The sequence below is a fragment of the Psychrobacter sp. van23A genome (genome assembly GCF_030845275.1).
Classification (GTDB): domain Bacteria; phylum Pseudomonadota; class Gammaproteobacteria; order Pseudomonadales; family Moraxellaceae; genus Psychrobacter; species Psychrobacter faecalis.
In genome coordinates this window covers 1268773-1384115 of sequence record NZ_CP132595.1, presented here as the reverse complement: position 1 = coordinate 1384115, position 115343 = coordinate 1268773, and the positions used below count along the sequence as shown (strand labels likewise).

97 protein-coding genes (2 of these 97 only partly in view) are annotated in these 115343 nt (G+C 43.8%); 48 read left to right on the top strand and 49 right to left on the bottom strand.

Going from position 1 to position 115343, the window contains the following annotated elements:
- The 3 genes from RAH45_RS05945 to glnA form a co-directional block, all read right to left on the bottom strand.
- On the bottom strand, positions 1 to 68 hold the start of the coding sequence (locus RAH45_RS05945) for an IS630 family transposase (protein ID WP_305935929.1). It extends 493 nt beyond the left edge of the window; the window shows 68 of its 561 coding nt (coding positions 1–68); its start codon is at positions 66 to 68; its stop codon lies off the left edge, out of view.
- Positions 7 to 348 carry an IS630 transposase-related protein gene (locus RAH45_RS05940; protein ID WP_201608655.1) on the bottom strand — a complete coding sequence of 114 codons (342 nt, stop codon included), beginning with the start codon at positions 346 to 348 and terminating at the stop codon, positions 7 to 9. The genes RAH45_RS05945 and RAH45_RS05940 overlap by 62 nt, the downstream gene beginning before the upstream one ends.
- A gap of 180 nt (positions 349 to 528) precedes the next feature.
- On the bottom strand, positions 529 to 1938 hold the full coding sequence (glnA, locus tag RAH45_RS05935; RefSeq protein WP_068405236.1) for a type I glutamate--ammonia ligase: 1410 nt from the start codon (positions 1936 to 1938) through the stop codon (positions 529 to 531).
- 645 nt (positions 1939 to 2583) lie between these two features.
- Here glnA and RAH45_RS05930 point away from each other — a divergent pair.
- The 5 genes from RAH45_RS05930 (at position 2584) to RAH45_RS05910 (ending at position 7040) form a co-directional block, all read left to right on the top strand.
- Positions 2584 to 3207: an anthranilate synthase component II gene (locus RAH45_RS05930; protein WP_306495810.1), complete on the top strand. Its 624-nt coding sequence runs from the start codon at positions 2584 to 2586 to the stop codon at positions 3205 to 3207.
- Between the two features lie 120 nt (positions 3208 to 3327).
- A complete protein-coding gene (trpD, locus tag RAH45_RS05925) occupies positions 3328 to 4446 on the top strand; it encodes an anthranilate phosphoribosyltransferase (RefSeq protein ID WP_306495914.1) in 1119 nt (372 codons plus the stop codon).
- A gap of 129 nt (positions 4447 to 4575) precedes the next feature.
- Positions 4576 to 5463 carry an indole-3-glycerol phosphate synthase TrpC gene (trpC, locus tag RAH45_RS05920; RefSeq protein ID WP_306495809.1) on the top strand — a complete coding sequence of 296 codons (888 nt, stop codon included), beginning with the start codon at positions 4576 to 4578 and terminating at the stop codon, positions 5461 to 5463.
- 76 nt (positions 5464 to 5539) lie between these two features.
- A complete protein-coding gene (locus RAH45_RS05915) occupies positions 5540 to 6271 on the top strand; it encodes a Smr/MutS family protein (RefSeq protein ID WP_144296233.1) in 732 nt (243 codons plus the stop codon).
- 136 nt (positions 6272 to 6407) lie between these two features.
- Positions 6408 to 7040, top strand: coding sequence for a DNA-3-methyladenine glycosylase family protein (locus RAH45_RS05910; RefSeq protein ID WP_306495807.1), 633 nt, complete (start codon positions 6408 to 6410; stop codon positions 7038 to 7040).
- A gap of 59 nt (positions 7041 to 7099) precedes the next feature.
- Here the strand turns inward: RAH45_RS05910 and RAH45_RS05905 are convergent, their stop codons facing one another.
- A complete protein-coding gene (locus RAH45_RS05905; RefSeq protein ID WP_306495805.1) occupies positions 7100 to 9061 on the bottom strand; it encodes a mechanosensitive ion channel family protein in 1962 nt (653 codons plus the stop codon).
- A gap of 387 nt (positions 9062 to 9448) precedes the next feature.
- Here RAH45_RS05905 and RAH45_RS05900 point away from each other — a divergent pair, with 387 nt between their 5' ends.
- The 8 genes from RAH45_RS05900 to RAH45_RS05865 all read left to right on the top strand — a co-directional run bounded on the left by RAH45_RS05900 (position 9449) and on the right by RAH45_RS05865 (position 23907).
- The gene (locus RAH45_RS05900; protein ID WP_289050351.1) at positions 9449 to 11389 is read left to right on the top strand and encodes a TonB-dependent receptor; all 1941 of its coding nucleotides are present in this window, start codon (positions 9449 to 9451) and stop codon (positions 11387 to 11389) included.
- Positions 11390 to 11703: 314 nt separating this feature from the next.
- The gene (gene ahcY, locus RAH45_RS05895; RefSeq protein WP_306495803.1) at positions 11704 to 13128 is read left to right on the top strand and encodes an adenosylhomocysteinase; all 1425 of its coding nucleotides are present in this window, start codon (positions 11704 to 11706) and stop codon (positions 13126 to 13128) included.
- A gap of 13 nt (positions 13129 to 13141) precedes the next feature.
- A complete protein-coding gene (locus RAH45_RS05890) occupies positions 13142 to 13990 on the top strand; it encodes a methylenetetrahydrofolate reductase (RefSeq protein WP_289050353.1) in 849 nt (282 codons plus the stop codon).
- Between the two features lie 173 nt (positions 13991 to 14163).
- Positions 14164 to 15054: a 16S rRNA (uracil(1498)-N(3))-methyltransferase gene (locus RAH45_RS05885; protein ID WP_238060561.1), complete on the top strand. Its 891-nt coding sequence runs from the start codon at positions 14164 to 14166 to the stop codon at positions 15052 to 15054.
- Between the two features lie 77 nt (positions 15055 to 15131).
- Positions 15132 to 16856: a putative bifunctional diguanylate cyclase/phosphodiesterase gene (locus RAH45_RS05880; protein WP_289050356.1), complete on the top strand. Its 1725-nt coding sequence runs from the start codon at positions 15132 to 15134 to the stop codon at positions 16854 to 16856.
- 373 nt (positions 16857 to 17229) lie between these two features.
- Entirely contained in the window at positions 17230 to 19023 is a 1794-nt protein-coding gene (locus tag RAH45_RS05875) for an acyl-CoA dehydrogenase C-terminal domain-containing protein (RefSeq protein WP_102076338.1), read from the top strand.
- 251 nt (positions 19024 to 19274) lie between these two features.
- Positions 19275 to 21059 (top strand): acyl-CoA dehydrogenase C-terminal domain-containing protein, encoded by a 1785-nt coding sequence (locus tag RAH45_RS05870; protein ID WP_102076337.1) that lies wholly within the window; start codon positions 19275 to 19277, stop codon positions 21057 to 21059.
- A 406-nt stretch (positions 21060 to 21465) separates the two neighbouring features.
- The gene (locus RAH45_RS05865; protein WP_068405215.1) at positions 21466 to 23907 is read left to right on the top strand and encodes a site-specific recombinase; all 2442 of its coding nucleotides are present in this window, start codon (positions 21466 to 21468) and stop codon (positions 23905 to 23907) included.
- A gap of 186 nt (positions 23908 to 24093) precedes the next feature.
- On the opposite strand, the gene RAH45_RS05860 is transcribed toward RAH45_RS05865, so the two are convergent.
- The 3 genes from RAH45_RS05860 to RAH45_RS05850 form a co-directional block, all read right to left on the bottom strand.
- Positions 24094 to 24951, bottom strand: a complete 858-nt coding sequence (locus RAH45_RS05860; protein WP_193032302.1) for a symmetrical bis(5'-nucleosyl)-tetraphosphatase — start codon at positions 24949 to 24951, stop codon at positions 24094 to 24096.
- Positions 24952 to 24995: 44 nt separating this feature from the next.
- Positions 24996 to 25859 carry a 16S rRNA (adenine(1518)-N(6)/adenine(1519)-N(6))-dimethyltransferase RsmA gene (rsmA, locus tag RAH45_RS05855; protein WP_193032303.1) on the bottom strand — a complete coding sequence of 288 codons (864 nt, stop codon included), beginning with the start codon at positions 25857 to 25859 and terminating at the stop codon, positions 24996 to 24998.
- Between the two features lie 434 nt (positions 25860 to 26293).
- A complete protein-coding gene (locus RAH45_RS05850; RefSeq protein WP_193032304.1) occupies positions 26294 to 26566 on the bottom strand; it encodes a hypothetical protein in 273 nt (90 codons plus the stop codon).
- Positions 26567 to 26824: 258 nt separating this feature from the next.
- On the opposite strand from RAH45_RS05850, the gene RAH45_RS05845 reads away from it, so the two are divergent.
- The gene (locus RAH45_RS05845; protein WP_193031479.1) at positions 26825 to 27118 is read left to right on the top strand and encodes a hypothetical protein; all 294 of its coding nucleotides are present in this window, start codon (positions 26825 to 26827) and stop codon (positions 27116 to 27118) included.
- A 184-nt stretch (positions 27119 to 27302) separates the two neighbouring features.
- Here the strand turns inward: RAH45_RS05845 and pdxA are convergent, their stop codons facing one another.
- On the bottom strand, positions 27303 to 28400 hold the full coding sequence (gene pdxA, locus RAH45_RS05840; protein ID WP_289051432.1) for a 4-hydroxythreonine-4-phosphate dehydrogenase PdxA: 1098 nt from the start codon (positions 28398 to 28400) through the stop codon (positions 27303 to 27305).
- Between the two features lie 359 nt (positions 28401 to 28759).
- Between pdxA and dnaB the strand changes: the two genes are divergently transcribed.
- From dnaB to argF, 3 genes are all read left to right on the top strand, one after another.
- Positions 28760 to 30163 (top strand): replicative DNA helicase, encoded by a 1404-nt coding sequence (gene dnaB / locus RAH45_RS05835; RefSeq protein WP_068405205.1) that lies wholly within the window; start codon positions 28760 to 28762, stop codon positions 30161 to 30163.
- 188 nt (positions 30164 to 30351) lie between these two features.
- The gene (alr, locus tag RAH45_RS05830) at positions 30352 to 31476 is read left to right on the top strand and encodes an alanine racemase (RefSeq protein ID WP_306495799.1); all 1125 of its coding nucleotides are present in this window, start codon (positions 30352 to 30354) and stop codon (positions 31474 to 31476) included.
- 207 nt (positions 31477 to 31683) lie between these two features.
- Positions 31684 to 32607 (top strand): ornithine carbamoyltransferase, encoded by a 924-nt coding sequence (gene argF / locus RAH45_RS05825; RefSeq protein ID WP_144296248.1) that lies wholly within the window; start codon positions 31684 to 31686, stop codon positions 32605 to 32607.
- A gap of 160 nt (positions 32608 to 32767) precedes the next feature.
- Here the strand turns inward: argF and rpiA are convergent, their stop codons facing one another.
- Positions 32768 to 33427, bottom strand: a complete 660-nt coding sequence (rpiA, locus tag RAH45_RS05820; protein WP_068405199.1) for a ribose-5-phosphate isomerase RpiA — start codon at positions 33425 to 33427, stop codon at positions 32768 to 32770.
- A gap of 360 nt (positions 33428 to 33787) precedes the next feature.
- On the opposite strand from rpiA, the gene ilvA reads away from it, so the two are divergent.
- The 8 genes from ilvA to RAH45_RS05780 all read left to right on the top strand — a co-directional run bounded on the left by ilvA (position 33788) and on the right by RAH45_RS05780 (position 40931).
- Entirely contained in the window at positions 33788 to 35341 is a 1554-nt protein-coding gene (gene ilvA, locus RAH45_RS05815) for a threonine ammonia-lyase, biosynthetic (RefSeq protein WP_068405198.1), read from the top strand.
- A 90-nt stretch (positions 35342 to 35431) separates the two neighbouring features.
- Positions 35432 to 36082 carry an FMN-binding negative transcriptional regulator gene (locus tag RAH45_RS05810; RefSeq protein WP_198327825.1) on the top strand — a complete coding sequence of 217 codons (651 nt, stop codon included), beginning with the start codon at positions 35432 to 35434 and terminating at the stop codon, positions 36080 to 36082.
- 117 nt (positions 36083 to 36199) lie between these two features.
- Entirely contained in the window at positions 36200 to 36640 is a 441-nt protein-coding gene (locus tag RAH45_RS05805) for an Hsp15 family ribosome-associated heat shock protein (protein ID WP_306495798.1), read from the top strand.
- 191 nt (positions 36641 to 36831) lie between these two features.
- A complete protein-coding gene (locus RAH45_RS05800; RefSeq protein ID WP_102077558.1) occupies positions 36832 to 37329 on the top strand; it encodes a low molecular weight protein-tyrosine-phosphatase in 498 nt (165 codons plus the stop codon).
- A 143-nt stretch (positions 37330 to 37472) separates the two neighbouring features.
- A complete protein-coding gene (gene murB, locus RAH45_RS05795; protein ID WP_102077559.1) occupies positions 37473 to 38621 on the top strand; it encodes a UDP-N-acetylmuramate dehydrogenase in 1149 nt (382 codons plus the stop codon).
- Positions 38611 to 39387, top strand: a complete 777-nt coding sequence (locus tag RAH45_RS05790; protein ID WP_198327826.1) for a YdcF family protein — start codon at positions 38611 to 38613, stop codon at positions 39385 to 39387. The genes murB and RAH45_RS05790 overlap by 11 nt, the downstream gene beginning before the upstream one ends.
- Before the next feature lie 160 nt (positions 39388 to 39547).
- Positions 39548 to 39787, top strand: a complete 240-nt coding sequence (gene ccoS / locus RAH45_RS05785; RefSeq protein ID WP_198327827.1) for a cbb3-type cytochrome oxidase assembly protein CcoS — start codon at positions 39548 to 39550, stop codon at positions 39785 to 39787.
- Between the two features lie 169 nt (positions 39788 to 39956).
- On the top strand, positions 39957 to 40931 hold the full coding sequence (locus RAH45_RS05780; RefSeq protein WP_201542734.1) for a sulfite exporter TauE/SafE family protein: 975 nt from the start codon (positions 39957 to 39959) through the stop codon (positions 40929 to 40931).
- Positions 40932 to 41039: 108 nt separating this feature from the next.
- Here RAH45_RS05780 and RAH45_RS05775 read toward each other — a convergent pair whose 3' ends face one another.
- Both RAH45_RS05775 and RAH45_RS05770 read right to left on the bottom strand, forming a co-directional pair.
- On the bottom strand, positions 41040 to 42227 hold the full coding sequence (locus tag RAH45_RS05775) for a DEAD/DEAH box helicase (RefSeq protein WP_306495795.1): 1188 nt from the start codon (positions 42225 to 42227) through the stop codon (positions 41040 to 41042).
- A 188-nt stretch (positions 42228 to 42415) separates the two neighbouring features.
- Positions 42416 to 42631: a cold-shock protein gene (locus RAH45_RS05770; RefSeq protein ID WP_068405185.1), complete on the bottom strand. Its 216-nt coding sequence runs from the start codon at positions 42629 to 42631 to the stop codon at positions 42416 to 42418.
- 510 nt (positions 42632 to 43141) lie between these two features.
- Here RAH45_RS05770 and aroQ point away from each other — a divergent pair.
- Positions 43142 to 43675, top strand: coding sequence for a type II 3-dehydroquinate dehydratase (aroQ, locus tag RAH45_RS05765; protein WP_102077562.1), 534 nt, complete (start codon positions 43142 to 43144; stop codon positions 43673 to 43675).
- A gap of 167 nt (positions 43676 to 43842) precedes the next feature.
- Entirely contained in the window at positions 43843 to 45144 is a 1302-nt protein-coding gene (locus tag RAH45_RS05760) for an ABC1 kinase family protein (RefSeq protein WP_198327830.1), read from the top strand.
- Here the strand turns inward: RAH45_RS05760 and RAH45_RS05755 are convergent.
- Positions 45141 to 45971, bottom strand: a complete 831-nt coding sequence (locus RAH45_RS05755; RefSeq protein ID WP_068405178.1) for an ion transporter — start codon at positions 45969 to 45971, stop codon at positions 45141 to 45143. The two genes, RAH45_RS05760 and RAH45_RS05755, sit on opposite strands and share 4 nt — an antisense overlap.
- A 356-nt stretch (positions 45972 to 46327) precedes the next feature.
- On the opposite strand from RAH45_RS05755, the gene RAH45_RS05750 reads away from it, so the two are divergent.
- The 3 genes from RAH45_RS05750 to RAH45_RS05740 all read left to right on the top strand — a co-directional run bounded on the left by RAH45_RS05750 (position 46328) and on the right by RAH45_RS05740 (position 49708).
- Positions 46328 to 47077, top strand: a complete 750-nt coding sequence (locus RAH45_RS05750) for a YebC/PmpR family DNA-binding transcriptional regulator (RefSeq protein ID WP_102077564.1) — start codon at positions 46328 to 46330, stop codon at positions 47075 to 47077.
- A gap of 243 nt (positions 47078 to 47320) precedes the next feature.
- Positions 47321 to 47662, top strand: coding sequence for a FeoA family protein (locus tag RAH45_RS05745; protein WP_198327831.1), 342 nt, complete (start codon positions 47321 to 47323; stop codon positions 47660 to 47662).
- Positions 47663 to 47770: 108 nt separating this feature from the next.
- Positions 47771 to 49708: a ferrous iron transporter B gene (locus tag RAH45_RS05740; protein ID WP_306495791.1), complete on the top strand. Its 1938-nt coding sequence runs from the start codon at positions 47771 to 47773 to the stop codon at positions 49706 to 49708.
- 180 nt (positions 49709 to 49888) lie between these two features.
- On the opposite strand, the gene RAH45_RS05735 is transcribed toward RAH45_RS05740, so the two are convergent.
- Both RAH45_RS05735 and ftsY read right to left on the bottom strand, forming a co-directional pair.
- Positions 49889 to 50461: a methylated-DNA--[protein]-cysteine S-methyltransferase gene (locus RAH45_RS05735; RefSeq protein WP_102077567.1), complete on the bottom strand. Its 573-nt coding sequence runs from the start codon at positions 50459 to 50461 to the stop codon at positions 49889 to 49891.
- Between the two features lie 65 nt (positions 50462 to 50526).
- A complete protein-coding gene (gene ftsY, locus RAH45_RS05730) occupies positions 50527 to 51612 on the bottom strand; it encodes a signal recognition particle-docking protein FtsY (RefSeq protein ID WP_144296408.1) in 1086 nt (361 codons plus the stop codon).
- Positions 51613 to 52267: 655 nt separating this feature from the next.
- Between ftsY and RAH45_RS05725 the strand changes: the two genes are divergently transcribed.
- From RAH45_RS05725 to RAH45_RS05715, 3 genes are all read left to right on the top strand, one after another.
- Positions 52268 to 52420, top strand: coding sequence for a hypothetical protein (locus RAH45_RS05725; protein ID WP_306495789.1), 153 nt, complete (start codon positions 52268 to 52270; stop codon positions 52418 to 52420).
- A 111-nt stretch (positions 52421 to 52531) separates the two neighbouring features.
- A complete protein-coding gene (locus RAH45_RS05720; RefSeq protein ID WP_305935312.1) occupies positions 52532 to 54088 on the top strand; it encodes a M16 family metallopeptidase in 1557 nt (518 codons plus the stop codon).
- 165 nt (positions 54089 to 54253) lie between these two features.
- Positions 54254 to 55693, top strand: a complete 1440-nt coding sequence (locus RAH45_RS05715) for a M16 family metallopeptidase (protein ID WP_226928874.1) — start codon at positions 54254 to 54256, stop codon at positions 55691 to 55693.
- Positions 55694 to 55778: 85 nt separating this feature from the next.
- Here RAH45_RS05715 and RAH45_RS05710 read toward each other — a convergent pair whose 3' ends face one another.
- The gene (locus tag RAH45_RS05710; protein ID WP_068404226.1) at positions 55779 to 56756 is read right to left on the bottom strand and encodes a D-Ala-D-Ala carboxypeptidase family metallohydrolase; all 978 of its coding nucleotides are present in this window, start codon (positions 56754 to 56756) and stop codon (positions 55779 to 55781) included.
- Positions 56757 to 57031: 275 nt separating this feature from the next.
- On the opposite strand from RAH45_RS05710, the gene rodA reads away from it, so the two are divergent.
- Both rodA and RAH45_RS05700 read left to right on the top strand, forming a co-directional pair.
- On the top strand, positions 57032 to 58174 hold the full coding sequence (rodA, locus tag RAH45_RS05705; RefSeq protein ID WP_068404242.1) for a rod shape-determining protein RodA: 1143 nt from the start codon (positions 57032 to 57034) through the stop codon (positions 58172 to 58174).
- 946 nt (positions 58175 to 59120) lie between these two features.
- On the top strand, positions 59121 to 59741 hold the full coding sequence (locus RAH45_RS05700) for a septal ring lytic transglycosylase RlpA family protein (RefSeq protein WP_102077360.1): 621 nt from the start codon (positions 59121 to 59123) through the stop codon (positions 59739 to 59741).
- A 165-nt stretch (positions 59742 to 59906) separates the two neighbouring features.
- On the opposite strand, the gene radA is transcribed toward RAH45_RS05700, so the two are convergent.
- The 14 genes from radA to RAH45_RS05630 all read right to left on the bottom strand — a co-directional run bounded on the left by radA (position 59907) and on the right by RAH45_RS05630 (position 72765).
- Positions 59907 to 61343 carry a DNA repair protein RadA gene (gene radA / locus RAH45_RS05695; RefSeq protein WP_068404223.1) on the bottom strand — a complete coding sequence of 479 codons (1437 nt, stop codon included), beginning with the start codon at positions 61341 to 61343 and terminating at the stop codon, positions 59907 to 59909.
- A 426-nt stretch (positions 61344 to 61769) separates the two neighbouring features.
- Positions 61770 to 62480 (bottom strand): LPS export ABC transporter ATP-binding protein, encoded by a 711-nt coding sequence (gene lptB / locus RAH45_RS05690; protein ID WP_197488858.1) that lies wholly within the window; start codon positions 62478 to 62480, stop codon positions 61770 to 61772.
- Between the two features lie 190 nt (positions 62481 to 62670).
- Entirely contained in the window at positions 62671 to 63159 is a 489-nt protein-coding gene (lptA, locus tag RAH45_RS05685) for a lipopolysaccharide transport periplasmic protein LptA (RefSeq protein WP_180952567.1), read from the bottom strand.
- A gap of 141 nt (positions 63160 to 63300) precedes the next feature.
- Positions 63301 to 63885, bottom strand: a complete 585-nt coding sequence (gene lptC / locus RAH45_RS05680; protein ID WP_305935314.1) for an LPS export ABC transporter periplasmic protein LptC — start codon at positions 63883 to 63885, stop codon at positions 63301 to 63303.
- Positions 63882 to 64448, bottom strand: coding sequence for a KdsC family phosphatase (locus tag RAH45_RS05675; RefSeq protein WP_068404217.1), 567 nt, complete (start codon positions 64446 to 64448; stop codon positions 63882 to 63884). The genes lptC and RAH45_RS05675 overlap by 4 nt, the downstream gene beginning before the upstream one ends.
- Positions 64449 to 64574: 126 nt before the next feature.
- A complete protein-coding gene (locus RAH45_RS05670) occupies positions 64575 to 65567 on the bottom strand; it encodes a KpsF/GutQ family sugar-phosphate isomerase (RefSeq protein ID WP_305935315.1) in 993 nt (330 codons plus the stop codon).
- Positions 65568 to 65816: 249 nt separating this feature from the next.
- Positions 65817 to 66353 carry an RNA chaperone Hfq gene (gene hfq / locus RAH45_RS05665; RefSeq protein ID WP_068404214.1) on the bottom strand — a complete coding sequence of 179 codons (537 nt, stop codon included), beginning with the start codon at positions 66351 to 66353 and terminating at the stop codon, positions 65817 to 65819.
- 372 nt (positions 66354 to 66725) lie between these two features.
- Entirely contained in the window at positions 66726 to 67919 is a 1194-nt protein-coding gene (miaA, locus tag RAH45_RS05660) for a tRNA (adenosine(37)-N6)-dimethylallyltransferase MiaA (RefSeq protein WP_068404212.1), read from the bottom strand.
- A 61-nt stretch (positions 67920 to 67980) separates the two neighbouring features.
- Positions 67981 to 69744 (bottom strand): DNA mismatch repair endonuclease MutL, encoded by a 1764-nt coding sequence (gene mutL / locus RAH45_RS05655; RefSeq protein ID WP_306495787.1) that lies wholly within the window; start codon positions 69742 to 69744, stop codon positions 67981 to 67983.
- 51 nt (positions 69745 to 69795) lie between these two features.
- Positions 69796 to 70320, bottom strand: a complete 525-nt coding sequence (gene tsaE, locus RAH45_RS05650; RefSeq protein WP_102077359.1) for a tRNA (adenosine(37)-N6)-threonylcarbamoyltransferase complex ATPase subunit type 1 TsaE — start codon at positions 70318 to 70320, stop codon at positions 69796 to 69798.
- A complete protein-coding gene (locus RAH45_RS05645) occupies positions 70313 to 70948 on the bottom strand; it encodes a 6-pyruvoyl trahydropterin synthase family protein (protein ID WP_238060153.1) in 636 nt (211 codons plus the stop codon). Before RAH45_RS05645 ends, tsaE begins: the two co-directional genes overlap by 8 nt.
- Positions 70949 to 71101: 153 nt before the next feature.
- Positions 71102 to 71431, bottom strand: a complete 330-nt coding sequence (locus RAH45_RS05640) for a YnfA family protein (protein WP_102077361.1) — start codon at positions 71429 to 71431, stop codon at positions 71102 to 71104.
- An 11-nt stretch (positions 71432 to 71442) separates the two neighbouring features.
- Positions 71443 to 72249, bottom strand: coding sequence for a PhzF family protein (locus RAH45_RS05635; protein ID WP_306495784.1), 807 nt, complete (start codon positions 72247 to 72249; stop codon positions 71443 to 71445).
- A gap of 54 nt (positions 72250 to 72303) precedes the next feature.
- Positions 72304 to 72765 (bottom strand): methyltransferase family protein, encoded by a 462-nt coding sequence (locus tag RAH45_RS05630; protein WP_306495783.1) that lies wholly within the window; start codon positions 72763 to 72765, stop codon positions 72304 to 72306.
- A gap of 307 nt (positions 72766 to 73072) precedes the next feature.
- On the opposite strand from RAH45_RS05630, the gene htpX reads away from it, so the two are divergent.
- On the top strand, positions 73073 to 73987 hold the full coding sequence (gene htpX, locus RAH45_RS05625; protein WP_068404200.1) for a protease HtpX: 915 nt from the start codon (positions 73073 to 73075) through the stop codon (positions 73985 to 73987).
- An 86-nt stretch (positions 73988 to 74073) separates the two neighbouring features.
- On the opposite strand, the gene betT is transcribed toward htpX, so the two are convergent.
- The 3 genes from betT to nspC form a co-directional block, all read right to left on the bottom strand.
- Complete coding sequence (gene betT / locus RAH45_RS05620) at positions 74074 to 76314, bottom strand: choline BCCT transporter BetT (protein ID WP_306495781.1); 2241 nt, start codon at positions 76312 to 76314, stop codon at positions 74074 to 74076.
- A gap of 297 nt (positions 76315 to 76611) precedes the next feature.
- Positions 76612 to 77883, bottom strand: coding sequence for a saccharopine dehydrogenase family protein (locus RAH45_RS05615; RefSeq protein WP_068404196.1), 1272 nt, complete (start codon positions 77881 to 77883; stop codon positions 76612 to 76614).
- A gap of 257 nt (positions 77884 to 78140) precedes the next feature.
- The gene (nspC, locus tag RAH45_RS05610) at positions 78141 to 79355 is read right to left on the bottom strand and encodes a carboxynorspermidine decarboxylase (protein WP_068404194.1); all 1215 of its coding nucleotides are present in this window, start codon (positions 79353 to 79355) and stop codon (positions 78141 to 78143) included.
- A 90-nt stretch (positions 79356 to 79445) separates the two neighbouring features.
- Here nspC and RAH45_RS05605 point away from each other — a divergent pair, with 90 nt between their 5' ends.
- Positions 79446 to 80111, top strand: coding sequence for a DUF924 family protein (locus RAH45_RS05605; protein ID WP_068404192.1), 666 nt, complete (start codon positions 79446 to 79448; stop codon positions 80109 to 80111).
- Between the two features lie 92 nt (positions 80112 to 80203).
- Here RAH45_RS05605 and RAH45_RS05600 read toward each other — a convergent pair whose 3' ends face one another.
- The 4 genes from RAH45_RS05600 to lpxB form a co-directional block, all read right to left on the bottom strand.
- Positions 80204 to 81043, bottom strand: a complete 840-nt coding sequence (locus RAH45_RS05600; protein ID WP_306495912.1) for an IS3 family transposase — start codon at positions 81041 to 81043, stop codon at positions 80204 to 80206.
- The gene (locus RAH45_RS05595; RefSeq protein WP_227697944.1) at positions 81031 to 81339 is read right to left on the bottom strand and encodes a hypothetical protein; all 309 of its coding nucleotides are present in this window, start codon (positions 81337 to 81339) and stop codon (positions 81031 to 81033) included. The genes RAH45_RS05600 and RAH45_RS05595 overlap by 13 nt, the downstream gene beginning before the upstream one ends.
- 380 nt (positions 81340 to 81719) lie before the next feature.
- Positions 81720 to 82598: a ribonuclease HII gene (locus RAH45_RS05590; RefSeq protein WP_068404190.1), complete on the bottom strand. Its 879-nt coding sequence runs from the start codon at positions 82596 to 82598 to the stop codon at positions 81720 to 81722.
- Positions 82599 to 82691: 93 nt separating this feature from the next.
- Positions 82692 to 84086, bottom strand: coding sequence for a lipid-A-disaccharide synthase (lpxB, locus tag RAH45_RS05585; RefSeq protein WP_286797565.1), 1395 nt, complete (start codon positions 84084 to 84086; stop codon positions 82692 to 82694).
- 539 nt (positions 84087 to 84625) lie between these two features.
- Here lpxB and RAH45_RS05580 point away from each other — a divergent pair.
- Positions 84626 to 85708 (top strand): 3-deoxy-7-phosphoheptulonate synthase, encoded by a 1083-nt coding sequence (locus RAH45_RS05580; protein ID WP_198327847.1) that lies wholly within the window; start codon positions 84626 to 84628, stop codon positions 85706 to 85708.
- Positions 85709 to 85817: 109 nt separating this feature from the next.
- Here the strand turns inward: RAH45_RS05580 and pepN are convergent, their stop codons facing one another.
- Positions 85818 to 88433, bottom strand: a complete 2616-nt coding sequence (gene pepN, locus RAH45_RS05575) for an aminopeptidase N (RefSeq protein ID WP_306495911.1) — start codon at positions 88431 to 88433, stop codon at positions 85818 to 85820.
- A gap of 395 nt (positions 88434 to 88828) precedes the next feature.
- Here pepN and pal point away from each other — a divergent pair, with 395 nt between their 5' ends.
- Together pal and RAH45_RS05565 are read left to right on the top strand one after the other, a co-directional pair.
- Positions 88829 to 89347 carry a peptidoglycan-associated lipoprotein Pal gene (gene pal, locus RAH45_RS05570; protein ID WP_068404186.1) on the top strand — a complete coding sequence of 173 codons (519 nt, stop codon included), beginning with the start codon at positions 88829 to 88831 and terminating at the stop codon, positions 89345 to 89347.
- Between the two features lie 95 nt (positions 89348 to 89442).
- Entirely contained in the window at positions 89443 to 90240 is a 798-nt protein-coding gene (locus RAH45_RS05565; RefSeq protein WP_306495779.1) for a 4'-phosphopantetheinyl transferase family protein, read from the top strand.
- Between the two features lie 95 nt (positions 90241 to 90335).
- Here RAH45_RS05565 and RAH45_RS05560 read toward each other — a convergent pair whose 3' ends face one another.
- A complete protein-coding gene (locus RAH45_RS05560; RefSeq protein WP_306495777.1) occupies positions 90336 to 91202 on the bottom strand; it encodes a hypothetical protein in 867 nt (288 codons plus the stop codon).
- A gap of 519 nt (positions 91203 to 91721) precedes the next feature.
- Between RAH45_RS05560 and RAH45_RS05555 the strand changes: the two genes are divergently transcribed.
- Both RAH45_RS05555 and RAH45_RS05550 read left to right on the top strand, forming a co-directional pair.
- The gene (locus RAH45_RS05555) at positions 91722 to 92423 is read left to right on the top strand and encodes an IS1 family transposase (protein ID WP_306495776.1); all 702 of its coding nucleotides are present in this window, start codon (positions 91722 to 91724) and stop codon (positions 92421 to 92423) included.
- 205 nt (positions 92424 to 92628) lie between these two features.
- Positions 92629 to 93387, top strand: a complete 759-nt coding sequence (locus tag RAH45_RS05550; protein ID WP_068404183.1) for an IclR family transcriptional regulator — start codon at positions 92629 to 92631, stop codon at positions 93385 to 93387.
- A gap of 150 nt (positions 93388 to 93537) precedes the next feature.
- On the opposite strand, the gene mmsB is transcribed toward RAH45_RS05550, so the two are convergent.
- From mmsB to RAH45_RS05510, 8 genes are all read right to left on the bottom strand, one after another.
- Positions 93538 to 94407 carry a 3-hydroxyisobutyrate dehydrogenase gene (gene mmsB / locus RAH45_RS05545; protein WP_373429186.1) on the bottom strand — a complete coding sequence of 290 codons (870 nt, stop codon included), beginning with the start codon at positions 94405 to 94407 and terminating at the stop codon, positions 93538 to 93540.
- A gap of 201 nt (positions 94408 to 94608) precedes the next feature.
- Positions 94609 to 95841 carry an enoyl-CoA hydratase/isomerase family protein gene (locus RAH45_RS05540; protein WP_306495775.1) on the bottom strand — a complete coding sequence of 411 codons (1233 nt, stop codon included), beginning with the start codon at positions 95839 to 95841 and terminating at the stop codon, positions 94609 to 94611.
- A 57-nt stretch (positions 95842 to 95898) separates the two neighbouring features.
- On the bottom strand, positions 95899 to 96681 hold the full coding sequence (locus tag RAH45_RS05535; protein ID WP_289047750.1) for an enoyl-CoA hydratase: 783 nt from the start codon (positions 96679 to 96681) through the stop codon (positions 95899 to 95901).
- Positions 96682 to 96760: 79 nt separating this feature from the next.
- Positions 96761 to 97921 (bottom strand): acyl-CoA dehydrogenase family protein, encoded by a 1161-nt coding sequence (locus tag RAH45_RS05530; protein WP_306495774.1) that lies wholly within the window; start codon positions 97919 to 97921, stop codon positions 96761 to 96763.
- A gap of 194 nt (positions 97922 to 98115) precedes the next feature.
- The gene (locus RAH45_RS05525; protein WP_306495773.1) at positions 98116 to 99600 is read right to left on the bottom strand and encodes a CoA-acylating methylmalonate-semialdehyde dehydrogenase; all 1485 of its coding nucleotides are present in this window, start codon (positions 99598 to 99600) and stop codon (positions 98116 to 98118) included.
- A gap of 322 nt (positions 99601 to 99922) precedes the next feature.
- On the bottom strand, positions 99923 to 102019 hold the full coding sequence (locus RAH45_RS05520) for a propionate--CoA ligase (protein WP_306495772.1): 2097 nt from the start codon (positions 102017 to 102019) through the stop codon (positions 99923 to 99925).
- A 334-nt stretch (positions 102020 to 102353) separates the two neighbouring features.
- On the bottom strand, positions 102354 to 104018 hold the full coding sequence (locus RAH45_RS05515; RefSeq protein ID WP_198327858.1) for a fatty acid--CoA ligase: 1665 nt from the start codon (positions 104016 to 104018) through the stop codon (positions 102354 to 102356).
- Positions 104019 to 104332: 314 nt separating this feature from the next.
- The gene (locus RAH45_RS05510; RefSeq protein WP_305935447.1) at positions 104333 to 105517 is read right to left on the bottom strand and encodes an MFS transporter; all 1185 of its coding nucleotides are present in this window, start codon (positions 105515 to 105517) and stop codon (positions 104333 to 104335) included.
- A gap of 438 nt (positions 105518 to 105955) precedes the next feature.
- Between RAH45_RS05510 and RAH45_RS05505 the strand changes: the two genes are divergently transcribed.
- Complete coding sequence (locus tag RAH45_RS05505; RefSeq protein ID WP_306495771.1) at positions 105956 to 106999, top strand: dienelactone hydrolase family protein; 1044 nt, start codon at positions 105956 to 105958, stop codon at positions 106997 to 106999.
- Between the two features lie 195 nt (positions 107000 to 107194).
- Positions 107195 to 107941 carry a hypothetical protein gene (locus RAH45_RS05500; RefSeq protein ID WP_306495770.1) on the top strand — a complete coding sequence of 249 codons (747 nt, stop codon included), beginning with the start codon at positions 107195 to 107197 and terminating at the stop codon, positions 107939 to 107941.
- Between the two features lie 254 nt (positions 107942 to 108195).
- Here RAH45_RS05500 and RAH45_RS05495 read toward each other — a convergent pair whose 3' ends face one another.
- Positions 108196 to 108789, bottom strand: coding sequence for an Rrf2 family transcriptional regulator (locus tag RAH45_RS05495; RefSeq protein ID WP_306495768.1), 594 nt, complete (start codon positions 108787 to 108789; stop codon positions 108196 to 108198).
- Between the two features lie 73 nt (positions 108790 to 108862).
- On the bottom strand, positions 108863 to 110116 hold the full coding sequence (locus tag RAH45_RS05490) for an NnrS family protein (protein WP_306495766.1): 1254 nt from the start codon (positions 110114 to 110116) through the stop codon (positions 108863 to 108865).
- Between the two features lie 395 nt (positions 110117 to 110511).
- On the opposite strand from RAH45_RS05490, the gene RAH45_RS05485 reads away from it, so the two are divergent.
- Positions 110512 to 110748 carry a hypothetical protein gene (locus tag RAH45_RS05485; RefSeq protein WP_144296297.1) on the top strand — a complete coding sequence of 79 codons (237 nt, stop codon included), beginning with the start codon at positions 110512 to 110514 and terminating at the stop codon, positions 110746 to 110748.
- A 113-nt stretch (positions 110749 to 110861) separates the two neighbouring features.
- Here the strand turns inward: RAH45_RS05485 and RAH45_RS05480 are convergent, their stop codons facing one another.
- On the bottom strand, positions 110862 to 112352 hold the full coding sequence (locus tag RAH45_RS05480) for an aldehyde dehydrogenase family protein (protein ID WP_198328134.1): 1491 nt from the start codon (positions 112350 to 112352) through the stop codon (positions 110862 to 110864).
- A gap of 539 nt (positions 112353 to 112891) precedes the next feature.
- Here RAH45_RS05480 and RAH45_RS05475 point away from each other — a divergent pair.
- The 3 genes from RAH45_RS05475 to RAH45_RS05465 form a co-directional block, all read left to right on the top strand.
- Positions 112892 to 113494 (top strand): TetR/AcrR family transcriptional regulator, encoded by a 603-nt coding sequence (locus tag RAH45_RS05475; RefSeq protein WP_198328135.1) that lies wholly within the window; start codon positions 112892 to 112894, stop codon positions 113492 to 113494.
- Positions 113495 to 113723: 229 nt separating this feature from the next.
- Entirely contained in the window at positions 113724 to 114941 is a 1218-nt protein-coding gene (locus RAH45_RS05470; protein WP_306495765.1) for an iron-containing alcohol dehydrogenase, read from the top strand.
- A 166-nt stretch (positions 114942 to 115107) separates the two neighbouring features.
- Positions 115108 to 115343, top strand: the beginning of a protein-coding gene (locus RAH45_RS05465) for an NADPH-dependent curcumin/dihydrocurcumin reductase (protein ID WP_306495763.1). It continues 814 nt past the right edge of the window; only the first 236 of its 1050 coding nucleotides appear in the window; its start codon is at positions 115108 to 115110; the stop codon falls past the right edge of the window.

Here is a 115343-nt window from a genome sequence, read left to right as displayed (position 1 = left end):
AGATACTTAGCTCTCTTTAATGGGCAAGCTTTTGGATGCTCTAAGGTCTTTTTTTTGACTAATGCCAAGACGTTTTAAAGCGGCCTCGATGCCCGACTTACTACATCCAAAACGCTGTGCTCTTTCGTACATGTAATCGTCTGGATGCTGTTCAACATCTTTTAATAGCGCTTCATTAGGTATTTTATTTGGTGGTTTGTTGCGAGTTAGTTTGATACTAGGATCTTTGAGCCAATTCTGTAGCGTGGCCTTACTAATACCATAGAATACACTGGCTTGCCTGATACTCATGCCTTGTTGTTCAACACTTTTAATCACTTGAGCTCGAAAGTCTGCTGAATAAGTCATAATCTTTTTACTTTTCATTTATTTTAAAACTACTGTACCACTTTTATAAAGGCTCTACTATAATGACTTTACAGTAAATTTAACAATTAAGCGTCTACTTTAATTACCCACAAAAAAACCAGCTAAATATAATTTAGCTGGTTTTTCTTATTTAAAACAATTGAGCCTATTAATTATTAATTAGCAGCTATAGTACAAGTCAAACTCAACAGGATGTACGGTGATATTGACGCGCTGCACTTCTTCTTGCTTCAGTGCAATATAGGCTTCTAACATCTCTTTAGTGAATACATCACCTTTTAATAAGAACTCATGGTCATCTTTTAACGCTTGTAGGGCCACTTCTAAGTTTTCAGCAACCGTTGGAATGAGTGCTTCTTCTTCTGGTGGTAAGTCATATAAGTTTTTATCAGCGGCTTCGCCTGGATGCATTTTGTTTTGAATACCGTCAAGACCTGCCATCAATAACGCCGCAAACGCTAAATACGGATTGGCTGCTGGATCAGGGAAACGCGCTTCAACACGTACCGCTTTTGGGCTACTAACGTGTGGAATACGGATAGACGCCGAGCGGTTAGATGCTGAGTACGCAAGCTTAATAGGTGCTTCATAATGTGGCACAAGACGCTTATAGCTGTTGGTCGATGGGTTGGTAATCGCATTTAAAGCACGGGCATGTTTGATAATACCGCCGATAAAGTAAAGCGCGGTTTCTGACAAGCCCGCATATTCATCACCTGAGAAAGTATTGACGCCGTCTTTTGAGATAGAAATATGCACGTGCATACCAGAACCGTTATCACCAACGATAGGTTTTGGCATAAAGGTGGCGGTTTTGCCAAATTGATGGGCGACGTTATGGACGGCATACTTTAGCTTTTGTACTTCGTCTGCTTTACGAACCAAGGTATTAAAAGCCACGCCAATCTCTAACTGGCAAGGAGTCACTTCATGATGATGGACTTCGATACAACCTTCGCCAATCATATCTTCGATACGCTCGCACATTACCGCACGCATGTCTTGTGAACTATCAACCGGTGGTACTGGTACATAGCCGCCTTTGACGCGTGGACGGTGCCCCATGTTGCCCCACTCATAGGCTTTATTGGTTGACCAAGCGGCTTCTTCAGCGACGATTTCATGGCTAACACCAGACATATTAACCGACCATTTTACTTCGTCGAAAACAAAGAACTCAGGCTCAGGACCAAAAAAAGCGGTATCACCAATACCCGTTGATTTTAAGTATTCTTCGGCACGGCGAGCAATAGAGCGCGGATCACGGTCGTAGCCTTGTAGCGTTGATGGCTCGATGATGTCACAAGTCACCACCACAGTAACTGCGTCAAAGAATGGGTCAATAAAAGCAGTTTCTGGGTCAGGACGTAAAATCATATCTGAGGCTTCAATACCCTTCCAGCCAGCAATCGATGAGCCGTCGAACATTTTGCCATCTTCCATCACTTCTTCATCAACGCTGTGCGCTGGAAAAGTCATGTGTTGCTCTTTACCGCGGGTATCAGTAAAACGAAAATCAACCCATTTAGCGTTGGATGATTCGATAAGATCAAGTAATTTGTTCGACATGGATAGTTTCCCTTATGGTTATCGTGGTAATAAAATTGAAACGTAGAATGAAAATTTTAGACGGAAAGTTTTTTTAAAAGTTATTTTTTGCTCAAAGCGCAGCTGATTTTCTGGCGTTAAGCTTTAAGTATTTTTATGAGCCAAATAAATGCAGGTGCTATTTTAGCAACATCTGACCGATAATGCTGAACTCTTCAAATGCATCTTGGTAAATAATATTATATCGCTTTAATAGCGAGCTATTCACATCTATAAGAATTGCAGCTACTATGCCAACTCATCTTCGGGCCATCAAGTTTTTAAAACATCCAAAAGCTGAAAGTAATAATTATTTATAATAGATACAAGCATTTACATAATATAAATCTTTTATATTAAAGCGTTATTTGCATAGCAATTGTTATGTATAGCTAGCAAACTCAAAGATTAATATATTAAATAACGTCTCATAACAGTGCAAACTTTAGAAAGTTTAACTTAGTAATGCACCTTTATAGAGCATTTATTGCTATCAGCGTGCAACGGCGCTACGTTTGATAGATAACGAAATAGTGTTAAGATAACAGCGTTTAAAATCACATCGCTGTTGAACCTATTAAGTTAAAGATACTAAGGTAAAGATAAAGAGACTAAGTTGAACAAATAATGATTTTGATGATCGATAATTACGACAGCTTTACCTACAATATTGTACAGTACTTCGGTGAATTGCAGCAGGACATCAGCGTTTGGCACAACGATGAAATCAGTATTGATGAGATTAAAGCACTTGCGCCAGATGCCATTGTTATTGGTCCTGGCCCCTGTGACCCTGACAGTGCTGGTATCTCGCTAGAGGTGATTGCGACCTTTAAAGGCATTATCCCGATATTAGGTATTTGCTTGGGTCATCAGGCAATCGGTCAAGCCTTTGGCGGTAACGTTGTCAAAGCAAGCGCAGTCATGCATGGGCGGTTATCGGCTATTTATCATAATGGTCAAGGCGCTTTTACCAACTTGCCAAATCCAGCCCAGTTTACCCGTTATCACTCATTGGTGATTGAGCAAGCAAGCTTACCCGACTGCTTTGAAGTTAGCGCTTGGACTCAAAATACTGATGGCAATATCGAAGAAATTATGGGCATTCGCCACCGCGAGTTTGCCATTGAGGGCGTACAGTTTCATCCTGAGTCGATTTTAAGCGAAGCCGGTTACCAGCTGCTGAATAACTTTTTACAAACGCATCAATTAGCAGTTTTGTCCTCAGATAATTTACCAAAAGTAGGATAAGCGCTTTAAAAGACGAACCCACTTTTTAATCCAATGAATGTATTTAAACGACAACTATAAAAGATAATAATAAGTGAGAATATTATGACCGCTGCCGCTATGCAGGACAAAAAATCAATCATGAATCAGGATAAGCAAAGCCTGCAAAATGCTGAGAGCATCAATCAGCTGCCAGATGAGAGTATTCATAAGCTTCTGACCACCGCATTAGGCAGGATTTTTCAGCATATTGATTTGACCTTTGATGAGATGTATCAAGTCATGCTCGTCATCATGCAAGGCAGATGCAGCGATGCCATGATGGGCGCGATTTTGACGGGCCTGCGAATGAAAGGCGAATCCATCGACGAGATTACGGCTTCAGCCAGTGCGATGCGTGACTTAGCTGCCAACATTAACCCAAGAGACTGTCATTATATGGTCGATATCGTTGGTACTGGTGGCGATGGTGCTAACTTATTTAACGTATCGACAGCCGCTGCCTTGGTCGCAGCCGCAGCTGGGGCGCAAGTCGCTAAGCATGGTAACCGCGGCGTTTCGACCAAATCTGGTAGCTCAGACTTACTTGAGCAAGCCGGTATTAGCCTAACCTTGACACCAGAGCAAGCGCTGCAGTGTATTGAGAATAAAGGGATTGGCTTCTTATTTGCACCCAACCACCATAGCGCAATGCGTTACGCCAATCCGGTACGCCGTGAGCTAAAAGCGCGGACGATTTTTAATATCTTAGGTCCACTGACCAACCCTGCTGGCACGCCAAATCTAGTCATCGGCGTCTTTACCGCCCAGTTATGTGAGCCTTTGGCAAAAGTGATGAAAAATCTGGGCGCGCGTCATGTAATGGTGGTCGGTGCAAAAGATGGTTTGGATGAAATCAGTCTTGCAACTTCAACCACGGTAGCCGAGTTAAAAGACGGTGAAATCTCTGTTTATGAGATGATGCCAGAAGATGCGGGCGTCGAGTCACAAACCTTAATTGGCCTTGATGTCGATTCCCCATCACAGAGTCTTGAGCTGATTCGTGCCGCTTTATCAGGTGAAGATACTAATGACCGCGCTGTTCTAAAAGCCCGTGATATGATTGCCTTAAATGCCGGAGCTGCAATATATACCGCAGGACTTGCCAGCAACTATCCGAATGGCGTGAGCCGCGCCCAAAAAGTCATTCAAAATGGTGACGCTTTGATTAAGCTTGATGACCTAGCCAAATATACGCAGCAATTAGCTGGCCAAGCTTAATAAGCTAAATGCCTAAAATTAATAAAAAATACGTGGCTCATAACCCTGTTAATCGCAAATATGTATGCCGCCTTAATTTATTCGCTTAATTGTTACCCTAATTTTTTTACCAAATAACGGAATATAGCCATGACCGCCAAGCCAAAATCAGACACCGCGATTCCTTCAGTGTTGCAGCGTATCGTCGCCACCAAGCACGAGGAAGTCGCTGCTGCTCGGGCGGCAGTATCGCTTGAGGCATTAAAGTCTCAAGTTGCTGCTGATACCCAGCCACGTCGCGGTTTTGCCAATGCTTTACGCAGCGCCGATATTGGTATCATTGCGGAGATTAAAAAAGCCTCGCCGTCTAAAGGTATTATCAATCATAACTTTGCGCCTACGCTATTTGCCAAGCAATATGAGCAAGCGGGAGCCAGTTGTTTATCAGTACTCACTGACCGTGATTATTTTCAAGGTGATGACAGCTACTTAATCCAAGCGCGCGAATCTTGCAGCTTGCCGATATTGCGCAAAGATTTTATGGTAGATATTTATCAGATTTACCAATCTTACTTAATGGGCGCTGATTGTATTTTATTGATTATGGCCTGTCTTGATGACGCGCAAGTACAAGAGCTACATGCGCTAAGCATTGAGCTGGGTATGGATGTGTTGATTGAAGTTCATACAGCAGATGAGCTTGAGCGTGCGCTACAGTTGCCACGTTCAGCGCATAATATCTATGGTATTAATAATCGCGATTTAAATACCTTTGATGTCGACTTACAAACGACGCTTGATTTAAAAAATACCCTGCTGCGCGAATTAGCTATCGATGATGCCCTCGCTGCCAATCCTAATGACCGTCTAGAACGGCCGCTTATTGTCACCGAAAGTGGCATTCATAGCAGTCATGATATTCGTTTGATGCTCAATAATGATATTCAGCACTTTTTAATCGGCGAGCAGTTTATGAAGACCGAGCATCCCGGACAAGCGTTACAATCCTTACTTGCGAGCGTCGCAGCACAGGCGTAAAGTAAACCACATCTATTTTATGTACGATATAAACCATTAAGATACTCATTCACTAACCAACGATACGTTAATTATTATGTCAAACTCCCTATTTTCAAAAGAAATGCAAGACCAATTAAAAGAACTTAAAGGGCAACTGAGTAAAGGTCGCGATACCAATTCACCAGAAGGTGAAAATGAAAAGCCAACCGAACCTGTCTCACTCTTGACCCAAAAACAAGTCAAAAAAACGGTCAAGCAATTAGATAGCGAACATATCGACGACGATAAAGTGCTATTTATGCAAGCGATGCATGGCGTCAACCAGCTAAAAGACAAAAACGTGCGCACACCTGCCAACGCCTCTAAAGCGGGTAAGCCTGACGCTGCAACGTTATCAAAACGCGCTGCCGCTCAAGGGAGTGAGGCCGGTGATTTGGGCGCAGGTTTATCAGATATGCAGGCGCTATTAAACCCTGTAGCAGGCGAAGCCTATTTATCCTATAAGCAGCCTACCCTACAAAACAAAATTTTTGATCAGCTTAAAAAAGGTAAGCTACGCTGGTATGATGCGGTAGACATTCATGGCTGCACCATCGAAGAAGCGCGCGATGCAATGACGCAACTGCTCAGTCAAGCTAAGCAAAACAATGAAACTGTGGTAAAAATCGTCCACGGTAAAGGCTCTGAAGCCATTTTAAAAACCTGCGTCAACGGTTGGTTACGTCAACTGCCAGAAGTACTGGCATTTTGCTCGGCTCCGCCGAAAGATGGTGGCAATGGTGCGGTACTGGTACTACTTAAAAAGACCAAAACCGATAAAGAATAAAATTATAGTTCGAAAAAAAAGGACTGCCATGACGCAGTCCTTTTTTATATCAAAGGTTTACCCTCTCGTTTTGTAGTCGCGCTTTGATAAACCTTCCTATCATTTTGCTGCATATTTTTTAGTAAGTGATTTCTCTATGAATATACAAATCATCGAAAATGAACAAGCATTAAAAGCACATATCAACGCTTTGATTGCTCTCGAGCCAAAATTTGCGCCTGTTTATGAGCAAGTGGGTATGCCTGATTTACGCCATAACGCAGGCGGCTTTACACAAATAATGAGAGCGATGGTTGGGCAACAGCTATCAGTCACGGCGGCAGCCAGTATATGGCAACGCTTAGTAGAGGCAAGTTTGACGACGCCATCAGCGATTCGGGCAGCGACAGACGAGGATTTACGTGCGCAAGGGCTATCTAAGCAAAAAATTCGTTATACGCGCTCTTTGGTCGAGCACAATATAGATTTTGCTGCCTTAGAGACCTTACCCGATGAAGAAGTTATCAGCACTCTGACGGCTGTTATCGGTATTGGACGCTGGACCGCTGAGATGTATCTGCTGTTTTCGTTACAGCGCGCTGATGTGCTGGCAGTTGATGATCTAGCCATTAAAGTCGCAGCGATGGAATTGTTAGATTTAGAAGAGCGCCCAACGCCAAAACAATTAAAAAACCTGACCCAAGATTGGTCACCGCACCGTAGCGCTGCCAGCTTATTGTTATGGCAATATTATGGTTTTTTACGTCAAAAAACCGCTATACCTTTATAAGCCATAGCTTTATAAATAAAACGTTCAATAAACCTTAAGTAAAATAACCACACAAAATATTAAGGCTGATTCCAAATAGAAAAACCAAATTTCTTTTTGGCGTGTTTAAACTTACCTTTTTTTAATAGTCGATGTTTATGCTTTTGTATTTTTTGCTTTTTAGTGGTGTCTTTACGAGCCTCTTTCTCACTCGTCGCACTGTCAGCGTTTTTATTTAAATCAAGCGCCTTTTGCTCATCAGCAGCATTGTCGTTATTGGCATCAGTGTCTGCTTCACCCGCATCGCTTGCGTCCACTGCTTCGTTTATCGAATCATCGGTCACGGTTTCTAGCTGAGGTTGTGGCTCAAGCTCGGCTTGATTGACAATCAGCTGCTGCGTCGGCAGCGCATGCTCGACATCGTATTTTTTCACCAGGGTCAACACATCGACCAACAAGTCATCTTGCTTGCGATAAAACTCTATCGAGTCGACAGCATTAATATAAGCGCGCAGTTGAATGACGTAGCAGTCTTGGCGCAGCTCTGAAATATTGGCCTGATTCCACTCCTGATTGGTCAGCTCGTGCTCGTCCAAAAATTGATCTAATTTTTTGACCATTTTGAAGACCACATCAATATCCGCATTGCGTTTGATATATAAGTTATGCAAAAAGTGAAACATATCCCGCGAGGTATAGTTTTCAATTTGCATCGATGAGAAGTCACTGTTAGGCACCGTCACAATCGTCCGGTTCAGCGTGCGCACCCGTGATGAACGAATACCGATATCAATCACCGTACCTGCTTGGTTGCCGAAGCTACAATAGTCGCCGATGCGTACTGGCGAATCTGCCACCACCACCACACTGCCGACCAAGTTCTCAATCGTCTTTTGCGCACCTAGTGCCAAGGCTAAACCACCGACCCCTAATGCGGCAATCCCTGTGGTCAAATCAAATCCTAAATTCCCAAAAATGACAATAACGGCAAAGATTAATAATAGCGCTTTGACCACCTTGCGCATCAAACCCAAGATAGAAACTCGCTCGGTATAGTTTTTCTTATAACTTAAATTGACCGCGCGGGTAAATATGGAATCAATAACACGCAGTAATAGCCATGTCGTCGCTACCCAAGAGGCAATGTCCGTAAAGCGCTTAATCGGTTCACGCAGTGTCACTGATATGCCGGCATAAACCATCACCTCGGCCAATATCAGCGCCGTGATAACGACGGTCAGTGGCAATATCACATTATTGGGTAAAGGTAACGTCTCACCTCGTAGGCGAGGATAAATCAGTTTTAATAAATAATAGAGCAGCCAAACCACGATGTAAGTGAAGATAAAACTACTGACTATAATGGCTAATGCCGCCAATATATCGGAAATCTGATAACCAAATAGCTTTTTACCATCTAATGAGTCAATGGTGTAGCGCGAAACCAGCGTCGGCTGATAATTCTCTATCACTTCTGGTATCGAGCTTAGGGTATCGTTTGAAAACTGCCAATACTGCTCGCCTTGCTTAGAGGCCACTCTTTCGAGCACCAGCGGCACACTCTTATCACCGACATTAATCACGCCGACGTTTTCTTGGCTTGGCGGTAGCTGATCGCTTAAATTGCCCTCAGGCGTATTGTTAATTTGCAAATCAGGCTGAAAACGCCCGCCCGCATCGAGTGCTTGCTTAAATTGGCGCACCACAGTGGTTGGATTATCAGACTTGGATAAATTTAGATAATTACTGGCCAGCAGATAGTCGTTATCGCCCAACGCTTTAATAAAGCCTTGTACGGTATGGCGCGGCGTATCACGTCCGAAAGAATCGGGCACCGAGGTATTGACCACCTCTTCAGTTTGACCACCCACGCCCAATATGTTGGCTTCGGCAGCAAGCACCTTATGTGAAAAAACCACGCTTAATACACTCAATAGCATCGCAAAGAAAAACACCGTTATCATGAGCGGCGTTTTTGTTTTTAAAGATATAAATGATGCAGATGGCGCAGTACGAGCACTCAGATGACGCTGAATAGACAAAACAAACCTCTTAGCTTTAGGAAGAGCAGCATAGTAAATAAATGAAATCCGCCACTATAATAGCAATTATTAATCACAGCAATGCGTTTGATTGCATGTTTTTATTACTGGTTAAAATAGTGCTTGCCTTTAATGCAGATAATATTTATTTAAAGGCTTAAAAAACACTACTAATGGCTAAACAACCCAAATAACTCCCCGTCATCATGAGCATCACTCAGCGTATGCTGAATAAATATTAAGACAAAGTGGTTTATAAGTACGTAGCTTTTATAGATAATAAACGCATGTAAAATTCGTATTACTTTTTGTAATTTTTTACTTTTAGGCTCTCGCTTCTGTAACTTTTTACTTTGTTCAACTTGTCATTTAACTTTGGAATTCAATATGGCTTTATCACGTTCATCTTCGACCACCTATCTGCGGTTATGTATCTTAAGTGCTTTAGGCGGATTTGCTATGAGTGCCACAGCTGCGACTGGTAATAGTAGCGTTATCAATCACAGCGAGTTGCCACAAGTTGAGCTTGATAAGATTGTCGTGACAGCGACGCGGACGCCAACTAAGACCAGTAATGTCATTGCCCAAACTCGAGTCATTGATAGTGAAGAATTGCAGCGTTATCAGGGTCAGACAGTAACTGACGTATTAAAGAATCAGCCTGGTATTAATATTACGCAAAGTGGCGGTATGGGCACAGCCAGTAATTTTTATATGCGCGGTTTTGATAGCAAGCAAGTCTTGGTGATTATCGATGGGATACGCTATGGTTCTATCTCCTTGGGTAGCCCTTCTCTAAATCTATTATCAGCAGATCAACTGGATCGTATTGAGATTTTATACGGCGCCTCAGGTTCTAGTATTTATGGTTCTGATGCCATGGGCGGTGTCATTCAAATCTTTACTAAGGGCAATAGCGTCGATAAATCCAATGTTTCTACGACTGTTGGTTATGGCAGTAACAATCATTACCAAATAGGCATTACAGGTCAGCTTAAAAATGCGACTTCATCAATGAGCTTGGGCGTCAGTCGCAACGAAACAGACGGCTTTAACGTCATAGCCAACCCCGAGTCTGTTGATTTTAATGCGGACGATGATGGCTTTAAATCTACTAACGCCAGTTTGGCATTGCAGCATAAGCTTTCAGACTCGCTAAGCGCGGGATTGAGTGCTTTGTATACTGACTCTACCACTGATATTGACTCAGCAGGAAATGCGTTTCCAAATGCCTATTCAGACCAAAAGAATGGCAGTGCCAATGCCTATCTTCAATATGAAACGCCTTTGACGGTCAGTAAGCTTAGTTACGGTCAAAGTATCGACAAATCGACTTCTCATGACACCTACTCTATCAATTACCAAGAAGGCAGTCAGTACGATACCACACAAGAGCAAGCACGTTTAGAAACCAGTATCAACGCGCAACCGGGTACTGTAACTGTTGGCGCAGAATGGTTGTCACAAAAGCTAGACGCGTCAGATGTTTTAGTCTATCCACCTTACCCTGACACCACTCCTCCTGTACAGACCCCTTATGACCCTAACGACAGAACGGTCAAAAGTGTCTTTGTTGGTTATCAGCTCGCGGACACTTATTACGACCTACAAGCCAACTATCGCTTAGACGACAACTCTCAGTATGGCAATGAGAGTACCTACAATTTGGGAGCGGCTATACGTCCGTTGGCAGGTATGCGAATTGGCGCCAACTATGCTACAGGTTTTCGTGCCCCAACGTTTAATGACTTATACTGGCCGGGTTTTAGTAACCCCAACCTTAAACCCGAAAGAACGAAAAACACCGAAGTATTCGTTGAATACGCAAATGATGCTCAAACATCACGATTGACAGGCTATTACACCGATGCAGAAGACCTGATTTCTAATGCGGCAAATATCAGTGAAGCGAAAATCAAAGGGTTAAGTTTGACTTCAGACTGGAATATGAACGACTTTATCTTTGGTCTCGGTTATGACTACTTAGATGCAAAAGACAAAACGGCAAATAGCGCCAGCTACGATCAACAGCTTGCCTATCGTCCTAAAAACAGTGGTTTAATTTACGTGGGTTATCAACAACCGATGTTTGATATTCGCCTTGAAGCCAAACATACGGATGATAGAGTCACGGCCGAAAACAATAAACTTGATAGCTATACCTTGCTTAATTTAAGCGGCGCAGTTTATATTAATCCTAATCTTCGCGCTAACTTGCGGGTAGATAATATCACTGATGAAGACTATACGCTTTCAAGCCAGTATGGTAACGTCTATACCACAGAAGGCACCAGCTATTTCGGCTCACTCACCTATAACTGGTTCTAAAAATATTTAGCTTCATAACATAGCATGTATATAAATAATCAAGGCTATCAATCGATGGCCTTTTTTTATGACGCAAGCACTTACGATTTTCCGCAGCCAATAGGTGACAAATTAATCACCATCAATTACAATAACGACCTCCGAGAGGTGTTGCGCCATAATCATCGATTACTGCACTTAAGCTTTATTGCTTTGCAAATCAATCATTATGTTAGGCTCGGTTAACTGTTTATTACCATTTTGGGTTATGAGCAGCGCAAATAACGGCACCTGCGTTTTTATTCTTTTTATCTATTAACTGATAGGAGCATATTATGGACGCAGTGTCTAACACCCCATCTGCCCATACGATCGACCCCTCTTTCACTGACTATAAAGTCGCCGACATCAGCCTTGCTGATTACGGTCGCCGTGAAATCACTTTAGCTGAAGCCGAAATGCCTGCCCTGATGGGTTTGCGTCGTCGCTACGAAGCCGACCAACCGCTTAAAGGCGCAAAAATCGCTGGCTGTATCCACATGACTATTCAGACGGCTGTCCTTATCGAGACGTTAGTTGCGCTCGGTGCGGAAGTACGCTGGACCTCATGTAACATCTTCTCAACTCAAGACCATGCTGCTGCTGCGATTGCTGCTGCTGGTATTTCTGTTTATGCTTGGAAAGGCGAAACCGAAGAAGAGTACGAGTGGTGCTTGCGTCAACAAATCCACGTTGGCGGCGAAGCGTCCGGTCAACTTTGGGATGCAAACTTAATCTTGGACGACGGCGGTGATTTAACCGCTTTGATTCATAATGATTATGCCCAAATGCTTGATAACATCCATGGTATCTCTGAAGAAACTACTACAGGTGTCCATCGTTTGGTTGAAATGCTGGGTAAAGGTACGCTAAAAGTACCGGCTATCAACGTTAACGACGCGGTTACCAAATCTAAAAATGACAACAAATACGGCTGCCGTCATAGCTTAAATGACGCCATCAAACGTGCTACCGATATGTTCCTTGCAGGTCGCCGTGCTTTGGTCATCGGTTATGGTGATGTGGGTAAAGGCTCAACGCAAAGCTTACGTCAAGAAGGCATGATTGTTCGTGTCTCAGAAGTTGATCCTATTTGTGCCATGCAGGCCTGTATGGACGGCTATGAAGTATTGTCACCTTATATCAATGGCGATAACACCGGCGGCGCAGAAAACATCAATACTCGTCTGCTTGAAGATACTGACTTAATTGTTACCACTACCGGTAACTATCACGTTTGTGACAAACATATGCTAGCGGCGCTGAAGCCGGGTGCGGTCGTCTGTAACATCGGTCACTTCGATACCGAAATTGATACGCAGTTTATGCGTGATAACTGGCGCTGGGTTGAGATTAAGCCACAAGTGCATCAAGTATTCCGCTCGGATGACGAAAACGATTATTTGATTTTGCTTGCTGAAGGTCGCTTGGTGAACTTAGGTAACGCTACTGGTCACCCATCGCGCGTGATGGATGGCTCATTTGCTAACCAAGTATTGGCACAAATGTACTTGTTTGAAGAAAAATTCGCTGAGCTGCCAGTCGATGAGCGTTTTGATAATTTATACGTTAAAGTGTTACCGAAAAAACTCGATGAAGAAGTTGCGGCGGCGATGGTTGCTGGTTTTAACGGTACATTGACGAAACTGACTGAAAAACAAGCCGTGTATCTAGGCGTACCTGTCGAAGGTCCGTTTAAGCCTGACGCTTATAAATACTAATAGGAGTCAGACTGTGACTAAGCCTGCTTTCTCCTTTGAGTTTTTCCCAGCCAAAACCGAGCAAGGCCATGAAAAGCTACTCGGTACTTATGATGAGCTCAATAAGCTATCACCTGCGTATTTTTCGGTGACTTACGGGGCTGGCGGTTCAACCCGTGGCCGTACGTTAGATATCGTGCAAGCGTTGTGTGCGCGCGGTGACACGGATATTGCGCCGCATATGTCTTGTATCGGTGACGACAAAAGTCAAATCGCTGAACTACTCGATCTTTATAAAAGTTTGGGCATCACACGCTTGGTTGCCTTGCGTGGTGATTTACCGTCAGGTCAGGTAGGTATGGGTGAGTTACCGTTTGCCTTAGACTTAGTAAAGTTTATCCGCGAACATTCAGGCGATCACTTCCGTATCGAGGTCGCAGCCTACCCTGAGATGCATCCGCAAGCACGTAGCTTTGAGTTTGACGTCGATAATTTGGTGAATAAATATCAAGCGGGCGCCAATGCGTCGATTACCCAGTTTTTCTATAATGCCGATAGCTATCTATATCTGCGTGATACCTTAGAAAAACGCGGTATTGACACGGTAGCGCAGCCTTTGGTCGCTGGCATCATGCCGATTACCAACTCAAGCAATCTCGTACGCTTTGCTGATAGCTGTGGCGCTGATATTCCGCGTTACGTGCGTAAGCGCTTGGCGGATTTTGGCGATGACCGAGCTGCTATCCGAGAGTTCGGCTTTGATGTCGTTTATCGTTTGTGTGAGCGTCTAATCTCTGAGGGCGTACCTGCTATGCATTTTTATAGCATGAATAAGGTTGAGCCAAATAAACGCTTAGTCGAAGCTTTAGGCTTGATTGCTTAAATATTTATCGAATGTATTGCTGAATGACTGGCGTTCTTAGGGGCGCCGGTCTTTTTTGGTATGGGAATTGCATTTATACCAATTTTACTTATGATAATCCCTTTACCCACCCAAATGATATTCTGCTAAGATATTGAAAAATATCATGACTCCCATTATAGGAATAAGTAATTTTGCGACGTTTCTTTTATGCCACTAGTAGCGATAGCAGTGATAAAAATGCCCCAACCTACCCACAACTGAGCACCTTAGCTATCGGTGCTAGCGTCGAGTTGACCGAAAGTATTGTCCATCATTGGTGCCGTGTACTGCGCGCCAATATCGGCGATACAGGTATTTTATTTGACGGTTTTGGCGGTGAATATCAGGTACAGCTCAATAGCATTAGCAAAAAACACGCCACTGCGACGTTACTGGCACACCTAGAAACCGATCGCAATGCCGCTGTCTTGACAAAAATCGGACTGGTGATGAGTCGCGGCGAGCGCATGGATTACGCCATTCAAAAATCCACTGAGCTTGGTGTCACCGCTATTCAACTGCTCGCCAGCCACCACGGTGAGGTCAACCTAAAACCTGCGCAAGTGGAGAAAAAGCTGGCACATTGGCAGCAAGTGGCTATTGCTGCTTGTGAGCAATGCGGCCTTAATCGCCCGCCCCTTATTCTCGCGCCATTATCGATTGATGACTGGCTGTCAAATATAGCGGCCAACGAAAACGACAAAGAGATGGCAGTTAGCCCAATCGTCGCTGAGCTAAGTAAAGATGCCTACTATCAAGCATTACAGCAACCAGCAGATTTACGTCTGCAGCTAAGCGTGCCAGCAGCAGGACAACCGCTGATGCCTGAGGCGCTGCCCGTCGTTTTGAAACAACAGACGCCTTATGTTGAATTACTAATCGGACCTGAGGGCGGGCTCAGCGCTGATGAATGCGCCAAAGCTGCTGACGTTGGTTTTGCAGCGTGGCAAATTGGACCAAGGGTGCTGCGTACCGAAACTGCGCCTGTCGTTGCCTTAGCGACATTGGGCTCATTGGCAACCCTGCACACCTTACATATGTAGGCATCAAATTGCCATCGCTACATCGCTACATCGCTACATCGCCATTTATTATTTAATTTGATGTTATGAGTCCTATTATGACCGATTTTACCCCTATGCCAATATCGGATAAACAGCAATTATTGGTCAAGCTGTGCGAGCAATTTGAAGACGCTATCTTTATATTGGACGACAAACTGCGCTATCTATCCGTTAATGCGAACTATGAGCTGATGCTTGGCTATACAGAAAAATTTTTGCTTGGCCGTCCGCTTGGTATCTATGCAGCCGAGTTTTTGTCTGAAGAAGAGCAAGGTGTGCTTAGAAATCTGATTAACAGTTTAGACAGTACAGGATTTTGTGAAATTGATTTTTCGATGGCAAATCGCTATGGCGAAGTACTTGACTGTCATATCACCTATCGCAAAATTTACTTAGAAGACACCCCTTATTACGTTGGTACCATACGTAATATGGCGACGCTGGCTAAAAACAGAAAAAAGGTCGCCCATCTGTTAAATTATGACCAGCTAACTGGACTGCCAAACCGTAAAGTATTTTTAAGTCAAACCAGTGAGTTGTTAATAGAAAGCTACCAAGAAGTGGTGGTCGTGCGTTTTAACATTGACCGTTATCGCAACCTTGCTATCTTATTGGGACCAGATAATATCAACAAACTGGTAGAAAATTTTGTCTTACGTATCACCGAGTTAGAGCTGGACAATTTACGCTGCTTTTCGCATTTTGGCGGTGACGACTTTGCTTTATTATTTGAATGCAACGATGCCAATATGGTTCGCCATCAATTAGACAGTTTAATGCAAATGTGCGAGCGGCCTTTTTTCTTAAATGACAGCATGGCAAAAGAAGCACAAGTCTATTGTCATATTTCGGTTGGGGTCAGCTATTTTCCTGAAAACGGCAATGAGTTCATCGGCTTATTGACCAAAGCCGAAAAAGCGTTGAATTACGTCAAGCAGCAAGGGGGCGATGATGTCTGTTGGTATCATAAATCGATTAACGAGAGGAATGCACACGATATACAGTTAGAGTCTGAGCTTAGGACGGCCAGCAACGAATGTCAATTTGTGCCTTATTACCAACCAAAATTCGCCTTAGATACGGGTGTGATTAGCGGTTTTGAGGCGTTGGTGCGCTGGCAACACCCTACTCGCGGCTTACTAAGACCCGCCGATTTTATGGATGCCATCATTTCTCATAAGTTATCGTTTGAGCTATTTTCACAAATGGCGAACCAAATTGCCAAGCAATTGACCGTTTGGCAAGATTTGGGCTTTGAGCAGCACATCTGTATCAACGCCGATGCGGCCGAGTTTAGCCATCCTGATTTTTTTGACTTGGTCAGTAACTTGTTAGACAGCCATAAACTTGCCGCTCACCAACTGCACATAGAGGTGACCGAATCTTCATTGATACAGCGCCATGCCAATGTCAAAAAACAACTGGATTTACTTAAAGAACTTGGCATCTGCCTGGCGCTCGATGACTTTGGTACAGGTTTTGCCTCGTTAAGCTATTTACAAGAATATCCGTTTGATTTTATCAAAATTGACAAAAGCTTTATCTCTAAGATTACCAATGACCGTACGCAGCGCGCCATTGTTAAAGCGATTTTGGATTTAGCAGAAGCGCTTGATATGCACGTTATCGCCGAAGGTATTGAAAACGAGCAGCAACGCGATTTACTGCTTAGTATGGGTTGTCAGTACGGTCAAGGTTATTGGTTTGGTAAACCGATGACGGCGGACGAGGCCACTAAGATGCTTATGCAGCAACATTTGTCTAAAAACGACCGTCCTTAGGATTATCTATTAAAGCGAGATTTATTAAAGCGATATTGTTTGAATTTTTCTACTATTATTATTAAATAATGCTTAAGTTTTTAGCGTATAAGCTCGATGATATATAGGATGCAACACAGGTTGATGACTTATCAGTATTGTCACCAAACTTGTATATTTGCCAGTGAACGCCTATCTTTTACCAAGAATTTACGAATACAATCATAATTCTTTTTCACTCTTCTCAATTTATTTCATATGATCGGTGTTGTTGTCCGTTATTGATACAGACAAACCCTTTAACAGTAAATAGTTGGCAACTCAGACTATTCATAATAGTCGATGACAGTTGCTGTTTTACTGCCGGTCGCATCCTAAAAAAGGACAGGAAGTTATGCAATATAAAGCGCCCCTACGTGATATCCAATTCGTGATGCATGAGTTACTTGACAGCGAAAGTCACTACAAAACCTTACCAGCGTTCCAAGAAGCGGATCGTGAGTTGATGGACAGTCTGTTTGAGATGGCGGCAAGCTTTGCGGAAAATGAGCTGTCACCATTGAACCAAAGCGGCGACGCGGAAGGCTGTCATTTTGACAACGGCACTGTTACCACGCCAAAAGGCTTTAAAGAAGCGTATAAAGCTTATTGTGAGCTTGGCTTCCCAGCCTTGTCTGCTGAAGAAGCATTCGGCGGTCAAAACATGCCGTTCTCATTATCAACAGTTATCAATGAGATGGTTGGCACGGCGAACTGGTCATTTTCTATGTATCCTGGCCTATCACATGGCGCGATTCAAACCATCGAGCACCATGGTACTGAAGAGCAAAAACAAACTTACCTTGAAAAAATGGTCACCGGCGAATGGTCAGGTACTATGTGCTTGACTGAAGCGCATGCGGGTTCTGACTTGGGTATTATCCGCACCAAAGCTGAGCCAAACGATGACGGCACTTATAGCATCACTGGTCAAAAAATCTTTATCTCAGCGGGCGAGCATGACCTAACCGACAATATCATTCATATCGTCCTAGCCCGTCTACCAGGCGCGCCTGCTGGCACTAAAGGCATCTCGCTGTTTATCGTGCCTAAAGTCATGGTCAACGCAGACAGCAGCCTTGGCGAAAACAACAACGTCGTTTGTGGTTCTATCGAGCACAAAATGGGTATCAAAGCGTCAGCGACTTGCGTGATGAACTTTGATGGCGCAACTGGTTATTTGATTGGCCCAGAAAACCGCGGTCTACAGTGCATGTTTACCTTTATGAACGTGGCCCGTATCGGTACCGCCGTTCAAGGTTTAACGGCAGCAGAATATGCGTTCCAAGGCTCATTAACCTATGCCAAAGACCGCTTAGCGATGCGTTCATTATCAGGGGCAAAAGCACCAGAAAAAGTCGCTGATCCTATCATCGTTCACCCAGCCGTTCGTAACATGCTATTGACCGAAAAAGCCTTTGCTGAAGGCGGTCGTGCCCTCGTTTATTACCTCTCACACTTTGCGGATACTGTTGCAAAAGGCGAAGGCGATGATCTTAAATTTGCTGACCAAATGCTGTCACTATTGACACCGATTGCTAAAGCATTCTTGACTGAAACTGGTCTAGAAGCGGCTAACCATGGCGTACAGGTTTATGGCGGCCACGGCTTTATCAGCGAATGGGGCATGGAGCAAAACGTCCGTGATACCCGTATTGCTTGCCTCTACGAAGGTACCACTGAAATCCAAGCGCTTGACCTACTCGGCCGTAAAGTATTGGGCTCACAAGGTAAAATGCTGGCCAACTTTGTCAAAGTTATCCAAACTTTCTGCGAAGAAAACAAAGACAACGATCAAATGGGTCAATTTATCCGCCCACTTGCCAAACACGTCAAAGAATGGGGCGATTTGACCGCGCGTATTGGCATGCAAGCGACTGAAAACCCAGATGCAGTTGGCGGTGCGGCTGTTGACTACTTATACTTTAGCGGTTATGTCACGCTAGCTTATTTATGGGCGCGTATGGCATTGGTCGCGCAAACTGCATTGACTGACGGCACTGGCGAAAAAGCCTTTTACGATGCCAAAATCAAAACAGCACAATTCTACTTTGCAAAATTATTGCCGCGTACTACCACGCACGTACAGCGCATCAGCACAGGTGTTGAGCCGTACATGACCATGGACGTTGATCAATTTGCGTTTTAATGTATAGAACGTTGCAAGTGTAGTATCTATTTTAATAAGCAGTTCCTATCGGCAACATACTTAGGTGTGTTGCCGATTTTCTTAGCGGCTTTATTGCTAATAGTTTTTGGTGGACGCACAATTCACGAAGAAAACCACCCGGCGTTACGCTAATTTGCTAAACTTTAACTATCTATGTTTAAGCTACACTCACAAGAAAATTGAACGCTTTGCCCTACTCACTTTTATTTATTTAAACCAAAGGAATGTTTATGGCTGTTTATAATGCCCCTCTTAACGACATGCGCTTTATCCTAAACGACGTATTTAAGGCGCCTGAATTTTGGCAAAACAACGAAAACCTTGCTCATGTCGATATGGAAACTGTCGATATGATTTTGGAAGAAATGGCAAAACTGTCAAAAAACGTCTTATTACCTATCAACCGTAGTGGCGATGAAGAAGGCGCAACCTTTGAAGGTAATGGCGTTGTCACCACCCCTACTGGCTTCAAAGACGCCTATAAGCAGTATGCCGAATCAGGTTGGGTTGGCTTAAGTGGTAATTCTGAATACGGCGGTCAAGGTTTCCCAAAAATGGTCACTATGTTGACCGAAGAGATGGTATTTACCGCCAACCAAGCATTTGCTCTATATCCAAACCTAACCGTAGGCGCAACGCTTTGCTTAAATGCGGCGGCGTCTGAAGAGCAAAAGCAAACTTACTTAGAGAAAATGTACAACGGTGAATGGTCGGGTACTATGTGCTTGACTGAGCCGCATGCTGGTACTGACTTAGGTATTATCAAAACCAAAGCAGTACCAAACGATGATGGTAGCTATAACATCTCTGGTACCAAAATCTTTATCACCGGCGGTGAGCATGACCTCACAGAAAATATCATTCATTTGGTGTTGGCAAAAACCCCGAATGCGCCAGAAGGCTCAAAGGGTATTTCGCTGTTTGTGGTACCAAAATTCTTGGTTAATGAAGATGGCAGCTTGGGCGAGCGCAACACCTTGGCAGTTGGCTCTATCGAGCATAAAATGGGTATCAAAGCCTCAGCGACTTGCGTGATGAACTTTGATAATGCCAAAGGCTGGATGGTTGGCGCAGAAAACACCGGTCTGTCTTCAATGTTCATCATGATGAACTATGAGCGTGTGACCATGGGTCTACAAGGTCTTGGTGGTTCTGAGCTTGCTTATCAAAATGCGGCGCTATATGCCAATGACCGTGGTCAAGGCCGTAGCGATACCCAAATTCAAAGCCCAGAGAAACCTGCTGACGCCATCATTTATCATGCCGATGTACGCCGTATGCTGTTAAATGCCAAAGCCAACACCGAAGCGTCACGTTGTTTTGCGATGTACGTCGCCAAAAACCTAGACCAAGAGAAATTTAGTACCGATCCTGAAGCCGCTCAAGCAGCCGCTGCACGCGTTGCCTTACTGACGCCAGTTGCTAAAGCTTTCTTGACCGACAAAGCGTTAGAAGCCACTATTGATTGTCAGCAAGTATTTGGTGGTCACGGCTATATCCGCGAATGGGGTATGGAGCAAATCGTCCGTGATACCCGTATTGCGCAGATTTATGAAGGCACCAATGGTATCCAAGCGCTTGATTTACTAGGCCGTAAAGTGGCAAAAAATAACGGCAAATATGTCATCCATTTCTTAGGTGAGATTCGTGACTTTGTCAATAATATGCAAGCGGATCATGGTATCAAGCAAGCAACGCTAAACGCTGCTGATACGATTGAAGAGTTAACCACCACGGTACTTAGCAATATTGGCGCACGTAAGAGTGAAATTAATGGCTGTGCCGTTGATTACATGCATGCGTTTGGCTACCTTGCCTACTCGTATATGTTTGCACTCATGGTCGAAGCTGCGAATGGTAAAGAAGGTGAGTTCTACACCAATAAAGCCAAGCTTGCCGATTATTTCGTCGGTCGTATCTTGCCACGTATCGACGCTCACGCGCAGATGGTAAAAGCTGGCAGTGATCCAATGATGAACTTTGATCTTAGTTACTTTGATGTACCTGCTAGCTAATTGTTTACTTTTATAATAAAGTAAGCCATACCGTACAACGATAAAAGGGACAGTCACGCTACTGTCCCTTTTTTTGCCAAAATATTGTGGCAGCCATTAAAGAAATTAGACGAATTAAAGAAAGAAGAGAAATCAGCATAGTCAAGGTCAGAATAACTGCTAACAAAATAATTAAGCGCCGAGAGATGGTTACGATTAAAATAACGCAGAGCTAAGCGTATTAACTTTAATAAGGGTTTTTTAGTTTTAAACAGTAAAGTGATGCATTGGTACGCTAAAAATTAACACTCAAAAACTCCCCTCACTTATTGCAATATTGATAAACACAGCATTTGCTAAAAGAAATATCTCCTTGCCCATACTCAATAATAACAATGATTGAAATAACTACCATAAGGGATGCAATGTGTCAGAAATAAAACACATTTTACAACAGATTACTGCCTTAAGTGATGTGCCAGATCCTGCGGTACTCAAGCGCTTAATCGATGAGCTACGTGTCAGCGACAAAGAGCCGGCATTAGCCAATCAAAAGATGCAAGATTTGATTGATATTTTACGTCAGCATCCAGAATACGCCGATGGACTGTCAAGCTTCGTTTTAAAACTCATCATTGAATATCGCCAAATTGCGTTATATACCGATACGGGCATCATGTCAGATCAAGGCTTTTTTAATAGTCTGCGCCGCCTTATCGGTCATCGTTTTTTACCCCTGCTGCCACAAGAAGATTCCGTTATAGAATTGGTCGGTTATTTATTTGACAGACGCTCGGATGAGCGCTGGCTTGCCAATATTGACAAAGACAAATGGGATGAGATGGTCGGCCTACTCAAGGTCAATGAGCAGCATTTAAACTTGGTCGCAACGGCAAAAAACAGTATCTTGAACGCGATTATCATTTTATCGTATCGGATTAGCGGCATCGGCTTGCATCCAGATTTGATGGAATTTTATCCGCAAATGCTCAATTACTCGGCGTCATTTGTGGCACAAAATCAAGAAGCTGTCCTCTACGTCAATCAATACCGAGAAGCGCATGAGCTCGACACTCTGACCGATATTATCCCTGACAAAGCGGTCGATCCTGCGCCATTACTAGTGATGATTGAGCAATGTGAAGATATCGTTGCCACTATCCGTAAACGTATCTATAAAACTGGTATCTCAATCCGCCTAACCAACATGATGCTGCGCTTGGATCAAAGCCTACAACGGATGCGTATTTTAACTGAGCTGGTAGCAGACAACTACGATAAGCGTGATCAGGCTATTATTGAGCTTATTCAAGCGCTGATTACGAGTGCCAGTCGCCGCTATAGTATTGGTTATTTGATTGATAATAATACCAAGCTGCTATCGCGCAAAGTCACCGAAAACGCCAGCCGCGTCGGAGAGCATTATATTAGTACCGACAAAGCTGGCTATCAAAAGATGTTTAAAAAAGCTTCCATCGGTGGCTTTATCATTGCTTTTATGGCGACTACTAAGATATTGGCGTACCATCTGGCGCTGGCTCCGATGGGACGCGCCTTTATCAATAGTATGATTTATGGTTTAGGCTTTGTATTTATTCACATCGTCCACGGTACGGTCGCTACCAAACAGCCGGCTATGACAGCAGCGGCAATCGCCTCTACCATCTCTGACGGTTCTGGTAAGAAATCGCACCAATTAAACAAGTTATCAGAGCTGGTGGTCGATATTTTACGTACCCAGTTTGTTGCGATTATGGGTAACGTCATGTTAGCCATACCTGTTGCCCTGATTATCTCGTTTGCGTGGTTACAGTATACTGGTACTCCGATGATCAATACTGACAAGGCCGCACACTTATTGCATGACCTTGACCCTTTTCACTCACTAGCACTTCCTCATGCGGCTATCGCTGGCGTGTATTTATTTTTAGCCGGTCTTATCGCGGGTTACTATGATAATTTGGCGGTTTATAACCAAATCGGCGCCCGTATTCAGCGTCATAAGCTTTTGCAATACTTATTACCCAAAGCTTGGCTTCAGCGTTTAGGCGGCTTTATCGAAGCCAATCTCGGCGCCATTATGGGCAACTTTTTATTCGGAGTATTCTTAGGCAGCACGGCTACCATAGGCTTTATATTTGGCTTACCGATTGACATACGTCATATCGCTTTTGCCTCGGCGAATCTGGCGCATGGGTTATTTCACATACCTGCCAATCAATGGGATTGGACGGTTTTTTTCATCTCTATTTTGGGCGTTGCCCTTATCGGTATGGTCAACCTCATGGTCAGTTTCTCGCTGGCATTGTTTGTCGCCCTGCGCTCTAAAGAAGTCAAGTTTATGGAATGGAGCCGTTTAACCAAGCAGCTTTTTAGTCATATGCTGACCCACCCGTCCGACTTTTTTTGGCCACGTGACAAACCTATGAAATACGCTCGTATCGATAGCCAAGGTCATATGATTTTTGATGATACCAATGCTCATAAAGGCGGACAGACCATACCGCATAACTATGTGGTACGCCGTTTATCTGACGTCAAAATTCTGCCCAAATCTAAGCAAAAAAGCATGCAAAATGAGCAGGCCATTACTGATATAGATTATGATAATAACATATCGGATAGTCATGCTGACGCGGCGCTGAAAAGTCGAGAAACGCACAGTACTACTAAGCCAGTAAGCGCCAAAAAAACGATCGACCTCGATGATGGACTAATAGATGAGGAGCTAAATAGCGTCCCTTATAGTAATGACATCCAATACGATAAGTCGTATAAAGACGACGACAGCAATCCTGATAGTAAAGCTGCTGGCGATGCCAAAACGCCCTTGCCTAAACCAAAAAAACCACCAAACCTACCCAGTTAAGGGGACGGTATTGGTGGCTTAAATAGCAGCTTAACTAACGGTTTGTTTAATTTACGAATTAAATGATAAATTATTTTTTTACAGATTTTATCTCAGACAATATAGTCAAAATAACCTAAAAACGCTACGGTATTGCTGATATATCGATATTACTTTTCACTCACTATAGCATATAAAGTGGCATGACTATTGTTCTGTTGGCTCTTCTGTTGGTGCTATACAGTGAGTGTTTGAGGTGATGGCTTTGCCGTCGCCCAAGCGATAAGCAAATAGATGATTACCCCAAACACAGCCACCATCAAGCGCACGCGCATACGGTAAATCAACCTCAGCTTTAAGCGCCGCCCAATGACCAAATAAAATCTTGCGTGCACGTGGTACTTGCCATTCAAACCAAGGCAAAAAATCTTTTGGCATGGGCTCATCTAATCCTGCTGAAAAATCAAATTCGAGCGTGCCATCTTGTTTGCATAAGCGCATACGGGTGAAATAATTAGCAATTGCTCGCATTTTGGTATAGCCATGAATGTCTGCATGCCACTCATCGGCAGTTTTGCTATATAGATTCGGCAATAAGCGATCAAGCTGTTCTAAGCTGCCTTTTAGTTGGGCCTCTAACTGCTGTGCATATTTCGCCGCCGCCTTAATCGTCCAATGCGGTGGGATACCCGCATGTACCAATACCGTCTGCTCATCAGGATAAGCCAGTAGTGGCTGATGGCGTAGCCATTCTAACAATTCATCGCAATCATCGGCAGCAAAGATAGGCGCAGTTTTGTCTTTTTTCTTGAGCGCTGTTGCCCCGCGCCAAACCGCAATTAAATTGATATCGTGATTACCCAATACCGTTGCCGCAGCCCCTTGTTCACATAGCGCTTTGACATGACGTAGGGTGCTTAACGAATCTTCACCACGTGCCACCAAGTCGCCGGCAAACCATAACTTATCTTGCGCTGGGTCAAAATCTAAAGTTTCAAGTAATTGCAGGTAGGCCGCATAGCAACCTTGCAAATCACCGATGACATATTGATGGCGAAAACTCATAAACCCTCTATCATTTTTGTTTGATAAATTAAGCGTCTAATAAATTAAGAGGCTAAGTGACGCGCTTGATTGCTTAAATTGACAAAATCTTTCACACTTAACACTTCCGGACGCGCTTGTGGATCGATGTCGCAAGCGGCGAAATCGGCTTCGCTCAGCGTCGGCAATAACGTGGAATTTTTAAAAATAGCGCGTAGTGTCTTACGGCGATGGTTAAAGGTCTCACGTACCACAAGTGCGAAATATTCCTCATCTTCTGCCACGATTGGTTTATTGATATGCGGCGTCAAGCGAAAAACCGCACTGGTGACTTTTGGCGGCGGATTAAAGGCGCCGCGCGGTACGGTCAATAAATAATCGGTATCGCAATGATATTGCATGATGACCGATAGACGACCATAGGTTTTGCTGCCAACTTCAGCGGTGATACGCTCAACCACTTCTTTTTGCAGCATAAAATGCATGTCTTGAATGACATCAGCATAACTGAGCAAATGAAAGAGTATCGGCGTAGAAATATTATAAGGCAGATTACCTACGACGCGCAGCTTGCCGCGCTCAGGGCTATACAGCTCACGATAATCAACATGCATGGCATTGTCTTTAATAATAGTAAAGTTTGGATGGCTATTAGCCCCAATACGAATGCGCAAACTATCTGCCAAGTCACGATCCAGCTCGACCACGGTCATCGCATCGACTTCTGCTAATAGCGGCTCTGTTAGCGCGCCCATACCGGGTCCAATCTCAATTAAATTATCGTCACGCTCTAGGCGAATGCTGTCAACAATTTGGCGGATGACACTGCCATCGTGCAAGAAGTTTTGACCAAAACGCTTACGCGGTTGGTGTTTGGCAGCGCGTAGGCTGTTAGAAATAGATTGAGCATCAAACGTAGTTTTGGACATAAAAAGGTCTTAATCGATAAAAGATAAATTGGCTATAGCGCTATGGCAGCAATGTGCTGGATTTATATGCGCTTTTATTTGCTGGCTTTGTAATACCAAATTATAGCACAGCTCATAATTACACTGTATTCTTGAGACATTTTATTAATAAACTACCCATACCTTATCACAACCGACACATTGCTTTTTTTGTTCTAAAATCGTTTATTATAACGACGATTATGAGAATAAGCATGGTACCCTAGTGAGGACTCGAATCTTTGGATTTAGGCTATATATGTTTGTAGGTTGAGCTATTAAAATAATTCCAGTGTACTTTGTAGTGTACAGAACGTTAGATTTTTAATCTTAAAAATAATCATCATGATCAAATTTTCTAGATATCTTTTATAGGAATAATTGGGTTTGCCGTGATGGCGGGCTTCTTAATTCTACTACTTATACTTAGGATCGGATTTAAACCTATAGTTAGAATTAGTAGTACATTTTTCAAAAATATCCTGATCAATTGCTTTGTTATAGCTATCTTGTAATTGTACCCTCGCAACACTTTGTTGGTCAGTAGTACAACTACTCCGATTCTTATAATCTTTTCTTTTATCGAGATTTTGATTATTCCAATCAAAAATACCGTAGTTACAAGCGGATAGACTTAAGCAGAAAACGATTGCCATAATACTAAAAAGCATTTTCTCCAATGATTCCATAATGTTATCTTCCTCAAAAGTGGTTCAAAGTAAGTTCGGTGCGCTATACAGGCATCGAACAGCAGATTTTAGATATAATCTTAATGCCTATGAGGTCATTGATTAAAAATTACTAAGTTAGCTTCTGTAATCTCTCTATCGTAGCTTATGTTTGGGGGTGCTTTAAGCTATATTCTAGATATATTTGAATATTTAATTTCTGGAAGTTAAGTAGAGGTATAAGTGAATATCTGTAGCATTAGTACACAAATTAGGAAAATGTCTGAAGCAAAAGTAGATGCAGATATGGGGGCATGGAGAGATGTTTTCAGTAAATTTAATAAAGCAGTAGAAGAGTGCTTCGATGTTGATATGTTAGTTAATTGCTTATTAGAAGATGACTCATGGTATATACCTTTTGATTCTAGAATGAAGCTTATGGAAAAAGCAAAATCTTTAGGCGGATGCTCATTGGAGTTTTTGGCAGATTACTATTCATTTAAAACAGCATTTCTAGATCCAGGCAAAGAATATGATGATGCTGTCGTAAAACTAGATGAGCTATTTCAATAGGTTTGGTTAGACTATACCCCAAGGCAACCAGTTATTTTACCCTCTAAACCTATTATCAGACCACTTAAAACAGACTGGTATAACGGAACCACTTTTATTAAACCGTGTTTGATGATTCATAAATAGCCGTTATTCACAACAAAGTTACCCAGTACTGCGTGACAAATGCCGCTAAGGTACCGACTTATGCAAGAGATCTATCAATAAGCGATTTATCTGCCATCTCATTAGCCATCAGGAGTGCTTGGTATAAGCTGGTCGCACTTGCGCCGCCGCGCCCTGCTAAATCAAGCGCCGTACCGTGATCAACTGAGGTACGAATATACGGCAACCCCAAGGTAAGATTGACTGTATCGCCAAAGCCGTGCGATTTGAGCACCGGCAAACCTTGGTCATGATACATCGCAATGACCGCGTCACAGTTGGCTAAATGTCTTGGGGTAAATAAGGTATCGGCTGGCATTGCTTCTGATATATCGACGCCTACGTCGATAAACTCACGCAATACGGGATTGATAATCTCAATCTCTTCAACGCCCAAATGCCCGCCCTCACCTGCATGTGGATTGAGACCGCAAACCAAAATACGTGGCTGCGTTAAGCCAAACTTCTCGCGCATATCGTCAATGACAATTTGTATCGTTTGGCGTACATTGTCAGCAGTGATAGCCGCAGGTATGTCTTTTAATGCCAAATGCGTGGTAACAAGCGCCACTTTCATGGCTTGATTGGCGAGCATCATCACGACTTTCTCACAGCCACTTTGCTGCATAAAAAACTCGGTATGACCGCTGAACATGGTGCCATCGAGCAGTTTAATATCAGCATCTATTAAGGCAGATTTTTGCAATGGCCCTGTGACGATGGCAGCGACTGTTTTATTAGTCGCTAACTGATGGGCGATGTCCAATTGCTTGGCAACCATTGCCGAATTGCGAGTATTAATTTTTCCGCAGACAACGGGTTCAGCACAAGGGGTATTCAGCAGGATAAAAGCTTGATTGTCATTATTATTATCATCAATAGTTTGCTGTGATATCTGCTCTAAAAAGTCATCGGCTGCGATGTTTAAATCAACAGTTTGCCAAAGCGGACAGCTTTGGAGCACGCCTGCTGTTACCAGCATATTAGCGCGCTTTTGCATTGCGGCGCTATCAGCAGTAACCCAGATTGGACGCTTAAAATCCTGCAATTTGCCCTCAGCTGCTAATAGCAGCACGACATCCATACCAATGCCAGCAGGCTCACCGGTTGTGATTAATAATGGTCGTCTTTTTTGCATAGTAAAATATCCTAGTTTGATATTAAGAATGTGTTTTTATTGGATTTATTATTATGAAAACGAGCGTTTAAGAGGGTCTAAGACATCGCAAATTTTATATCATAGCAGATGGCATTTTTATAGATAATTACTGATAGCAGCCGAAAAAACGCTAGAATGTGTTAAACTTTCGCCTTTCATTGTAGCATTTACCAGCAAGCGCTGAGACCACGTTTTGGTACTTCTCTCGTAGAGGTATGTCGCGCTTGCTTGACGGTATCACTCCTAAAATAAATACTGATAGCAAATAGCTATTTATACTCTTATATAATTAATTTTATACCGAATTTTGAAACTGACTTTTAAGACATTAGGCACCCATGGCAGACAACGAAAAAACCGACGACTTACTCAATCAGACACCGCCGCACAATATCGATATTGAAAAGGCCTTGCTGGCGTCTTTGATGAGTATCGAAGAGGCATACGATAAGATTGCAGATATCGTTACCAAAGACGACTTCTATGCAGGGCGTCACCAGTACATTTTTGATGCGATTGCGCATTTGGCAGCGGTCAATGAGCCTTACGATACGGTCATGGTGCATGATTGGTTGGAAGCACAGAAACTGCTTAAAGGTGCCGGCGGCGACAGCTACTTGGCCGATATTTTAAGCCAAAGTCCTGCCACTTTGTTTAATCTCACTGCTTATGCACAGCGCGTGCGCGAGCTATCGACCTTACGCCAACTGATTACCACTGGCAATGACATGTTGACCCTTGCCTATAATCCTAAAGACCAAACGGTCAGCGATATCTTAGACAATGTTGAGGCAAAAATATTTAGTATTAATGAGCAACATAATAAACGCGCAGAACAACGCGGCCCCGTTGGTATTACCTCGGTATTGACCAATGTCATTGATAAAATTCAAGAGCTAAAGTCTAATCCTGACGGCATGATTGGTTTACAAACGCCATTCGTCGAGCTAAACAACAAAACCCAAGGCTTACAAGCCGGCGATTTAATCATTGTAGCGGCGCGTCCGTCTATGGGTAAAACCACCTTTGCTATGAACTTGGCGGAAGGCGTTTTGTTTAATGAAGATTTGCCCGTTGTGGTATTTTCGATGGAAATGCCAGCGGAGTCCATCGTCATGCGTTTGCTGTCATCGTGGGGCGCGATTAATCAGACGCACTTGCGGTCTGGGCAAATGAACGAAGATGAATGGGCAAAAATGATGAACGCCATTCAGCATTTGCAATCTAAACATTTATATATCGATGACAGCACGGCCCTGCCGCCCTCTGAGCTGCGCTCACGCTGTCGCCGTATCGCCAAAAACCACGATGGTAAACTTGGCGCTATCGTTGTCGATTACCTACAGCTGATGAAAGTACCCAGTCTTGACGGCAACCGCGTGGGCGAAATCTCCGAGATTTCTCGTAGTTTAAAAGCTTTGGCTCGTGAGCTTGAATGTCCGGTTATTGCGCTGTCGCAGCTTAACCGCAGTCTAGAAAACCGTCCTAATAAGCGTCCTATTATGTCGGATTTGCGTGAGTCGGGTGCGATTGAGCAGGATGCCGATTTGATTATGTTTATTTATCGCGATGAGGTTTATAATGAAAACTCAGACCACAAAGGCGTGGCTGAAATCATCATCGGTAAACAGCGTAACGGCCCTATCGGCACCGTCCGCTTAGGCTTTGAAGGGCAATTTACCCGCTTTATTAACCTGACACCAGAATACTATCAAAACGTCAGCTTTGAGAATGACGAGTAAACGGCTGACTAAACGATATATATAACAAGCTTTAACTTTAAAGCGACTATGAATAAAACTAGCCAGTGCGTCATCAGCCAAATTGATGACGCACTGGCTTTATTGCTTCAACACATTACTAAACACACTATTTGGTTGATAAAACCGTTTTACTAATAAAAATAACTTTGTCAATAAAGAAGGCAATTATGCGCACTATCACAATCAAACCAGCCGCCATTACTCATAATGTGGCGCAAGTTAAAAAACTGGCACCGACGGCTAAAGTTCTTGCTATGGTCAAGGCTAATGCTTATGGTCATGGCGTCGCTGCAGTTCTACCAGCATTGAAACAAGGTGAGCAACAGGCTGATGGTATCGGCGTTGCTACTTTAATGGAAGCTTTACAAGCCCGTCAATTAGGTTGGGATAAAACCATTGGTCTCATCGAAGGCGCATTTACCGCCGAGGAATGGCAGCTAGCGATAGAGCATGATATCAGCTGCGTGATTCATCATGAACCACAACTAAACTGGGCATTAGAAAATACGCCGCCTATTAGCAGCGCCACTAGAGTGGTTTGGCTAAAATATAATACTGGCATGAACCGCCTAGGCTTTAATGACCAAACGCTGCTTCCAGCAGCCAAACGTTTGCATAAAGCAGGTTTTCAGCTGATTTTAACCACTCACTTTGCCAATGCTGACGACCGCGCTCATCCTCTAAATGCCATTCAAATCCAGCGCTTTAACGACATGCTACAGACTTTACGAGAAACGGTGAGCAGCGATATAAAAGGCTCATTGTGCAACTCAGCAGGTATCGTCAATTTTCCCGAGCATCATCACGATTGGGTACGTCCGGGCATCATGCTTTACGGTAGTACGCCTGTCACTGATAAAAGTGCGCGTGATTTGGACTTACAGCCAGCAATGGAATTTAGCGCCCAAATCATCGCGCTACAAACAGTCAACGCAGGTGACGGCATTGGTTATGGCAGCCGCTGGACTGCTAGGAAAGATACCAGAACGGCTTTGGTCAGCATCGGTTATGGTGACGGCTATCCACGCGTGGTGAGTGCTGATGCCTATGTTTCTGTTATTGACGATACCAACAACCAAAGCTACCCATGTGCGGTCATCGGACGCGTAGCCATGGATATGATTGTCATTGACGTCAGCGCTGTGCCAAACAGCGTGGCGTTAAATAGTAAAGTATTACTGTGGGGTGATGCGCCGCATGTCGATGAAGTCGCCGCCAATGCTGAAACCATTAGCTATGAGCTGCTATGCCGCCTAAGCGCGCGCCCAACTCGAAACATAACAGAATCCTAATCGTTAGATATGAACATCATGACAGTTTGCCAGATAAAAGAGACAGCGCCAAATCATGGCAAATTGAACATTTACATTAAGCCCAATTGCGCTATACTAAAAGTTTGTTGTCACCACAGTATACGCACTGACGCGATATGATTACTGACTGACAACGTAACATTTTTATCGATTTTTTATCGATTGTGATCGACTGCTAGGATTACTATGAGTTTGCGCCATTTTTTGACCCTATCTGATTTAACCAAACAAGAACTAGAAAACCTCATCAAACGCGCTTGTGAATTGCGCAAAATGCAACATGCCGGCGAGATCTATCAGCCGTTTGTTGGGCGCACGCTTGGCATGATATTTGAGAAATCATCCACCCGTACGCGTATCTCATTTGAGACGGGCATGGGACAGTTTGGCGGCAGCGCTATCTTTTTATCGCCAAACGACACGCAGCTTGGGCGCGGTGAGCCGCTAGAAGATTCGGCGCGTGTTATCTCAAGCATGGTCGATATCATTATGATTCGTACCTTTGGGCACGAAAAAGTTGAAACCTTTGCCGAATACTCTAGTGTGCCTATCATTAACGCCCTGACTGACGAATTTCATCCCTGCCAGCTGCTTGCTGATATGCAAACGTATTATGAGCATCGCGGCAGTATCGAAAACAAAATCGTCACTTGGGTTGGCGATGGCAACAATATGTGCGCCTCCTACATGCAAGCGGCCAATCAGTTTGGCTTTGAGCTGCGTGTTGCTGCCCCTTATGGATTTGAGCCTGACCCTGAGCTGATGGAGCGCTTCTCACATTGCGTGAGCTTGGTCGAAGATGTGCAAGATGCAGCAAAAGATTCAAACTTAATCGTCACCGATGTCTGGGCGAGTATGGGACAAGAGTCTGAGCAAAATACTCGCGCACGCCGTTTTGCGCCCTATCAAGTTACGCCATCACTGCTTGATAAAGCTGACCCCGAAGTGGTATTTATGCATTGCTTACCTGCGCATCGCGGCGAAGAAATCTCCCACGATATGCTCGATGACCCGCGCTCAGTGGTCTGGGACGAAGCGGAAAACCGCTTACATGCGCAAAAAGCCTTGATGGAGTTTTTATTAAAAGACAAAATTAAGCTACCTGCCTAAAAATAGGTTGTTAAAAACATATCGTGATATTTTGCTAAACCAGCAAGCAGCAGATGAACAGATACGAAAAAGGCAGCGCATATTGAATATGCGCTGCCTTTTTATTGTTTATGACTTTATTTAGCGATAAGTTGTAGCATTAAATTCTGTCAATAATGCATTAACGCGTCAAAGTGGTCACGCCATCACTGCCCGCTCTAAGCAACACATCGGCTTGATTGGCGGCAAAGATACCATTACAGACCACGCCAACGATATTGTTTAACTCTTGTTCAAACGCCAACGGATTACTGACATCCAAATCATAGGTGTCTAAAATCACATTGCCATAATCGGTGACAAAATCTTCACGATATACTGGCTCACCGCCCAAACGCGCTAATTGCCTTGCTACATACGAGCGCGCTTGTGGCAGCACTTCTATCGGTACGGGAAATTCGCGCCCCAAGCATTGCACACTTTTGCTTTCATCAACCATACAGACAAACTTGTTGGAAGCCGCAGCGACGATTTTTTCACGTGTGAGCGCGCCGCCGCCACCTTTAATCAATTGCAAATGTTCATTTACCTCATCAGCGCCATCGATATAAACATCAAGCTGACCGGCAAAGTTTAAATCGACGATGTCGATACCCAAGGCGCGTAGTTTATCTTCGGTGACCTGTGAGCTTGCAACCGCCCCAGCAAGCCTTAACGTCGGCAATAACTCAATCAAACAATTTACCGTACTGCCTGTCCCCACGCCAAGTATCATATCATCTTCGATATAGCGAAGGGCAGCTTTGGCTGCGGCTTGCTTTTGTGCTTGCTGATCACTCATCATAAATCCTTGGAAAAATAAACGTCTTACTCTAAAAGAGCTAAAATGATAAAAGAAATAAAAGGCGGGCTTATTATAACCGATGGCTTTAGGCGATGTTAGCGTAAAACCTATTCTAAATACTCATTGAACCCTCTCATTACGCATACTTACTTTAATGTATTTATAAATGAGCATTTAACCTTTAAAAACTCTCGACGAAATTTGCAATTGTGTCTTGCAAGATAGTGAAAATCAGCATAGGCTAATCTATTTCGTTTTTGTGCTTATCTTTACTGGTTTATTGCTGTTTATTATCGAATACCAATTTATAACCATTTGCACTTCTTTTATTCATCTTCTCTTTGTTTAGGAATCATTATGCTGTCACATTGGGTACGAGCCATCTTGCAAGCCACCGTCTATGACGTCGCCATTCAAACGCCACTTGAAGCTGCACCGAAGCTGACCCAACGTTTTGCTAATGATATTCGATTTAAGCGCGAAGATTTGCAACCGGTTAAATCCTTTAAATTGCGCGGTGCGTATAACCGTATTAGCCAATTGAGCGATGCGCAAAAAGCGCGTGGCGTCATTTGTGCTTCGGCAGGTAATCATGCACAAGGCGTTGCCTACTCTGCTCGTAAGCTTGACTTAAATAACATTATCGTGATGCCAACCACCACACCGGATATCAAAGTCGATGCCGTACGCGCGCTTGGCGGTAATGTCGATTTGCATGGCGACAGCTTTGATGAAGCCAACCGTTATGCAATTAATCGTGCTGAGACAGAAGGTTTAACCTTTATCCCGCCTTATGATGATGAATTGGTGATTGCAGGACAAGGCACTATTGGCCTGGAATTGACCCAGCAATGGCGCAACATGGATTATGTCTTTGTTGCTGTGGGCGGTGGTGGTTTGATTTCTGGCGTGGCAGCATTTTTGGGTGAGGTGGCGCCGCATGTCAAAGTTATTGCGGTCGAAGCAGAACAATCAGCATCTCTTAAGGCGGCGCTTGAAGCGAATGAACGGGTTAAACTCAAACAAGTCGGACTGTTTGTCGATGGTGTCGCCGTTGCTCAAATTGGCGAGCTGCCTTTTGATATCGTGCGTATGCAAAAGGGCGATGCGTCAGGTCCTTTAGTCGAGACTGACGTGGTCACTTGTACCAATGATGAAGTCTGCGCGGCGGTGAAAGATATCTTTGAAGAAAACCGTAGTATCGTTGAGCCTGCTGGTGCTTTGTCCGTTGCAGGCATGAAAAAATATATCGAAGCCAACAATTTGCAAGGCAAAAACTGCGTTGGTATCATCTGCGGTGCCAACATGAACTTTGACCGCTTGCGCTATATCGCCGAGCGTACGGAGATTGGTGAGAAAAAAGAAGCCATCTTTGGCGTAACGATTCCTGAGCAAACCGGCGCGTTTTTAAACTTTTGCCGCAGCCTACATGGCCGTAATATCACCGAGTTTAACTATCGTGCCGATAGCAAAAAATCACCCGACTCTATGGAACCTGCGTCTATTTTTGTCGGTATCGCCTTAAAAGAAGGTGAGAAAGAGCGTCAAACGATTAGCAACCAATTGGCAGCCGATGGCTATGAAGCGCATGATTTAACCGATGATGACATCGCCAAATCTCATATTCGTCATTTGATTGGCGGTCATGCCCATGTCGAAAATGAGCAATTATTAAGCGTAGTATTCCCAGAACGTCCGGGCGCTTTATTGACCTTTTTAGAAAAATTGGGCGATGACTTTAATATTACCTTATTCCATTATCGCAACCACGGTGCCGCTGAAGGTCGCGTATTGGTTGGCTTACAAGCTTCTGAGGGCAACTCTCGCCAGCTACAAGACGCGCTTCTTGATATTGGTTATGACTGCACCATGCTCAATGACAATATCGGCTATCAGTTATTTTTAAAGTAATTTTAGATATAGTTTTAGCAAAAACAATAACAGCATATTTTAAGCGGCCTACCCCAATAGGATTGGCCGCTTACTAATATTGAGAACGCGATGCATATCCCTACTATTTTTGCCGAAGACAATTTTGACAATATTATTAAATTTATCGCCGTTAATCCGTTAGCAACTTTGATTGCCCAAACCAATGATGGTATGGAAGCCTGCCATCTACCGTTATTTTGGTATAAAGATGATACGAACATCAATTTTCAATACGGCTACCTTTATGGTCATTTTGGTCGCAAAAACCCTATTTACCAACAGGCTTTAGCAGACAGCTCATGGTTAATTATCTTTCAAGATTCTGGACACTACATCAGCCCTAACTGGTATCCTAGCAAAGCCAAAACTCATAAAGAAGTGCCGACATGGAACTATCAAAGCATCCATATTCAATCTAAAATTGAGCTGCTTGAAGACACTGATACCCTTAAATGGATATTAGCTAGCATGACCGCGCAACAAGAAGTAATAAACGATAATCCTTGGTCGTTAGATGACGCACCAGCTGCTTATATTGATGCCATGTGTCGCGGTATTATTGGCTTTAGATTGTCTATTAATTCGATACAAGCCCAATTTAAATTAAGCCAAAATAAAACTGTAGAAAACATCACAGGGGTGATAAACGGCTTAGAGAATTTACGTACAAATGACGCTAAAGAAATGGCTATTAAAGTTACACATCAGAATAAAGGCTAATTTTTTACTTATTCACCATAAAAACCCATTTTGAAAAACTTTAATCACTTATCACTCTTTTAATTCCCAAAAAAACCACCATTATTATCTTAGTTTATTGATATTTATGAGGTTTTGATGAGTAAACATAACAAAAACCACAATCAGCTAAGCCATAGCCAGCCAGATACGGTACGTATGCGTCTTGATAAATGGTTATGGGCTGCGCGTTTTTATCGCACCCGCACTCTTGCCAAAGAAGCCATCGAAAGCGGTCGCGTCCATTATGCAGGGAGCCGTGTCAAAACCAGTAAAGAGATTACGGTCGGAGATGAACTCAGTATTCGCCAAGGCTCAGCCACCGCCATGACTGAAAAAACCGTGATTGTCGAAGCGCTAAGTGCCCAACGTGGTAATGCAACTGCCGCCCAAGCGCTGTATTCTGAAACTGAGGAAAGCGAAGAGCGCCGCGCCTACTATGCCGAACAGCGCAAACTGGCCAATCTTGCCCGCCCTGATAATAAACCCAATAAAAAAGAGCGTCGTGATTTACAACGCTTTAAAAACAAGCAAGAATAAAGGCTGCCAGTAACAGCAGTATTCTGTTATTTATTGCCTAGCGTGACCCTATTGTTTACCTCTACTCTTGCCATTCAAGGTATTAACCGTTACGCTAACCACCAATTCATTTATTCGATAACATGCTAAGCAACCGCATTATCATGCTGGTCTTGATGGCATGTTTTTTTGTTGTGATAAAAGGTCTTTATATGCCAATCAAAGCGTCTACTCCTTCCTCTGTTCTAGTGGTTTGTTTGGGGAATATTTGCCGTTCACCGACTGCCGAAGAGATTTTCCGCCAGCAAGCAGCGATTGCAGGGCTGGCGATGAAAGTGGATTCAGCAGGTACGGGAGACTGGCATATTGGTCATGCGCCAGATGAGCGGGCACAGCGCCACGCCAAAGCCCATGGTTACAACATCAATAAGCTGGTCGCGCGTCAAGTGAGCGCTGATGATTTTCGTAAGTTTGATTTGATTTTGGCGATGGATGCGCAAAACTTAGCTGACCTACAAGCCATAAAAGACAGTATCAGCGATACAGATGGCAAGCTTGCCAAACTGGCATTATTTAGTGAAGAAGACCCAACTTACGGCGGCGACGATGTACCAGACCCTTATCAAGGGGACGCCGATGCTTTCGAAGAAGTAATTGAACGTATTGAATCCAGTTCACAAGCTTGGATTGAAAGTTGGAAAACTGCTTAGTTTAATAGTTCTTAGCGCTAAATGTTTAACCACACTTAATAATAGTTAGCGATAAAGTGTTATATTTCTGCTACTTTTATGCCGCTCATCCTTTATAATAAACACCGCATGATTTTTTGTTTATTTGCCCTATAGGCTATGTTATGACCTCAGCTTTACGCCATGATTTCTGTGCTCAACCTGCGACATCAACCCATCTTGCAGTGAATATATCGCAGGATAATTTAGTCGATTTGTCGCATAGCAATACCATGGCATTAGCATCTGTAGCGGATGTGGTCGTCCCACTAACGGATGAGGCACAGCTTGATGCCTTTATGGCAAATTATGAAAAAGAGGCAGCACCTACTAAGCCGTTATTCGTTCTTTCAGGCGGCAGTAACGTTTTATTGCCCGCACAGCTAAATGCGATTGTCTTACGACCACAGATGCGCGGTATTAGCGTGACAGCGCAGACAGACAGTTATGTCGATATCGAAGTGATGGCTGGTGAAAATTGGCACGACTTGGTCATGCATACGGTTGCTCAAGGTTGGTATGGCCTAGAAAATTTGGCACTGATACCGGGTTTGACTGGCGCAGCGCCGGTACAAAATATCGGCGCTTACGGTGTGCAGTTAGAAGACTGTCTAGAGTACGTGCGTGCCTATCATCTCCCAACCCAAACTTGGCATCAGCTAACAGCAGCAGACTGCGAGTTTGGCTACCGCGACAGCCTCTTTAAGCGTACGCCCAATACTTGGCTGATTACGCGCGTTGGTTTTCGTCTGCATACCGATCCCAGCAAAATCCTTGCCAGCTACGGCGATGTGCAGACGGTCGCGCAGCGCTATGCCGAGCAGCGAGGACGCAGCCAGCCCAATCCTGCTGATGTCATGCAAGCGATTATAGATATTCGCCAGCAGAAGCTGCCCGACCCTAAGCAGCTACCCAATTGCGGCAGCTTTTTTCAAAATCCTATTATTTCTCAAGCGCAATTTATAGCGCTAAAAGCCATCCATCCTACCATCGTTGGCTATCCAACGCCCGATGCCATGGTTAAGGTGGCAGCTGGCTGGTTAATTGAACAGGCTGGTCTAAAGGGGCATGGTTTAGCGCCAATACTCACCCATCAGCAGCAAGCGTTAGTGTTGACTAATCACAGCCCATATCAAGCGGCGCAAGCGGATGTGGCAAAAGCGCAGCAGCATATCGCTGACATTGTCCATGAGAAGTTTGCGATTGAATTGGCGCGCGAGCCGGTTTGGGTAAATGCTGACGGCTCTATTGGATTTGATGAGCATGTGGTCTAAGCGATCATGGTCCAAGCGCTTATGGCGCTCTTATTTACGTTCAGCTGAGCGTATGATAAAGCTGTTTCGTATTATTAATGCCACTTTTTTGCTTGGCTCAACGGCCGTTATTCTCGTTCTTATCAGTTTGTTTACCCCGCTATTTTCGCAAGCGGTGGTTTATCTCTTAGCACATTTACCCTTACCAAAGATGCAACCTGCCGCCATGAGTTCTCCGCCGACCGCTTATGTGGTGTTGGGCGGCGGCTTGACCAATGACAATAACAATCAAACTATTCTCAATAGTTATAGCCTTAATCGCGCCCGTACAGCAGCAACCGCTTATCATGACTTGCCGCTACCTATCGTCCTGAGCGGCGCCGAAGCGCCTTGGCTTGGTCAATGGCTTATTGAACACGGTATTGACGGGCTTATCAGCGAAAATGCCAGTATGAATACCTGTGAAAATGCGCGTTTTACTGCCAAGCGCATTCCTCTGTATCATGTGTACCTTATCACCGACAGCTATCACATGGCGCGCGCGCGCAGACAGTTTGCTTTAAATGGCATTAATAGTACGCCAATTAACGCGCCCTTACCGGTGCGGCGTGATTGGATGGAACCAGCGCAAAACTTAAGCCATTCGCGGCGGGCCGTTTATGAAGTTGCCGCTTACTTACGTGATGTCATTCGTCCGCAAGCAAACTGTCGCCAAGCAAATGATGTGACCTCGCAGCAACTATTAACACCAAGGGGTAATGTCGCTAAAAAACCTACTGAGCAATAGCCAGCTGACATTTACTGTCTTAATTTTAGTTTTAGTTTTAATATCATTAGGTACCTATTATTGCCCCATTATCCACTGTCTTATTTTTGAACTTTATAGAATATTTATAACACTTGCAATAAGTGTATAATATAAGAAACTGCTATGAAAGAGGTTTGCCATGCTCAGTATATTTTTATTAATTCCTTTAAGTTTAATGCTGTTTGTGGTCGCCATCTGGGCAATACGCTATGCGGTTCGATCAAACCAATTTGAAGATTTAGATAATGCATCGCAGCGTATCATCTTGGATGATCGCCAAGAGCGTCGCCAAACCATTCAAGCCCATGAGCCTAACGAGCATACGCCTCAAGCTCCGCAAACCAATGATCCAGCAGACTCTAACAAAACCGATGATTGAATGCTAACGATGCACTGCGTGCTGATATCGTCTTTATCATGAAAATAGCTATCAATAAAACTCAATCCTTTAGCCTTTTATATCTCATTTATACCTGACTGTTTTTATCATTTCTTTAGGGCAAGAATAAAAGCAGGCTCACCCTTTACCATTTTTAGGAGAAACCCCCATGACCACAGCTTTACTCGTTGCGGCATTACTAATGGGATTTTTAGGTTCACCGCATTGCTTAGGCATGTGTGGCGGTTTGGTCGCGGCATTTAGTTTATCGATGAAAGATGTCAGCCCTGCTAAGCGCCGTGCTTTGATAGCGACCTATCATTTCGGGCGCTTAAGCAGTTACGCATTTTTGGGCTTGGTTGCTGGACTTGTTGGCACCACTGTTTTAGAGCCGTTGATGACGGGCAACAGTATGCCTCGTATCCTATTGGGTTTGGTCTTGGTCTTTGTGGGCGTCACCATGCTTGGTGCGCCATTTTTAGCCAAACTTGAGCGCGTCGGCATGCGTTTTTGGCAATTCCTTAGTCCGCTTCGCCAAAAAGTATTTCCACTTAATACCTTCCCGCGTGCTTTAGCGGCAGGGTTATTATGGGGATTTTTACCTTGCGGCTTGGTTTATGGTGCGCTACTTATCGCTGTCGTTGCTCATAACCCACTGGGCGGTGCGGCATTGATGTTTGTCTTTGGTTTGGGAACTGTACCGATGTTGGTGGCTACCCACGAGACAGTTGGTTGGCTACGTGAAAAAATTGGCCGTATGCGTTTAAGACAAATTAACGGCGCTATCATGGTGTTATCTGGTTTAGCGGTTGCTTTTGTTCCTATGCTAATGGCTAGCATGCATGGTGGCCACGGCGGCGGTAATGGACATGGTGAGCATGCTCAAATGAATCATGGCAGCCACGCCGCTATGATGGCCGATAGCAATACTTCCTCTGAAGCGACAACAGCAACCACCGCCCATCATAATATGAACAATGTGCAGCACGAGATGACGCCCGCTATGAATGGCTCGATGGATCATAGTATGCATGATATGCCACATGATGCAGATAACGCTATGAATCACAATATGCATAATATGACAGATGAGCAGCAAATGAATAGCCATCATCACGAAGCTATGCCAGAAACTGCTCAATAGCAGCATAAAAAATATCATGACCCTATAAAAAAGCCCTTAACATCATGATGACGTTAAGGGCTTTTTTATGCAGCAATATTTATCAAAATAAAAGTTGCTTTAATAAAATCATTCCTGCCATTGCTCAAGGCGAAACTTGGTATCTAAATGCTTCTCTAGCGCTGGGATATTAAAAGCATCGTCTTCGCTGACAAAGCTGATACTGATACCGGTTTGTCCGGCGCGTCCCGTACGACCAATACGGTGTACGTAATCATCTGGCTGATCTGGCAAAGTATAATTAATCACATGGCTGACATCATCCACATGGATGCCGCGTCCTGCCACATCAGTTGCGACCAGCACAGAAGCATGACCATCTTTAAAGCGTTGCAGATATTTTTCACGCTTTTGCTGAATCACATCGCCTGATAACATGACGATTTTATGCGCCTGACGCAGCTTATGATACAAACGCTTCACTTGGTCTTTACGGTTGGCAAAAATTATCACCTTCTCTACTGTCTCATCAGTGATGAAACGCTCGACCGCAGCGAGCTTTTGATCTTCGGTTAATAAGTAAAAATGCTGATCGACCAATTCACTGGTTTTATGCTCAGGCTCAATCTCTACAAATTCTGGCTCATGTAACCAGCGATAGGCAAGATTCATCACATCTTGGTTAAAGGTGGCAGAAAACAGCAAACTTTGACGATCGGTATTGGGCGGCATACGACCAACCAAGCGTTTGATATCTGGGATAAAACCCATATCGAGCATACGATCTGCTTCATCTAATACCAACACTTCAACGCGATCGAGATAAACCATGCCCTTGTGCATCAAGTCAATCAAACGCCCTGGAGTGGCAATTAAGATATCGACATATTGGCGCTCAAGCTCATGCTGCTGAGTTTCATAATTGGTACCACCCATGATACAAACGCTGTGAAGCGAGGTATATTTGGTCAGAGCAATACAGTCATCAAATATCTGCTGGGCAAGCTCACGCGTTGGCGCCATAACCACGGCTCTTGGCTCGCCCAAATAGCGTTTTTCATCGGCAGCAAAGGGACGCTTAAGCAGTGCTTCCATAATAGTCAATAAAAACGTTGCCGTCTTGCCAGTACCGGTTTGCGCCTGTCCGATAGCGTCTTGATTTGCCAATGTATGCGGTAATATCTGTGCTTGAATGGGCGTCAATTCAGTGAAGCCTAAATCATTTACAGCTCGCAAAGTGGCATTTGATAACGGCAAATCGGTAAACGTCTTAAAAGTACTCAAAAAAAATATCCTTTTGTATAATTTGCTTGCCATTAATAGCATATCCGCGCTAAGCAGACAAACAATAAAACAAGCATGCATAAAAAAGCCAAGCCTAACATCTAAACTTACCAAATATGCTGCGTTTTATTCAACATAGGCAAGACAGACGGGCTTGACTTAGTAGTATATCAGTAGTTTGTAACGACATTATAGCCAAACGGCATTAATGTCGGTAGCGATTACTCTTCTACTTTTCTGACTTCTTCAGCTTGCAGGCCTTTTTCGCCTTCAACCACACTGAACTCAACTTTTTCGCCATCTTTTAAAGAGCGATAACCATCACCTTGGATCGCGCGGAAATGGACAAAAATATCTTCGCCGCTATCGCGTTGAATGAAACCAAAGCCTTTTGAGTCATTAAACCACTTAACGATACCTTGCTCACGAGCTGACATAATATTACTTCCTAAAAAGTCACTTAACCCCAAATTCCTTTGCGACATTGCATATAAACGGGGTTGAAGATTATGAAATCAAAATGTAAGAGTACTACTCTACATACCATCATCGCCTCATAAAGCCTGTTATTACTCTCTTTATGAATCAGCGTATAGTAAATTCGTCCTCACCAACATAAGCAGCTATCAAAATACTCTAAGCATTATATTAATTGCTTATATCAGCGCTAGCAACAAACAAGTAATATTTGTTGCGTAAAAAATATCATAGCATGGGTTTTTGGCAACATAAAGACTTTTCACATGATTTTTAGCCCTTATAGCAGTTTTTGCGGTTATTTTTATAACCATGCTGACAAACTGTTATGATAAAGGACTAAAACATCGTATATTTAATGTATTTTCTTTCTCAAAATTCCAAAAAAGCACCGTCATAAAAGTACGGCGCCGCTTATTTTTAATAATAGCAACCCACTTACCTTAATAATTGTAGAGCCAACTATAACTATGACAACCACTTCTCAGCCAATAAAAGCAAATAGCAATCTACAACAAAATGATAAGACGTTGACGCATAAATTATTGCTGATCAATGGCGTTAATCTTAACTTGCTCGGTAAACGTGAGCCGAAAATCTATGGCCATACGACCCTTGCTGATATTGAGAAAAATTTGATCGAGCGTGCCGCCAAATACGACATCGAGCTGATTTGTATCCAATCAAACCATGAGGGCAAGCTGGTCGATGAGATTCAATATTATGGTCTTTTAGCAGAAACCGCTGCACAAGTAGATGCGATTATTATCAATCCTGCTGCTTTTACCCATACCTCAGTGGCGATACGCGACGCGCTATTGGCAACACAAAAACCCTTTATAGAGGTGCATTTATCCAATGTTCATGCTCGTGAGCCGTTTCGGCAGCATTCGTATTTAAGCGATATAGCCGTCGGCGTGATTTGCGGACTCGGGCATTTGGGTTATCAGATGGCATTGGATTATTGGCTAACCCATACTTATGCTTTAAAATTAGACGGTTAACGTAGAGATTATGACTTTATTTATATCAAGAAAACGTCAAATAAGCACAAGACTATTAGCATTGAAGTTGCGATCAAGTTGCTTTTGGCACATTAGTCAAACAGCAATGATATGATGAAAGTAATAATATTAGCGCATGAAAAACAACCCACGATATGGTGATATGAATGGCAAAATCGTCCGGAAAACGCTTTATGAAACTCGCTGGCATGACCGCAAGTATCGCCGGTAAAGCTGCTAAAAACTCATTAAAGCACCTCTCAAGTGACGAAGAAAAACGTCTAGAAGCGCGCTCAGCGCTGATGCAAGACGTCGGTGTGCAAATCGCTGAAACGCTTGGTGAAATGAAAGGCGCGGTGATGAAAGTGGGACAAATCGCCTCCCAATATAAAGACGTGTTTCCACCTGAAGTGGCGACCGCTTTAGAAAAACTCCAAAAAGACGCGCCGCCGATGCCTTATGGACAAATACGCGCGCAAGTTGAGCGTGAATTAAAAGCGCCTATTGCTGAGTTATTTACCCAATTTGAAGAAGCGCCATTTGCCGCGGCGTCAATCGGACAAGTGCACAGAGCGGTTTTGCCGTCTGGACAAAGGGTGGTGGTAAAGGTGCAGTATCCTGATGTCGATGAAAACTGCGATAGCGATCTAAAACAAGTACGCATGGCGCTAAAAATAGCTGGCGTACTCAATATGAGTAAGCAGTTACAAGAGCAGCTGTTTAATGAGATTCGCCAAAGTTTGCATGACGAGCTCGACTACGTTAAAGAGGCGCACAATCTACAGGTATTTGGCGCCTTTCATGCCGATGATGAAGGGCTAATTATCCCCAAAGTGATCAGTAGCCATTCATCCAAGCGCATTTTGACCTTGACTGAAGAGATGGGTGAGCCGCTTGCTGTTGCTGCGACATGGGATAACGACATTAAGCAAAAAATCGCTAAGCGCCTGTTTCATTTTAGCGCTGGACAGCTATTTGGTTTATACCGTATGCACTGCGACCCCCACCCTGGCAACTTTGCTTTTCGCACCGATGGTAGCGTTGTGGCTTATGATTTTGGTGGTATCCGCAGTTATAGTGACAGCGAAGTACAATTATTTCGCCGCTTTGCTAAGCATGCCTTAAAAGGTGATGTGACCGCGCTTGAGCAAGACTTGATTGCCCTTGATATCCGCCGCGATGATGATAAAGTTGTGCCGGGTGAATTTTATAAAGAGTGGTTAGAGATTGGACTTAAACCCTTATCCATAGAACCTTATCAGCAAGGCCCTTTTGATTTTGGCAGCAGCCAAACCCATCATGAAGCCATTGCCCAAATGCGCACCTCGTTAAAGTATTTTGGTCAGTTTCAGCCATCAGCAACGACGATGATGCTTGACCGTACCATTTCAGGTCAGTATTGGAATTTGGTCAATCTAGGCGTGGTTATCGATTTATCGCCGCTGGTTGCAGAATATATAGACTACTAAACATGCAGCGCATGACCGCAGCGATCGCAGAAATCCGCTCCTACGGCGTGACCGAATTTGCCGCAGTTTGGACAGGCAATCGGGTTTAGCTGCGGGCGCATGTTACGTGCCAGCTCGGCGGTAAAAATACCTGTCGGCACGGCAATAATCGCATAACCGGTGATCATCACCATCGATGCAATCGCTTGCCCGATTGGCGTTTTTGGTGACATATCACCATAGCCCGTGGTCGTAACCGTCACCACTGCCCAATAAATAGAGATAGGAATACTGGTAAAACCATTTTCTGGCCCTTCTACCACGTAAACAACCGAACCAAAAATAGTCACTAGCAAAACGAGTGATAAGAAAAATACCGTGATTTTCTGTTGGCTGGTTTTAAGTGCTGAGGCAAGAAAGCCCGCTTGCTGCATGTAGGTATTGAGCTTGAGTACCCGAAATACCCGTAAGATACGCAGGATGCGAATGACGAGCAGATACTGGACGCCGCCAAATACAAGGCTTAAATAGCTGGGTAATACCGACAATAAATCTACGATGCCAAAGAAACTAAACGCATAACGAAAGCGATTGGGCGCCGAAAACCACCTTAAAATATACTCAATGGTAAATAAAATGGTAAAAAACCATTCTGCATAACGAAATAGCGTACCATATTGCAAACGCATATATAGCACACTATCGAGCATTACCACGGCAACACTGGCCAAAATCGCAATCAATAATACAATATCAAACAGCTTACCCAAACGGGTATCCGTGCCTTCGATAATGATATGAATGCGGTTACGCAAATGGGTAATGGCTTCGGCGGTTGGTTGCTTCATAAAGTCGGTATAGTCACAAAATCAATGGTTATAAAAAACCGAACGCTTTAAGCTGATATGGGCAAGCTAAGGTTGGTCAAAATGCGCTAAAGTGGTTTATAATACTGCCAATATTTTACTAGCGGTTTTCATCGCCTTAGGCAATAGTCGCTCAAGACAAAGAAGATAGCAGTGTAGCAAAAAAGCGCGCCAAACGACATACATATCGTTAACTTGCCGATAGGTCTATTACACTGTATTAACCGCACAATCATATAATAACAATACCTTATCAAGTATGAAAAGTTGTTAACAAGGCATAGCCTACTAACTTTTTATACGCACTATAAACAACCCGTAAAACGTAAGGACGTCATATGGCAGGCCATTCAAAATGGGCAAATATCAAACACCGTAAAGCCCGTCAGGATGCGGTAAAAGGTAAAATATTTACCAAGATTATTCGTGAAATTGTTTCTGCTGCCAAGCAAGGTGACCCCGACCCTGATAAAAACCCACGCTTGCGGGCGGTTATCGAAAAGGCTTTATCAGTCAATATGACTCGAGATACCATCAACCGCGCGGTTGCTCGTGGTACAGGCGGCGATGATAATGACAATATGGATGAAGTCAGCTACGAAGGCTATGGCGTCGGCGGCGTCGCGGTACTGGTAGAAACCATGACTGACAATCTGAACCGTACGGTCAGTGAAGTGCGCCATGCCTTTACCAAAAATGAAGGCAACCTTGGCACCTCAGGCTCGGTCGCTTATTTGTTTACCAAACGCGGTGAAATCGTTTTTAACGATGTCAGCTTAGAAGAAGAAGTCATGCTCGCGGCTTTGGACGCTGGCGCGCTGGATATCGAAAACGATGGTGAAAGCTTGCTGGTTATTACTGAATGGGAAAATTTCGGTCGAGTAAAAGATGCGCTCAATGCAGCAGGGCTTGTCTCTGATAATGCCGAAGTCACTATGGCACCTGCCACCAGCGCTGAGATTGATAATATCGACGACGCGCTAAAAGTGATGAAAATGATCGATATGCTAGAAGATATTGACGATGTGCAAGAAGTCTATAGTAATGTGAGCTTTACCGATGCAGTCATGGCGCAGCTTGAACAGTAGCCTAATGTGTCTGAGCTTAGTCTAAGATTTACTAGCAAAAAACCTTGGCAAATTTAACTAGCATACGTCAAAAACCATATTATCCGTAGCAAAAAATAAAAACCAGACAGTGTCATACTCTCTGGTTTTTTTTGTTATTTGCATCATCCTTTATAGGTATTGTATCGTCAATAAGTGAGGCATATAATTCGATTTTAACAGTAATAATTATCATTAACATATAAGAATGGATAAGGATTCTTTATGCGCACCTCCCTTCTGCCCTCTTATCCAGCCGCCACTGCCGTCAATATTCATACGCTTAACTCTAAAGCTACCCATCTGTGCTCGTTACTCGATTTGGCTAAGCATCAGCCTGCTATTATTGATGATATCATCGCCAATGAGCGCTTTGGTGAAATGGATAACATTATCAGTCAACGACTCAAAGATTTAGGTTTTCTGCCTAATACCACTATTCAAATCGTTGCCAAAGGTCTGTTTGGCAAGCCGCCTTATGCGGTGCAACTGAGTACCGGTGCGCAGTTTAGCTTACGCGCCGATGAGCTCATAAAAATCAGTTGTATCGCTATAGATTCAAGGTAAGTATTCGGTCTAATTTACTAACTTGCTCCTGACTTACTGTATTAAGGCTGTTGTAGGTTGTAGCACCTTAATGACTGATAACTTAATAAATAAGCGATGTCTGACTAAATGCCAAGTACGCAAACACAAGCCAAAACCCGCCCTATCAATCTTGCTTTAGTTGGCGCCCCTAATTGTGGTAAAACCGCTACTTTTAATGTGCTGACAGGCTCTAAAGCAAAGGTGGCCAATTATTCTGGCGTCACTGTCGATAAACGCAGTGCCACACTGCTTGGGCATGCTACGGTCAATATTATAGATTTGCCGGGTACTTATAGCCTAAAGACCACCAGCCTTGATGAAGAAGTTACGCGTCAAGTGCTCTTTGGCCAGATGGCGGGCGAGCCGATACCAGATGGGATAATTTTTGTGGCTGATGCGACCAACCTGCGGATGTCATTACGGATGCTGCTGGAACTCAAAAGCTTAAATTTGCCAATCATAGTCGCGCTCAATCTGAGCGATGTAGCAGAAAGCCGAGGACTGATAGTTGACCAAGCCATACTATCAAAGGAGCTGGGCGTTGCTGTCGTCAAGACGGTGGCAATCAAGCGTCAAGGCTGTGAGCAGTTGCTGGTTTTGGCAGATGAGTTTATTGAGCATATAAAGCATAAAGCTCAGCCCGTGCGTTTTTTCAAAGCTGATAGCAGTGGTAATCATATTGATAATGGCTTTAATAACATTAACCCTGATACGCAAGCGATGTATAAGAGTGCTGATGATATTTTGAGCCGAGCGGTGATAAGCGCACAACGTTTGCCAAAGTGGCATGAGCGCATAGATTATTTGGCATTGCATCCCGTCATTGGGGTCATTATTCTATTAACGATTCTTTTTGTTATCTTTCAAGCTGTCTACGCGTGGGCAGAGCCGCTGATGCAAGGCATTGAATGGCTGGTAGCAAGTCTTGGAGCGCTGTTAGTCGACTGGCTACCAGATGGGATATTACAAAGCCTGCTCGTCAATGGCGTCGTTGCTGGCGTGGGTAGCGTCGTGGTGTTCTTACCACAAATCACCCTGCTATTTTTATTCTTATTAATACTAGAGGACTCAGGTTATTTACCGCGCGCCGCTTTTTTACTGGACAACTTATTGTCTAAAGTAGGCTTATCTGGACGCTCATTTATCCCTTTGTTGTCAGGTTTCGCTTGTACGGTGCCAGCGGTTATGTCGACCCGTACTATTCCCAATCATAAAGAACGTTTTGTGGCGATTGCGGTATTGCCCATGCTGACGTGTTCGGCGCGTTTGCCGATTTATGCGCTGATTATTGCAGCGGTGATTCCCAATCAAACCGTCCTAGGTGTTTTCAACTTACAAGGTATGACCTTATTTGTATTGTATATCGCCGGTATTTTTTCAGCGGCGTTTGTATCGTGGCTGTTCAAACGCTTTCATAGCACGACGGCAAAAGCGGCAGCATTTCCCTTATTGATGGAGCTTCCTACTTATCGTCTGCCAAATATCAAACATATTGCCAGTGAGCTTTGGGACAAGATAAGTGCTTTTTTAATGCGAGCCGGTACAGTCATTTTTGCGCTGACGGTAATATTATGGGTATTGGTGACTTTTCCTGCCGCCCCGATTGGCGCGACAAACCCAGCGATTGATTATAGTTTTGCGGGCATGCTTGGGCATATGATTGAGCCGATTTTTGCGCCCATTGGTTTTACCTGGCAGATGTGTATTGCTTTAATCCCAGGGCTTGCCGCTCGCGAGGTCGTCATTGCCGCGCTTGGCACGGTATATGCGGTCGGTAGCGTCGGCGATGAGGCCGTCAATCAAACGCTCATCCCGATCATTCATACGCAGTGGGGATTGGCTACTGCGTTTTCATTTTTGGCATTTTATGTTTACGCGCCGATGTGCTTAGCTACGCTAGCCGTTATTCGCCGCGAAACCAAGTCTTTAAAACAAACCATCGCCATCGCCAGCTATTTATTTATATTGGCTTATGCGATGGCGTGGCTCACCTATCGGGTGACAGGAAGTTTTTTTGGATTTTAGAGAGGTAATGGTGAGTACATGGGTCGAATATTTATTGGTATTTATAATCGTTGTTTTATCTTTTTATTACGTATGGACTAAGGTAATCTTTAAAAAGTCGAAGGATTGCAATGGCTGCGGCAAATGTTCTAAATAGCCAAAAAACTTATAGTCAGAATTTTTGGCGTAGTAAAAAAAATCTTAGCGTTTAACCTCAACCCCTTCGAGCGTCAGCAAGTATGTTTTTTTATCTAAGCCGCCGGTATAACCGCCCAATTTACCATCGCTCGCAATAACGCGGTGACAAGGAATGATGATGCTAAAGGGGTTTTTGCCATTGGCATTGGCTACCGCGCGAAAGCCTTTAGGATTACCGACTCGCTGCGCTAGTGTGGCATAACTAATCGTTTCACCATGCGGTATCTGTTGCAGCTGTTGCCAGACGCATTGCTGAAAATCAGTTCCTAAGCTTATGTCTAATGGCAAGTCAAATGCTTGACGCTCACCTTTAAAATAGGCTGCTAATTGCTCAAGCGCTTCTAAAAGTAGCGCCTCAGCAGGCTCGCTTTTGCTTAAATTATTTTGAGCGATAAAGGTAAAATCCTTATCGACAAGCCCATAATGCTTTTTAAGCTTGGGAATAGATTTTGAGCTGTGCCAAGAATCGCCCACCTGCAGCCAATTGACTTCAACCAGCTTAGGGCTGCTATGCCCATGCCTACTAGCAATCAATGCCAACTGGTGCGACTCAACCGCTGCGATGGTGACTATCATGATTCTTCCCTCTAAACACTCATATTTTTGACACTTATTTATTCTTTGAAAAAAATCAGCAAGTGCTATTCTTTATCATCGGTCTCAAATAAGGCCGCGACGAACTGTTTCGGACTAAAGGCGCGCAAATCATCAATCGACTCACCGACCCCAATATAACGAATCGGCACATCCGTGGTTTCAGCGATATTGAACACCACGCCACCTTTTGCCGTACCGTCTAGTTTGGTAATGGTAATACCGGTTAATGGTACGACTTCATTAAATAACTCGACCTGATTGATGGCGTTTTGACCCGTGCCAGCGTCGAGGACAATCATGCCTTCATGCGGCGCGCTTGGATCAGCTTTACGCATGACGCGCACGACTTTTTCAAGCTCGGCCATCAAGTGGGTTTTATTTTGCAAGCGCCCTGCCGTATCAGCGATTAACACGTCGATATTTTTTGCTTTGGCAGATTGCATAGCATCAAAGATAACAGAGGCGCTATCAGAACCATGGCCTTGAGCAACGACAGGAATGTGATTGCGCTCACCCCAAATTTGTAGCTGTTCAGTCGCCGCGGCACGGAAGGTATCGCCAGCCGCTAACATGACGGACTTTCCTTCACCTTGTAGACGCTTAGCAAGTTTACCAATAGTCGTCGTTTTACCAACACCATTCACGCCCACTACCAAGATAACAAAGGGCTTTTTACTGGTATCGATGACTAATGGCGCAACTTTTGGCGTTAAGATATCGACCAGCTCAGTTTGCAGTGCTTTATATAATGAGTGCGCATAAATCAAATCGCCACGAGCGGTTTGCTCAGTGAGACTTTTAATAATACGATTGGTGGCATTGACCCCGATATCGGCGACCAACAGCTGGTCTTCCACTTCTTCTAAGAGCTCATCGTCAATCTCTTTGCCCCCAATAAGGATACTAACCATCCCTTCGGCAAGATTTTTACGTGACTTACTCAGCCCCGTCTTCATGCGATTAAACCAGCTGCCTTTTTTCTTATTTTCCTCAGTCTGTTCTGACTGTTGCGATTCTTCTGGCGCTGTTGTCGGCTGCTGTAACTCAGTTTTTGCTTTATCAATAGCGCTGCTATCATTATTTTTAGAGGTGACGCTCGCACTATCGCCCAGATGATCTTGCAGAGGCATCGTAGGAATTGAAGTTGTAGACTGCGACGCAGCAGTATTTGTAGCACTTTTTGCCGTTGTTTCTATAGTACCCTCTATAGTATTTGCAGCAGGGCTTTGTTTTTCTGTCTCAATAATCGGCGTCGCTAGTGGTAGGTCTGCCGCTGTATCAGTAAGTGAAGTATCTTCAGACTCCTCGATGATAGGCACCGATTGCGCTGGCAGACTGGGTAAGGTAATATCATCGTCATCCAAATCATCAAGACCGCCGTCGAGGTTGATGACCACACGATTGCTATTATTGGGATTATTCATAAGCTTGCCCTAAAAGTTATCATTATCAGTAGTTTTTAAAATGACGTGCCGCCCGCCTTTGATGATTAACGGACGATTATTTTTAGCCTAGTTTAGCATAATTCAAGCGGCGCTTAGCCTTTAGCATCGCAGAGCATGGTTAAATTATAAAAACCCATAAATTCATAATAAAAACGCTTACTAATTAAGAATAATCTTCCTAATGATAGGTTTATGAATCTTATAACTATCTAAGCAAGTTTCGCTTAAGGTTTGGACACAAAAATCTGACCTTTGATAGGGCAAACTTCGCCTACCCTTAGCATGATTATACCACCCTATTTCATTTGCTTTTTTTGGCCACTTATATTGGAAATGACCTATGTTATCACTATCGAACGATTATAAAAAAATGACCCAAATGGGCGCCGCCTTGCTTTTTACTATTATCGCGTTGTCTTCAACTGGCTGTAGCACTACACAAGAATTTAAACCGACTGCCAGCGTCATGGTTGGGGCGCACAAGTCTTTATAATGGCGTTATGTTTATCATAAATAGGCATATTCATCTAAGCATAAATATACGCCATTCTCACTCTCTAACTAAATCACTTATCAGCTACCTTTTATATAAGTAGAACCTATCATGTCATCACCTGCTCACTCTCTACGCCTTGCCTGCGCTTTAGCCATGGCAACTACCCTTGCGGCTTGCCAAACCAGCGCGATTTCTTCGACAAATGAAGTTGCTACGACTAAAAATGCCGCAACAACACAGGTAGTGAATAAAAATCAAACGCTAGAAAATACCGAACAGTCTTCAGCACTGACCATGGATATGTCTGGTCGCCATGAATACCAGCTCGAAAATGGCTTAAAGATAGTGGTCAAAGAAGACCACCGCGCGCCTGTGGTCATGACTCAAATTTGGTATCGCGTCGGCTCAGCAGATGAGCCTCTCGATAAAGGCGGCATCTCACATGTGCTTGAGCATATGATGTTCAAAGGCACCACTGATGTGTCAAGCGACGATTATGAGCGTTTGATTGCCAAATTTGGCGGCGTCAATAATGCCTTTACCAGTTACGATTTTACCGGTTATTACGAGCTATTCCCTGCCAATCGCTTACCGTTAGCGTTAGAGCTAGAAGCGGATCGCATGAAAAACTTAATATTTGATGACAAAGCATTTGCCAAAGAGCATCAGGTAGTAATGGAAGAGCGTCGTCAGCGTACGGATGACAATCCGATTGCCAAAGCTTATGAGTCATTTCGCTTGCTGGCAATGCCAAACAGTCCGAAAGGCGAATCGGTCATTGGCCCTATGAATGAGCTGGAATCAATCACCCTTAATGATTTAAAAGACTGGTACAAAACATGGTACGCACCCAATAATGCCACGTTGGTTATCGTCGGCGATGTCGAGCCAACCGACGTATTAGCGCAGGTCAAACGCTATTTTGGGGAGCTAAAACCAAGCGCGTTACCTAAGCGTCCTATGGTCACACAAAAGGGTTTTCGCGGTTATCAGCAAGTAGAATCCGAGCAAGCGGTACAAGTGCCTGTTTTGCTGATGGGTTATAACGTGCCCAGTCTGGTAACAGCGGGCGCTAATAACGAGAAGCAAGCGTATGCGCTGTCACTTGCGCAAGATGTATTAGATGGTGGTCTATCCGCGCGGCTAGAGAGCAGGCTGGTACGCGAGCAAGGACTGCTGACCACAGTTGGTACGTCTTACGATTTGCTCGATCGCGGCGATGGGCTGTTTTTGATACAAGCAACCCCGCGCGAAGGCGTCAGTTTAGCGCAGGCACAACAAGCCATTATCAATGAGATTAATAAGCTATCAACCGACCCAATTGCTGCCGATGAAATCGAGCGCGCCAAAACCAATACTGTCACCGGCTTGATATACGCACAGGATAGCATGGAAGGTCAGGCGCGTATGATTGGCTCGCTGCAATCTATCGGTCTTGATGACAGGTTACTGGCCAAATTGCCAACCAAGCTTGATAGCGTAACCATTGCAGATATCCAAGCGGCAAGTAAAAAGTATTTGGTCAAAGAAAATTTAACGGTCATGCATATCATCCCGCCTAAAGAAGCTGCTGCTAAAGATAACGTTAGCCAAAATAAGATAAGCAAAGATGCCTTTAGTAATAAAAATGCTGCTACCAAAGAAACGGCAAGCAAAGCTAAATAACATCAATGTGCTATCCAATTACCTTGGCAAAAACCCAATACTGATGACCTTATGAATAAGAAGAAAGACATGACTCAAACACCTTTTCTCAAAAAAAATAAATTTTCATCTCATTTTAAGCAGCTCCCTTATGTAAGTGCTTGCGCCTTCTTTGGCATAATAAGCTTGACTACTATTGCGCAGGCAGATATGGCAGGCAGCGAAGATGCTCGTACGCCAGCTGCTGCAGTCGATACCAGTGCGCCTATTGCTGCTCTGTCTAAGCTGAGCAGTCTTGAAAATGCGAAACCTTTAGAAGTCACGGTGCCAGACATACAGAGCTTTAAGACCAAAGCCGGTATTCCTGTGCTTTTCGTGCCGACCACTACCTTGCCCATCGTCGATATTGATTTGCGCTTTAATGCCGGTAGCGCGCGTGATGGTAGTATCAGTGAATCAGGCTTTGGTATCGCCAATATGACCGCGACAATGCTTGAACAAGGCTCCAAACGCTTAGATGAAAACGCGTTCACGCAATCGGTCGAAACCTTGGGTATCAGTTTAGGTAGTAGCGCCTATAAAGACATGTTTATTGTCTCATTGCGTAGCTTATCTGATGATAAACATCTACTGCCTGCGGTTGACTTGATGACGCAAATGCTTACTGAACCAAGATTTGATGAGCAAATCTTAGCCCGTAATAAAGCACGCTTATTGGTCGGTTTACAACAGCAAAAGCAAGACCCTGGCAGTCTTGCCAGTATCGCCTTTAGCAAGGCATTGTATGGCGACCATCCTTATGCCCATCCATCGGTTGGCACACTTGAAAGCGTTCCCAATATTGAAAGACAACAGCTAATTGATTTTAAAAATCGCTATCTAGTCGCTGCCAATGCATCGCTTGCCATGACTGGTAATTTGACTTTGGCACAAGCGAAAAATTTGGCGGAAGAAATAACGGCAGACTTGCCAGCGGGTCAAGCGGCGGCGGCCCTGCCCGAACCAAAGCCACTAACCCAGCCTCAACATATTCATATTCCGTTTCCTAGCACCCAAACCACGGTATTGATGGGACAACTGGGCGAAAAACGAGCCACCGACCCGCAAGCGCAGCAAAAGCAAACCAACTTTGCCGTCGGTAATGAAGTGCTAGCAGGGGGCGATTTTAACGCGCGTCTGATGACCGAAGTCAGGCAAAACCTCGGCTATACTTATGGCATATCAGGTTCTATGAACCCGATGTTGGCGCGTGGTCCTTATCAAATTGGATTTTCAACCCGTAATGACAAAGCACGCGCAGCAATTGATGCCAGCCTAAATGTGATTAATGAGACATTAGATAAAGGTATTACCAGCGATGAGATGAAATTGACCACGGATAATTTAAAAAACAGCTTTCCGATGGGATTTGCCAGTAATGCTGGAATCAACAGCTTAATTGGTATGATGAATTTTTATCAGCTACCTAACAGCTACCTGACCAATTATGTCAATCGCATCGAACAGGTTAAACTCTCAGAAGTCAACCAAACCCTGCGCGACACTCTAAAGCCTGATAACTTTTTGATTGTGACTGTTGGTGAGGTCAATCCATGGGATGAGAAGAAAGCTAAGAAAAAGTCATAGAATCCATCGCTTATTTTTACAGACGCTTAAAAAATAGCTCAATCAGTAATCACTTGCTGAGCTTTTTTAATTGAAGAGTCTGCTTTTAATAGCGGCAAGCGGAGCTGCTACTGGCATGATTAAAGCCCCATTTGCGATAACCATCGGTATCAAGATGAATAGCACCGGTAGAATAGAGTCCTAAACCAAAGTTATGCGACTGCCCTTGATATTGCCAAAACTCGCAGAGACTATCTTGCATGCGACTTAGCTGCCATAAATTGCCTTCATATTCAGGCACCCAGATATCCATCGCGCCTGCGGTCATGTGCTTACTCGCACTCGCCCCGCCCGCGCAATTATTTAACCCCGGACTGCGATATACTGAACGTATCTCGGTACTGGCAGGTAAAATACCTTGGCGTTTTAGCTGACTATAAAGCTGCAAGGTCGGTACAATATTTGCCCATAACTCCTGCGGTGGTAGCTGATAAGGCTCATAACCACATTTATCCCAACTACGAGCGGTCGTCAACAGCTGAGATAAGGGCGGTACATTTCTTGCGCCGACGCGTGAGCTTAAATATTGTTGATAATTGGCCACTTGGCTTGCGCGGTAACTATTACTATTTAACCATACATTAAAATCCATACTGGTAAAATCGTTATAATTACTATTTCCAAAGTTATTATTACCGCTGCTATAACGTGGCGTCCCTCTATTGGTAATGACGCGTTTGTTTTCTTCTATCGATACTGCGCTATCGAAGTTAAACTCGCGCTGTTTTTGTTGAATCAGCCCTTGCATACTGTCGCCGCTAATACCATTTGACCGACGAGCGCCTTCACTCAAGATGGTTGCGCCGCCGCTATAGCTATTGCTTTGACTGCCATAACTGCTAGCGGGTGTGATATAAGCATTGCCACTATTATTGGTCGTACCACTGCCATGACGGATTTGGATGCGGCGCTCACTATTATCACTTATAATAGCGGCGTGCACGGAAATACTGCTGGCACAAATACCTAGGACGATAATAGGCTTATAAATGTGCCCATAAATAAATTTTTTTGTCTTTATCATTACCAGAAACTACCGCTAAAAACGTTTTATCGATACTATCAAATTTTAAGCAAGCAAGCTAAACTATCGCAGCGAATTGATGGTCACTGATTCGTTATTAACACTTATCCTTATAATGTTTATATTGTCGTTACTTTATTACGGGTAAATTATGGGTTTTGCTACCAAATTCTTAATTAAGCTGCCCGATAAACATTTTGCCCTCGCTGATTGCTTACTTATCGTTTGTCAAAGCAGACTTTTCTTTCACGCCAATTATCAGTCACATATCACCTATGCCTTCTAACCTCCAGTACCGTTTTTCTCGTCAAAGCCATCACTTTGGTCGAGGTCGTGCGCCGACGCTTTGGCAACGTATCCATATTGATCCGTGGCTGACCTTATTGCTATTGACCGTTTGTTGCATTGGCTTGACGATTTTATATAGCGCAGCAAGCCAAGACACTGATATGGTCATCCGCCAAGTCATTAGTTATGGCGTGGCATTTACGGTGATGTTTACTATGGCGCAGATACCGCCTAGCCTTTATCGTACCTTTACGCCCATATTTTATGTATTGGGGCTGATATTGTTGGTGTTGGTCGATATCATTGGCGAGGTGCGTATGGGTGCGCAGCGCTGGATTAACTTACCTGGTTTTGGTAGCGTTCAACCTTCAGAGTTTATGAAGCTTGGTATGCCAATGATGTGTGCGTGGTTTTTATCCAAACGTGACTTACCGCCTTCATTATCAAGTATTGCCATCACCTTAGCGTTAATTGTCGTGCCGGTATTATTAATCGCCAAAGAGCCTGACCTTGGTACTTCCTTGCTGGTCGCAGCCAGTGGCATTTTTGTATTGTTTTTAGCGGGTCTATCATGGCGCTTGATTGCTAGTGCAGCAGCATTAGCCGTGCCATTGGTGGCATTTGCTTGGAACTTTTTATTACACGACTACCAACGTACGCGCGTTTTAACGCTATTCAATCCTGAAGCTGACGTCCAAGGTGCTGGATGGAATATCATTCAGTCCAAAACCGCCATTGGCGCGGGCGGTTTGACCGGTAAAGGCTATTTAGAAGGCACGCAGTCGCATCTACATTTTTTACCAGAAGGTCATACTGACTTTATTATTGCTGCCTTTTCCGAAGAGTTCGGTCTGCTTGGCGTGATATTGTTGATGTTTATATATGCTTGCCTGCTTATGCGTGCTTTATATATTGCATTTTCGCACCCTGATGTTTATAGTCGATTGCTGGCAGGTGCAATTGCGATGTCTTTTTTCGTATATATTTTTGTCAATGTCGGCATGGTTGGCGGCATCTTACCCGTTGTTGGGGTACCTTTACCTTTTATCAGTTATGGCGGTACTGCTATCGTGACGTTAATGGCAGGTTTTGGCCTACTAATGTCAATTCATACTCACAAATCCAGCTAAGCCATAGCAGGTATTATTTACAATCTATTCACCTGTAAAGTTCATCTTTAATAACCAATATTACATTCGATAATCACGATAAACTTGGGTTTAAATGTCTATATAACTCCCTTATATAGATAGGGTTAAAATGATACGTTAACAAATTTGCCTATAATCTGAAGCAAAATGTGCTTGGCTAAGTAATCTAATGTAATAGCGAAATTGCTCAAATTAAATGAATATCTACTTTTTTAAGCCTTTCTTATTTGTCATTAATTCTCCATAAATTACTATTAAAACCTTAACTTTCTTACTTTAGAAATAACCATAAGTTGTTGTTATTTATAGCTATTATTATTCTTATGTTTTGGCAAAACCCAGATGAAGCCCTATTAGTGACCGATTAGTACTGTTAGGTTTTATTCCTTGTTTTTTACAAATAATTGCGTTACCCTCCTTTTATTGTAGTTTGATACACAACGCGTACATAGCTACTAAGAAAGATATCATTTAATTATATTGCAGTTGTAGCTCGTCCGTATAGTTAGCAAATTGTAGATTTTGGGCTTGCAAAGTCAGTACTTAATTAACGGTTTAATAACAAAGTAATACGCAACATACTTTAAACCCTTTATTAACTTAGCAATGCAAAAAAGTCCTTTATCGATTGGTGCAACCTTACTTTGGTTGTTTGATTACTATTGTTAACTATCATTTGAGCGTGTCATAAGTGGGTTTTGCGAGTCGTATATAACGATAATTCCCGAGCCACTTATGATGATATAAATGAAAATTACCATATGTTAGAGCTTATAAAAGCCCATATTTACTATCATCGTGATAAAACAGATAGATGATAGAGCGGCTTTCGAGTTTGCGGCACTGTTAGAGTGGTCTAATATTGTCTCGCTCCCTCTAAGAGGTTTTAGAGTTAGGTTCTAATGTATACGCTATAGAGGTATTTATGAATAAGCGTTTATCTGGTTTACTTACAATGTCAGCCGTTTTATTTGCTGGCTCTGCAATCGCTACTAATGCAAATGCTGTAGAATCAAAAACCTCCCTTGCAACGATTTCGCAAGATAACGCCTCCCGTATTGACCGTGTGCTCGGTGAACTTAGTCGTCAACATGACGGCGCATCAAGCTTAGTTAAGTCTGCTCGTCAGCCTACTTCATTAGCCCTTAGCAGCTCATTGCTCGCCAGCGACACTGCCCAAGTATCTAATGATGAAGATGTTTTAGAGCGCTTAACGGCAGTAGCTTCTAACTCTGTAAGCAAATTTAAACAAACTGGTTTGGCTTCTTGGTATGGTCGTCAATTTCATGGCCGTAAAACTGCCAGTGGCGAAACCTTTGATATGAATGGCTTAACCGCTGCTCACCGCTCGTTACCCTTAAACTGCTACGTTAAAGTTACCAATAAAACCAATGGCAAAAGCGTCGTCGTTAAAGTAAACGATCGTGGTCCATTCCATGGTAACCGTGTGATGGATTTATCTTACGGTGCTGCCAAGCAACTTGGTATTACCAATAAAGGTGTGGGTAACGTCTCTATTGAGCGTGTTTCAGGCCCCTCTTCTTAAACCATTAACGTTTTAGACCATTCGCGGTTTAAACCTTTAACGGTTTTTTATCGAAAAAACTGCTTAACGTTAGTTGTAAAAAAAGCGCCTAACTCATTTAAAGTTAGGCGCTTTTTCGTTTTTAACGTTTGACGCTAAATAGTTAACATGGGATAGCTTTTAAAACTATAACTCAAATGCGCTTTCAATCGCATCATCGAGACGCTCAACCGCGATGACATTGATACCCTTAAACTGCGGCGCATCTTTGGCAGGCGCATTGGCTTTAGGAATAATTGCGTGTTTAAAGCCGTGTTTCATCGCCTCCTTTAGGCGCTCTTGTCCGTTAGGAACCGGTCGAATCTCCCCTGATAAGCCGACTTCACCAAAAACGGCAAGTGATGAGGGTAAAGGCTTTTCTTTGATACTAGAAGCACAAGCCAATAGTACGGCCAAATCAGACCCGGTTTCAATCACCTTAACGCCGCCAACGACGTTTACATACACATCTTGTCCGCTGGTATGGATACCGCCGTGACGATGCATGACCGCAAGCAGCATTGATAGGCGCTGAAAATCGAGCCCTAAAGCCATACGTCTTGGTGAACCTTGTGAGTCATCAACCAAGGCTTGCACTTCAACCAGCAGGGGTCTAGTACCTTCACGGCTTACCATCACCACAGAACCCGCTACGGGCTTATCATAACGGCTTAAGAATATCGCTGAGGGATTGGCGACTTCTTTGAGTCCCATATCGGTCATGCCAAAAATGCCCAGCTCATTAACCGCACCAAAACGGTTTTTTACCGCGCGAATCATACGAAAGCGTGAATCGGACTGACCTTCAAAATATAAAACCGTATCAACCATGTGTTCGAGCACACGTGGCCCTGCCAGCGTGCCTTCTTTGGTCACATGCCCGACTAAAAATAGTGCCGTGCCAGTTTGCTTCGCATAACGGGTCAAAATAGCTGCCGACTCACGAATTTGACTAACGCCGCCTGGGGCAGAATTAATGGCATCGGTATAAATAGTCTGAATCGAGTCAATAATAGCAATCGCCGGCTGCTCTTGGGTTAAAGCCGCACAAATGGTTTCAACATTGGTCTCCGCGAGTACACGTAATCTATCCGCTGGCAAATCTAAACGCTTGGCGCGCATCGCTACTTGGGCGAGCGACTCTTCACCTGTCACATACAGCGCGCTACCTGCCAATGAATCAGCCTTTGCCATATTGGTCGCAGTTTGCAGCAAAATCGTCGATTTACCGATTCCTGGGTCACCGCCGATCAAAACGACCGAACCGGCCACCAGTCCGCCGCCCAACACTCGGTCAAACTCACTAATGCCAGTGGGCAGGCGTGTATCTAGCGTCACGCTTACCGCATTGAGTGGCATGACCGCACTGTGCGTACCCGAATAATTGCCAGCAGGTGCACCCGCACTACGAGAAACCGCTCGGCTAGCATTCGCTTTTGCGCTACTCTTATTATGGTGCGGCATACTGACATTTGGCGCTTCGACCAAACTGTTCCATTCACCGCAGTCTGTACACTGCCCCGCCCATTTGCCAAAATGCGCCCCGCACTGCTGACAGACATAACTGCTTTTATTTTTTGCCATAACGTATGAACCTTATTGAACTGGTCAATCGAAAGTAATAAATTGCGAATAATAAGTAGAATTTTAGAATGCTCTATATGAGCTTAAGTGAAAAAATGCAAGAAAGGATGTATAGTGAGTGAAAAGTAATATAGAGACATCACGCACTGCTGATATCAATTTTTATTGCTTGCTGTGCCTGCGCAGACAGAGGCTACAAAAAATTGATACCAGCAATACCGTCGCGTTTTTAGGATATTTTGACTATACATGCCTTTTTTTATAAACAGACAAGAGATGATGAAAGGCAGACAGTAACTTATAATGTGTTATAGATGTTAAGACTAAATAACCAAATATCCGTTGCATCATGCAGTAATTAGATATTTGGCTAAAGTTTCAGATAAAGGTTTATAGAGAACACTATCTAAGACCCAGGGAAGTTTTTTATACTCGAAAGTCTTTACCAAGATAGACAGATTTTACCAAATCATTTTCTAACACTTCAGACGATGTCCCTTCCGCAATGATGGCGCCTTCTGAAACGATATAGGCTTTTTCGCAAATGGCGAGGGTATCGCGCACGTTATGGTCGGTGATGAGTACACCAATACCGCGATTTTTTAGGGTTAAAATAACGTCTTTAATATCACCAACAGAAATAGGGTCAACACCGGCAAAAGGCTCATCTAATAGGATAAATTTTGGATTGGCCGCCAACGCGCGCGCAATCTCACAGCGGCGGCGCTCACCGCCTGAGACACTCATACCCAATGATTTGCGTACATGTTCTAAATGGAACTCGCCTATCAATTTTTCAAGCTCTTGGCGCTGCTCAGCGGTACTTAATTCTTTACGGGTTTGCAGAATGGCTAAGATATTATCTTCAATGGATAATTTACGAAAAATAGAAGCTTCTTGCGGCAAATAGCCAATACCAGCACGCGCGCGCTCATGCATGGCATATTTTGATAAATCCATTTTTCCTAGAGTGACACGGCCTTTATCCATATTGACCAGTCCGACCACCATATAAAAGCTAGTAGTTTTGCCCGCGCCATTTGGTCCTAATAATCCAACAACTTGCCCTTGCTCAACAGAAAATGATACATCTTTTACCACCCAGCGTTTGCCGTAGCGTTTGCCTAAATTTTGCATCGTTAAACGGGCGACAGGCTCGGAGCTATTGGTTGCCGCTACAGAACCATTATTAAGCTCGTTGCTGTGAATTTCATTGGTCTTAACAACGTTGTTTTTAATATCGCTCATCACTTACCTGTCAATTACTGTTAAAGTTGCAAAATTTTTAGTATTACTATCGCTTACTTTTATATTAAAAATACTGTGCTTAGCGTATGCTGCTTCGGTTGCTGCCGCTATTGGGCGGGAAGACCAATTCTACGCGCTGACTGCCACCAGCAGTTGCTTCTACATCGCCAGCTTTTAAGCTATAGCGAATGACATTACCGGCAAAACTGGCGCCATTTTGTACCAATTTTGCATTACCCGTGAGCGTCACGATACCCGTGACCGCATTATAATCAATCTTATTGGCTTGCCCTTTTGCCAAGCCCTTTTCTTGCGTCACTACCTGCTGCATAGTCGCTGGACGGCCGGTGGCGACTGCCGAGTTGATACTACGGCCTTGCGAGAGGTTGACCGTAATATCATCGGCGGTCATTTTGAACGTACCCTGCGTAATTACAACGGTGCCTGAATAGCTGGTGATACCTGTACGTTCACTATAAGTCGCCTTATCTGCTAGCAGCTTAATCGGCTGATTGGCATCTGATGGCAAGGCATGGCTGTATAACGGCAATGCTAATAACATTAGCATCGGTAGCGTTCGTAAACCGTGTGTTACTTGGATAGGGCGTGTCGATAGCAAGCGTAAAGTAGGCAAAAAAGTAGATTTCATAAAAGTTACTCGTATCATTATGGATAGTGGCGTTTGCAAACTTCCTGCTAGGTGCTGCTGTTAAAATAAAGCTTTATCTTGGCGTTTCGCGGGCATAAATGCAACCGCGACTTGACCAAATTCATAGTCCCCAGTTTCAAGGTTGGCTTTCATGCTTGACGCCTCAAAGCGGTTCATCCCTTGTTCGACTTTTACTGGCGCATCACTATAGACTTGACCTGTTTTGGTATTGCCTTTTAAGGTAGTGCCCATGACTTTAATCGGCTCAATATCAGACTCGCCCGCTTTGCCTTCGCTAACTAAAGTAAAACCACCTGATAAGCTCATCTCACCTGTCTGTTGACTGATGGCGGCGCTGCCCGCTTCAACACGGTAACGCTGCTCGTCTGATGGCTCCCAATTCATGGTGATGCCTTTCATCTCATCCTTATTGGTCACAGGATTATGGGTCAAGGATTCTGCACTCAGCTCGTACTCGGTCTCACCTTTTTCATTAGTCTGTACCGCCTTAATGTCAGTGGCTTCATAATCCACATCCGTCGGTTCCATACTAACGGGCGGCGTAATCTCCCCTTGCTGCTTAAAGAACCAGCCAGCAATCACAGCAATAATTAATGCCAGAACGATTAAAACACGAGTATTCACGATAAGTTATCCTCAGGTTTCGCTGCATCAAGCGTATAGTGCGCGATAAAATCTTGATAGTGACCATGACCTTTTAAAATAAGATCACATATTTCCCGTACTGCGCCGGTACCACCTGCGCGGGTGGTCACCATATCACTGCGCTTTATCACCTCTTGATGGGCATTTGGGACAGTGGCCGCAAAGCCTACCGTTTGCATCGCTTTAATATCTGGTAAATCATCGCCCATATAAGCACATTCAGCAGCGGTAATATTAAGCTCAGCATCAAGCGTCGCTAATAGCTCATTCAATGCAATCAGCTTATCATCACGACCTTGGACGATATAATTGACACCCATTTCAGCAGCACGCTTGTCTACCATAGGACTGCTACGACCAGTAATAATAGCGGTCAAAATACCATAGCGCGCCAACGATTTGACGCCGACACCGTCCTGTACCGAAAAGGCTTTGGTTTCAGTACCGTTGGCATCATAAATAATTTGACCGTTTGACAAGATACCATCAACATCCATGACCAATAACTTTACTTGTCCGGCCTTTTTTATTAAGTCTTGCATCAATTTTCTCTTATTAATGATTTTATTATGAGACGTATTCTTATTAAATACTCTTTTATTAAGGCTTTTTTAATATGTTACTTCTTAATTGTGCCAATTGTTAATACATTGTTTATTAAAATAGGGCTACTTAACACCGGCTTGTAATAAGTCATGTACCGTAATGATGGCCTCCAAACGCTGTTCCTCATCGATGATCAGCAGCTGGCTAATGCCGTTTTCATTCATCACACTTAAAGCATCGGACGCGCGCATATCTTTACTGACGTGGCGTGGATTGCTGACCATCAGCTCACGCATCGGGGTTTGCAAATCAATGCCTTTTTCTAAGCCGCGGCGCAAATCACCATCGGTAAATACACCGACGACTTTTTGCTCGTCATCAGTCACTACTGTCATACCTAGACGCCCAGAAGACATGGTAAATAAAGCGTCTTGTAGCGGTGCTTGTTGATTAATAAGCGGTAAATTTCCTGAATTGGTATGCATCAAGTCTTCAACCCGCGTCAGCAGCTGGCGTCCTAAGGCGCCTGCAGGATGCGATAAGGCAAAGTCTTCTGAAGTAAAATTACGTGCATGTACCAAAGCCACAGCCAATGCATCGCCCAATGCCAAGGTCGCTGTGGTACTAGAAGTCGGGGCAAGGTTGAGCGGGCAAGCTTCTTGAGATTTACCTAGCGTCAAAATGATATCCGCCGCTCGTGGTAGCATACCGCGTTTGTCTCGGCTAATACTAATCAGGGGAATATTTAGACGCTTAACCACGGGCAGCAGCATTCTAATTTCATCTGACTCGCCCGAGTTTGAGATAGCCAGCAGGACATCGCCCTGTACCAACATCCCCAAATCGCCATGCCCCGCTTCCCCAGGATGCATGAAAAACGCTGGCGTGCCCGTAGAAGCAAAAGTCGCCGCTATTTTACGACCAATCAGACCCGATTTGCCCATCCCGGTCACGACCACACGTCCTTTGCAGGCTAGGATAATATCGCAGGCTTGAGCAAATCTATCATCGATTTGTTCCGTTAACAATGCTAGCGCCGCCATCTCCGTATGAATTGCTTCGATAGCAGTGCTAATAAATTGTTGATGGGTCAGGTTGCGGTGCGGATTACTCATACGTTAGCTCTATATTTTCGGTGAATCAATGAAACATTTTACTATACTATGGCTGATATTAATAATATAGGGCAAGACGTCGCTTTCATCATTGCCTACTTACTAAGTAGGGTAAATAGTCGCTTGCTCAGCCATGATTATACGTCTATTTATACAAAAAAAACCCACTATAATTAATAGTAGGTCTTAATCAGCTATACAACATTTTAATAACATACTTTCAATCAAATACACACTAGATAGCGTTATTTATTGATTGCTATCGTCTATATCATCGTTTGATTTGTTTTCAAACATAGCATTGTCTGAAGAATTGTCAAAGCCACGATCTTGACCAAAGCCGCCGCGCTCAAAGCCGCGCTCTTGACCTTGTCCAAAGCTACCTCGCTCAAACCCACGATCTTGACCTTGACCAAAACCGCCACGATTAAAGCCACTACGATTGGCAAAGCCGCGCTCTTCAAAACCGCCACTACCAGCAAGGTTACTACCACGCTCAAACCCACTACTCATACCACCTTGGTAACCAGCAGGTGCGCCCGTTGAGGTTTGCGTACCCGTGCCAGTCGTCGTGCTGCTTCTAGGATTACGAGCTGGCACAACTGTGGAAATGGCATGTTTATAAACCATTTGACTCACTGTATTTTTTAACAACACCACATATTGATCAAATGATTCAATTTGACCTTGCAGCTTAATACCGTTAACTAAAAAAATAGAAACAGGAATGCGATCTTTGCGCAACGAGTTCAAAAACGGGTCTTGTAAAGTTTGTCCTTTTGACATGACATCTCTCCTAAATATTATATAATTATTTTTAGTGCCAATTATTATAAGTATTTCTTTAATTATAATGGCTAAGGGCAGATACAATAATAAGTTTTATTTATAAAACGTATCTAAATAAGCACTAATTCTTGTTAAATAATTTCACTTTACCGTGAATACGTTATTATTGTAAATAATTAAGTAACCGCTTATTTTTTAAGACTTCCTACCAACAAAAGTTAATTAACGACCGTTAAAAAAGCAATGATACCGATATAATTCACACTATTTTACTATGATTTAAATTATAGCAGTTATCCAACCTTTATTTTGAAACTAATTGTCATTATTTTTTACGGGGCTAATTAACGCGCTTTATATGATTTGGTTTTAATATAAATACTCTCTTACTTGGGTCATAGTAGCAAACGTTTTTATTTTGATATCACCGCGCATAAGCTTGTCATCGTTTTCATTTAGCTTTATTGCAATATTTGCCGCATTATCAGGCAAATTGGGCAACTGAGTAAGTTTGCGCAGCCAAGTATATTGACGCTTCGCCAGCTGTCTGGTCGCATATAATGCCTTATTTTGCATTTGCTGACAAGCAAGTGCCTCGGTTTGAGCGCTGAGCGTCAATGGCTGATCGAGCGCTTGAGTAGTGGTGTCTTGTGGTCGTTTACTTGCACTCGCCGCCTCTACTTCTGAAAAGGCCTCATAAAATTGCGCTTTATCCAAGTGCGGCTGTTTAAATATTGGATGCTTAATATGGACTAGGTATTCTAACACTTGGCGATAACCGACGCAGCGCATAGAGGGTAAGTTTGGTGTCAAAGGGTACTGCTCAAGCAATCCGATCACTTCCGCCACTAGCCCATCATGCCACATTATATCCAAACGTTGCTCGATACGCTGATGTAGCCATGAACGTTCTGGCATCACCGCCAGCGCATGCCATTGCTGATTGGGATTATGCGCCAAGGCTTGTTTGGGCTTTTGCTGCCAGTCACTGATGGGTATATTGGTTTGCAGATAAACTTCAACCGCGCGCGTGATACGCTGAGTATCGGTCGCATTAAGACGCTCGTGGCTTATCGGATCTATTTTTCCTAGATAATCATATAGTGCACCAATACCTTCGTCTTGCCGCCACTGCTCCACACGCGCGCGCACGTCATCATCACTGTCAGGCACGGGCGATAGCCCATCAATAAGCGCCATGTAATACATCATAGTACCGCCAACGAGCAAAGGTATTTTACCTTTCTTATGACAGCTATCAATTAAACGAGCAACATCATTAACGAATTCAGCGACGCTATAACTTTGCATCGGGTCAATGATATCAACCAAATGATGCGGATAGCGTGCCAACTCTGCAGCGGTTGGTTTGGCTGTACCGATATTCATATCACGATATATCAATGCTGAATCGACCGAAATCAGCTCATAACGCCCAGTATCGTATAGCTCATACGCTAGAGCTGTCTTGCCACTCGCCGTCGGTGCCATCAAGCACACCACGCTATTATATGCCAAATTGGGATTGAGGCGATAAGATGAGCTAGCAGACGAGATTTGCATAGGATTACCTTTATTTTTTATAGGACTACTAAAACGTGTCCTCAATCTAATCAATGGACATCTAAATGGCTGTAGATGATAGCATCAACGCAATTAAAAGCTGGTTATTTATAGACTTAAAAGCATGTTTAGCAAGTAAGTCTTCGATATCTGCGTTAAATGCCCATAAATCTTCTGTAGGCATTTTTGTGGCTAAGTCAGTAAGCTGCTGATTGACAGCATTCGCATCATTAAATGAAACCTGCTCTCTAAATATATCCGACTCAAACAATAAGCTTAATTGCGCCTGCCATATTTCAGCGCCAATCAGAAAAAATTGGCTGCAACTATAAAACAGCAACCACGGTAGCGTTTTATCACTGACATTTTTAATTGCATCTAAATTATGACTCGTATTTAAAATAACCTCCAAACAATATGGTAAAGGAGCATTTTTTATCGATAGATTTTGTGACGTATTGGCCGTGCTTATTAATGTGCTACCCGGATTTATATTTTCAGTAAAAGTAGCCTGTTCTGATGATTGCGCATTATCGGTATTTTCTGACAACTGATATGGCTGTTTGGGCGCTTGTACTTGCTGACTTTTCGCTGAATAAATGGCTGATGACGTCTGTTGCCTTACAGTAGCAAAGGCGTTATTGATAGATAGATGATTATCTAATACCTGACTACTTTCAGCAGCGGAATTGATGGTCTGATTGATGTTCTGTTTGGTAGCAACCGTTTTAAGCTTTGCTTGAATCGCATGACTAAGATGCGCCATGATGTTATTTAGCGGGCTGATTTTGATACGCTGTTTGGACGGATGGACATTGATATTGAGCCAATCAGTTGGTAAATCAAAATACAGCGCGTAGCCAATACCTGATAACTGCGCACTTTGAGCAAGTTGACGCAGCTGATTGCTAATCAACGCTTCTTTTACCAATCGTCCATTCACATAAATTAATTTTGGAAAAGTACTTTGAGAGTCATTGCTAAGCCATAACCAACCGTTAATGCTCACTTGACCAGCAAAGTTATTATTCACATAGTCTTTAGGCAATTGCATCAAACTGGTAAGGTCGATGGATATTTCTAAGGCGTTGTCCGTTAATGTCAACCCAGTCGCTTGCTCAAGACGTGATAAAGGCAGACGATGAGCGTTATTATTGCTGCTATTGGTATTATCGTTATCATTTGCAGACATTGCTCTTGAAGACAGCGATAACCGCTTTTTATTGTCATGAAACAAGGTTAGCGCCACATCTGCACGCGCCAAAGCCACTTCGCGGACAATGGTTTCGATATGACCGAACTCGGTCGCAATAGATTTTAAGTTGCCGCGGCGTGCGGGCACATTAAAATATAAATCTTTAACCGTGATAGTCGTGCCGCGTTGATGCACAACTGGCAACAATTTTGGCACCTCGTCCAATACACCGGCAACTTGCAACTGGCGACCAATCCCACTGTCGTCATGACTACTAGTTAAAGTCAAACGAGAAACTGCCGCCGTCGCTGCCAACGCTTCACCGCGAAAGCCCAGTGTGGTAATACCATGCAAGTTAGCCACATCGGCCACTTTACTGGTTGCATGGCGAGTAATGGCCATGACCATATCATCAGGATGAATACCCGTGCCGTTATCCAGCACTTCAATCATACCCATGCCGCCTTGGGTAATACGTATTTCAATATTGCTCGCACCAGCGTCTATCGCGTTTTCAAGCAGCTCTTTGACCACAGCGGCAGGACGCGTCACCACCTCGCCCGCTGCCAATTGATTGATAAGCAGCGGCGATAGTTTTTTGATGCGGCTATTGGAGGGATTATCTGGCATTAATGAGCGTCATACTTTTATAAAACCTCAGTGGCTGTGATGCGGTTTAACCTAAAGGTTAAGAGAAGACAAATCTAAGCCTTGCGCTTGGCCCGCCTTCGATAGTCGCAGCTCAACCTGACGCGCTTCTTTATCATTATCATCGCGATCGGCTTGCGTCATATCAATAAACAAACTCGGTGGTGGTAAATAGCTGTCCGCACGGCTGGCCCATTCAATAATAACTAATGCATTTGCTTCATCCAAATATTCATCAAAACCAATAAAGGACAGCTCTTCTGGGTCTTGCAGACGATATAAATCTGCATGATAAACAGGTTTAATTGAACCATCTTTTTGCTCAATACTATAAGGCTCGACTAAGGTATAAGTTGGGCTTTTGACCGCACCTGTATGGCCGAGCGCCTGCAACCAATAACGCGTCAAGGTGGTTTTACCAGCGCCTAGATCACCCGACAGCCAAATACTACCCGATAAGGGCAACGCTGCCAATTGCACCGCCAAGCGCTGGGTATCTGCTTCAGAATGCAGCGTCAAGGTTTTCACATGTTGGTCTTGTTTTATATTATTAGGCATCAAACTTACCTTCCTTTACTTGCGTCTGTACTTGCGTCTGTACTTGCATAGTCACGGATGGATTGATAAAGCTTTCACCGCGAATCAATTTGGCATATAGCTCGGGGTCATGCCATTCTGCCTTCACTTGCTCACTAAATTCAAAGTCTTCTAGATGAAGCTCACCCATTTGCGCGTTTGCCACATCGTCTGCAAAGCACTGTGCGTAACCGGTTGCGGTTTCGTGGGCAATCACCGAGTAAACGCTGACATCAGACTCACCGTTTTGCATTTGGGTTTGTTTGAGAATTTCTTGTGCCCAAAAGAAGATAACGCGTGAGAACTGCTCTGCTGATGGCGATACCGGCAAACTGATCCAGCGCGCGCTGAATTTTTTACAGGCGGTGATATATTCAGGGTCGTCTTTATTCCAAAAGCAAATCGCATGATCAAAGCTATCAATAATGTCTTTAATAGACGATTTTAATAGACCAAAATCATATACCATCTGCCCATGGTCTAATCGCTTAGCTTCAAGAATCAGCTCAATCTGATAGCTATGACCATGAATAGAATGTTTGCAGCGCTCAGAGCTACAATTACGCACGATATGCGCATTTTCAAATTTGAACAGTTTACGAATACGCATAATAATTGACCAAAACAGTAAGCTTTACTGTGTTAAACATGAATATTATAAGGGTTTGCCGCGACGACACATCGGCGTGCGGCTCATTATAGCAAATCGTAATGACTGCGTAAGTAGTCACTTACTAATAGCAATATTGGCAAAATCCATTCACTAATGACGTGGTGCAAACATAATAATTGCCATGCCTAAGAGCGCGACGATAGAACCCAAAATATCCCACGTGGTTGGCCTGATGCCGTTCACTGTCCAAAGCCAAATAATAGCCATCGAGATATAGACACCGCCGTAAGCGGCATACACTCGACCAGCGGCGGTGGGATGTAAGGACAGCAGCCAAACAAAAGCGACCAAGCTTAGTGCACCTGGAACCAGCAGCCAAATCGACTTACCTTCCCGCAGCCATAAATAAGGCAAATAACAACCGATAATTTCAGCCAATGCAGTCAGCGCAAACAGTCCAACGGTTTTTAATTCAGTCAAACCAACCACTCCTAAACCGTGATAAATCCTGTCATATATTGCACGGCATTACCAGAAATTAGCACCCTATCGCCTGCAACGACGCAGTTTAAAATACCGCCTCGTTTTGATGCTTGATAAGCTATTAATTCATCTTTACCCAAACGCTCTGCCCACAGTGATGCGAGCCCCGTATGAACCGAACCCGTCACTGGGTCTTCATCGCCACCATTGGCAGGCCAAAAATAACGTGAAATAAAATCGTAATCCTTATAGTCAGCGGAGGTGGCCTGACAGGTGACCACCACATTTAACGGCGCAAGTTGTTTTAATTGCTCGTTATCGCGCGCTACGTTTAAGACATCGGCTTCAGCATTATAAAGCACAAAATAGGCTTGAGTGTTTTTATAAACTTCAACTGGTGCAACAGACAATCCTGCCAGCAAGCTATCGGGAATATCTTTAACCTTTTCCGGCTTAGTATTAGGAAAGTCCATTTGTATTTTGCCATCGTCTGTTTGCACGATGGTCAATATACCAACCGCTTTTGCGTAAAACCTAATGGTTTCTATATCAGGGTTTTTGTTAAATAGCACAAAGGCTGACGCCAAGGTTGCGTGCCCGCAAAACGCAATCTCAGTCAAAGGAGAAAACCAGCGAATATGATAAATACCGTCATCATCACACACAATAAAAGCTGTCTCCGATAAATTATTTTCAAAAGCAATAGACTGCATTAACTTATCAGAAAGCCAATTATCTGTGATAATAACGGCTGCTGAATTGCCTTTAAAAACGGTATCCGTAAAAGCGTCGACGACATTAATTTCTAGTTGCATATTAAGCTCTTCTTTTTTATTAACATTAATTTTGGCTATTTTTTATCCCGCTGTTTATACCCAACGTCTGACTTTTGCCTTATAAACCTGATAAGCCTTGCCAAATTTCTGTGCCAACATCCGCTCTTCTGGTTGGATTTGAAAACGGGTCATATGAAGTATAAATAGAGGCAACAACACGAAGGCAAGAAAGTGCGACAGATACAATGCCCAGCTAAATAATATAAGCACCAAGCCTACATACATCGGATTTCGGCTATATTGATACACACCACTAGTCACTAATCTTGAAACTTTTTCAAGCGCTTGCGGATTGGGTGTGGTCTGCGCTTTTTTAAATTGAGTAACACCTAAAATGGCGCTACCCAGTCCTATAGCGCCCAAACCTACTGCCAATGCCGCAGAGCCTTTCAAAGAAAATTTCAAAGCAGGTGCGACTTTAGAGACACCAGCCATGGCCGCTGCGGTGACGATAACTTGCGCGACTGGCGGTACTTTTAGCTCTAGAGAATTCATCTTGACTCCTTATAAATGCAATTTTATAAATAAGACCTTATATAGAATTAAATAATGAATGAGCGCTTAATTACTTATTATAGTATTCAGTGTTTATTCAGCTTTTCGCCTTTTATTCTTCATTAGTTAAACACTTTACGCCGTTGTTGTCCCTACTCTACAAGTTTTAAGTGATGATTGATATTAGAATGAGCGGCTTTATTATCCATATAAAGTTATAATTGCCATTTGTTTCATTTTTACCCTTTACTCTAGTGAAGGTGTTGTTTCTAAGATGTAGTTGAACTTAAATGAGGAAGTTAGCGTCATGATGCGTATCGGATTGTTCTTATTAACCAACTTAGCGGTGATTGTGGTTTTTAGCATCGTGTTTGGTATTTTATCCAGATTTTTTGGGATTGGCGGCGTCCATGGCGCAGGCGGGCTAAATTATACTAGCCTTGCCATTATGTGCGGTATATATGGCATGGTTGGTTCGATGGTCTCGCTGTTTATCTCAAAATGGATGGCAAAAAAATCAACGGGCACAGTAGTCATTGAAACGCCAAGAAATGCTACGGAAAAATGGCTGGTTGATACTGTCGCCAAACACGCACAGGTGGTAAATATTGGTATGCCGGAAGTAGGAATTTTTAATAATTCTCAGCCAAACGCCTTTGCAACCGGTTGGAACAAAAACCAAGCATTGGTCGCGGTCTCCTCAGGGCTACTACAAAGCATGACACCCGATGAAATAGAAGCGGTGCTCGCGCATGAGATTGGTCATGTGGCCAATGGCGATATGGTGACCCTTGCGCTCATTCAAGGGGTGGTAAACGCCTTTGTCATGTTCTTTGCGCGTATTATTGGTAGCTTCGTCGACCGTACTGTCTTTAAAAATGAAGGGGACGGCCCGGGTATCGGTTATTTCATCACCAGTATCGTGATGGATATTTTGCTGGGTTTTTTGGCGTCTGCCATCGTCATGTGGTTCTCGCGCCTACGTGAATTCCGTGCTGATGAGATGGGGGCAAAGCTTGCCAGCCGTGAAAAAATGATTAGCGCACTGGATGCCTTGCGTCCTTCTGAGCAGCGTCCAGACCAGATGCCTGAGAGCATGAAAGCGTTTGCAATCTCGTCTGGGCAGTCTACGGGCTTTAGTATCGCTAACCTTTTCCGCTCACATCCAACGCTTGATGAACGTATCGCGGCGTTGAGAAAGTATAATCCTAGCAAGGCTTAAGCCACAGCCCTAACATACATGACAGATGATAGCGGATGGCTAGAACAGCGCCGCTATTATCTGCATCGTTTGACCGTTATAAACAATCAACCTTTACCTGTAATTCCTACTGCCGCGGTGGCTGTGTTCACATCTGTCGCTGGCGGACTGGTAATAAAAGTCAGATACGCTTCATATTGTTCAAGCACATCATCAATCACTTGCTGCTTGGTCAAGCCCATCAAATCATAACCGCCGGAGCCGGTTTGCGTCGTTACTTCTAAACGATAATAAACATCGCTAACTGGTGACATCTTGCCACTAAAGGTCGGTGACGGCGTCTCGACCATAGACACTTGATAGTAAAAGTCGTTTTGCGCGTCAGTAGATACCTTTAATAATGGCCCACCAACATCAATATCGCCCGCTATATGAGGAATATTATCACGATCAATCTTATAACCTTGGCGCTCAAACTCATTGGCGACATCGTTTAGCGCCGGACGAACGACACGCTCAAGAAATTGCTCTGTTTCTCGTTTGCTCGGATAAGCCAGCATTTGTCCCAAGCGCTGCTTCCAAGAACGCTCCGGTATATGCCCGCCACTTGGCGTAACAGAAGGACGACGCAGCACCGTACCTTCGCGCTCAGCCCGTTCTATTTTTAACGCTTTAGAAAAAGAGAACATCACCAGATAAACAATAATCGTCACAGGAAGAGCAAAGATAAGCGTGGCATATTCCATGGTAATGACGCCGCCTGCAATCAACATAGAGATGGTCAATACTGCCGTCAACACCGCCCAAAAAATACGTAGCCACTTTGGGCCATCTTCGCTTGGATCAGGGATAGAGGTTGAAAAGTTCGACATCACCATCGCCCCTGAGTTAGCACTGGTGATATAAAACAGCAATCCTGAAAGCGTCGCTAACGCTATCAAAATAGTCGCCCCCGGAAACAACTCAAGTAGCGCGTACCATCCGCGCTCTGGGCTTTGAACCGCAAGCTCGGCAAAGGCGGTATTTCCTTGTAATACCTCATAAAGGGCGGAATTACCAAAGAAAGAAACGATGATAAAGTCACATAATACCGGCACTGTAATCGCGGCAATGACAAACTCACGTAATGTGCGTCCACGCGAAATACGCGCTAAAAACACCCCAACAAACGGCCCCCATGCGAGCCAAAACGCCCAAAAGAATAGCGTCCAACTGCCCATCCAATCGCTACTACCGGGAACATAGGCAAAGGTTTTAAACATCCGAGCAGGTAGCGTGACAAAGAACTGACCCAAATTTTCAACTAAGGCATTTAACAAAAACGCCGTCTCGCCAGCGATTAGGATAAACGCCATCATTGCCACCGCGCTCCATAGATTGAGCTCGGAGATCCAGCGGATACCGCGATCAACCCCCGAAGTGGTGGCCAAAATGGTCAAAACAACCGCACCAACCACGAGGGCAATCTGTAACGTTAAGCCTTCTTCAAAACCAAATAACTTTGAGAAACCAACGTTTAAGAGTACCACGCCGATACCCATGGTCGTCGCCACGCCGAACACTGTGCCGACCAAGGCAAGAATACTAATACCATGGCCGATAGGACCTTTTACCCGCTTACCGAGCAGCGGATAAAGCGCCGCCCGAATGGATAAAGGCATGCCCCAACGGTAGGCAAAATAACCCATTGCCATACCAAGCAGTGCATAAATAGACCAGCCGGCAATGCCGTAATGGAACATTGTCCAAACCACAGCGTCTTGCATAGCAGCAGCACTTGCTCCTTCACCAGACGGCGGGGTCAAATACTGTACGACGGGGCCAGTGACTGAAAAAAACAGCATGTCAATGCCTACCCCAGCGGCAAATAACATCGCTGCCCACGTTCCCAGTTTATACTGTGGCCGCGAATCATCAGGCCCAAGGCGTATGCTACCTGCTTTAGACAGTGCTACCCACAGCACAAAACCGATGACCATCACCATGGTAATCACGTAATACCAGCCAAGATTGGTCGCAATCCAATCAACGACTGTTTTCATCGTTGTACTGGCATTGATAGGCATCAAAATTGCCCATATCGAAAACGCCACAATCACAACTGATGAGACAATCAGTACGCTCCAATTAATATGAGCCACACTGTTTTCTGACAGCTCCTGCGCTCCTTTTTTCAGATCGCTGCGGGAGATTGGCACATCTTCATCAAACGGTTTTGATTGGCGTTCTGTACCGCCAAACTGCCTGCGCTCAAACGGCGGGCGCGAGCTTTCGCTAGGCTCATTTACTAATGGGTTATTTGACTCGTCAGCCTCCCTTAAGCCATCGTCATTCGGTTTGTCGCTCATTTATATTCCTTATTTTTATATGACTGTCCGTATTAGGTTCACTATATTCTACCCCTAGTTTAATGTCATTATGCTGAATGTGTTTATCCAATGATGATACAGGCTTAGCGTCAGTAGTAAAGCATCGTGAGAGGAAATCATACGTATGAAACTATTTAAAGCTAAAGTAATGAAAAAGGTTAAAGCCAAAGTAATGAAAAAGGGCACTTGCATTCACTATAAAGTTTCTTGCATAAAAAAGCCCACCTAACGCTCTTATCGAGAAATTAGACGGGCTTTTTTATGGCTTAATATATATTACATATCAAACTCAAGCGCTCTATCACCGTTGGCGTCTTGGATACGCGTTGGCAAACCAATCTCATTTAGCAAGTTGATAAATGGCTTGGCATCAAGTTCTTCAACGTTGACCATTTTGCCCGCATCCCACTCGCCCGTCGCGACCAACATTGCAGCAGCAACGGGTGGCACGCCTGCAGTATAAGAGATGCCTTGGCTACCGACTTCGTTATAAGCGTCTTTATGATCGGAGATATTGTAGATAAATACCTCGCTATCAACGCCGTTAATTTTGCCTTTAACCTTGTCGCCGATGCAGGTTTTGCCCGTATAATTTGGCGCAAGCGAACTTGGATCCGGCAGTACGGCTTTCACCACCTTAAGCGGAATCACTTCTTGCCCTTCAGCAGTCATCACCGGCTGCTCAGACAATAGACCTAGGTTTTGGAGCACAGTAAACACATTAATATAATGCTCACCAAAGCCCATCCAAAAGCGAATATTTGGCACATCTAGGTTAGCCGATAAAGAATGAATCTCGTCATGACCACTTAGGTAACTGTTTTGCTCGCCAACGACTGGCAAATCATCGGTACGTTTGACTTCAAACATCTTATTCGACTGCCACTTACTGTCTTGCCAAGAATAAACCGTACCGGTGAACTCACGGAAATTAATCTCAGGGTCAAAGTTGGTGGCAAAATACTTACCGTGGCTGCCAGCGTTGATATCGATAATATCGATATCCGTCACCGAACCTGCATCCATCATGTCATAGCCAAGTCGCGCATAGGCATTGACCACACCAGGATCAAATCCAGCACCCAAAATCGCCGTGATGTTCTTGTCGGCACAGCGCTGTTTACGCTGCCATTCATAGTTGTCATACCATGGCGGCGTCTCGCAAATCTTGCGCGGATCTTCATGAATGGCGGTATCAATATAAGCCGAGCCTGTTTCAATACAAGCCTCTAAAACGGTCATATTGACAAATGCCGAACCGACATTGATAACGATTTGAATACCCGTCTCTTCAATCAGCTGTATCAGCGCTTGCGTATCCATCGCATCGACTTGATGGGTATGTAATACCGCAGGCAGCTTAAAGCTATTCTTCTCTTTGACACTTTGGGCGATGGCATCACATTTATCTTGCGTGCGTGAGGCAATATGAATCTCGCCAAGGACGTCATTATGCATCGCACATTTATGCGCGACCACTTGCGCCACACCGCCTGCACCGATGATGAGCACGTCTTTTTTGCTAGGGTTGGTTTGATTTGTGTTCAATGAACAATCCTCCTTTGTGTCCCTGTCGATACCATCGATGGTGGCGAGTCAAAACAGAAACGAGTGAATGATATGCGTGAATTAAAAAGGAAGACCGAGGAAAACCCACGCACCCGTCGGGCAAAGCAGTATTTGGCTACTTGCTTTTACCCGCGGCGATTATAACAATTTTTACCCACCTTTCGGCAATAATTAATCGATAAGATGACATGCAATTTTATTATTCAAATCTTACCAGCTTATTATTAATAGCAAAATTAAGACAAGCTGGCCTTATAATCTTGATAATCAAACTCACGCTGCACATCTATCGACCCATCTAAACGGCGGATAACGATTGCAGGCATGCCCACACCATTGAACCAGTTTTTCTTGACCATGGTATAACCGGCAGCATTGCCAAACGCAATGGTATCGCCAATTTTCAAATTACTCGGTAAGGCGTACTCACCAAAGATATCGCCTGCCAAACAAGAACGACCGTAAATAATAGTATTGTCTGCAGCGCCCTCTTTTTGATCTTTATTTACCGGCATCATATCTATTGATTCTTCATTAATGGACACAATGGGAGCAGACTCGCGATAAATCAGTAAATCAAGCATATGTGCTTCGATAGAGGCATCGACGACGGCGAGATTTTTTTCATTGTGCATGGTATCTAAGACGGTCGTGACTAATGAGCCAGCACCATGAATACTTGCTTCGCCCGGCTCAAGATAGACTTGTACGCCGTATCTCTCGCTAAAGCCTTTTAATCTATCAGCCAGTTTTTCGAGTGGATAATCAGGCGCGATAAAGTGAATACCACCGCCCAAGCTCACCCATTCAAGCTGCGCCAGCACCTCACCAAACCTGTTTTCGATATCGGCTAAGCTTGCGCTAAATGCCTCAAAGCTATCATTTTCACAGTTGTTATGAATCATGACGCCTGTGATATCAGCAAGTACGGCGGTAATCTTATCTTTATCATGCTCACCTAAGCGGCTAAAGGGACGCGCAGGATCAGCAATAATAAAGGACGAATTACTGGTCTTTGGATTTAAGCGTAGCCCTACTGGTATATTTTGTGCTTTGGCTTGGTCTTTAAAAGCATTCAGCTGCGAGATGGAATTAAAGATTATTTTATCGGCATAGCTCAATACTTCGTCGATTTCATCGGCGCTATAAGCAACGCTATAAGCATGGGTTTCTTTTTTATTATCACCGCCTTTACCTTTACCAAAGGTCTCATAGCCCAACCGCACTTCATTCAATGAAGACGAGGTTGTACCATGCAAATAAGGCTGCATGACATCAAACACGCCCCAAGTGGCAAAACATTTGAGCGCGAGCAAGGCTTTGGCGCCAGATAGCTCGCACAGACGCGCGATAATCTGCATATTGGCAACGATTGCCGCTTCATCAAGTAGATAATAGGGCGTTGCAGGCAAAGATGAAGGGCTGGTTTGTAACGGTAAATTTGTATTCATAAGAGGTTACCTAATAGCTGCGGTCGGTATCATGACAGACCTAAATAATTGCGCTATAGTAGACTAAATTCATCATAATTAGAATATCTTATGGCACTCTCGACCGATTATTCTACGGCTAAAAACCCAGCCAACCTATCCCAGCTAGACCCACAAAACATCAGCTTAGAACATCTTGCTGCGGATGCGCGTGCGGTATTGGATTTTTGGTTCGATAAAGACAATGAGCAGTATTGGTTTGCGCAAAATGATGCTTTTGATAAAAAGATAAAAGACAAGTTTTATGATATTTGGCAGGCAGCAAAACAGGGTGAATGCGTGTCGTGGCGTATCGCAGATGCAGCGACTGATAGCAATAGCTCAGTCACAGCGCTAGCAGGACGCTTGGCAGAAATTATCGTGTTAGATCAGTTTTCGCGTAATTTATGCCGTGAGCAAGCGTGCGCTTTTGCCCAAGATGGCATGGCGCTAGCATTGGCACAAGAAGCCATTGGACAACCATATTTTGATACGCTGCCAGCGCAGTGGCGCAAATTTATTATCATGCCATTTATGCATTCTGAATCGGCCATGATTCATGAGCGCTATCTGCCGCTGTTTAAGCAATTAAATGATGCAACAACCTTAGAGTTTGAAGAGCGTCATAAAGAGATTATCGATAAATTTGGACGCTATCCACATCGTAACGACACGTTGGATCGTGAAACGACTGACGAAGAAGAAGCGTTTTTAAAGCAGCCCAACTCATCGTTCTAAGTATTTTTGGGACTTTGAAGATTTCTGTTGTTAAAGGTTTAAATAAAAAAACCTCAAACGTGAACTGACCCCCGAAACTTGGACGGTTTAGTTTATATCAAGGACTGAGTTCTGTACTGCACAGGGCTCAGTCCTTTTAGTTTGAGCTGAATACGCTCATGATTATAATAATGCATGTATTCATGAATCTGTTTTTCTAAACTTTCAATCGAGAAGGGCTTTTCAATATAAATCGTCTCGCACTTCAGCGTACCGAAGAACCCTTCCATCAGTGCATTATCTAAGCAGTTGCCTTTTCTACTCATACTTTGCTGAATACCATGCTGCTTCAGCACCGCTCCAAACGGTCTCATTTGATAATGCCAGCCTTGATCAGAGTGCAGCATGAGTGTCTTATCACGACACACTTTCGTCTTTGCCAAAGCACCATCTAGCATCTTGCTCACTAAGTCATAAGTCGGGCGCCTTGAGAGCGTATAGCTGACGATCTCATTGTTATAACAATCAAGTATGGGCGACAAATACAGCTTATCATCACCTACCTTAAACTCGGTAATGTCAGTGAGCCAGCGCTTATTTGGTTTATCTGCGTTAAACTGGCGCTTTAAATAATTCTTCGAAATCTTACCTTGTCGTCCTTTATAGGAGCGGTATTTCTGACGTCTTATCTTTGCGCTAAGCTTCATGCCATGCATAAGCTTAGCGATGAGCTTATGGTTATGATGCACCCCTAACTGCTTTAGTGCAGCCGTGACTCTACGATAACCGTACCTGCCTTTGTGCTTGTGGTAAAGGGTGGTGATACGCTGTTTTAAATCTGCATATTTGTCTTTAACGTCAAACTGGCACCGATGATAGTAAAAGACACTCTTAGCCATGGTAGCGATGTCTAGCAAATCAGATAAAGGGTGCTCTTGTCTTAGCGCTTCGATGAGCCTTGCTTTTTGCCTGCTTGTTCCTCCGCTTTGAGCAAGGCATCGAGCTTTTTTAGGTAGGCAACCTCTGCACGTAGATATTCATTCTCACGCTTCAATTCTGCTAAGCTCTTTTCATCATTTAGTTTGTCTGTGATAAAGGGTTTGCTCATGACGGTTCTACCTTTAGGTTTGGAGATGAGTCCAGATATGCCTTCTAGTCGATACGCTTTGTGCCAGTGACTGATTAGGGCCGGTGAGCTGATATCAAACATCAAAGCGACCTTAGATTGACTTAATCCTTGCGTCAGCATGGTCGTAATCACATGATGTTTAAACTCACTGCTGTATTTTGCCTTACTTGTCTTTGGCTTGATGGCATCTATGCCACCGCTTTGATATTGTTTGACCTATTTTTGTACAAGTTTCGAATCTACTTTAAACTGCTCACTTGTGGCAAGTCCGGTATGTCCTTCTCCGTAGTATGCGATGACTTGCATCTTAAAGCCTAGATCGTAACGCATAAAAATACCCCCGTAAGTTGTGTCCAACTTATGGGGGTCGGTTCAGTTCTTAATAAACAGAGGGTTTTTTTATGACTAAAAGCATTTTCTTATTTAAATTTATTTGCTTAGGCTATTTTATTAAGCAGTCTCATTCTGCTAGCTAATGATCATTTTTAGGTCAGGCAATATTAACTTTCAAGCACTTTTCTTACCGGTGCAAAGCTACGTCTATGCGCGGCTAATACGCCATGAGCTGCAATCGCTTCCATATGGGCGCGCGTTGGATAGCCTTTATGCTTGGCGATGCCATATTCAGGATGTTCGGCATCAAGCGCATACATAGTCTTATCACGGCTGACTTTTGCTAAAATACTGGCCGCCGCGATACTGGTATGTCGGCCATCGCCTTTTACCCACGCTTGACAGTCAATCGCTGGCTCTTGAATACCATATTTAGCAATGCTTACATAATCTAAATCCGGGCAACGATTGCCATCAATCAATATCTCAAAACGTGCTTTCTGTTCTTCATCAAGGTATTTAGCAACTACTTCCAATAAAATCTCAGTACATAAGCGCATACCAAGCATGGTTGCTTGCAAGATATTGACTTGGTCGATGACCGCTGGCGGTATATCAGCGACGATGTGCGCGACTGCATGCTGCTGAACCAACGGATAAAGAATATCGCGCTTTTTTTCACTCAGCTGTTTCGAGTCCGTCAGTATAGACAATGGCGTATTTTTTAGTGGCTCATTTTCAATTAAACCTGACCACGCCGCAGGTAATATTGCCGCAGCGACAGTAACGCTACCTAGCAGCGGGCCACGCCCTGCTTCATCCACGCCAATTTGTAAGGTTGCTGGTTGCAAGTTTTCTAAACTTAATGAGTATTGCGCAATCAGTTCTGCGATATTGATTTGCCCTGATAACTGTATGGGAGCCGCCAGTTGTATGTATTGTCCTTTAATATCAACTTGCTCAATAACTCTTTCAGTCTGAACGGTATGCTTAGGCATAGCTGGGCTTTTTATAGGGTTATTTTCTGTAGAAGACATAGTACTCATAACTTTATTATTTCTTAACTTTACGGTTTAATGAATTTTTTGCGTGCCTAACATAATTAGCGCTTGATTACTGAGCTTAGTTATTAATCTTGATTACTGAGCTTGATAATTGTCTTGGCTGTCGTAATTTTCTTGACTGACATGACCGTCTTGTCCATTAAAATCATGACTTTGATAACTGTCGCGGTTTTGAACAAACCACTGTTCGATGACGCTATGCGCAGGGTCATGATTGCTTTGTTGTTGCAATGCATACTTGGTATCAATCAGCGCTTTTAATTGTTCAGCGTACGCGCGCGGCTGCAACAAACGCATCACGGTACGACAGATATTATCACCACTTGCCTGCTCTTGGATAAGCTCGGGCACGATTGCGCTGTCTGCCAAAATATTGGGCAAACCGACATAAGGGACTTTCACCAAACGTTTTGCTATCTGATAAGTCAGCTGATTTAATTGATAAATCACCACCATTGGACGCTCAAGCAGCATGGCTTCCAAGGTTGCAGTACCCGACGCTAACATAACCATGTCTGATGCCGCCATCGCCAGCTGACTAAAGGCTGGCTGACTTTCATCATAGACCACCGCAATCGCCGCCCGCAGTTGCTCTGAGCGCTTATCGATCACATCTTGCACGATATATTGATGGTTTTGATCGACAGTTGGAATGATAAAGCATAGCTTAGGATCTAACAGCAAAAGTCTTTGGATACCATCGAGCATAAGCGGCAAAATAGCCGTTATCTCACCACGCCTAGAGCCGGGCATGACGCAAATAAGCTGACTGACCTCATCAAAGCGGTCGATGAAAAACTGCTGCAAGCCATCATTATGCCAGACCAATTCGCTACGGCGCTGATTGATGGGCGTCTCAAGTAAGGTCTGATCAATGGTTCGTAGTAGCGGATGACCGACGCAAATCGCGGGATGATTATAACGCTCGTAGACCGGCAGCTCAAATGGGAATAGGCAAAGTACCAGATTGGTCGCTGCCATAATGTTATGAATACGCGACTCACGCCACGCCCAAATAGAAGGGCTGACATACTGCACGCAAAACACACCCTGCGGCTTTAATTTCTTTGCCACTCTAAGGTTAAAGTCGGGTGCATCAATGCCGATAAACCAATCAATACTTGCCGTTTTAAATGCCGTCAGCAGCTCTTGACGCGCTTTAAGCAAGTCCGGTAACTGTGCCACTACTTCGACCAAGCCCATCACAGCTAAGCGCGATAACGGAAAAATACTTTGTAGCCCTTGCGCTTGCATCTTTGCGCCGCCAACCCCAACCCAAATAATATCATCACGCAGATTATTCATCTGCTGCATAAAATCTGCACCCAAACTGTCGCCTGACACTTCCCCGGCGACAATCCCTATCACCAGTGGCGAGCTTGTAACCTCAGGCAATTTATCAAAAGCACCATAAGCATCCGGTGCTGGCGTTGTATCAGCAGGTTGGTGAGGCGTAGCAGGATCTGTCATGATAAGCTCTCAATATTAAAGTGGTACAATTTAATTGGTGCCATTTGAGTAGCACAGTTAAATGAAACAAAAGATAAAATGCGTCTATCATAAAAATGATTATATAAAATATAACATAGCTTAGCCGTAATAAGATGCCCATTAAAAGGCATCTTGATAGCACTCCATAATGCTCGAACTTAGTCGTTTATATCGCCATCATACGTGACAGTGCTGGAAATAGCTAAAAATAGCGAAATTAGTGCACAAAATCCAGTCAGTATCACTCATTTATATCTGCCTATAAACGTTCTGTTTAATGCAAATTTGGACTTAGGTTAGCGACAAAGCGTCATTTCACCTATGCTTTACACTGCCTTATCATTCTTATATACCTATGAATGACAGCATGTTAAGACGGGATGCAGCCATCAGCCATAACAAAGTTTTGGTCGCCACATTCCAGTTAGCAGTCAATTAACTGTACGACTGCCCTTGTCAACCAGCGCTTTTGTCCGCATAATGAATATCCCTATAAATCAGCTAGACGATATATAATCATGACAACACCAGCTACTCATAATGCAGATATTGACGACGTGAATATTGAAAAATTCATTCCTTTAATCACACCCGCTGAGCTAAAGTCTGAGCTACCTTTGTCAAATGACGCCTATAACACGGTTCTAAAAGGTCGCAACACTATCCAAGATATCCTGGATGGTAAAGACAAGCGTCTATTTGTGGTTATTGGCCCCTGCTCTATTCACGATATTAAGGCCGCCCACGAATATGCCGATCGCTTAGCCGTATTGGCAAAAGAGATTGAAGACAGCATCTTCGTTGTGATGCGCGTTTATTTTGAAAAGCCGCGTACTACGGTTGGCTGGAAAGGCATGATTAACGACCCTGATATGAACGACAGCTTTGATATCGAAAAAGGTCTGCGCACTGCTCGCAAGCTACTGCTTGATTTGAATGAAAAAGGTCTGCCGTGCGCAACCGAAGCCTTAGACCCAAATACGCCGCAGTACATTCAGGATTTGATTAGTTGGTCAGCGATTGGCGCGCGTACCACCGAAAGCCAAACGCATCGTGAAATGAGCTCAGGCTTATCGTGCCCAGTTGGCTTTAAAAACGGCACCGATGGCGGCATGACCGTTGCGGTTAATGCCATGCAAGCGGTAAAAGAAGGTCATAGCTTCCTCGGCTTATCAGCAGATGGCAAAGTTTCTATCATCAAATCTAAAGGCAACCCCTACGCGCACGTAGTCCTACGCGGTGGTAATGGTAAGCCAAACTATGATGAAACCGCTGTTGCACAAGTTGAAAATGAGCTGGCAAAAGGCAAAACCAATAGCAAAATTATGATTGACTCAAGCCACGCCAACTCAGGTAAAGACCCGTATCTGCAACCAATGGTCATTCAAAACGTTGCCGAGCAGATTAAAAACGGTAATAAATCTATCATCGGTTTGATGATTGAGAGTCATTTAAAAGGTGGCAATCAAAAGCTAACGACTGACTTAAGCCAGCTTGAATACGGTAAATCTATCACCGATGGTTGCCTAGATTGGGAAAGCACCGTTAGCGCTCTACACAATCTACGCGATATGGTTAAAGACGTTTTGCCGAATCGTTAAAAGCGCTTGGTGGTAATGAATACTGATTGACCACTCACTAAAAGGCCCGTTTGATAACAGATATCAGACGGGCCTTTTTTGTGCTTTTTAACTTATAAAGTACTGCTCGTTATGCACTTGCAGAACCTTCATTTGCCGCGCCTAAAACACTGTTTAAGCTTTCAATTACATGCTTAGAAGTCGCTTGCTTTTGTAGTTCAAGCAACTGCTCATGCGCCATTTGACGACGTGGTTCAGCCAAAGTATTCCAACGTGCCAGCACTTGCAATAAGCGTGACGCTAACACCGGATTGGCGTCATCCAGCTTTTTAATCACAGCGATATAAATATCTAGACCCTCTGGTGTCCACAACACCGTAGGCTGCGAGGTAAAGGCGCTGATGACCGAACGTACACGATTGGGCGTATTCCAATCAAAATCGTTATGCGCAAGTAAGGATTTAATAGTATCGGGCGTAACCGCATCAGCAGAGGCTTGCACACTAAACCATAAATCGATGACCAAATCATTATTTTCAAAACGATGATAAAAATCCGCCAGATACTTATCAGCATTTGCCAGTTGATGATTGACCATCGCCTTTAACGCGCCAAAACGCTCGGTCATACAGCTGGCGTTATCATACTGCTGCTCTGCCCATCCAGTAGCGCCATCGACGTTAGCGGTCAGTGCCATATCAAGCACCACATTACGTAAAGCGCGATTGCCACGAGCTTCCGCACTGTCTTCATAAGCCTGCATCGGTAGCTGTTTATAAAGCTCAGACCATTGATCTTTTAACGCTAAAGCCAGCTGTTGATATAAGCCTTCACGCTGTGCTTTTACCAGCTCTGGATCGTAATCTTTATGAATGGCAGATGCCAGCTCATGTGCTGACGGAATATCAAGCAAACGCGCCGCCAACATCGCATCATTAGCAGCCAGTTCAGGTAAGGCCTGCGCCACTACTTGCAAATATATCTCAGGACTGCTTTTCGCGCCGTGACCTTGCAGTAAAATGCGATTGACCAGCATTTGCGTCACTTGCCAGCGGTTAAAACCATTGGTTTCATATTTGAGCAAAAACGCCAAGTCTTCATCTTGATAATTATAATTGAGCTGAACGGGCGCACTAAAATCACGTAGCAAGGATACGACTGGCTCACTCATTATATTTTCAAAGGTAAAGGTTTGTGTGACTTGATCGAGAAGCAACATACGCTCGGCGATGATATGACCAGAATTTTTATCAAATAGTGCGGTCGCTACAGGAATCGGCAAGGGTTTTGGTGCATCAAAACCTGCAACCTGACGGGTTTGCTGACTCAAAGTAATAGTCAATGTCTGCGTCGCGCTGTCATAATCTTGGTAACCAGACACCACAGGCGTACCGGGCTGACGATACCAGTCGATAAAGTCTTCAATTTTGCTATCGGTAATACTAAGCGCCGATAAAAAGTCCTCAACCGTCACCGCTTGCCCATCATAACGGCGGAAATATTCGTCCGTACCTTTACGAAAGTTATCAGGCCCTAGCGTATTGGCAATCATACGCACGATTTCAGCGCCTTTTTCGTAGACGGTGGTGGTATAAAAGTTGTTAATCTCAACGAAGCTCTCAGGACGTACAGGGTGCGCTAGTGGTCCGGCATCTTCAGCAAATTGATGGGCGCGCAAGGTTGCCACATCGTCGATACGCTGGACAGCACTTGACTGCTGATCGGCTGAAAATGATTGATCCCGATAAACGGTAAAACCTTCTTTTAGGCACAGCTGAAACCAATCACGGCAGGTAATGCGATTACCCGTCCAGTTATGAAAATACTCATGAGCAATGATAGATTTGACACTAAAGCTGCGCGCATCTGTGGTCGTTTCAGGACTAGACAAGACACAAGCGGTGTTAAAAATATTTAAACCCTTATTTTCCATCGCGCCCATATTAAACTGACTGACGGCAACAATCATATAACGGTCTAAATCATACGCGCGGCCATAATTGACCTCATCCCACTGCATCGAGTCTTTTAAAGCTTGCATACCGACAGCACATTTATCGATATCTTCAGATTTTGCATAGAGCTCAAGCATTACCTCACGCCCTTCGCTCGTGGTATAGCTGTCAGTCAATACATCCAAATCAGCGATGACACAAGCAAACAGATAACTTGGTTTGTTGGTCGGGTCTTGCCAAATCGCATAATGACGCTCAGGCGCGTCCGACACTTCACCCGCTTCGAGCAAATTCCCATTACTCAATAGCGTCGGGAAACGCTTATCGGCTTCAAGCCGCGTGGTAAATCTCGCCAGCACATCGGGACGGTCTGGATAAAAGGTAATCTTGCGAAAACCCTCAGGCTCACACTGAGTGACGAACATAGTATCGTCACCACTACCGGCGATATATAAGCCTTCAAGCGCGGTATTGGTATGCGGATGGATACGTACTTGTAGCTGTAATTTGCTATGCGCTGGCGCATTAGTAATGATTAATTTACCCTCTATTTGCGTATAGCACTCACTGGTAAGCAGCTCATCATTCAGCTTAATAGATATCAGCTCAAGCCCTTCGCCATACAGCACTAAGTCGCCGTCAGTCTGGCGCTGCATCACCAAAGTGCTATCCACAATAGCATGGTCATCGAATAACTTAATATCCAAATCAACGGTTTCGACCGCAAAGCTTGGCGGTTGATAGTCTTTCAAATGAATTTTACTTGGCGCATGTGGCGGCACATCTGGCATGTCAGGATTGATAATTTGTGCGTCAGTTTCAGTATTGGACATGGAAATTCCTATTATTATTCACGTTTTAGACAGTTAATTGATTATTTTATAGTGTCCTATTAATAAGCACGGTGTTCGTTATAAACAGAGTTTTTAAGATAGTTACATTGACCTAAACTATGAAATTTCAAGTACGATGAGTAATTAAATTAGTTAAGGTAGAAATCAATTCAAAGGTTTTAATCAGAATGCTACATATCTTTAGGTAAACTCTCGAACTATTTACAGTAATACTACTTACATAAAGTAACATTTAGTATATGATAGATAGTAATTGCCTAAGTTTTACCGTAAGCAGTTCAAAAACAACAAATGCCATTAAAACTAATGTTATTAAAATTTTAGGAGCTTATATGTCTACCAGTATTGCAAAAGTTGCTGCCCTCGCAGTATTATCAAGCGCTGTCGTATTTGCGTCAGGTTGTGCTAACAAACGTGCGACATCAGAAGTGGTCGTTGCCCCACTAGGTATCCCAGGTGGTCAAGTTGGTTATAACGGTGCGGTTATCGTTGATAATTCAAATGCCGTTATCACTGGTGCAGAAAATCTACAAGCCGTGGTTTACTTTGCTTTCGATAGCAGTGAAATCACCTCAGAAGCTGCCAGTGTATTAAACCAACATGCTAGCCTCCTAAGCTCAAATCCAAACGCTGGTGTCGTTATTGCAGGTCATACCGATGAGCGTGGTAGCCGCGAGTACAACATGGCACTAGGCGAGCGCCGTGCCCAAGCGGCACGTAATTATCTTGCCGCTCAAGGCGTTGCTGTAAACAACGTCCGTATCATCAGCTATGGTGAAGAGCGCCCTGCGGTTGCCGGTACAACAGAAGATGCTTATGCCCAAAACCGCCGTGCTGAGTTGTCTTACTAATAGTATTTAATAAGAGTTAATCAGCCATAATTTAAAGAAGCCCAGCAATCTATTGTTGGGCTTTTCTTATTCTATTCACATTCTACAGATAAATTATGTCATCTTTAAAATTACGTGATATTCACTACCAGCAACTTGACGCTACCACCTGGTATGCGTCAGCTCAGATTATCACGCCTTCTTTTTTAAATTATTCTGATTTACTCAGCGATTTACCGCTGTTATTTAATCCCAATCTATTTTTAAGTACGAGCGTGGAAGTATTGCGCCACATGCAATGGCAATATCGCATTCCTACCGTGTCTCTATCCACACGCGAGATAGCTCATCGTCAGCGCCAACAGCAGCGCACTGGCGTACGATTATTATTACAATCACTACTTAATAAGCTAGAGATGATTGATACCTTGGATGATGCAAGTTTTCCATATCGACTTGCCAATAGTCAATACTACGTCTGCTTTAGTCATACTGGCACCCATAACAAAATTATTTCTAATCAGCATAAAAACAAAAAAACATTTGAACATTTGGATAATAAAGTCGCGGTTGTTATAAGTGCTCATCGTCCTATAGGTATTGATATAGAAATAAATCCCGTTAAATGGCAGGTTGCGCAGCGCTTTTTCCATGCCAATGAGATGGATATCTTGCAGACCTTACCACCTATGCAAAGAGACATAATCGCCAAACTACTATGGCAAATAAAAGAAAGTTTTATTAAGGTTTTTCAGTATAAGTTGGCACAAGGATTAGGAAAGGACTACTCCCACCTCATTGCTGATTTAATAAAAGATGCTACAAGCAAATCACCCTTACTGGCCATTAACGACAATAGAAGCAATTACCGTATCGCTCTTCTATACTTTCAGCAAATCGTAATTGTTTATTGATGCTACTTTAATTTAGACGAAAAAAAACGATCCTAAAAAGGATCGTTTTTTATTGCTACTTATCTTCTAATAACAGTCGTTAAACTGTAATTAGCTTAGAAGCGGTAAGTTGCACCAACTTTAACAATTGGCATCCACTCTAACCAATCTTTATCTTCTAGCTCTTTCTCTGCTTTTTGAGCAACGCTAGCTGAAGTTTCACCTGTTACCACACCGTTTTCATCTCTGATAGGTCCGCTAATACCACCTACTGAATTTACTTCAGCGCTAGTTTTGCCCATATAAGCGGCACCAATTTCACCAAACAAACCAAAGTTGTTAGTGATGTTAGGACGGAAACCGATAGTAGCATAAGGAGCTAACTTGTTACGATGATCAAGAGTACCTTTTAAAGTACCTACGTCATTTGCGTTGTACTGTTTACCATCAACCTTGTAAACGCCACCATTAGGATTAGAAGTCACTTCGATATCGTTATCAGGAACGATGATACCAGCGCCCATTGTGAACCAGTTGCCTGTAGGACGTAATTGTACGCCTAAGTACGGGTTGCTAAAATCAGAATCAACGTCATAGTTTACGTCGTTTGCATCAAAGTCACCGCCGAATAGGTCAGCAACATCGCCACCTGCCCAACCAGCTTGTAATTCAGTTTTGTCGTTAAGTGCCCAACCGATATTAGCACCATAACCTAGTGTACCTACTTCAGCACTGATAGCCGCTGGATGAGTCACAGTTTGGAAAAAAGTTCTGTCGCTATATGAGTTTGCTGGTTGTACGACAGCAACTGGCTCTGCTTGATAAGCTACTGCGACTGGCTCTGCTTCATAAGCTACTGCGACTGGCTCTGCTTCGTATACAACTGCATCGTTGTTATCAACAACGATAACTGGTTCAGCTGCTAGTGCAGCAGTAGATGCTAATACAGCAGCAGAAATTGCTGTTAATTTAATAAGTTTCATAAATACTCTCCTAAAGTGTGAAATAACTCGCCCGTAAAAAAATGATAATTTAACTTTTTTATAAACAACCATTTTGTTGAGCAGATTAAAACAATTTTGGCTTAAAAAGTCACCCCCATGAATGCGCTTTTTATTTGCCGTTATGTAAAGATTGCATAGATATTGTAATATTTACTACACCAACCTGCAAAACTTCGGTTTCCTGTTACACAATACTCTCAAAGCAACTGAATAGTCAGAACATGAATATTGAATCGCTTAACGCTCATGTAAAGGTATTACAAAACATGTCAGTATAATGACCTACCTCCCCTTTTAACTCAATTACAGTTATAGAGTTTATTACTACAGTTTGTTGTGGTTTGTGAGCTAACGTATCCAATGCTACCCAAAATAAGACCTAGAACAGAAGTGTGGGAAACTAGTCTGAACTATAAAAACGTAAGATGGTGTATCAAAAAGTATGCTGGGGTAATAAAGGAAGGGTGACAGCCGAAGCAAGATGATATATTTGAGGTTATGAAGACACAAATACAGATCAATTGCCCCGACTGTCACAGTCCCAGTTTAAAGAAAAATGGCAAAAAAAGCTATGGCAAGCAGAACTACCAGTGCAAGGACTGCAAACGCCAGTTTATTGGCGATCATGCGGTAACCTATAACGGCTGTCACTCTAGAATAGAAGATCTCATACGACTGATGACTGTCCGAGGTTGTGGTGTTAGAGACATAGCCGTTATAGCCTCTATTAGTATTGGTAAAGTCCTTAGCACCATAGGCTCATCCATTTACAAGATTGTACCTAAGAAGCGCTACTATGAACGCTTAGAGGTTGATGAGTTCTGGACTTACGTATATCGCAAGAAGCGTAAAGTTTGGCTTATTTATGCTTATGACCGTGCTACTAATGAGATTGTCGCTTATGTCTGGGGCAAACGTGACCTAAAAACGGCTAAGAAGTTAAGAGCACGTCTCAAGCAGCTGAAAGTCCGCTATGGTTCTATTAGCATGGATAACTGGGACAGTTTTATAACCGCCTTTAAACCAGATAACAAACGAGTTGGCAAACAGCATACGGTAGGCATTGAAGGTAATAACTGTCGCCTTAGACACCGATTGCGACGAGCCGTTCGAAAGACCTGTTGTTTCTCTAAGAAGCTCGATAATCACTTCAAAGTGTTTGATATGGTGTTCTTTTACATCAATTATGGTTACGTCTGATGCCGGCATACTTTTTAGAACACCACCAAACGTAAATATATCGTTTATATCTAATAAGATAGCTTGTTTGAGTGCGTTATTATGCTAAATTAGAGCTATTAATAGATGTCTTTTTAGTATTTGCATTTTTGGACTTTTCATTAGCGTATTAATGATTTTTTTCTACTTTTCGCTTTACCTTTATTATTCTTATTGAGCCATTTTTATGCCAAAAGTTTCGTCGATTACCCGTGTTTTAGAGATTATCGAAGCGGTGTCTTATGCGTCAAAACCCCTCTCACCACTTGAACTGTCGCAAGAGCTTGATATCCCAAAACCTACTATCCATCGCTTGATTCAAAACTTAGTCGATGAAGGGTTTGTGACCGTCGATATTGGCGGCGGTATTATTCCTGGCAAGCGGGTGCGTAATTTGAGCGTTGAGCTTTGGCAGCAGCGTCAATTTTTTAATGAGCGGCAAATTATTTTACAAAAATTGGTTGATGAGATTAAGGAGACTTGCGGTATCGCCATTCCTTACCAGATGGACATGATGTATACCAATCGCGCTAACACCTCGCTGCCTTTGCAAATATATCTGCCTGTCGGCGCGAAATCACCGATGTGGTGTACGGCTACGGGTAAGTTATATTTAAGCCAGTTGTCTGCGACCAGCCGCGCTAAAATACTACAAGGCCTACCGTTAGATAAATTTACCAAAAATACGATTACTGATATTGATACATTAAATGCCGAGCTTGATCGTATCGCAGAGACAGGCATTGGTATCGATAATGAGGAATTTATCTCAGAGATGGTAGGGGTGTCAGTGCCTGTGCTAGACAAAAAATCTCGCTATCTGGCGTCGCTATATATCCACGCACCAACCATTCGCGTGTCATTAGATGAGCTAATGGAGCATGTGCCGCGCTTGCAAAAGGCAGCGCATGATATTCAAGCATTGGTGTATGAGCTACAAAACTAGGGTGTGTGACATTAAGAAAAAATATGACTGAATAACAAGGTCTGCGTCATAAAACTAGCGCAGACCTTTTTTATGCTTTGTTAATAACATGATGGCAATTAGAAAAACACTCTATGCAAAATTGATTAAGGATTTGAAGCGTTTCGTGCTTTAAGACAAGACCGAACTGTCATGACGCGCCATGATGCTAGAAAAATCTTTATCGCCATTTTCTACTATGTGAGATTCATAAAGCTCAGTAGCTTTGGCTCCCATCGGCGTTTCAACATCGGTATCCCTAGCCGTTTGCATCGCAAGATTAAGGTCCTTTTGCATGAGTTTACTCATAAAGCCGCCTTTATAACCGTTGCTAGAGGGCACATTTTCCATCACCTGCGGATAAGGGTTATAAACCTCTAGCGTCCAGTTACGGCCCGAGCTTTGTAGCATAATATCTGATAGCACTTTAGGGTCGAGACCGTTTTTTACGCCTAAATTAATCGCCTCTGCCGTCCCTGCCATGAGAATACCTAACAGCATATTATTGCAGATTTTCGCCACTTGTCCGGCACCATGCTCGCCTGCATGAAAGATGTTTTTGCCCATAACGGCGAGTATTGGTTCGGCTTTAGCGAATGCATCGTCACTACCACCGACAATAAAGGTTAAAGTGCCAGCAATGGCGCCTCCTGTACCACCGGAGACTGGCGCATCTAAGAAGTCGATACCAACCTTACTTGCTGCTTCTGCCACCAATCTTGCATCAGCTGCTGCGATGGTACTGCTATCGATGACCAACGTACCCTTAGGTAATTCTGCTAGTAAACCATCAGCGCCATTATTTCCTAGATAAACAGAATGGACGTGCTTGCCCGCAGGCAACATGCTAATGATAACTTGTGCATTGCTCGCCGCATCTTTAGGACTATCAGCCACACTGGCACCTGTTTGCTGCAAGCGCGCGGTTGCCTCTTCAGATAAATCATAAACCGATAGCGTATAACCTGCCTTTAACAAGTTCTCTGCCATCGGTGCGCCCATATTGCCAAGCCCAATAAAGGCTATATTTGGCTTAGTAGTATGATTATCGCTCGCAGCGGTATTATTTGTGTCTTTATTACTTAAATTCAAATCCTTTGTACCCATCTCATCGCTCCTTGATGATTGCTTATGCAGACAGTGCTACACATAGTTTTACGTTTTTTAATTTATACCTGATTCTTATAATGAGCCGATAAGCTCTTAGCGTACAAGCTGGCTGCCTAAAGCGTCTTCACCCAACCAATCGCCTAACGGATGCTCACCTTTAGCATAAGGATTCACAAAGTGCTGATGTATATACGCCTGCCCTTCGCTACTGAGACAGTCTGCCAGTGAACGTGACCACTGCGGATTGCGGTCTTTGTCAATCAGTAGCGCACGTACGCCTTCTTTAAAATCAGGATTGGCGGCACAATGCACAGCTACGTTGGTCTCTAAATACAGGACTTGCTCAAGCGATAAGTCGGTGACTTTGTGGTAAAGCGCATAGGTCAAAGCGGCAGTTACAGGGCAGCCGTGACGATAAGTAGCTACTGCGCGCTGCGTCCAGCTATCTGCTGCAAAGTCTGTATCTAATTTTTCAAGCGCTTCGTCACTTTGTAGAAGTGTATCAATATCTCCTAAGCCGCCGCTGTTCATTAATTGCTGGATAGGTTTCCAATATATCGCAAGCTTACTTGCAGGCAACTCAGCAACAGGCTGTGCGGTAAGCGCACGACTAACGATACTATGAGCGCTATTATTATGATGTTTATCATTGTTGTCAGCTGCTCCTTGCCAATTACTCTGTTTTAAACGTTGTATGACAGCATCGTAATCACTACTGGCAACAGCATACTCTGCAAGATTGGCTAATAAAGCGTCACTGCCATTACACATCGCACCTGTTAGCCCTAAGAACAAACCTGTTTTAGCAGGCATGCGCTGCAAGAACCAACTACCAGAGGCGTCAGGGAACAGTCCAATGGTCACTTCTGGCATGGCAAAGCGCGTGCGCTCGGTGACTAAACGATGACTACAACCTGCCATCAGACCCATGCCGCCACCCATGATAATGCCGTCACCCCAGAGGATTAATGGCTTTGGATAAAAATGCATCTGCCGATACAAACGGTATTCATGACCAAAAAACTCTGTCGCATAAGGATTCGGTAGCGGCACACTGCTGGACATGCTGTCATACAGCTTACGGATATCACCGCCAGCACAAAACGCCTTGTCACCTGCCCCTTTTAACACCAATGCCACTACCTGATCGTCGTTTTGCCACTGCTCTAGCTGCTTGGCTAATAATTGACACATCTCAACGCTGAGCGCATTCAGAGACTTTGGCGTATTTAACATCATTATGCCAATCAGGTGACCGCACTCTGTCGGCTCAGTATTGAATAGGACCGGCGCTTCTTGTTCTATGTTTTCTGTTACTGCTGTCATAAAAGAGACCTACCAAAATTAAAATGAGTAAAGTAAATATTAAGACATCCCTACAGGCTATTTATTTTGCCAATTGGGTGTGCGCTTCTCTAAGAATGCTTGTACGCCTTCGCGCTGATCGTTGGTGTCGAATAACTTAACAAAAGCTTCACGTTCATGGATAAGGTTTTGGGCAGGCGGGGTATTTCTTGCCGCTTGGATAAGCTGTTTCGAATAACTGACGGCAACAGGAGATTGTCTAGCGACTTTTTGCGCTAAGGCTTGGGCCGCTAATAAGCCGCCACCCTTTGCCGTGACTTCTTCGACTAAGCCAATGCGCAATGCTGTCTCGGCATCGACGCGCTCACCGCACAATATCATCCGTTTTGCCCAGCCTTCACCAACCAGTAAAGGTAGGTTCTGCGTACCGCCTGCACAGGGCAATAAGCCCACGCCCGTCTCTGGTAACGCCATCTGTGCATGCGCTTCTGCGATACGAATATCGCAAGCCAGCGCGCACTCAAGTCCACCGCCCATCGCATAGCCATTGATAACCGCGATACTGACGCCGCGATAGGCTGATAAGGCTTCGAATGCCTCACCAAACGCGATAGCCATACTTATCGCACGTCCTTTATCACCGTCTGAAAAATTATTTAAATCTGCACCTGCTGAAAAGAACTTTTCCCCATCGCCATGGATAATTAAGGCATAAACATCATCATTGGCATTGAGGTCAGTGACCAGTTGCTTGAGCGCTGGCAGACTGTCCATCGTCCAGGTATGGGCTGGTGGGTTATTCAGTGTGACGGTAGCAATATGGCCGTCAATTGAGAGCTTTAAATTGGTATAATCGGTCATGGAACTTCCTTGTTATTATCTTTCTATAAAATGACTTTATTCAAAACGCTTAATAAAGCAGTTTTATAATATTGTTGGGCTAGCGTAACTGACTCAACGCATCATCTTGCATAAGCTGGCGCGAGACAATCACCCGCATAATCTCATTGGTGCCTTCTAAAATCTGATGCACGCGCAAGTCTCGTACATGGCGCTCAAGCGGATATTCATTGAGATAGCCATAACCACCATGCAGCTGTAAAGCTTCATTGGCAACATCAAAACAAAGATCAGTAGACAGACGCTTTGCCATGGCACAGTAGGTAGAGGCTTGCGCGTCATTATTATCGATTTTGCTAGCCGCTAAATACAGCATTTGCCTTGCAGTAATGGTTTGGGTGAGCATATCAGCAAGTTTAAACTGTACTGACTGTAAGCTGGCAATCGGGCTGCCAAACTGGCTACGCTCCTGCACGTAATTGGTCGCGGTCTCAAGTGCTGACTGCGCTGTACCAACTGCACAGATACCGATATTAATACGACCGCCATCTAAGCCTTTCATCGCAATACGAAAGCCTTGACCTTCCTCGCCGATGAGATTTTCTGCTGGTACTTTGACATTTTTAAAACTAATCGTTCGCGTTGGTTGCGCTTTCCAGCCCATTTTATGCTCGTTTTTGCCATACTCAATACCAGCGCTATGGGCATCTACGACAAATGCCGAGATCCCTTTTGGCCCTGCAGCGCCTGTACGTGCCATAACTACTAACACATCGGTTGAACCTGCCCCTGATATAAAAGTTTTTTCGCCATTAAGCACATAGTAATCGCCTTGCTTATCGGCTTTGGTACGTAATGAAGCCGCATCAGAACCGGCATTCGGCTCTGTTAAGCAGTAACTGCCAAGCCATTCACCGCTGACCATATGGGGCAAATACTTTTTACACAAAGCGTCGCTACCATATTCCCCGATCATCCAACCCGCCATATTATGGATACTCATATAGGCGGCAACGGCGGTATCACCCCAAGCCAGCTCCTCAAACACCATGGCAGAATCTAGGCGTGGTAGCCCTAAGCCGTCATATTCTGGGTTGGTATACAGCCCTAAAAAGCCAAGCTCGCCGGTTTTTTTGATGACATCGACTGGAAAGTGCGAAGTACGATCCCATTCAGCCGCGTTGGGCTTTAGCTCTTTTTGCGCAAACTGTCTGGCAGTTTGGCGAAAGGCGATTTGGTCTTCGGTCAATGAAAAATCCATAGAGTCATCCTTGTGCATGTATAGCAAATATGGGAAAAAAGGTTATAAGCCGTCAGTCTACTGTGGTTTAAACCGTGCTGGTTATACAGTATAGCAGCGCTATAACGACAATCATAAATCATGCTTTTGCTAAAAAATACTGAGCAAGAGTGTCGCTATATTGCTTGGACGCTGCAAATATAGTCGATTGACGACTACATTGAAATAGTGGTATTGACGCTGCGGCTTGCCTCGTCATCAAACCAGCGGGCAGTGACCGTTTTGGTTTGGGTATAGAACTGTACCGCTTGCTTACCATAAGGACCCAAATCGCCAAGCTTACTAGCACGTGAGCCTGAGAATGAGAACATCGGTAGTGGCACAGGAATCGGCAAGTTAATACCGATTTGACCAACCATAATATCTTGTTGAAATTTATGCGCAGCAGCGCCTGACTGAGTGAAGATAGCCGTACCATTACCATTTGGATTGGCATTAAGCAGCTCAATCGCTTCATCAAGGTCAGCTGCACGCATGATACACAGTACTGGGCCAAAGATTTCTTGCTGATAAATTTGCATATCCGCGGTGACGTTATCAAAGATAGTCGGGCCTACAAAGTTGCCCTTCTCAAACCCTTCAACCGTGATGCCGCGACCATCAAGAAGTAGACTGGCGCCCTCTTCTACCCCCGTACCAATCAGATGCTCGACACGCGCTTTTGCGGCAGGTGAAATGAGCGGACCTAAATCCTTGTCGTTTTTGCCTGCTGAAACCACTAAGCCTTCTGCTTTGGCTTTGATATCGTCAATCCATTCACCTGCTTCACCCACTAGCACCACGACCGACAGCGCCATACAACGTTGACCGGCTGCACCAAAGGCGGCACCCGCTAGCTGATTGAGCGTTTGTTCTTTATTGGCATCAGGTAGGATAACGCCATGGTTTTTGGCACCCATCATACACTGGGCACGTTTGCCAGATTGACTAGCGCGCTCATAGACATGCTTGCCGACGTTGGTTGAGCCAACGAATGAAACTGCTTTGATATCTGGATGATCGCAAATGGCATCAACGGTTGCTTTACCGCCGTGCACGACGTTTAACACGCCTTCAGGGACGCCAGCTTCAACTGCCAACTCAACCAAACGCATGGTTACCATCGGATCTTGTTCAGAAGGTTTAAGGACAAAGGTGTTACCCGTCGCAATCGCCATTGGGAACATCCATAGTGGAATCATCGCGGGAAAGTTAAATGGCGTGATACCAGCACAGACACCAAGTGGCTGCCAGATACTATAGGTGTCGACGCCTGTTGCGACGTTTTCAACGAAGTCGCCGATTTGCAGATTGGCAATACTTGCGGCATGCTCGACCACTTCTAAACCACGAAATACATCACCGCGCGCATCAGCAATGGTTTTTCCCTGCTCTGCGGTTAAGATTTCTGCCAGCTCATCCATATGCTCGCGAATCAGTTCTTGATACTTTAAAAAAATACGCGCACGTGTGGTGATAGGCGTTTTACGCCATGTCTGAAACGCTTTTTGGGCGGCAGCGACGGCTTGATTGATTTCATCGTCAGTCGTTTGCGGAACTTTGGCGATGACTTCTTGGGTGGCGGGATCTGTGATGTCAATCCATTCGCTGGTATTAGAATCAACAAATTGACCATCGATAAGCTGCTGAACGTGATGCATAAGATATCCTTATCTTGTTTGTTTGCTCACCATTTAATGGTGGGCCAGTATTTATAAAAAAGTATTCATACAAGTATATTGTTAAAAGGGATAAAAACTGTCCATTATTACCCTTTAAATATTTTTTTAAAATGATTTATTTCGTATCGTTATTGACTATAGCAATAAATCAATTTTAGGGTCAAGCGCTTTATCAAACTTTTATTTGCGATAGTCGCCATCTATAAAATTTATCAGTCTAAAAACCAAAAAGCCCATGATGGTACATGAGCTTTTCCCGATATTAAGATGACTGAATTTTTTCAATTAATACGCTATTAGATTAATAATCTTTCATCGATTTTTTAATCGCATCAATCGCCGTTGGATTGTCAAGCGTTGACATATCTCCTGTTTCATTACCTTCCGCTAAAGCACGAATAGCGCGGCGTAAGATTTTGCCAGAGCGCGTTTTGGGTAATGCTTGCGGGAAATAAATCGCCGCTGGACGAGCGATACCGCCCAAGGATTTTACTACCGCACCAATCACTTGCTGCTCAATACGGAAACGGTTTTCGGTCGTTACCACTTGCTCATGGTCTTTTAGCACACAAAAAGCAATCGGCAACTCGCCTTTTAATTGATCTTTGATACCCACGACCGCACATTCGGCCATCTCTGGATGGGTACTGATGGCTTCCTCAATCTCCTGCGTGCCAATACGATGACCGGCGACATTAATCACATCATCGGTGCGTCCTAAAATATAAAAATAACCGTCGTCGTCGGTCACTGCATAGTCTGATGTAGAGTAGTGCTTGCCATCAAACAGACCAAAATAGCTGCTGATAAAGCGCTCGTCATTACGCCATACAGTCGTGAGACAACCAGGCGGCAGTGGAGCGCGAATGGCGAGTAAGCCCTTTTCACCAGCTTTACAAAGCTCGCCGGTTTCTTCATTGATGACGTGGGCATCATAGCCATACATCGGATAACCGGGCGAGCCTTGTTTGTGCGGTTTATGATTAAATTTGGGCGTGTTACTTAGGATTGGCCAGCCAGACTCTGTCTGCCAATAATGATCTAAAATCGGCACCCCTAAATGCTTGGTTAACCAATTGGCCGTAGATTCATCGAGTGGCTCGCCTGCTAAAAAGAATGACTTCAGGCTAGAGACATCATAGCGGGTCATCCACGTTTCATCTTGTTTTTTCAGCATACGCACACCCGTCGGTGCGGTAAATAAAATATTCACTTTATTTGCTTCGACAATCCGCCACCAAATACCTGGGTTTGGACGATGCGGCAAGCCCTCATACATGACACTGGTCATGCCAGCCAGCAACGGCGCATAAATGGTATAAGAATGCCCAACTGCCCAGCCGATATCTGATATCGCCCAAAAAGTTTCGCCAGCTTTGCCATCGTAGATATAATCTATCGACGTCGTTAGCGCCACTGCATGACCGCCGGTATCGCGCTGCACACCCTTTGGCGTCCCAGTGGTGCCTGAAGTATACAGAAGATACGACGGCGTATTTGACTCTAACCATACTGGCTCAACAATGGCGTTGGCCTCACAACTGATACGGCGCTGGGCTGCATAATCGACATCGATGGCTTTTGGCTCGAACGGTAATACACCACGATTGACCACTAGTACATGCTCGGGCTTGATTGTCGCTTGCTCAACACCTTGATTGACGAGGCTTTTATAATTAATAACTTTTCCGCCGCGTAGACCTGCATCGACAGTGATGACCATTTTTGCCTCGGCATCATCCATACGGATGGCCAAGTTATGGGCTGCAAAGCCACCAAACACCACCGAATGCACCGCACCGATACGCGCACAGGCGAGTATGGCATAAGCGGCTTCTAAAATCATCGGCATATAAATGATGACGCGATCGCCCTTCTCGATACCATGACGCTGTAGCACATCGGCGAAGTAATTTACTTCTTTATAAAGGTCGTTATAAGTCAGGCGCCGCTTAGTATAATCAGTATAAAGCTCAACGTTATTGCCCAAATCATTAAAAGCATCAACTACGGCAGGAAAAGTTTCGATTAACTCTTGGTTAATTTCAGAGGATAGCCAAATAAAGGCATCTTGCTCAGCGCGCTCTGCAAGATGGCGATCGACACAGTTGTAGCAAAGATTGGTTTCACCGCCGACGAACCATTTGGCAAATGGCAGATTGCTGTCATCAAGGGTTTGCTCAGGCTCTTTGTGCCAATAAATCCGCTTGGCTTGCTCCGCCCAAAACTGCTCGCGATTATCAATAGAGGATTGATAAATGTCGGCAAAGCTTTGCGTGCTATCAAATGATGGGGGAGAATCTTGGCTAGAGGATTGAGTAAGGTTTTGATTATTATTGTGATTTATAGCTGGCTGGCTGGTTTGTTGAGAATTTCGACGAATGGCTTGCTCGTTCATAATGGCTGTCCTTAGCGTAAACGATGGGTAATGCTGTATTTTTTTATAACAAGCGATACTATAAAAAGTGCTTTTATAAGAGATGATTTTATAAACTATAAAAAGCGCTTTTATAGAGATCATATTTATAATATGACGCTTTATAAGATACGCTCTTATTCAATACTATCATAGTATAAAACTGGCTGTCCCTGCCAGAACTAAAAAACCGATACGTTATGTATCGGTTTAAAATGTAGCAGAGCTAGAGATAAAGGTCAACTACTACGCATGTCAGCCATTTGATATTTTGCTTAACGCAAGCGTTTTAAACAGCTGACTATTTAATGAAGTCTTATTTCTGCTCATCGTACATTTCGCGCATGACTTTTTTATCGTGTTTACCAACCGAGGTTTTTGGCAGCTCATCGACAAACTTAAACTGACTTGGCACGCCGTATTTAGGAATAATTCCCCGCGCTACCGCCTGTTCGGCAAGCGCTTTGATGTCATCGGCGTTAGTATCTTGACAGGCAGGTTTGAGTACAATCAAAGCTAGCGGACGCTCGCCCCATTGTTTATCACGGATACCAATCACCGATACGTCAGCGACTGCGGGATGCAAGGATAAAATCGTTTCAATCTCTAATGACGATATCCACTCGCCGCCTGACTTGATGACGTCTTTTAAACGATCGGTGATTTTAATATAACCATCAGGACGCATATAGGCGATATCTTGGGTATGCATATAGCCATTTTCCCACAGCTCTTTACCAGCATCGTCATTTTTCAGATAGCTTTGTGTTAGCCAAGGCGCGCGCAGCACCAACTCGCCGGTATTGTCTTTGCCCGTACCGACGGACTCATTATCAGTATTCCATATTTGAGCGTCCACCATCAGTACTGGCTTACCCGTCATACAGCGGCGAGCGATATCTTCGTCCTCAGACATCTCAGGCTCATTTAGGCTAAATTCTGTCAAGCTAATCAGCGGTGCAGTCTCAGACATGCCGTAGCCAGTATAAACCTCAATATCTTGCGCCAATGCGGCTCTCGCTAGGCCTTCAGTCAGTTTCGAACCACCGATAATCATTTTTAACCCATTAAAACTGGCATCACGCTCTTGCGCTTCTTTGAGTACCATCTGCAAAATCGTTGGTACGCAGTGGGTGATACTGACCTTTTCATTGATAATCAAATCCATCAAGGCATCAGGCGCGTAACGTCCGGGATAGACTTGTTTTAAACCAACCATTGTGGCGGTAAATGGGAAGCCCCACGCATGAACGTGGAACATCGGCGTCATCGGCATATAAACATCGCCGTAACTGACGCCTTGTTTATTGGGCAGCATACCCAAGGTCGCGGCTTCCGTCAGACTGTGCAAGACCAGTTGGCGGTGGCTAAAGAACACCCCTTTTGGATCGCCTGTTGTACCTGAAGTATAAAAAGTCGTGGCAATAGTATCTTCATCAAAATCTGGGAAATCAAACTCGCTACTGGCGGCCTCTAACAATGCTTCATACTCTCCAGTGACGCGATTTTGATTACCGCCAAAGACGCCTTCATGTGACACGCCATTGTCATCAAGCCAAATAATATGCTCAATGCTAGAGTTTTCAAACTGATAGTCTTTCACCAATGGCGCAAACTCAGAGTTTAGTAGCAATACTTTTGGCTTAGCGTGGTTGATGGTATAGAGGATTTTTTCAGGTGACAGGCGGATATTGACGGTTTGCAAAATATATTCTGACATCGGTACGGCGAAATACGATTCTAAATAGCGATGACTGTCCCAATCCATCACCGCAATCACATCACCGGCATCAAGATTTAGGTCGGCTAAAACATTAGCTAAACGATTGATACGCTCAAACAACTCTTTATAAGTGAGGCGTTTTTTATCGGCATAAATAATTTCTTGCTCTAGCGACACCGTTTTGGCACGGTTTAAGAGTTGCTTGACGATTAAGGGATAATCGTAGGCTGACGGCGCACTATGATAAATATTTGACATAAATTTGACTTCCTTGTGGGTGATTTTAATTATCTTAAAGCACTTTTAATAAGGTTTAAGAAACATATAAAAAAAGAGCGTTTTTATCGGTATACGCGTGGCTGTAATGGATGGCAATACTTATCGTCATTCTTGATAAGCTCTATCGATAGTAAGAAAAAACCTAGGCCATGTAAAGCCTGCTTGCGTAAGTCGCTGACGACTATAGGTTCTTTGATTGACGTTTAAATACTTAGGTTATTGTGTTATGGCAAGTTAGGTTATAAGGTCGAGTGAGGTTAAAAGTGTATGTTAAAGGGTAGTAAAAATCTGTATTACTCCGCGCGAGCCGTTGTTTTGACCATCCCAATGCTAGCGACCAATAGAGCCAGCACTTGCACAAACAATAATAACCAAACCGTCAGCGACCATTGTCCACGCGCGTAAGCGATGCCGCAGAGCCACGCGCCCATCGTGCCGCCCGCGTAATAGCCCATATAATATAAGCCTGAGGCCAATGAGCGTCCTTTTTTGACATTGACCGCAATATAGCTGATGGTGGCCGCTTGGGTAATAAAGACGCCGCTAGACATGATGGCAAGCCCCAGTACGATGCCCCAAAGCGGCGTCACGAGCGTTAAGAGCACGCCAAACATCGAGATAATAACTGCCACGCGAACCGTACGCGCTGAACCAAAGCGGCGCAGCAACGTCGTCGATAATGGGGTGATGACAACGCCAATTAAATACACCGCAAAAATATTGGCAAGCGCACCTGTGCTTAATTCATAAGGTGTATCGGCCAAATGCAGATTAATAAAGGTAAAACAGCCAACCAACGAGAACAACACACAAGCACCAAGCAAACAGGAAGTGACAACATAGCGATTGACCAAATGCTCACCGAGGGTCTGCATGGCTGAGCGAAAGTTGGGATTAGCAACGAAGTGCCGTGATGCGGGCAGCATTTTACCCACCCACAGCGCCCCGATCAGCGTCATACCTGCCATCACATAGTAGCCAGCGCGCCAACCAATAAGTTCGTGCAAGTGCCCAAGTAAAAAGCGCCCCATAAAGCCGCCGAGCACCGACCCTGACACATAAAACGACATCAGCTCAGTGAGCGCCCGTCCCTCAAACTCTTCGCCGATATAAGCAATCGTCACCACCGTAATACCGGGCACAGACAATCCCTGCATAAAGCGCCACATGCCCATCCAGCCGATATTCGGACTTTGGGCAATTAACGCAGTGGGTATCGCTAAAAACAATAACGCCCCAACGATAAATGACTTGCGTCCTACTGCATCAGACAGCATGCCCAAAAATGGTGACATGATAGCAATTGCCAATATGGTGGCACCAACAATCATGCCCGCCTGCACCTCAGTTGCGGTGAAATCCATCATCAAGACCGGTAAAATAGCTTGAATAGAATAGACCTGCAAAAAAGCAAACATCCCAATCAAGCCAATCGTCAGCTTAAGTACCCATGAAGGCGCGGCAAAGGGTGTGTTCATACGGCGATTGCTGACGCTATTATCTTGGCTAATACCAGCGGCTTTGCCATTAACATCGCTATCATTATTTATACTGTTATTTATATGATTGTTCAAAGTATGACTTACTATATTGAGTGCTTTTTTAGCTAGAGCTGACTTTTGTGCTGGCTCGTACTAAATGACGCATGGGTGATAGAAATAAGTGGTAGCAATTACATCATGCCTAGCATAAAACTTATAACTGACTATAAAAAGATGGCTGATTGGTGATTTTATCACAGCAAATACCAGACTCAGGTTTCGGTATGTTATTCACGCCAGCTTTTTAAATGCCGCTTTATAAAAGCCGTTTTAGCACTGTAGAGGTGACTGTTATTTTTGACAGCGAATAGATTACTGTCTACTATTATTTTGCTTTGCTATTAAAACCAACCATCATCTAACAGACCCTTTATCATGTTAAACAACCCTTTTTATCTAAGATTGATTGCCCTAACCGGCACACTGATTATTTCTGTGAATATGGCAGCAGTCGCAGCACAACCAACAGACTCAATTCAAACCTTTTCAATTAAAGAGCAATCAACCATTACCTTACCAACTACAGCAACCAAAGCGACTTCAAACGAAATATTATTAACCCCTGCATCATTAGCCAAAGTGCCTGCAAGTAAAGCAACTTTGACCACCACCACATTTACAGCCTCCAGATCAAACTGTATCGCTGATAGTGTCATTACCGCAGCTGAGCTATCAGCTACGCGTGATAATGGTCCTTTTACGGTGGCAAGTAAAGCCATTCCTCGTCAGTTAGCAAATGGCTTTGGCGGCGGCACCATTCATTATCCTACCAATGCTGGAGACTGCGGCCTGTTAGGCGGCATCGCAGTGATTCCCGGTTATGTGTCTTATGAAGCATCGATTAAATGGTGGGGTCCGCGTCTGGCATCTTGGGGATTTGTGGTGATTACTATCGACACCAACTCTATTTATGATGATCCAAATAGCCGTGCGACGCAGTTGAGCGCCGCCCTCGATCATATTGTGAGCGATAGTACGGTAGGTGCGCAAATAGATAGCACACGTTTGGGCGCCATCGGCTGGTCAATGGGCGGTGGTGGCGCGCTGCAGTTAGCAACCCAGCGCAGTGACGTTCGCGCCATTATTCCGCAAACGCCTTATCATGATAAAGACTACGGCATTATGGACACGCCCGCGTTATTTATTACCTGCCAAAATGACCGCATTGCCTCTAGTAAGAAGTACAGCAGTCCGTTTTATAATCATGCTGCTGGGCCAAAAATGAAGATTGAAATAAAAAACGGCAGCCACTTTTGTCCAAGCTATCGCTTTAATGAGATATTACTCAGCAAACCGGGTATTGCTTGGATGCATCGCTACATCAATGGTGATACTCGCTTCGATAAATTTTTATGTAATAACGAAAACTATGGCAACAGCCCCCGTATATCTTCTTACGATTATAAAGATTGTGGATAAGCACTGCTCTTAATTTGCCTTGTATTTAATATTTTTTCTCCTTCATCTTTTTCAAACTTACATATTTATAGTCCTGATATCCTTTTGCTTACAGACTTTGCATGCTTAAAAAAACATAATCAAAAACTATCCATATTTATTGCTATGACTAACAATTAAAAAAACTCATAAAATAATGATTAAGGAAGAATATTAATGACCGATAAAATACATGATTTAGGCGCAGGATTTTGGAATATTCGCGGTACGTTTCGCATAGGCGGCGTCCTTAATATAGGCACCCAATGCTCACTGATTAAGTTAGATTCAGGGCGTTTTGTCTTTTTAGATAGCTATAAGCTTACTGGCGACGTACGCAATGAAGTAATGGCCTTAACCAATAATGGGCAAGATGTTGAAGCTGTGCTCAACGTCCATCCCTTTCATACGATTCACTGCGCGCAGATGGCAAAAGATTTCCCGCAAGCGACTTTTTATGGCAGTCGCCGTCATCATAAAAAAATCCCTGAGGTGAAATGGGCAGACGATTTGGTCGAAAGCGAGGCCGTCGCCAAGCGTTATCCTGAGCTAAAGTTTTCTATGTCAGAAGGCATTCACTATATCTCACCTAATGAGATGATTCATGCAGGGTCGCTGTTGGCCTTTCATCCTGCCAGTAAAAGCCTACACGTCGATGACACCTTTATGAGTCCGCCAACCAAACTCCTAGAAGCGGTGTTGCCTGAGCTGCTATTGCACCCAACCACCAAAAAAGCGCTCAAAGATGAGCCTGATGCTGGCAAGCAATACTGCGATTGGGCGGCCAATTTGGCACATGAATGGCGTGAGGTACGAAACTTTTGCGCCGCGCATTCTTATTTGGTGAAGTTTAAGGAAGGCGAGTTTGAAAAAGCCTTATTAAAAGCCATCGATAAAGCACGTCCGAAGCTTGAAAAAGCTTAGATGATTAGACGATTAGTTGCTTAAATCGAATGATTTAAAAATTGATAATAAAAAAGGCTACCCATATTATTACTAGAGGGGCAGCCTTTTTTTGTGGCGATTTTATATATAGTAGAATCACTTTAAAATTGATACAGTGCGACTGGGATGAATTTTTCGTAGCCTCTGTGATAACAGCAAGCAAGGAAAATTTATACCAGTCGCAAAAAAGCTATAACGTATCGCTTTTATTTTGCACTGACTATATAAAGCTTCTATTTTACAAAGCTATTCAGACCATTTCTATAAAACAATAACTCCGCAAGCTCTGCCTCATTACTGATAATATCCGCCAAGGTATAACGCTCAAGGACGTTGATAAAAGCAGTCAGCGCTTCAAAAAATACCTGCTTTAACTGACAGACGGGGCTAATGATACAGCCTGATTTGACCACCGCACTGGCCTCTTCGTCGATAAGCGTCAAAGCCAAATCTTTGGCGACCCCGCTGTCTTCACTAATAACCGGACTATTCACCGTGCTATTAGTATTAACATCGGGTTTGGCAGTTACTAGTAAATCAGTCGAAAAACATTCAACCAAATTAAAATCTGGCTCAATTTGCTTAATCAATACGCCCAAATTGATATCCTTTGGCCGACAAGCCAAGCGAATACCGCCATTTTTACCGCGTACGCTGTCGATATAACCAAGCTGCCCCAGTTGGTGAATAATCTTGGTTAAATGACTTTTAGAGATATTGTAGCTGTTGGCAATGTCACTGATGTTTGCCAATAGATGCGGCTCAGGCTTAATCGCCAAATATATTAATGAGCGCAGCGCATAATCACTATAGTTGGTCAGTCGCATTTTTTGCGCTCCCCTGTTTGAGATGAATATTAACTTGACGTTGTAAAATAACGTTGATCACGTCAAAACCTTATTAACCAAATAAGCCATCTGGCCGTTGGCGTGCCAGCATCGGTAAATAACTGATGCAAAATAGTGCAAAACAAGCAATCCAAGCACCTTGCGCCGTCATAATCCATAATAAGTAATGGCTCATATCGACCAATGGTAAAAATACTCGACTGACAAACGTCAGCACCATCAGTACAAACATAAGATTGACGATTTTGGGCGGTTGATGGATACTGCGACCTGTATGACCGAGCGATACCCGCGCCATCATTGCTACTGTCATCATACCCACGCCAGAGATGGATAAACCATGGACGGCGATGCTGTGGCTGTAACCGAGCCATGGCTGTAGTGCGTATAACACAAAACTCAGACACATGCCTAAAAACGCGATATATAACGACCATAAGAGCGGTTTTTGCCAAATGCCACGATGATACCAACCCGCTAAGCGCACGATATTGACCACCGCGACCCCAAGGGCACTGATGGTAAGCAAGTATTTATTGGGGTAAAATAAATCAACGAGGAAAAAAACAAAGAAAAACAGTAAACTTGCGATATCTTGTGCTTTATTATTACGTACCGTCACTTCTTCTTTTTCGCCTTTAGCGTTTGGAATACTTAAACCACGCTCGATAAAGAACGGCACCACGCGGCGACCGATGGTCAACACTAGGCCGATAATCAAGTAAAAACCTAAATAGATACCTAACTTGGTCAAATTTATATTGGCGCTGATAATGCCCCAATAGCATAGCGCATTACCGAGTGTTAGGAGCGTAAGCTTGGCTAGAATACCCATCTGCTTATATTGCTTTACTTGTAGCACTGCCCGAGAAATCACAAATGCCATCCAGCCGACAAACAATAAATCAAATATCGCCGCGGCATATAGTAAGGCTGCCCCGCTACCAGCTACCGTAATACCGAGGCCGAAAGCTACCCAACCCAAGCGTGCCAGCAACCAACACATAAAGATACCGAGCAGCTTATAACCATGTGGCATCATCACGCCCGTCCAGGTTTTCACTGCGGTCAATAAGAAACCCGCCACGACTGCCAGCGCATAGCCATAAATCATTTCATGACCATGCCAATACAGCGGATTTAGCGTTTGCGCATCGATATCCGTGTGTCCGGTAAACACAAACGCCCATAGAGTCATTGTGATAATGGCAAATAAAGCCGCGGCACTAAAAAATATCCGAAAGCTCAGGTTAAGAATAGGATGCGGCGAGCTTGGCGGTTTGGTAGGTAAATTAATTGATTGCATAACAGACTTCTTATAGTCAAAGTTAGAAGGTATGTCTTAAAGATATATTTTAAATGAATGTTATACATAATACAACTGAAACTATATAACTGCTACAGTAGATTAACGCACCTATTATATACACCTTTGACTCATATAACGCGCTACACTAGATAACTTATATTATATTAATCTATATTCTATCATTTATGCTAAACCACGGCTATTAAATAACTTATCGCAAATGACTGATATCGGCGAATTTACGGCAGTATAAATGTAAATTCTAAAAGCGACGCGCTACGAACTAAGCGCTAAAGTAGCCAGCACCTTGATATTTGCTTTCATTATTACCATCATCAATAGTGACCACGGCTAATTTGACTACATAAATGGTCCACCTTGAGGAGAATGTCATGACAGAAGCACATGCGCCAATTGAAAAACGCAAAATTGTTAATCGTTTTTTAACCCTACTGACCGAACAACAACCACAAATGTATTATGCCACGACATCAGAGGTCGCGCGCAGTATCCATACCATGATTAAAGAGCACGCCAATCGCTTGACGGTAGAAGAGCAAGCACTGACCCGCCGTATGTCTATCGAGGAAATCGAAGCGTTATTGGGTTTTCATACTAAGCAACATTAGAATAATCAACTTTTAGAGTCACGACATTATTAGTAAGAAAAAAGACCACCATCAAGGCGGTCTTTTTTCATAGCAGTACGTTTAATTAAATACGTCTAACCAAAATACGTTGATTAGAACGGATACTCACGTGGTTTATGCTGTACTGAAATCCAATGCAAAGCGGTAAATTCTTCTAGTATCCACTCACCATTAAAGCGTCCAATACCAGAGTTTTTCTCGCCACCGAACGGCGCATTACTTTCATCATTGACCGAGATATCGTTGATATGGGTCATGCCCGCTTTGATACCGCGCGCAAAACGCAGACCTTTTTCCATATCTTGGGTAAAGACCGCACTCGATAGACCATACATAGAGTCATTGGCAATCGACAGCGCATCATCTTCATCCTTGGCACGAATGATACCAACCACAGGGCCAAAAACTTCATTACAGGATAAGTCCATCTCACGCGTCACTTCACTAAAGATATGCGGCGGCACCACCTGACCTTTAATCTCACCACTTAATAGCATCTTAGCGCCCTCTTTCTGCGCTTTGGCGATTTTTTCTTGTAGCGATTCGACTTGTTTTTTATTGATGATAGGGCCAACTGCGGTGTCTTCTTTGCTAGGATCACCGACATTTAGGGTTTTTACGTGAGCGAGGAAACGCTCAACGAAATCATCATAAATCTCATCTTCGACAATGATGCGATTAATCGCAATACAGATTTGTCCTTGGTGCAGGAATTTACCAAAGGCTGCTGCTTTTACCGCTTGTTCGATGTCGGCATCTTTTAGCACCACAAATGGGCTATTACCACCAAGCTCAAGCGCCACTTGCTTTATATAATCGCCGCTGTTAGCAAGCTCGCCGATATGTTTGCCAACCGCCGTTGAACCAGTAAATGACACCAAGCTTGGAATATCGTGAGTAACAATCGCATCGCCAATCTCGCTACCTGCGCCAACGACCACGCTCAGCAGCCCTTTTGGCAGACCCGCTTCTTCAAATATTTTTGCCAATAGTAGACCGCCAGTAATCGGCGTATCACTGGCAGGTTTGAGCACCACGGCATTACCCAAGGCTAACGCAGGCGCAATAGAACGCTGGGTTAAATGTAGAGGAAAGTTCCATGGGCTAATCACAGCAATCACGCCCATCGGCTCACGATAAATAAAGTTCTCTTTACCCGGCGTATTAGAAGGGCGAATCTCGCCATGCACGCGGTTAGGAAAAGTAGCCGCTTCAAGCGTAATCGCACGCGCACTACCAAACTCGACCATGGCTTTAATACGGGTACTGCCCGACTCTTTAATTAACCACTCAACGATTTCTTCTTGACGCTCATCAAAAATATTGACAACTTTATATAATACCGCTGCACGCTGGGCTGGCGTTTGCTTCGCCCATTCTGCCTGTGCTTTGGTTGCCGCCTGAAAAGCTTCATCGAGCTGTTTATCGGTTGCTTGCTGAATCTCTACCAAGGTTTCGCCATTAAAAGGATTGGTATCGGTATTGACGCTATCGTCTTGACCTTTTTGCCAAGTACCGGCGATATATTGCAAATGAAAATCGTTATACGCGCTTTGTTGAGTATGCTTAGTATCGGTTGACATAATTATCCTTATTTATTTTAAGTTTGTTTTTAAGAGCCATTCAATTAAAAGTATTTTCTAGATAGAAACTTATATAAAACACCCCACTCTCAACTTATTTTTCTAAGGTATTGGTTTACTTACTTTTTAAAATTTCAGTTAAAACAATTAGAATTTTAAATTCTATAAAAATCAAAAGCCTACGATAAGTTGAGATTGACGTATAAAACCCTAGGTTGTATCACTTTATAAACAGTCGGCACAACTATTGTGCAAAAAACTTGCTGCTCAACGTTGATAAAAGGTTTCATTGATAAAAGAATTCATTTATAAGTTGCGTTAATAAATAAAAGCCTTCTCACCAAACGTAACTTGCTAGACGACTGGTCTAATGCTACCATAGTAAGCACAAAAACAAGAATAATTTATCATTATGTATTGTTGAGAAAACGTAACGCTTAAAACTATTATCAAAGTAGTGCTCTCAACCCTGGTTTCTATTTAACTGATTTCCATTCGATTACATAACCAAATAATACCCTAAGGAGAACATCCTCTTCATGTCTGATATTACCACCCCTATTCCATCCGATACGAAGGCGCTTCTGTTAGCGATAGGTTATAAGCTTATTGCCCAAAAAGGTTTTACCGCTGTCGGTATCAAACAAATACTCGATACTGCCGGTGTACCTAAAGGCTCGTTTTATCATTACTTTGCTTCAAAAGAAGCTTTTGGTGAAGCCATCATCGAGCATTATTTTGCTAACTATAAAAGGCGCTTAGAGTCGATTGCAGCTGAAGATATTAGCGCGCAACAAAAGATTTATAACTATTTTCAGAACTGGTATGACACCCAGCAAAACGGCTGCGACCATGAAAAATGCTTGGTAGTTAAGCTCAGCGCTGAAGTGGCTGATATCTCAGAAACCATGCGTAAAGCCTTGTATTCAGGTTATCAGCAAACTGTTAATTGGATTGCTGAGCAAATAAAAGCCGGCTGGGCAGATCGTTCAATTCCTCACCCTGATAATATCGCCGCTGAAAGTATGGCTAAGCGTTGGTACTTTGCGTGGTTAGGTGCCAGCTTAATCGCTAAAATCAGTCAAACCGATACACCATTGGCAGAAGTTTGGCTGATGACCACCTCGCAACTTGGTCGCTAAATATTATTCAGGATTTCCATGAGCAACTATTTAGACCGCTAGCTAATCAATGACGATTTTCGGTTATACGATAGTTTTGTAAAATTAATAATAAATTACTAGACGACCGGTCTAATTGATGTAAAATACGCTCAAACAGCAAAAGTTACTACGATCTAATTTTTGCGCTCACAACCTACACACTTCTTAAAACTCACCTTACAGCTTCTCATTAACAACTAGGAATTTTATGAATAACTTTCAATATTACAATCCCGTTCGTATCGTCTTTGGCGAAGGTCAAATCAAAAAATTGTCAGAACTGGTGCCAACCGATGCACGTGTATTAATCACTTATGGCGGTGGTTCAGCGCAGCGTACTGGCACCTTAGATGAAGTAAAAAATGCGCTAGGTGCTAACGGCAACCGTGAAGTATTTGAGTTTGGCGGTATTGAAGCCAATCCAGAGTTTACCACGCTGCTAAAAGCCGCTGACATGGTCAATGAGCATAATATTGATTTCTTATTGGCCGTTGGTGGCGGTTCAGTCATTGATGGCAGTAAATTTGTCGCCCTTGTGTCTTCATTAACTGAAGAAGGTAGCACAGATGGTACGGTTTCTCGTGAAAAAGCGTGGGACGCATTGACCAGCTATTGCAAAAACATCGACTCAGCGATTGATTTAGGCGCAGTATTGACCATTCCAGCGACCGGTTCTGAGATGAACTCTGGCGGCGTAATTAACTATAGCGAACGTCAAGCAAAACTACCCTTTGGTAACCCGCTTACCTTTCCTAAATTCTCAATTTTGGACCCTACCAAAACCTTGACATTACCTGAGCGCCAAGTGATGAACGGTGTCGCTGACGCCTTTGTTCACGTCATGGAGCAGTACCTTACCTATCCTATTAATGCCAAAGTGCAAGATGCCTTTTCTGAGAGTTTATTAAAAATTCTTATCGAAGAAGGTAAAGCGGTCAAGGCCGACCCAGAGAATTTAGAAACGCGTAAAAACATCATGTGGACAGCAACCATGGCATTAAATGGTCTGATTGGTACGGGCGTGCCACAAGATTGGACGACGCATATGATTGGTCATGAATTGACTTCTCTACACGCGATTGACCATGCTCGCACGCTCACGATTGTACTGCCGTCAGTCATGCGTGAGCTTAAAGACAGTAAAAAAGACAAATTGCTCCAATATGCGCGTAACGTTTGGAACATTACAGATACAGATTTAGACGACGATACCATCATCGAAACTGCTATTGTGCATACTGAGAACTTCTTCCGCGAGCTTGGCTTGCCAGTGAGCTTAGAAGATGCTGAGTTAGATAAGTCGGCGATTGACCTTATTATTAAGCAACTTGAAGCACACAAAATGGTGAAATTGGGCGAACATGGTGAAAATGATTTAGACGTATCACGCCGCATCTTAGAACGCGCCGTGACGAGCAAAGCCTAATCATTTAAAGCCTTATCATCGTAACTTTCTTATCCACAACAATCGGTAGCCATCCACCTTAGTATGGCTACTGACTTTAAGAATTTTAAAACTTTAAAAAACCAATAACTACAACCAATAACTACAACCAATAACTAGAATAATAACTAGAATAAGGAGCTTTAACATGAGCTTTAATGAACAACAAAACCAACAACAAAATCGTCAAATCAAACTTGCTAGCCGCCCGAATGGCGCTCCTACTAAAGATAACTTTGAGCTGACCATCAGCGACATCCCAACGCCTAACGACAAGCAAATGCTACTACGCACGGTTTATATGTCACTTGACCCGTATATGCGCGGACGTATGAGCGCGTCAAAAAGCTATGCTGACCCACTAGAAGTCGGCGATGTGATGAT

Excerpts from the sequence above, each read along its gene's own strand:
- RAH45_RS05940 (WP_201608655.1), bottom strand. The coding sequence starts at position 348 with ATGACTTATTCAGCAGACTTTCGAGCTCAAGTGATTAAAAGTGTTGAA.
- glnA (WP_068405236.1), bottom strand. The coding sequence starts at position 1,938 with ATGTCGAACAAATTACTTGATCTTATCGAATCATCCAACGCTAAATGG.
- RAH45_RS05930 (WP_306495810.1), top strand. The coding sequence starts at position 2,584 with ATGATTTTGATGATCGATAATTACGACAGCTTTACCTACAATATTGTA.
- trpD (WP_306495914.1), top strand. The coding sequence starts at position 3,328 with ATGAATCAGGATAAGCAAAGCCTGCAAAATGCTGAGAGCATCAATCAG.
- trpC (WP_306495809.1), top strand. The coding sequence starts at position 4,576 with ATGACCGCCAAGCCAAAATCAGACACCGCGATTCCTTCAGTGTTGCAG.
- RAH45_RS05915 (WP_144296233.1), top strand. The coding sequence starts at position 5,540 with ATGTCAAACTCCCTATTTTCAAAAGAAATGCAAGACCAATTAAAAGAA.
- RAH45_RS05910 (WP_306495807.1), top strand. The coding sequence starts at position 6,408 with ATGAATATACAAATCATCGAAAATGAACAAGCATTAAAAGCACATATC.
- RAH45_RS05900 (WP_289050351.1), top strand. The coding sequence starts at position 9,449 with ATGGCTTTATCACGTTCATCTTCGACCACCTATCTGCGGTTATGTATC.
- ahcY (WP_306495803.1), top strand. The coding sequence starts at position 11,704 with ATGGACGCAGTGTCTAACACCCCATCTGCCCATACGATCGACCCCTCT.
- RAH45_RS05880 (WP_289050356.1), top strand. The coding sequence starts at position 15,132 with ATGACCGATTTTACCCCTATGCCAATATCGGATAAACAGCAATTATTG.
- RAH45_RS05875 (WP_102076338.1), top strand. The coding sequence starts at position 17,230 with ATGCAATATAAAGCGCCCCTACGTGATATCCAATTCGTGATGCATGAG.
- RAH45_RS05870 (WP_102076337.1), top strand. The coding sequence starts at position 19,275 with ATGGCTGTTTATAATGCCCCTCTTAACGACATGCGCTTTATCCTAAAC.
- RAH45_RS05860 (WP_193032302.1), bottom strand. The coding sequence starts at position 24,951 with ATGAGTTTTCGCCATCAATATGTCATCGGTGATTTGCAAGGTTGCTAT.
- rsmA (WP_193032303.1), bottom strand. The coding sequence starts at position 25,859 with ATGTCCAAAACTACGTTTGATGCTCAATCTATTTCTAACAGCCTACGC.
- RAH45_RS05850 (WP_193032304.1), bottom strand. The coding sequence starts at position 26,566 with ATGGAATCATTGGAGAAAATGCTTTTTAGTATTATGGCAATCGTTTTC.
- RAH45_RS05845 (WP_193031479.1), top strand. The coding sequence starts at position 26,825 with ATGTCTGAAGCAAAAGTAGATGCAGATATGGGGGCATGGAGAGATGTT.
- pdxA (WP_289051432.1), bottom strand. The coding sequence starts at position 28,400 with ATGCAAAAAAGACGACCATTATTAATCACAACCGGTGAGCCTGCTGGC.
- dnaB (WP_068405205.1), top strand. The coding sequence starts at position 28,760 with ATGGCAGACAACGAAAAAACCGACGACTTACTCAATCAGACACCGCCG.
- alr (WP_306495799.1), top strand. The coding sequence starts at position 30,352 with ATGCGCACTATCACAATCAAACCAGCCGCCATTACTCATAATGTGGCG.
- argF (WP_144296248.1), top strand. The coding sequence starts at position 31,684 with ATGAGTTTGCGCCATTTTTTGACCCTATCTGATTTAACCAAACAAGAA.
- rpiA (WP_068405199.1), bottom strand. The coding sequence starts at position 33,427 with ATGAGTGATCAGCAAGCACAAAAGCAAGCCGCAGCCAAAGCTGCCCTT.
- ilvA (WP_068405198.1), top strand. The coding sequence starts at position 33,788 with ATGCTGTCACATTGGGTACGAGCCATCTTGCAAGCCACCGTCTATGAC.
- RAH45_RS05810 (WP_198327825.1), top strand. The coding sequence starts at position 35,432 with ATGCATATCCCTACTATTTTTGCCGAAGACAATTTTGACAATATTATT.
- RAH45_RS05805 (WP_306495798.1), top strand. The coding sequence starts at position 36,200 with ATGAGTAAACATAACAAAAACCACAATCAGCTAAGCCATAGCCAGCCA.
- RAH45_RS05800 (WP_102077558.1), top strand. The coding sequence starts at position 36,832 with ATGCCAATCAAAGCGTCTACTCCTTCCTCTGTTCTAGTGGTTTGTTTG.
- murB (WP_102077559.1), top strand. The coding sequence starts at position 37,473 with ATGACCTCAGCTTTACGCCATGATTTCTGTGCTCAACCTGCGACATCA.
- RAH45_RS05790 (WP_198327826.1), top strand. The coding sequence starts at position 38,611 with ATGTGGTCTAAGCGATCATGGTCCAAGCGCTTATGGCGCTCTTATTTA.
- ccoS (WP_198327827.1), top strand. The coding sequence starts at position 39,548 with ATGCTCAGTATATTTTTATTAATTCCTTTAAGTTTAATGCTGTTTGTG.
- RAH45_RS05780 (WP_201542734.1), top strand. The coding sequence starts at position 39,957 with ATGACCACAGCTTTACTCGTTGCGGCATTACTAATGGGATTTTTAGGT.
- RAH45_RS05775 (WP_306495795.1), bottom strand. The coding sequence starts at position 42,227 with ATGGCAAGCAAATTATACAAAAGGATATTTTTTTTGAGTACTTTTAAG.
- RAH45_RS05770 (WP_068405185.1), bottom strand. The coding sequence starts at position 42,631 with ATGTCAGCTCGTGAGCAAGGTATCGTTAAGTGGTTTAATGACTCAAAA.
- aroQ (WP_102077562.1), top strand. The coding sequence starts at position 43,142 with ATGACAACCACTTCTCAGCCAATAAAAGCAAATAGCAATCTACAACAA.
- RAH45_RS05760 (WP_198327830.1), top strand. The coding sequence starts at position 43,843 with ATGGCAAAATCGTCCGGAAAACGCTTTATGAAACTCGCTGGCATGACC.
- RAH45_RS05755 (WP_068405178.1), bottom strand. The coding sequence starts at position 45,971 with ATGAAGCAACCAACCGCCGAAGCCATTACCCATTTGCGTAACCGCATT.
- RAH45_RS05750 (WP_102077564.1), top strand. The coding sequence starts at position 46,328 with ATGGCAGGCCATTCAAAATGGGCAAATATCAAACACCGTAAAGCCCGT.
- RAH45_RS05745 (WP_198327831.1), top strand. The coding sequence starts at position 47,321 with ATGCGCACCTCCCTTCTGCCCTCTTATCCAGCCGCCACTGCCGTCAAT.
- RAH45_RS05740 (WP_306495791.1), top strand. The coding sequence starts at position 47,771 with ATGCCAAGTACGCAAACACAAGCCAAAACCCGCCCTATCAATCTTGCT.
- RAH45_RS05735 (WP_102077567.1), bottom strand. The coding sequence starts at position 50,461 with ATGATAGTCACCATCGCAGCGGTTGAGTCGCACCAGTTGGCATTGATT.
- ftsY (WP_144296408.1), bottom strand. The coding sequence starts at position 51,612 with ATGCCTCTGCAAGATCATCTGGGCGATAGTGCGAGCGTCACCTCTAAA.
- RAH45_RS05725 (WP_306495789.1), top strand. The coding sequence starts at position 52,268 with ATGTTATCACTATCGAACGATTATAAAAAAATGACCCAAATGGGCGCC.
- RAH45_RS05720 (WP_305935312.1), top strand. The coding sequence starts at position 52,532 with ATGTCATCACCTGCTCACTCTCTACGCCTTGCCTGCGCTTTAGCCATG.
- RAH45_RS05710 (WP_068404226.1), bottom strand. The coding sequence starts at position 56,756 with ATGATAAAGACAAAAAAATTTATTTATGGGCACATTTATAAGCCTATT.
- rodA (WP_068404242.1), top strand. The coding sequence starts at position 57,032 with ATGCCTTCTAACCTCCAGTACCGTTTTTCTCGTCAAAGCCATCACTTT.
- RAH45_RS05700 (WP_102077360.1), top strand. The coding sequence starts at position 59,121 with ATGAATAAGCGTTTATCTGGTTTACTTACAATGTCAGCCGTTTTATTT.
- radA (WP_068404223.1), bottom strand. The coding sequence starts at position 61,343 with ATGGCAAAAAATAAAAGCAGTTATGTCTGTCAGCAGTGCGGGGCGCAT.
- lptB (WP_197488858.1), bottom strand. The coding sequence starts at position 62,480 with ATGCAAAATTTAGGCAAACGCTACGGCAAACGCTGGGTGGTAAAAGAT.
- lptA (WP_180952567.1), bottom strand. The coding sequence starts at position 63,159 with ATGCTAATGTTATTAGCATTGCCGTTATACAGCCATGCCTTGCCATCA.
- RAH45_RS05675 (WP_068404217.1), bottom strand. The coding sequence starts at position 64,448 with ATGCAAGACTTAATAAAAAAGGCCGGACAAGTAAAGTTATTGGTCATG.
- RAH45_RS05670 (WP_305935315.1), bottom strand. The coding sequence starts at position 65,567 with ATGAGTAATCCGCACCGCAACCTGACCCATCAACAATTTATTAGCACT.
- hfq (WP_068404214.1), bottom strand. The coding sequence starts at position 66,353 with ATGTCAAAAGGACAAACTTTACAAGACCCGTTTTTGAACTCGTTGCGC.
- miaA (WP_068404212.1), bottom strand. The coding sequence starts at position 67,919 with ATGCAAATCTCGTCTGCTAGCTCATCTTATCGCCTCAATCCCAATTTG.
- mutL (WP_306495787.1), bottom strand. The coding sequence starts at position 69,744 with ATGCCAGATAATCCCTCCAATAGCCGCATCAAAAAACTATCGCCGCTG.
- tsaE (WP_102077359.1), bottom strand. The coding sequence starts at position 70,320 with ATGCCTAATAATATAAAACAAGACCAACATGTGAAAACCTTGACGCTG.
- RAH45_RS05645 (WP_238060153.1), bottom strand. The coding sequence starts at position 70,948 with ATGCGTATTCGTAAACTGTTCAAATTTGAAAATGCGCATATCGTGCGT.
- RAH45_RS05635 (WP_306495784.1), bottom strand. The coding sequence starts at position 72,249 with ATGCAACTAGAAATTAATGTCGTCGACGCTTTTACGGATACCGTTTTT.
- RAH45_RS05630 (WP_306495783.1), bottom strand. The coding sequence starts at position 72,765 with ATGAATTCTCTAGAGCTAAAAGTACCGCCAGTCGCGCAAGTTATCGTC.
- htpX (WP_068404200.1), top strand. The coding sequence starts at position 73,073 with ATGATGCGTATCGGATTGTTCTTATTAACCAACTTAGCGGTGATTGTG.
- betT (WP_306495781.1), bottom strand. The coding sequence starts at position 76,314 with ATGAGCGACAAACCGAATGACGATGGCTTAAGGGAGGCTGACGAGTCA.
- nspC (WP_068404194.1), bottom strand. The coding sequence starts at position 79,355 with ATGAATACAAATTTACCGTTACAAACCAGCCCTTCATCTTTGCCTGCA.
- RAH45_RS05605 (WP_068404192.1), top strand. The coding sequence starts at position 79,446 with ATGGCACTCTCGACCGATTATTCTACGGCTAAAAACCCAGCCAACCTA.
- RAH45_RS05595 (WP_227697944.1), bottom strand. The coding sequence starts at position 81,339 with ATGCTGACGCAAGGATTAAGTCAATCTAAGGTCGCTTTGATGTTTGAT.
- RAH45_RS05590 (WP_068404190.1), bottom strand. The coding sequence starts at position 82,598 with ATGAGTACTATGTCTTCTACAGAAAATAACCCTATAAAAAGCCCAGCT.
- lpxB (WP_286797565.1), bottom strand. The coding sequence starts at position 84,086 with ATGACAGATCCTGCTACGCCTCACCAACCTGCTGATACAACGCCAGCA.
- RAH45_RS05580 (WP_198327847.1), top strand. The coding sequence starts at position 84,626 with ATGACAACACCAGCTACTCATAATGCAGATATTGACGACGTGAATATT.
- pepN (WP_306495911.1), bottom strand. The coding sequence starts at position 88,433 with ATGCCAGATGTGCCGCCACATGCGCCAAGTAAAATTCATTTGAAAGAC.
- pal (WP_068404186.1), top strand. The coding sequence starts at position 88,829 with ATGTCTACCAGTATTGCAAAAGTTGCTGCCCTCGCAGTATTATCAAGC.
- RAH45_RS05565 (WP_306495779.1), top strand. The coding sequence starts at position 89,443 with ATGTCATCTTTAAAATTACGTGATATTCACTACCAGCAACTTGACGCT.
- RAH45_RS05560 (WP_306495777.1), bottom strand. The coding sequence starts at position 91,202 with ATGAAACTTATTAAATTAACAGCAATTTCTGCTGCTGTATTAGCATCT.
- RAH45_RS05555 (WP_306495776.1), top strand. The coding sequence starts at position 91,722 with ATGAAGACACAAATACAGATCAATTGCCCCGACTGTCACAGTCCCAGT.
- RAH45_RS05550 (WP_068404183.1), top strand. The coding sequence starts at position 92,629 with ATGCCAAAAGTTTCGTCGATTACCCGTGTTTTAGAGATTATCGAAGCG.
- mmsB (WP_373429186.1), bottom strand. The coding sequence starts at position 94,407 with ATGGGCGCACCGATGGCAGAGAACTTGTTAAAGGCAGGTTATACGCTA.
- RAH45_RS05540 (WP_306495775.1), bottom strand. The coding sequence starts at position 95,841 with ATGACAGCAGTAACAGAAAACATAGAACAAGAAGCGCCGGTCCTATTC.
- RAH45_RS05535 (WP_289047750.1), bottom strand. The coding sequence starts at position 96,681 with ATGACCGATTATACCAATTTAAAGCTCTCAATTGACGGCCATATTGCT.
- RAH45_RS05530 (WP_306495774.1), bottom strand. The coding sequence starts at position 97,921 with ATGGATTTTTCATTGACCGAAGACCAAATCGCCTTTCGCCAAACTGCC.
- RAH45_RS05525 (WP_306495773.1), bottom strand. The coding sequence starts at position 99,600 with ATGCATCACGTTCAGCAGCTTATCGATGGTCAATTTGTTGATTCTAAT.
- RAH45_RS05520 (WP_306495772.1), bottom strand. The coding sequence starts at position 102,019 with ATGAACGAGCAAGCCATTCGTCGAAATTCTCAACAAACCAGCCAGCCA.
- RAH45_RS05515 (WP_198327858.1), bottom strand. The coding sequence starts at position 104,018 with ATGTCAAATATTTATCATAGTGCGCCGTCAGCCTACGATTATCCCTTA.
- RAH45_RS05510 (WP_305935447.1), bottom strand. The coding sequence starts at position 105,517 with ATGAACACACCCTTTGCCGCGCCTTCATGGGTACTTAAGCTGACGATT.
- RAH45_RS05505 (WP_306495771.1), top strand. The coding sequence starts at position 105,956 with ATGTTAAACAACCCTTTTTATCTAAGATTGATTGCCCTAACCGGCACA.
- RAH45_RS05500 (WP_306495770.1), top strand. The coding sequence starts at position 107,195 with ATGACCGATAAAATACATGATTTAGGCGCAGGATTTTGGAATATTCGC.
- RAH45_RS05495 (WP_306495768.1), bottom strand. The coding sequence starts at position 108,789 with ATGCGACTGACCAACTATAGTGATTATGCGCTGCGCTCATTAATATAT.
- RAH45_RS05490 (WP_306495766.1), bottom strand. The coding sequence starts at position 110,116 with ATGCAATCAATTAATTTACCTACCAAACCGCCAAGCTCGCCGCATCCT.
- RAH45_RS05485 (WP_144296297.1), top strand. The coding sequence starts at position 110,512 with ATGACAGAAGCACATGCGCCAATTGAAAAACGCAAAATTGTTAATCGT.
- RAH45_RS05480 (WP_198328134.1), bottom strand. The coding sequence starts at position 112,352 with ATGTCAACCGATACTAAGCATACTCAACAAAGCGCGTATAACGATTTT.
- RAH45_RS05475 (WP_198328135.1), top strand. The coding sequence starts at position 112,892 with ATGTCTGATATTACCACCCCTATTCCATCCGATACGAAGGCGCTTCTG.
- RAH45_RS05470 (WP_306495765.1), top strand. The coding sequence starts at position 113,724 with ATGAATAACTTTCAATATTACAATCCCGTTCGTATCGTCTTTGGCGAA.